Below are 105455 nucleotides of genomic sequence, written 5' to 3' on the forward strand. Positions count from 1 at the left end.
CTCCAGACCACCAGGAGATCGCCATCACCGCATCCGACCCCGTCCCGCTCGACAAGGACGGCAGCCCCAGCGCGGGGACGGCGACACCGGCCGTCGAGCTGCGCGGCATCACCAAGCGCTTCCCGGGTGTCGTGGCCAACCACGACATCAACCTCACCGTCCGCACCGGCACCGTGCACGCCCTGATGGGTGAGAACGGCGCCGGCAAGTCGACGCTGATGAAGATCCTCTACGGCATGCAGAAGCCGGACGAGGGCACCATCGCGATCAACGGCGAGCTGTGCGAGTTCAACACCCCGGGCGACGCCATCTCCCGCGGCGTCGGCATGGTGCACCAGCACTTCATGCTCGCCGACAACCTCACGGTGTGGGAGAACGTCGTCCTCGGCGGCGAGAAGCTCCACGGCATCGGCGCCAAGGCGAAGGCGAAGATCAAGGAGATCTCCGACCAGTACGGCCTGGGCGTGCGCCCGGACGCGCTGGTCGAGGACCTCGGCGTCGCCGACCGCCAGCGCGTCGAGATCCTCAAGGTGCTGTACCGCGGCGCCAAGATCCTGATCCTCGACGAGCCCACGGCCGTGCTGGTCCCGCAGGAGGTCGACGCGCTGTTCGACAACCTGCGCGAGCTCAAGTCCGAGGGCGTCACCGTCATCTTCATCTCGCACAAGCTGCACGAGGTGCTCGCGGTGGCCGACGCGATCAGCGTCATCCGGCGCGGCACCACGGTCGGCGACGCCGACCCGAAGGCCGTCACCGCCCGTCAGCTCGCCGAGCTGATGGTCGGCGCCGAACTGCCCTCCCCGGAGAGCCGCGAGTCGACCGTCACCGACAGCGTGATGCTCGACGTCAAGGGCCTGCGGATCGCCAAGACCGACGCCGAGGGCATCGAGCGCGTCGTCCTGGACGACATCTCGCTGCGCATCCACAAGGGCGAGATCCTCGGCATCGCGGGTGTCGAGGGCAACGGCCAGGCCGAGCTGGTCGAGGCCATCATGGGCATGCTGGCGCTGAACGCCGGCACCGTCACCCTGGACGGCCGGGACCTCTCCGGCAGCCAGACCCGGGCCCGGCGCGAGGCCGGCATCGGCTACATCCCCGAGGACCGCCACAAGCACGGCCTGCTGCTGGAGGCCCCGCTCTGGGAGAACCGCATCCTCGGCCACGTCACCGAGGCGCCCAACTCCAAGGGCCTGCTGCTCGATCCGGCCGCCGCCCGGACCGACACCCTGCGGATCGTCGAGGAGTACGACGTCCGCACCCCCGGCATCGAGGTCACCGCGGCCTCGCTCTCCGGCGGCAACCAGCAGAAGCTGATCATCGGCCGCGAGATGAGCCACCAGCCCAAGCTGCTGATCGCCGCCCACCCCACCCGCGGTGTGGACGTCGGCGCGCAGGCGCAGATCTGGGAGCACATCCGGGTCGCCCAGCGGGCCGGCCTGGCCGTCCTGCTGATCTCCGCCGACCTGGACGAGCTGATCGGCCTGTCCGACACCATCCGGGTGATCTACCGCGGCCGCCTGGTCGCCGACGCCGACCCGGCCACCGTCACCGCCGAGGACCTCGGCACCGCGATGACCGGTGCCGCCAGCGGCCACCTGGAGTCCGAGCCGCAGGCCGTCGCCGACGCGCGGGCCGTCGCGGCCGAGGGCACCGACGCCGAGGCCGGGCACCAGCCCACCGACACCGCCGACGACCCGCAGGCGGGGGAGTAACCCATGACCAGTCCCAACCCCGCCGCCGCCAAGCCCGGCCTGGCCCAGCGGTTCAGCGGCGAACGGATCGCGCTCGCACTGGCGGCGCCGGTGCTCGCGGTCCTGCTCTCCGTGGTGATCTGCTCCGTCCTGCTGGCGACCTCGGCCAAGAACCCGTTCGACGCCTGGAACGTGATGCTCACGTACGCCGGCAAGTCGGACGGCCAGGTGGGCATCCTCAACCGCTCCACCACCTACTACCTGGCCGCCGCGGCCGCCGCGTTCGGGTTCCGGATGAACCTGTTCAACATCGGCGTCGAGGGCCAGTACAAGGTCGCGGCGCTGTTCGCGGCCTTCGTCGGCGCCAAGGCCGACCTGCCGGCCTTCCTCCAGATCCCGCTGCTGCTGGTCACCGCCATGCTGGTCGGCGGCCTGTACGCGGGCATCGCCGGTCTGCTGAAGGTCTACCGCGGCGTCAGCGAGGTCATCGCGACCATCATGCTGAACTCGATCGCGACCGCGATCATCGGTCTGCTGCTCGTCCCCGGCATCTTCGCGCCGAAGACCAGTGGCACCACCAACTCGATCCAGACCGAGAAGATCTCGCAGTCCAGCCACTTCTTCTCGTTCGAGACGGCCGGCGGCCCCCTCTGGGGCTTCATCCTCGTCGCCGCCCTGGTCGGCGTGGTCTTCCAGTTCGTGCTGACCCGCACCCGCTTCGGCTTCGACCTGCGCGCCACCGGCCGCTCGGAGTCCGCCGCGACCGCCTCCGGCGTCAACGTCAAGAAGATGGTCATCATCTCGATGGTCGTCTCCGGCGCCATCGCCGGTCTGATCGGCCTGCCCGAACTGCTCCAGCACTCGTACTACTTCGGGCAGAGCTTCCAGCCCGGTCTGGGCTTCCTGGGCATCTCGATCGCCCTGCTCGGCCGCAACAGCCCGATCGGCATGGCCTTCGCCGCGCTGCTGTTCGCCTTCCTGGACGTCACCGGCTCGGTGCTGCCGCTCCGGGGCGGCTTCCCGTTCGAGATCGTCGACGTCATGAAGGGCACCATCGTCATCTGCGTCGTCGTCGCGTACGAGCTGGTGCGCCGTTACGGCCTGAAGCGCCAGCAGCAGAAGGTCGGCGCCCAGCTCGCCGCCCAGGCTGCCGCCGCGGCCCAGTCCGCCGCCGCCGACGACGACTCGGCCAACGAGAAGAAGGAGGTGTCCGCATGAGTACGGCGACCGTCGCCCGTCCGAAGGCTTCGGGCGCACCCGCGAAGAAGCGCAAGCTGTCCTGGCCGGTGATGCTCCTGCTGATCGCGGGCGCCCTGGTGCTGTTCTCCGCCGTGGGCCTGGCCACCGGCAACCACTCGCTGACCTCCTCCGGGCAGGTCACCGCCGCGCTCGGCGCCGCCGTGCCGATCGGCATGGCTGGTCTGGGCGGTCTCTGGTCCGAGCGGGCCGGTGTGGTCAACATCGGCCTCGAAGGCATGATGGTCGCCGGCACCTTCTGCGGCGCCTGGGCGGGCTACCTGGTCAACCCGTGGGTCGGCCTGCTGGCCGGCATGCTGGGCGGGGCGGTCGGCGGCCTGCTGCACGCGGTCGTCACCGTCACCTTCGGCGTCGACCACATCGTCTCCGGCGTCGGCATCAACCTGCTGATCCCCGGCATCTGCGCGTACGTCAACCGGATCTACTACAAGGACTACGTCGCGGCCGGTGCCGGCCAGAACCAGTCCCCGCCGGCGGACCCGCTGCCGTACATCACCGTCCCCGGCCTGTCCTCCTGGCTGAAGAGCATCGAGAACCACCACTGGTTCTTCGTCTCGGACCTCGCGGGCGTGCTCGGCGGCCTGGTCACCAACATCTCGGTGGTCGTGCTGCTGGCCGGCGCCCTGGTCGTGGCCAGCTACTTCGCGCTCTGGCGCACGGTGTTCGGCCTGCGGCTGCGCTCCTGCGGTGAGAACCCGACCGCCGCCGAGTCGCTGGGCGTCAACGTCTACAAGTACAAGTACCTCGCGGTCATCGCCTCCGGCGCCTTCGCCGGCCTCGGCGGGGCGTACCTCTCGCTGGTCGCGGCGCACTTCTACAAGGACGGCCAGACCCTCGGCCGCGGCTTCATCGGCCTCGCCGCGATGATCTTCGGCAACTGGATGCCCGGCGGCCTCGCCATGGGCGCCGGCCTGTTCGGCTTCACCGACAGCCTCCAGCTGCGTGACCCGGAGTCGGTGCACGTGCTGATCCTGACCGTGGGCATCGCGATGGCCCTGCTCGCCCTCTGGCAGCTGTACCGCCGCAAGTTCACCGCGGCGGCGATCTCCTTCGTGGTGGCCGCCGGCCTGATCGCCTGGTACTCGCTCACCGACGAGGTGCAGCGCCCGCTGATCGTCGCCACGCCGTACCTGATCACCCTGGTGGTGCTCTCGCTGGCCTCGCAGCGACTGCGGATGCCGAAGGCGGACGGTCTGGTCTACCGCAAGGGCCAGGGCAAGTGACGGCCCGGGAGATCGACTGGGAGCTGCTGCGCGAAGCGGCGCGTGAGGCGATGACCCACGCCTACGCGCCGTACAGCGGCTTCCCGGTCGGCGTGGCCGCACTGGTGGACGACGGCCGGGTGATCACCGGCTGCAACGTCGAGAACGCCTCGTACGGGCTCAGCCTGTGCGCCGAGTGCGGGCTGGTGTCCGCGCTGCACGCCTCCGGCGGCGGCCGGCTGGTCGCCTTCACCTGCGTGGACGGCGCCGGCGAGTCGCTGATGCCGTGCGGGCGCTGCCGCCAGCTGCTGTACGAGCACGGAGGACCCGGCCTGCTGGTCGACATGGCCTCCGGCGTCAAGCCGATGAGCGAAGTCCTGCCGGACGCGTTCGGGCCCGATCGGCTCTAGCCTCCCTTTCTGTTACGCGCGTAGAGTGTCGCGAGTGGGCCGGAACCCGGTCATCTCGCGACACTCTTCGCTTTTGAAACCCCTCTTGGAGCACGCATGGACGCCATCTCCGTCATCAGGACCAAGCGCGATCGCGGAGAGCTGAGCGACGCTCAGATCGACTGGGTCATCGACGCCTACACCCGCGGCGAGGTCGCCGACGAGCAGATGTCCGCGCTGGCGATGGCGATCCTGCTGAACGGCATGCGGCCGCGCGAGATCAGCCGCTGGACCGACGCCATGATCCGCTCCGGCGTCCGGATGGACTTCTCGTCGCTGCCGCTGCCCACCAGCGACAAGCACTCCACGGGCGGCGTCGGCGACAAGATCACCCTGCCGCTCGCCCCGCTGGTCGCCGCCTGCGGCGCCGCCGTCCCGCAGCTGTCCGGCCGCGGCCTCGGCCACACCGGCGGCACCCTCGACAAGCTGGAGTCCATCCCCGGCTGGCGCGCCCTGCTCTCCAACGACGAGATGATGGACGTGCTGCGCTCCGTCGGCGCGGTGATCTGCGCGGCGGGCGACGGCCTCGCGCCGGCCGACAAGAAGCTGTACGCGCTGCGCGATGTCACCGGCACCGTCGAGGCCATCCCGCTGATCGCCTCCTCGATCATGTCCAAGAAGATCGCCGAGGGCACCGGCGCGCTCGTCCTGGACGTCAAGGTCGGCTCCGGGGCCTTCATGAAGAACCTGGAGGACGCCCGCGAACTGGCCCGCACCATGGTCGGCCTGGGCACCACCGCCGGGGTCAACACCGTCGCCCTGCTCACCGACATGTCCACCCCGCTCGGCCTCACCGCGGGCAACGCCCTGGAGGTCCGCGAGTCCCTGGAGGTGCTGGCCGGCGGCGGCCCCGCCGACGTCGTCGAGCTGACCCTCGCCCTCGCCCGCGAGATGCTCGCCGCGGCCGGCGTGCACGGCAAGGACCCGGCGGACGCGCTGCGCGACGGCTCCGCGATGGACCACTGGCGCCGCATGATCGCCGCCCAGGGCGGCGACGTCGACGCCCCGCTCCCGGTCGCCCGCGAACAGCACGTCATCCCGGCCCCCGCCTCCGGCGTGCTCACCGCCCTGGACGCCTACGCGATCGGCGTCAGCGCCTGGCGCCTGGGCGCCGGCCGCGCCCGCAAGGAGGACCCGGTCCAGGCCGGCGCCGGCGTCGAGATGCACGCCAAGCCCGGCGACACCGTCACGGCCGGTCAGCCCCTGCTGACCCTCCACACCGACACCCCGGAGCGCTTCGACTACGCCGTCGAGGCCCTCGCCGACGCCATCCGGGTCGCCCCCGCCGGCACCCCCTTCACGCCGACCCCGATCATCCTCGACCGCATCGCGTAGTCATGCGGGTCGAGCAGTGGTGAACCACTCCTCGTGGAAGGCCGCTCGCGCACGAGCCGCCCGCCGGTGCACCGGCGGGCGGCTCGGCGTTTCACCGATCAGGGGCGGCCGAAGATGTCGTGGTGCCGATCCGGCGCCAGACGATGTGGGGGTCGCCGTCCTGGAGTGGGCCCGGCTGCCGGGCCGCGTGGGCCTGGTGGGTGGCGTAGAGGGTGACGGCGGCGGCGAGGGTCATGGCGGTGAGGCCGACGGTGGCGGCGCCGGGCCAGCCGGTGGCGTGGTAGGCGTCGGCGCCGAGGGTGCCGCCGAGGCTGTTGCCGAGGTAGTAGGCGATCAGGTAGAGGGCGGAGGCCTGGGCGCGGCCCTCGGTGGCGGTGCGGCCGACGGAGGAGGAGGCGGTGGCGTGGCCGGCGAAGAAGCCGGCGGTGATCAGGACCAGGCCGAGCAGGGCGCAGGTCAGGGACTCGGCGAGGGAGAGCAGCAGGCCGGCCGCGGTCACGCCGATGGAGACGTAGAGGGCGCCGCGCCGGCCGAGGCGGCCGGAGAGCTTGCCGGCCGCGGCGGAGGTGCCGGTGCCGACGAGGTAGACGACGAAGATCGAGGCGGCGATCGACTCCGGCAGGTGGAAGGGCGCGGCGATCAGCCGGTAGCCGACGGTGTTGTAGACCGCGCCGAACACGGCCATGAACAGCATCCCGAGCGCGTACAGCCGCACCAGCAGCGGGTTGCGCAGGTGCCGTCCGACGGTGCGGGCGAGCGCGCGGGCGTCCACCGGGGCCGGGGTGAAGTGCCGGGCGGCGGGGATCAGCAGCCGGAAGGCGAGGGTGGCGAGCAGGGCGAGGACGGCGGAGGCGGCGAGGCCCCAGCGCCAGCCGAGTCCGGCGGCGGTCCAGCCGGAGAGCAGTCGGCCGCCCATGCCGCCGATGCTGTTGCCGGCCACGTACAGGCCCATCGCGGAGGGCAGCGCGCTGGGGTGGACCTCCTCGGCGAGGTAGGCCATGGCGGTGGCGGGGAGTCCGGCGAGGGCGGCGCCCTGGAGGACCCGCAGGGTGACGAGGGTGGTGAGGTCCGGCGCGAAGGGCAGGGCGAGGGCGAGGACGGAGGCGGCCAGGGTGGAGGCCGTCATCACCGCGGTGCGGCCGTACCGGTCGGAGATCGCGCTGGCGGGGAGCAGCCCGAGGGCGAGGCCGAGGGTGGCGGCGGAGGCCGTCCAGCTGGCCTGGCCGGGGGTGAGGTCGAGGTCGGCCGAGAGGATCGGCAGCAGGCCCTGGGTGGAGTAGAGCAGGACGAAGGTCGCGACACCGGCGGCGAACAGGGCGAGGTTGGCGCGGCGGAAGGCGCGCTGGCCGGGGCGGTGGCGGTCGTCCGCGGGAGCGGGCGGAGCGGCGGGGGCGGCGGCATCCGGGGTGGTCACGGATGCCCTGGTATCGGAGGGCTGCATGTCGTCGACGGTAGGCCCGCCGCCGTTGATGCGTCCAATGCATGAAGCGTGGATGATCGATGCACTGGCGTATGAGGCGAGGTGGTGGGCGATGTCCGGTGCGGATGTGGTGGACGGTGGCGAGCAGCGGTACCGGGCGGCCGAGTTGGGGCCGGAGGAGCCGGCCGTGCTGCTGGCGCCGCGGCTGGCCCAGTTCGCGGCGGTGGCGAGGTTGGAGCACGTGACCCAGGCGGCCGCGCTGCTCGGGGTGCCGCAGCCGACGCTGTCGCGCGCGGTGGCCCGGCTGGAGGAGGAGCTGGGGGTGGACCTGCTGGCCCGTCAGGGCCGTACGGTCCGGCTGACCAGGGCGGGCCGGCTGCTGCTGGCCTCGGTGGAGCGGGCGCTGGCGGAGGTCGAGCGCGGTGCGGCGGCGGCCCGGGCGGAGGCGGATCCGGAGGTGGGCCTGGTGGCCTTCGGCTTTCTGCACACGATGGGCCCGGACGCGGTTCCGGCGCTGCTGAGCGGCTTCCGCGCGGCGCATCCGCGGGTGCGGTTCCAGCTGGTGCAGGACTACGGCGCGGCGATGCTGGAGCGGTTGCGGGCCGGGGAGTTGGACCTGTGCCTGGTCGCGCCGCTGCCGGACGACCCGGCGTTCGTCGCCCGTCCGTTGGACGAGCAGCGGCTGCACCTGGTCGTCCCGGCGGACCACCGGCTGGCCGGGCGGCGGCGGATCCGGCTGGCGGAGGTGGCCGAGGAGCCGTTCGTCGGGCTGGAGCAGGGGTACGGGCTGCGCGTGATCACGGACGGCTTCTGCGCCCAGGCCGGGTTCGTCCCGCGGCTGGCGTTCGAGGGGGAGGAGGCGGAGACGCTGCGCGGGCTGGTGGCGGCCGGGCTGGGGGTGGCGCTGCTGCCGCCGGCCCTGGTGCCGCGGCCGGGGGTGGTGGAGCTGGAGGTGACGGCGCCGCGCACCCGGCGGGCGGTCGGGCTGGCCTGGGCGGCGGGGCGGCCGCTGACCCCGCCGGCGGCGGCGTTCCGGGACTTCGTGCTGTCCCGGCGCGGGCGGCTGGTGCAGCACGACTGACCTCCGTGCGGCGGAGGTTGACGCTTTGGTGGATCGTATGGACCGGGTGGTGGAATTCCGGAGGGAGTTTGGACCATCCGGCGGTCTTCGCGGTAGTCGGTCTACGCGCGTAGGGGCTATATTTCCGCAATGGAACAGCAGATCCCCGTCACCACCGCGGGCACCGGCCCGCGCATCCCCACCGCCGACCAGATCCGCCGCGCGCCGAAGGTCCTCCTGCACGACCACCTGGACGGCGGGCTGCGCCCGGAGACCGTGGTCGAGCTGGCCGCCGCCTGCGGCTACCAGGGCCTGCCGACCACCGACCCCAAGGAGCTGGGCGAGTGGTTCCGCGAGGCCGCCGACTCCGGCTCGCTGGTCCGCTACCTGGAGACCTTCGCGCACACCTGCGCCGTGATGCAGACCCGTGAGGCGCTGATCAAGGTCGCCGCGGACTGCGCCGAGGACCTGGCCGCCGACGGCGTCGTGTACGCCGAGGTCCGCTACGCCCCCGAGCAGCACCTGGAGGCCGGACTGAGCCTGGACGAGGTCGTCGAGGCCGTCCAGGAGGGCTTCCGCCTCGGCGAGGCCAACGCCCGCGAGGCCGGCCACCGGATCCGGATCGGCACCCTGCTGACCGCGATGCGGCACGCCGCCCGCTCCACCGAGATCGCCGAACTGGCCAACCGCCACCGGGACCACGGCGTGGTCGGCTTCGACATCGCCGGTGCCGAGGCCGGCTTCCCGCCCACCCGCCACCAGGCCGCCTTCGACTACCTCAAGGGCGAGAACAACCACTTCACCATCCACGCGGGCGAGGCCTTCGGCCTGCCGTCGATCTGGGAGGCCCTCCAGTGCTGCGGCGCCGACCGGCTCGGCCACGGCGTGCGGATCGTCGACGACATCACGGTGGGCGAGGACGGCACGGTCGAGCTCGGCCGGCTGGCCGCGTACGTGCGTGACAAGCGCATCCCGCTGGAGATGTGCCCGACCTCCAACATCCAGACCGGCGCCGCCACTTCGTACGCCGAGCACCCGATCGGGCTGCTCAGCCGGCTGAAGTTCCGGGTCACCGTGAACACCGACAACCGGCTGATGAGCGGCACCAGCATGAGCCGGGAGTTCGGCCACGTGGTGGACGCCTTCGGCTACACCCTGGGGGACCTGGAGTGGTTCACGGTGAACGCGATGAAGTCCGCGTTCCTGCCCTTCGACGAGCGGCTGGCGATGATCAACGACGTGATCAAGCCGGGCTACGCCGAGCTGAAGGCGGAGTGGCTGTTCAGCGCGGGTGCCGGCGCCAACTGAGTCGTTCCGGGCCGGGGCGTTCCCGCTGGTCGGGTGAACACCGCTTTTCCGCAGGGGAGTTGGCGTTCATCCGACTACTCACTCGGGTGAGTTAACGCCCTTTGGTTCCCGCGCGGGAGGCTCACTACGGTGTGCCAGTCATGCCGACACGTCGCGGCGGCGGTCGCCCGTCCGCCGGTCCCGTGCGTGAAGTCGGCCACCGACGAGGACCCAAAGGGGACCAACCATGAAGCAGGCTCTCAAGGTCGCAGGCACCGCGGCGCTCGGCATCGCCATCGCGGCGATCGGCGCCGGCACCGCCTCCGCGGCCGACGGCCAGGCGGCCGGCGGCCTCGGGCTGCCCACCGGCGTGTTGACGAACCCGGCGGTGGCCGACGCGGTCAGCGACACCGCCGCCAAGCTGCCCGCCACCGGCAAGGTGACCGAGACGCTGGGCACCCTCGCCCCGAGCGTCGGCCAGGCCGTACCGGCCGGCGAGACCCCGCTGGCCGGCGTCACCGAGCAGCGCGCCGCCCTGCCGACCGTCCCGGGTCTGGACAAGACCCCGATCGGTTCGCTGACCAGCACCCTCCCGGCCATCCCCGGCCTGACCGGCTGAGTCCGGCCGCGAACGGCGACGGGCCGCCCGCCCCGGAGATTCCGGGGTGGGCGGCCCGTCGCCGTCTGCCGGGCCGCCAGGCTCACGGTTCCTGGGGAAGCAGCACCCAGAGGGCCAGGTAGAGCAGGAACTGGGGGCCGGGCAGCAGGCAGGAGAGCAGGAAGAGCACCCGGACGGTGAACGGGGTCAGGCCGAAGCGTTCGGCGATCCCGGCGCAGACACCGGCGATGACTCGGTTGTGACGGGGGCGGGCGAGGCGCGCGGCCATGGTGATCTCCAGACGGTGGCGGCCCGGTCCGGCCGGTCCGGCGGGCTGTTTCCATACTCCGCCGCCGCCGGCTCCCGGTCCTCCGCCCGGCAGGTGATTCTCCACCCCGAAGGGTCACCGGGTGGTCGGAGCCGAATGTCGGGGTCGCCTCAGGGTGGCCCCGCGCAACCTCCCGCGGGGGCGGTCAGCCGGCCGGGTTCTGCGGCGGCTGCGGCTGCGCGTACGGGTTGTCCGCCACCGGCTGCGGCGCGACGCCCGGCTGGTACGGCGAGGCACCCTGCGGCGGGACGGGCGGAGCGGCCTGCGGCGCGACCGGCGGCACGGGGGCGCCGGGCTGCGGGGCGAACGGCGCCTGCGGAGCCTGCGGGGCGTTCGGGTTGAACGGAGCCTGCGGTGCCTGCGGGGCGTTCGGGTTGAACGGCGCCTGCGGAGCGTTGGGGTTGAACGGCGCACCCGGGTTGAAGGCCCCCTGCGGGGCATTCGGGTCGAATGCGGCGGCCTGGGCGGGCTGCTGCTTCTTGGCGTTGCCGCGCTCGGTCAGCGCCTTCACCGAGGCGACGATCGCCAGGACCGGCACGATGAACACCTTGAAGAAGATGGTGTAGGTGCCGCCCTCGAAGACGAACGCCAGGTAGTAGGCGTACCCCAGGAAACCGAGGCCGATGATGACGTTGAGGAGGCGCAGGCCGACCTTCAGGCCGCCGATGGCGGCGCCGAAGACCACCATGATGACGCCGCTGATCGCCAGCAGCACGACGTACCAGGAGAAGAGCGGCTCGGCGCTGAAATCGAGATTCACGAGGCTTCCTGGGGAGGGGAAGTAAAACGGCGGGCACCGTTCAGGGACGAGAGCGCACAGTACTGGAGGCGGCCGACATTCGCCGCCGACTTTGCGTCACAGTGTCATTGCGCTCTGCCGGAACGGCGATTGACGAGGTGGGAAATGACGGATTTCGAGGTATTGCGGGTCTTTTGCGGGCCCGACGGAAGCCATGGGAACGCACTCGGGGTGGTGCGCGACGGCGCCGCCGTGCCGGAGCGCGCGGACCGACAGAAGATCGCACACGAACTCGGTTTCAGTGAGACGGTCTTCGTCGACGACCCGGTGCGCGGGGAGATCGACATCTACGCGCCCTCGGCGCGGCTGCCCTTCGCCGGCCACCCGTGCGTGGGCGCCGCCTGGCTGCTCGGCGTGGACCGGCTGGTCACGGCGGCCGGCGAGGTGGCCGTACGGCGCGCGGACGGGCTGACCCGGATCGAGGCCCGGCCGGAGTGGGCCCCGGCGCGCACCCTGCGGCAGTACGGCTCGGTGGCCGAGGTGGAGGCGCTGGAGGTGCCGCCGCCGGGGGAGTGGATCTACGCCTGGGCCTGGCAGGACGAGGCGGCCGGCACCGTACGGGCGCGGGCCTTCCCGGGGCGGGGTGACGGGATCGACGAGGACGAGGCGACGGGCGCGGCCGCCCTGCTGCTGGCCGCGCGCCTCGGCCGGGCGCTGACCGTCACCCAGGGCCGGGGCTCACAGCTGCTGGCCGGGCCGCGCCCGGGCGGGCTGGTGGAGGTCGGCGGCCGGGTGGTCCCGGCGCGGGCGTAGGGCCCCGGGCGGCTCAGCCGACCGGCGGCGTCGACTCCGCGTAGGCGGGTCGCCGGGCGGCCGCGGCCGAGGTGACAGCGGCCACCGAGGCCACCGACGGCACGGAGAGCACTCGGGCCGCCCGTGGCCGCCGGTCCCGCAGCAGGTGCCGCAGGCCGGGGACGAGCGCGAGGTGGGTGACGGCCACGCCGACCACGGCGAGCAGGATGTGGTCCACGTTGAGGATGTGCCCCGGCGCCCAGGAGGAGAGGAACTCCAGCGCGGTCGCCAGCAGTGCGGAGGCGCCGGTGGTGCGCAGGAAGGACGGCAGCCAGGGGGCCTGGAGCCGGCCGCCGGCCAGCGGCAGCAGCACCCCGAGCGGGGCCAGCAGCAGCAGTTCGCCGAGCACCTGCCAGCCGGTGGAGGAGCGGAGCGAGGCGAGCGGCGTCAGGTTGGCGTCGTACACCCAGGCCACCGGCAGCGGTCTCAGCACCAGCCAGAGCACCAGGGCCAGGTGGCCGGTGAGACCCGCCAGCCCGGCCAACCGGAGGGGACGGTGGACGGCCGCCGCCGGGCTGCTCTTCGTCCCCGCGCCGGAACGCTGACCGCGTGTCCTGGTGCCATCTCGCTGCACGGGGGGAAGGACGTGAGCCGGAGGCGCGTCGGTTCCACCTTGGGCGTGAACATTCCGAACGCGCCCCCGGAACCCCTCCCGCGCGGCTACCTGCAGGGGGAGGAAGTCGGCACCGCGCCGAACACGTTGTCGGGCGGCGGGCTGCCCGGCGCCACCGGGGCGGGCGACGGGCTCGGGCTCGCGGCGGCCTTGGAGCCGCGGGCCGGGGTCATGGTCGGGACGGGGCCCGGGGTGGCCAGGGCCGCCGGTATGTGCGGGGTGGTCGGGCAGGCCGTCCGGCTGGCGGGCGCACCGGCGTCGACCGGTACGGCGGTCGGCCGGATGCCGCAGCCGGAGGCCAGGGCGAGCAGCAGCAGCACGCCGGCGCCCCTGCGCAGGGCGGTACGGGTGGCGGCGGGAGCGGCGCTGAAGGGGGCGGTCACGAGGCGTCCTTGGTGTCGGCGGGGTCGCCGACGGGGCCGCCCTCGGCCTCGTCCGCGGACGGCGGAGGGGGCGGGGCCAGGGGCAGGGTCAGGGTGAACACCGCGCCGACCTCCCCGTTGGCCGCCGTGATCGTCCCCCCGTGTATCTGCGCGTTGGCCATCGCGATGGACAGGCCGAGGCCGCTGCCCTCCGAACGGGCCCGCCCCCGGTCCGCCTTGTAGAAGCGGTCGAAGACGTGCGGCAGCACGTCCTCCGGGATGCCCGGGCCGCTGTCCGAGACCTCGACCACGACCGAGTCCCCGTCCTGGCGGACCTTGACCCGCACCGGCGAGCCGCCGTGCTTCAGGGCGTTGCCGATCAGGTTGGCGAAGACCACGTCGAGCCGGCGCGGGTCGACCACGGCCAGGATGCCGCGCGGGGCGTCCAGCTCGACCGCGTCGTACCAGGCCCGCCCGTCGATGCAGGACATGATCAGGTCGGCGATGTCCACCTCGTCGGCGACCAGCTTGGCGGTGCCCGCGTCGAAGCGGGTCACCTCCATCAGGTTCTCCACCAGGTCGGACAGCCGCCTGGTCTCGCTGACCACCAGCCGGACGGCCGGCTCGATCATCGGGTCCAGCGACTCGGCCTCGTCCTCCAGGATGTCGGTCACGGCCGTCATCGCGGTCAGCGGGGTGCGCAGCTCGTGCGACATGTCGGCGACGAACCGCCGGCTCTGCGCCTCGCGCGCGCTCAGCTCCTCGACCTGCTCGTGCAGCGACTCCGCGGCCCGGTTGAACGTCCGCGCCAGGTCGGCGAGTTCGTCCGATCCCTCGACTTCGAGCCGGGTGTCCAGCCGTCCCTCGCCGAGCCGCCGGGCGGCGTCCCCGAGCCGCTTGACCGGCCGCAGCACCGTCGCCGAGGCGGCCTGGGCGAGCAGCGCCGAGCCGATCAGCGCGAGCAGCGTGGCGATGGCCAGCGACCAGCCCAGCGTGTTGAGGTCGGCCCGCTCGTTCTCCAGCGACTTGAACATGTACGCCGTCGGGCCGTTCGGCACCACCTTGGTGCCGCCGATCACGAACGGCCGGCCCTCCAGGTTCTGCCGCTGCCAGTACAGGTGGTACGGGTACGGGTTGTTCTCGGTGATCTCGCGCGGCTTGGCGACGGTGGACTGCAGCGCGTCCGGGACGTCGGCCAGCGTGAAGTTCGCCGGGTCCGAGGAGGACGAGCACTCCGGGTGCGCCGGGTCGACCACCACCACGTCGTAGGTCAGCCCGGAGCTGGCCACGTTGGACGCCAGCGTGGCCAGCTCCGCGCAGGTCGCGTTCAGCGGCAGCTCGGAGACGTTGCGGGTGAGCGAGACCCGGAAGTCGTTCAGCGCCGTGTCCTGGGCGCGCTTGAGCACCGCGTCGCGGTTCAGCCAGTACGCGATGCCGGAGGCCGAGACGGCGGCGAGCAGCGCGACGGCCGCGAACACCGCGATCAGCCGCACCCGCAGGGAGCGCAGCCGACGCCACCGGCCCGTCGAGAACCGCCGGGCAGTCGTCTGATGGTCAGTCACAAGAGCCTGTCGTGGTACGGGAGTTCAGCGGTCGGAAGGGGAGGACGGGGTCAGGCCGGCGGGTCCAGCCGGTAGCCCACCCCGCGGACGGTGCGGATCAGCGTCGGCGCGGACGGTACGTCCTCGACCTTGGCCCGCAGCCGCTGCACGCACGCGTCCACCAGCCGGGAGTCACCGAGGTAGTCGTGCTCCCAGACCAGCCGCAGCAGCTGCTGGCGGGAGAGCGCCTGGCCGGGCCGGCGGCTGAGCTCCAGCAGCAGCCGCAGCTCGGTCGGGGTGAGCTGGAGGTCCTGCCCGTCCTTGGTGACGGTCATCGCCGCCCGGTCGATCACCACGCTGCCGTACGCGGAGGAGTCCGAGCTCTCCCGCTCGCCTCGGCGCAGCACCGCCCGGATCCGGGCGTCCAGCACCCGCGGCTGCACCGGCTTCACCACGTAGTCGTCCGCGCCGGACTCCAGGCCCACCACCACGTCGATGTCGTCCGAGCGGGCGGTCAGCAGGATGATCGGCAGTTGGTCGGTGCGGCGGATCCGGCGGCACACTTCGAAGCCGTCGATTCCGGGCAGCATCACGTCCAGCACGATCAGGTCGGGCCGCTGCTCCTTGAAGAGCCTCAGACCGTCCTCGCCGGAGGCGGCGGTGGCCACGCGGTGGCCCTGGCGGGTGAGGGCGAGTTCGAGGCCGGTCCGGATGGCGTCGTCGTCCTCGATCAGTAGGAGGAAAGGCACGGCCCCATTTTGGCCCACCGGCCGCGCCGATTCACCCCCCGGAGGCCTCACCGTCCGTCCGGGAACCGGAAGGCGCGCTACCGGCGTCCGGTACGGAGGGAGGCGGACCGCGACGAGCGGGCGACTCCTGTGACACCCCTGTGACAGTCGGCGGACAGCGCCATCACAACCGGCGGGCAGGATTTTCCATGTCGCCGCAGGACAGCGGGCCAAAAGGGCCGCTGAACGGCGGCTACGGAACCGCTCGTACCGACCCAGGGGGCGCACGATGAACGCCATGCTTCAGACCCGGACCAACCCGGCTGTCCGCACCGCGCGTTCGTCAGCCACGTCCCACCGGACCCGGTACGAGGTCAGGACCGACGAGAACTCCGGTGCCGTGACCGTGCGGGGGTGCGCGCACAGCACCGGTGGAAACCCTGTCGCCCGTCGGGTGAGCGGCGGCGGCAGGACGGGGGAGCTGTACGGGATCGGCCGGCTGGGGAGTTCGGCCGACTCCGCCACCACCCTCACGCTGCGGGGAGTCCTCCCCGTCCGCGTCGAGGGCAAGGACACCCCGGGGGGCAACCGGGGGACCGGGGGGAACGGCCTGCGGACGGTCGGTTCGGGGGAGCCGACCGGTCGCGAGGCCGCCGGTGCGACGCTGCTGCGGCTGAACCCCGCGGCGGCCCGCACCACCGAGGCCGGGCAGGGAGGCGCGCAGGGGGAGCACCCGGCCGTCGCGGAGGACCACATCACGGAGTTCACCGCGTACGTCCGCGAGCGCCGCGCCTCCCTGTACGCCACGGCCTACCACCTGACCGGTGACCGCTACGAGGCCGAGGACCTGCTCCAGAGCGCGCTCTTCAGCACCTACCGGGCCTGGGGCCGGATCACCGACAAGGCGGCGGTCGGCGGGTACCTCCGCCGCACCATGACCAACCTGCACATCTCCGCCTGGCGGCGCCGCAAGGTCAACGAGTACCCGACCGAGGAGCTGCCGGAGACGGCCGGCGACACCGACGCGATGGGCGGCACCGAGCTGCGCACCGTGCTCTGGCAGGCGCTGGCGAAGCTGCCGGAGAACCAGCGCACCATGCTGGTGCTGCGGTACTACGAGGGCAAGACCGACCCGGAGATCGCCGATGTGCTGGGGATCAGCGTCGGCACGGTCAAGAGCAGCATCTGGCGCGCCCTGCGCCGGCTGCGCGAGGACGAGCACCTGAACAAGTCGGGCGACACCGTCCGGGCGTTCGGCGAGCTGGTCGCGTGACCACCGCGGTCGCGTAACGAGGACTCCCGTCGGGGGACGGGGATCGGACGGTCACGGTCCGGGGGCAGCGGCTCGGGGGAGCCTGCCCGTGGGGGAGCCGAAGACCGTTCGGGGAAGGCGAAGGGCCCGGTGCGGGGGAGACGCACCGGGCCCTTCGTCGTGTCCCGCTCCGGAGCGCTTCAGACGGTGGAGAACTCCCGCTGCCCGGCGGCGGCGCGGATCCGCCGCTCGGCCTCCGGGCCGGCGCACGCGTACGAGCCGAGCGCGACCTGCCGACCGACGATGGACCGCTCGGCCCGCATCAGCCGCAGGCCCCGGCGCAGCAGCACCGGCAGCGACTTGCGGCCCTCCCGGACGTCCCGGCGCAGTCGGCGCCAGGCCGTGGTGAAGGCGCCGTTGCGCAGGCACAGGGCGTCGCCGAGCAGGCCCTGCTCGGCGCACTCGGCGGTGATCTCGGCGGCGAATATGCCCTCCGCGATGAACGCGCCCGCCTCGCCCAGCTCCAGGCCGCGGGTGCCGACCCGCCCGTTGTCCGGGATGGAGTACACCGGGACGTCCGCGCGGCCGTGCTCGTGCAGGGCGCGGATGGCGGCGACGGCCTGGTCGCGGTGCCAGGCCAGCGGGGAGTCCCAGTCGACGGCGCCGTCCGGCAGCCGCGGCAGGGTCGGGTCGTCCCCGTCCTTGTAGAAGTCGTCGAGCTGGAGCACCGGCAGGCCGCTGCGTTCGGCCAGCGAGGACTTCCCCGACCCGGAGGGCCCGGACAGCAGGATCACCCGGGCATGCGGCACCGGTACGGGATTCACATGGGAGTCACTCACGGGACACCAGTCTGTCGTATCCCGGCCGGTTGCCGAAACCGGTCGGCGCGGACCCGTGGCACGACGCGGACCCGGAGAAGGCGACGGACCCGCGCCAGGGGGGGAGAGGCGCGGGTCCGTCCTATGACCGTCCGGGCCCTGGGGGGGGTGAGGGCACTGGGGACGGCCAGTCTGTGGAGTTGTTACCGGAGCTCCGGAGGTCAGATACCCATCGGGTGCCAGACCGTCTTGGTCTCCAGGAACGAGAGTAGCCGGTCCGTACCGGGCGCATTGGTCCAGTCCTGGGCGAACGGGTCCAGCACCGGACGGACCACTCGCTTCAGGGTATCCGCGGCGGCGGCTTCCAGCGCCTGCGCCGCGCCGGGACCGTCGGCGGCGATGGCGCCGGTGAGGTCCACCGCGTTGACGTCCTGGTGCGAGGCCAGGGTGGGGGCGATGTCCGCCGTCCGGCCCGAGATGATGTTGACCACGCCGCCCGGGACGTCCGAGGTGGCCAGCACCTCGCCCAGCGACAGCGCGGGCAGCGGGGCGTCCGCGGCGGCCGCGACCACGACCGTGTTGCCGGTGGCGATCGCCGGGGCGATCACCGAGACCAGGCCGAGCAGCGAGTGCCCGTACCCGGCCTGCGGGGCGACGATCCCGACCACGCCGGTCGGCTCCGGGGTGGAGAGGTTGAAGTACGGCCCGGCGACCGGGTTGGCGCCGCCCGCGATCTGGGCGACCTTGTCGGTCCAGCCCGCGTACCAGACCCAGCGGTCGATCGCGGCGTCCACCAGCGCGGCGGCCTTCTTCGGGCCGATGCCCTCGGAGGCGGACACCTCGGCGGCGAACTGCTCGCGGCGGCCCTGGAGCATCTCGGCCACCCGGTACAGCACCTGGCCGCGGTTGTACGCGGTGGTGCCGGCCCAGCCCTTGACCGCCTTGCGGGCGGCCACGACGGCGTCACGGGCGTCCTTGCGGGTGCCCAGCGGGACGTTGGCGAGCCACTGGCCCTTCGAGTCGGTCACCTCGTACACCCGCCCGCTCTCGGAGCGCGGGAACTTCCCGCCGACGTACAGCTTGTAGGTCTTGAGGACGTCAAGACGCGTTGCGACATCAGACATCGAGGTAGGCCTCCAGACCGTGGCGGCCACCCTCGCGGCCGTAACCCGACTCCTTGTAGCCGCCGAACGGCGAGGTCGGGTCGAACTTGTTGAAGGTGTTGGCCCAGACCACGCCGGCCTTGAGCTGGTTCGCCATCCAGAGGATGCGCGAGCCCTTCTCCGTCCAGATGCCGGCGGAGAGGCCGTACGGGGTGTTGTTGGCCTTCTCGACCGCCTCGGCGGGGGTGCGGAAGGTCAGCACCGACAGGACCGGGCCGAAGATCTCCTCCTGGGCGATCCGGTGGGCCTGGCTGACGCCGGTGAACAGGGTCGGCTTGAACCAGAAGCCGGCGCCCGGGAGCTCGCAGGCCGGGGACCAGCGCTCGGCGCCCTCGGCCTCGCCGGCCTCGGTCAGCGCGGTGATCCGGGCGAGCTGCTCGGCCGAGTTGATGGCGCCGATGTCGGTGTTCTTGTCCAGCGGGTCGCCGACCCGCAGGGTGGCCATCCGGCGCTTCAGGGCGTCCAGCACCTCGTCCTGGACCGACTCCTGGACCAGCAGGCGCGAGCCCGCGCAGCAGACGTGGCCCTGGTTGAAGAAGATGCCGTTGACGATGCCCTCGACCGCCTGGTCGATCGGCGCGTCGTCGAAGACGATGTTCGCGGCCTTGCCGCCCAGCTCCAGCGAGAGCTTCTTGCGGGTGCCGGCCAGCTGCTTGGCGATGGCCCGGCCGACCGGGGTGGAGCCGGTGAAGGCGACCTTGTTGACGTCCGGGTGGGCGGTCAGCGCGGCGCCGGTGCGGCCGTCGCCGGTGACGATGTTGACGACGCCCTTCGGCAGACCGGCCTGGCGGCAGATCTCGGCGAAGCGCAGCGCGGTCAGCGGGGTGGTCTCGGCCGGCTTGAGGACGACCGTGTTGCCGGTCGCCAGGGCGGGCGCGACCTTCCACGCCAGCATCAGCAGCGGGAAGTTCCACGGGATGACCTGGCCGGCCACGCCCAGCGGCTTCGGGTTGGCGCCGAAGCCGGCGTAGTCCAGCTTGTCGGCCCAGCCCGCGTAGTAGAAGAAGTGCGCGGCGACCAGCGGCAGGTCGACGTCACGGGTCTCGCGGATCGGCTTGCCGTTGTCGATCGACTCCAGCACGGCCAGCTCGCGGCTGCGCTCCTGGATGATCCGGGCGATCCGGAACAGGTACTTGGCGCGCTCGCTGCCGGGCAGGGCCGACCAGTCGACGAAGGCCTTGCGGGCGGCCGCGACCGCGCGGTCCACGTCCTGCTCGGTGCCCTGGGCGAACTCGGCGAGCACCTGCTCGGTGGCCGGGTTGACCGTCTTCAGGGCCTCGTTGCCGGAGGAGTCGACGAACTCGCCGCCGATGAAGTGGCCGTAGGAGGTGGCGATGTCGCCCGCGGCGGCCGGGGACTCCGGGGCCGGGGCGTAGGTGAAGAGGCCGCCGGCGGGCTTGGCCGCGGGCTCCTCGGTGTTCTTCTTCTTGGCCATGGTGATCAGTCCACCGTCACGTAGTCGGGGCCGGAGTAGCGGCCGGTGGCCAGCTTCTGGCGCTGCATCAGCAGGTCGTTGAGCAGGCTGGAGGCGCCGAAGCGGAACCAGTGCGGGGTCAGCCAGTCGTCGCCGAGGGTCTCGTTGACCATCACCAGGTACTTCATCGCGTCCTTGGTGGTGCGGATGCCGCCGGCGGGCTTGACGCCGACCTGGACGCCGGTGGCCGCGCGGAAGTCGCGGACCGCCTCCAGCATCAGCAGGGTGACCGGCGGGGTCGCGTTGACGGCGACCTTGCCGGTGGAGGTCTTGATGAAGTCGGCGCCGGCCAGCATCGCCAGCCAGGAGACCCGGCGGACGTTGTCGTAGGTCTGGAGCTCGCCGGTCTCGAAGATCACCTTGAGGTGGGCGGAGGTGCCGTCGGGGCGCTTGCACGCCTCCTTGACCGCGACGATCTCGTTGAAGACGTCGAGGTAGCGGCCGGAGAGGAAGGCGCCGCGGTCGATCACCATGTCGATCTCGTCGGCGCCCGCGGCCACCGCGTCGGCGGTGTCGGCGAGCTTGACCGGGAGGGCGGCACGGCCGGCCGGGAAGGCGGTGGCCACCGAGGCGACCTGGATGTCGGTGCCCTCCAGGGCGGCCTTCGCGGTGGCGACCATGTCCGGATAGACGCAGATGGCGGCGACGCGCGGGGTGGTCGGGTCGGTCGGGTCGGGGTTCCTGCCCTTGGCGCACAGCGCGCGCACCTTGCCGACCGTGTCCGCGCCCTCCAGCGTGGTCAGGTCGATCATCGAGATCGCCAGGTCGATGGCGTACGCCTTCGCCGTGGTCTTGATCGAGCGGGTACCGAGCGCGGCGGCACGTGCCTCCAGGCCGACCTGGTCGACGCCGGGCAGGCCGTGCAGGAAACGGCGGAGCGAGGCCTCGGACGCCGCAACGTCCTGGAGGCCGCTGCCCGCAACGCCGAGGGCATTGGCTGCAACAGTGGACATAGTCACCAGAGCAGCATATCTACGCGCGTAGTGGGCCGCCAGGGCGCCCGCCATTCGTGGCCGGACCGAGACCTCCGGGTGAGGGGCATGGGGCAGAATCGACGGCATGACCGATTCCGACGGCAAGCCCCGCCAGGGGGGCGCCGCCCCCGACGGGGCGCCCGAGTACGCGGACCGCGTGTACCGCTCTGTCCCCGGCGTGATCTCCGGAGTGATGCTGCTGGCCGTGGCGGCCTGGCTGATCGGGGACGCGGTGGCGAGCGGGACGGGCAAGACGCCGTACGTGGCGCTCGCGGCGGTGCCGGTGTTCGCCCTCCCGGTGATCGCGTACACGCTGCGGCCGGTGGTGACGGCCGGGCGGGACGAGCTGGTGGTGCGCAACCCGTGGCGGACCATCGTCGCGCCGTGGGCCTCGGTGGACGCGCTGCGCGCCGGGTACTCGGTCGAGCTGCTCGCGGGCGGCAAGAAGTACCAGGTCTGGGCCGTGCCGGTGTCGCTGCGCCAGCGCAAGCGGGCCGCCCGGACGCAGCGCGCCAGCGTCGCCGAGCACGCTTCCCGGACCGGGCTGGGCATGGGCCTGGCCAAGCGGACCAACCCGGTCGTCCAGGGCTCCCCGGACCCGACCCGGGCCTGGTCCGACCAGGTCACCGCCGTCCTGACGGAGATGGCCGAACGCAACGCCGGGCGCCCGGAGGCGGCCGGGCCGGTCGTGGTCCGCTGGTGCTGGTGGGTGATCGCCCCGACCCTGGTCGGGCTGGTGGCGCTGGTCACCGTCATCGCGATCTGAACCGGACGCATGAAGGGCCCGCCGATGGCGGGCCCTTTCACGTACCCGCCGGTGTCAGGCGGTGATGCCCGCGGCCTCGGCGAGGTCCCGCTTGACGGTGGCGAGCAGCTCGGCGGCGCGCTCGCGGGTGGCGGCCAGGTCGGCGGCGGAGGCGACCGGGAGGACGACCTCCAGGTAGCACTTGAGCTTGGGCTCGGTGCCGGACGGGCGGACCACGATGCGGGCCGAGCGGACGGCCTCGCCGGCCAGGTAGTAGCGCAGGCCGTCGGTGGGCGGCAGGTCGGCGGAGCCGGCCGCCAGATCGTCGGCGCGGGTGACCTGGAGGCCGGCCAGGACGGTCGGCGGCTGCTCGCGCAGGCGGCGCATGGCGTCGGCGATCAGCGAGAGGTCCTGGACCCGGACGGAGAGCTGGTCGGTGGCGTGCAGGCCGTGCTCCAGCGCCAGGTCGTCCAGCAGGTCGGACAGGGTGCGGCCGGACGTCTTGAGGGTGGCGGCGAGCTCGGCGACCAGCAGGGCGGCGGTGATGCCGTCCTTGTCCCGGACGCCCTGAGGGTCGACGCAGTAGCCGAGCGCCTCCTCGTAGCCGTAGCGCAGGCCCTCGGCGCGGGAGATCCACTTGAAGCCGGTCAGCGTCTCGGCGTAGTCCAGGCCCGCGGCCTCGGCGATCCGCCCGAGCAGGGTGGCGGAGACGATGGTGGTGGCGAAGGTGCCCTCGGCCTTCTTCGCGACCAGGGCCGAGCCGAGCAGCGCGCCGACCTCGTCGCCGCGCAGCATCCGCCAGCCGGAGGTGCCGTTGCCGCTGCCCGCCGCGTTGCCGTGGACCGGGACGGCCACCGCGCAGCGGTCGGCGTCCGGGTCGTTGGCGATCACGATGTCCGGGCCGACCGAGGCGGCGGTGCGGAAGGCGAGGTCCATCGCCCCCGGCTCCTCCGGGTTGGGGAAGGCCACGGTCGGGAAGTCCGGGTCGGGCTCGGCCTGCTCGGCGACCACGGTGGGCGCGGGGAAGCCGGCCCGGCGGAAGGCGGCGACCAGGGTGTCGCGGCCGACGCCGTGCATCGGGGTGTAGACCACCGCCAGGTCGCGCGGGCTGTGCTCGTCCACGATGGTGACGGCCCGGGCCAGGTACGCCTCGACGACCTCCTCGCCGAGCACCTCCCAGCCCTCCTCGGCGCGCGGGACGTCGTTCAGCGAGCCGATGGCGTCGATCTCGGCGGCGATCCCGGCGTCGGCCGGCGGGACGATCTGCGAGCCGTCGCCCAGGTAGACCTTGTAGCCGTTGTCCTGCGGCGGGTTGTGGCTGGCGGTGACGGTGACGCCGGCGGCCGCGCCCAGGTGGCGGACGGCGAAGGCGAGCACCGGGGTCGGCAGCGGGCGCGGCAGCAGCGCGGCGCGCAGGCCGGCGCCGACCACCACGGCGGCGGTGTCGCGGGCGAAGTCGTACGACTTGTGGCGGGCGTCGTAGCCGATGACGACCAGGTCGCCCAGGTTCTGCTGCTTCACGTACGCGACCAGGCCGGCCGCGGCCCGGATCACCACGGCGCGGTTCATCCGCATCGGGCCGGCGCCGAGTTCGCCGCGCAGGCCGGCGGTGCCGAACTGGAGCCGGTCGGAGAAGCGCTCGGCGATCTCCGCCCAGGCGAGCTTGCCGTCGGTCTCGACCTCCGGGGCCTCGGCGCGGGCCAGCAGGGCGGTGAGCTCCTCGCGGGTCTGCGGGTCGGGGTCCTCGGCCAGCCAGGTCCGGGCCCGGGCGAGGAGGTCGGGGTTCAGTGCCTGCGTCATGGCAGCTCCATCGGGAAGTGCGTGCGGTGTATCGGCCGGAGGTTCCGCAAAGAAGGGGTCGCGCATGCGGACGGGGCCCACGGGGGTGTGATCAGCGGATCACGCCGCCCGTGGGCCCCGTTCACTCATGATTCTGCGCCTGGTGGGCGTCAGATCCGCTCAAGGACCTTCGCCAGCAGCTCGCCCATGCGCTCGGCCGAGGCCTTGCCGGCCTCCAGGACCTCTTCGTGGTTGAGCGGCTCGCCGGTCATGCCGGCGGCCAGGTTGGTGACCAGGGAGATGCCGAGCACCTCGCTGCCGGCCTCGCGGGCGGCGATGGCCTCCAGGGTGGTGGACATGCCGACCAGCTCGCCGCCGAGCACCCGGGCCATGTTGACCTCGGCCGGGGTCTCGTAGTGCGGGCCGCGGAACTGGACGTAGACGGCCTCGTCCAGGGTCGGGTCGACCTCGTGGCACAGCTCGCGCAGGCGCTTGGAGTAGAGGTCGGTGAGGTCGACGAAGTTGGCGCCGACGATCGGGGAGTCCGCGGTCAGGTTGATGTGGTCGCTGATCAGCACCGGCTGACCGGGCGTCCAGCCGTGGCGCAGGCCGCCGCAGCCGTTGGTCAGCACGATGATCCCGCAGCCGGCCGCGGCGGCGGTGCGCACGCCGTGCACCACGGTGGCCACGCCGTGGCCCTCGTAGTAGTGGTTGCGGCCGAGGAAGATCAGGGCGCGCTTGTCGCCGATCTTCACCGAGCGGATCTTGCCGGCGTGGCCGGCGACGGCGGGGGCGGGGAAGCCCGGGAGTTCGGTGACCGGGAACTCGGCCACGGTCTCGCCCAGGGCGTCGGCGGCCGGCACCCAGCCGGAGCCCATCACCAGGGCGACGTCGTGCCGCTCGGCACCGGTCAGCTCGCGCAGGCGCTCGGCGGCGGCTTGGGCGGCGGCGTAGGGGTCGGCGGAGACGACCGACTGAGGAGAAGCGTTCACGGGTCCGAGGATAGACGGGAATCGGCTACGCGCGTAGAAATTCCGCCGCGGCATGCCGGATCGTTACCCGAGCGACCCGGAACCGCAGCTCGGCCGTGGTTTCCGGGCCGCTGCCGCGCTCCCGGGCGGTCGCGCCCGCCGGGCTCACAGCCGCTTCGCGTTGCGCAGCCCCTTCGCGTACATGCCGTTGTCGTCCAGCCGGGAGGTGCCGCCCTTGTCGCCGAAGGTGGGGCCGTCCGCCTCTTCCCGGCTGGAGATGTACCGGGGGTGGCCGTCGGTGTCCAGGCCCAGGTAGATGCCGATGTGGTCGAGCCGGGCGCCGGTGCGCGCGTCGATCTCGAAGAACACCAGGTCACCGGGCTGCAGCGGGTCGAGCGAGGCCGGGCGCAGGGTGACGTCCGAGCCGGGCGCGGTGGTCAGCGGGATCACCGGGACGCCGGGGCCGACCCGGGCGAAGCCGTTGGCGGTGCGCGGCAGGCCGGGGCCGGCCACGTCCTTGGAGAGCATCGGATAGCCGGAGCGGTAGCCGTACACCATCCGGACGAAGCCCGAGCAGTCGAAGGCGCCGTAGCGGGTCTTGTCGGGCTGCTTGGTCACCTTGTCCGCGAACGTGTACGGAACGCCGAGGTAGTCGAAGAAGTCGGTCTGCTCCAGCCGCAGGTCGTTGCCGACCGAGCCGTTCGGGTTGAGCGGGCCGAACGAGGCGTCGCCCTTGAAGCGCACGCCCTTGGCGTCCTTCTCCGCGGGCGCGCCGTTCATGTACTGGGTGGCCACCGCCAGCACGTCGTCGGCGGTGGAGCCGATCGACTGCTGGAACCAGGTGCGGAACCAGGCCTCCTGCTCGGCGCCCGCCTTCCAGGGCTGGGGCATCAGCCGGACCCAGCTGTCGGTCACCACCTGGGCGGCCGTGGTCGCCGGCTCGGCGAAGGTGCGGCCGGGGCCGGCCAGCACGGCGGTGCGGGCGTTGTCGGTCAGCGTGGCGACCACACCGCCGTGGGCGTCGCGGACCACCGTGCGCTCCGGCCCGGTCAGCCGCTCGTAGCGGTACGTGGTGGGCGCGCTCGTGCCGGCGGCGACCGGGGCGGTGATCAGCGGCGCGTTGCTGCCGGCCGACGGCTGCCGGTCGCGGTCGCGCAGCTGGACGGTGAGGTAACCACCGGCGGCCAGCAGGGTCACGGCGAGGCCGCCGCTGAGCAGGGACTTGCGGGTGACGGGCATGGGGGCTCCCGGGGATCAGGTACCGGGCAGGGCACCGAGCAGCACCCCGGCGGTCAGGACGACGTAGTTGGCGAGCGTCACCGTGCTGGTGGCCATCAGGGTGGCCGCCCGGGGCTGGCGGACCAGCTGGTAGGCGATCAGACCGGGGACGATGAAGCCGAGCGTCTGGTTGGCGTAGAGGGTGGGCAGCTGGTGCTGGAGGACCAGCATCACGGTGGCCTGGAGCAGCACGCCGGTCAGCACCACGGCGGCGAACAACCGCTTGCCGTAGAGGATCACCAGCTTCTGGACCACCCGGGTGACGAGGTAGGTCAGGACTGTCACGCCGATCACGATGGCCACCCGCTGGAGGTCCTCGACCAGGGTGAGGGCCAGCCAGCCGGGGGTGATCATGCCGCCGGGGGAGAGGTTCGTGGTCAGGTAGCAGACCAGCGAGAAGACCAGGCCGAGCGCGATGCCGATGGCGGCGATCTCGGGGGTGAGCTCGGTGGGGATCACTGCTGGTCTCCGTAGTGGGTGGTGCGGCGGTGGGGGTCGTACCAGGTGTCGGGGATCGGTTCGGGGTAGTAGACCGGGGCGGTGTGGCCCGGGTCGACGTGGCCGGGTTGGGTGAATTCGGGTTGGACGTAGCCGGGTTGGACGTAGCCGGGTTCGGCGTAGGCCGGTTGTTCGCCGTACGGCTGAGCCGGGTACGTCGGTTCCTGGTAGGTCGGTTGGCCGTACGCCGGTTCGCTGTACGCCGGTTCCTGGTACGCCGGTTCGCCGTACGCGGGGTCGTCGTAGTCCGGCTCCGGGTAGAGCGGTTCGGGCTCGTGGTACGCGACCTCCGGCGCCCGGCCGTCCTCGTCCGGTTCGAGCCGGGCCAGTTCCTCCAGGAACAGCTCCCCCTGGCCGTGGATGTTGCCGACGGCCACCAGCGAGGAGTCCGGCCCGAGTTCGGCCAGCAGGTCGGCGGTGAGCCGGGCCGGGTCGCGCTTGTCGCCGCCGAGGTCGACCACCCGGCCCGACCAGTCGGCCGGGATGCCGTCGCGGGCGCTCTTGGTGGGGTGGCCGATCAGGAAGACCGTCTCCGGGGCGAGGTCCGGGACGATCTGGCCCATCTGGCCGTTGCGCTCCACCCGGTCCGGGCGGCAGTTGATCACCACGTTGAGCGGGCGGTTGACCGCGCCGAGGCTCTCCAGCTGGCGGACGTTCATCAGCGTGGACTCGGGGTCGTTGGCGGCGAAGACGTTGGCGAAGCGCAGCCGCTTGCCGTCCGCCGTCCGGTACCGCTCGACGGACAGCACGCCCGGGTCCGGCGGGGCCGCCCACATGCCCTGCAGCGCGGTCTGCCGTTCCACGCCGAGGAGTTCGGCGACGGCGAGGGCGATCGCCACGTTCTCCTTGAAGGTGAACCAGCTGAAGCCGCGCAGCTCCTCGTCGGTGACCGACTCCGGGTCCACCACGATCAGCCGGCAGTCCCGCTTGGCCGCCTCCTCGCGCAGGATGTGCGCGCGTTCCTGTTCGGCGGTCACGCACACCCCGCCGACCGGCATCGAGCGGGACAGCGAGCGGGCGACGTCGTCCAGGGTGGGGCCCATCTCGGCGAGGTGGTCCTCGCGGACGTTGCACAGCACGCCGATCGTGGACCGGATCAGCTTGGTCTGATTGACCTCCTGGAGCGCCGGCATGACGGCCATGCACTCGATCACCAGCGCGTCCGGCCGGTAGGTGGCGGCGCGGCGGACGATGCCGATCTGCTCCACCACGTTGGCGATGCCGAACTTGCGGTAGACCGGCTCCTCGGTGGCGTCCGGGTGGATGAACCGGGCCGCGGTGCCGGTGGTCTTGGCGACCGTCACCAGCCCGCCGCCGCGCAGCGCGCCGGCACACAGCCTGGTGATCGAGCTCTTGCCGCGGATGCCGTTGACCAGCACCCGGGTCGGGATCTGCTCCAGGGCGGTGAAGTGCCGGCGCTGCTCGACGATGCCGGCCACCAGCAGCACGGTGCAGCACACCAGCAGCACGACGTAGAGGAAGAGCACGGGAGGTCCTTCGGGCGGGGGCTCAGCGGGCGGTTGCGGTCGGGGTGGCGGCCGCGGCGGGCCGGCGGACGGCGCGTTCGGCCTGGTCGGCGCGGACCAGCTCCTGGCGGATCAGTTCCAGGCTGCGGGCGACGGCGCCGACCTCGTCGTGGTGGACGGGATAGAGCACGGTGCGGCGGTCCCCGGCGGCCAGCGCCTCGGCGCTCGCGGCCAGCCGGCGCAGCGGCAGGCCGACGGCGATGAACAGCCAGCCGAGGCAGAGCGCGGCGGCGGCCAGGCCCAGCATGCCGGCCAGCATCACCCGCCGGTCGGCCCGGTTCTGGTCCAGGTGCAGCCAGGACACCGGGTGGGCGGTGACCACGGACCAGCCGAGCTTGCCCACGCTGCCGTTGCCGCCGAGCGGGGCGGCGGCGAACAGCACCGGCGCGCCGTCCTCGCGCACCACGTCGGCCGCGGCGGACTTCTTGGCGTCGGCCAGGATCTTGCGGGCCCGGCCGTCCGGCAGCTCGCCGAAGGAGCTGTAGCCCTCGTTGGCGGCCAGCACCCGCTGCCGGTCGTCGACCAGCCAGACCCGGCCGAGGCCGGGGCGCACCAGCAGGGAGCCGAGGAAGTCGGTCTTGAACTCGCCGACCAGGACCGGGCCCTTGGGCTCCGGGGCGGCGCCCTCGCCGTCCGGTTCGGTGGACGCGTCGGCGGGGGCGGCGGCCAGGGCGACCCGGGCGGCGATCCGGGGCTCCTTGCCGGAACTGTTGAGCAGCAGCACGCCGCTCGCGCCCAGCGCCTCCGGGCCGGTGCGGTGCGGGGCCTCGCCGGCCTTGGCGAGCACCTCGCCGTTCGCGCCGAGCACGTAGAGCGCGCGGTAGCGGTCGTGCTCGGTGAGGGTGGCGCGCAGCAGGTTCTCGGCCTTGCCGACGGAGGCGTCGGTGAGCGAGGGGGCGAGCGAACGCAGGTCCGCGTAACCCTCGTTGAGGGCTTGGCGGATCCGGTCGGCGGCGGTGTCGGTGCGGTCGCGCTGGCCGGCCACCACCTGGGTGGGCACCCGTACGTCGGAGTCGTTGCCGCCGAGGAACAGCAGCGGGCCGGACCAGCCGAGCACCAGGACGGCGCAGAGCGCGAGCGGCAGGGCGGTGCCGGGGCGGCGCTTGGCGGCGGGGGCGGCCGGGGGCGTGCGGGACGGGTCGAGCAGCTGTCGTCGCAGCTCCTCCAGGGCCCGGGCGATCCGGGCCGCCTCGCCCCGCTTCGGCCCCCGTACGGGCTGCTCCGGCCGGTCGCCGCGGGTGAGCCGGCGGGACTCCAGGAACAGTCGCAGCAGCGGGCGCTGGAGGCTGCGGATCAGGTACCAGGCGAGCAGCAGGGCGAGCAGCAGCAGGGCGCCGGCGGCGGCCAGGCCGAGCAGGGGGTGGCGCAGGCTGCCGACCTTGCCGTCGACGGTGCTGGTGGAGACCACGGTGAGGCCGAGCGGGGCGGCCGGGTCGTGCCCGTCGGGGGAGGCGACGGCGGCCCAGCCGGCCACCCGGCGCACGCCCTTGCCGTCCGGGTTGCCGGCCAGGCTGCCGGAGGCCGTCTCGCCGGGCAGCGGCCGCTGTCGGGCGGCGCGCTCCCGGGCGGCGGCGACCAGCTTGCGGTCGGCCTCGGCGTCCAGGGCGGCGCCGGTGGTGTCCAGGACGGCGCCGGCGGCGTCCAGCACCTGGATGGTCTGCTCCTTGCGGGTGGCGATGCCGGGCAGCCGCAGGTTGTCGGAGGCGACCAGCAGCGCGCGGCCGTCGTCCTTGGTGGCGACCAGGGCGAAGGTGAGCAGCCGGGTGCCGGTGGCGGAGGGCACCAGGATGGGCGCGGGCGCGGTGTCGGTGACCTTGGTGAGGTCCAGTCCGGACAGCGGGACGGTCTCGCCGCGGGCGGCCAGCAGGCGGCCGGTGTCGGGGCGGACCACCACCGTGCCGCGCCACTTGTGGTACGCCTGGCCGAGCGCGGCCAGCACGGCGGCGGGCTCGGCCGGGGCGCTCTCGTACCGGGCGGCGGCCCGGCGCAGGTCGGTGGCGCTCTCGTGCAGCCCGGCGCGCAGTGAGGCGGCGGTGTCCTCGGCGGCGTACTGGTGGGACTCCCGGACGGCCTGCGGGGTGTCGTCGACGCGCAGTCCGCCGACGGCCAGGGCGGTGATCGCGGCGACGGCGAGCAGCAGCACCAGCAGCAGCGCGATGGGGGGCCGGATGCCCCCGAGCAGAGGCATGTCGGCCCGGCGCCTGGCGCGGTGCTGCCGCGGCGGGTTGGGAGCCGTGCTGCTCACAAGGGCCTCGTCATCCTCCGGGCCCGGCGCCCGTTCCGGGAGGTCCGTGGCCGGCCTTCTCGGTCAAGCAGTGATCAAGAGCTGGTCAAGCCGCATCAGCGTACGTAGAGGTTTCGAAGAAGTTGTCACGTACTGGTCTCTGTCCGGTGTCTATTCGGTGTCGATCCGTTCGGCGTGGGCGCGGATCATGGCCGTTGCGGCCGGCACGGTAGGTTCGACCGCCATGGAGACTCGGGGTTCACGACGCCTGCTGCTGCCGGTGGCGGTGCTGCTGGTGCTGGCGGCGCTCGCGGGGGTGCTGACCCTGGCGGCGCGCGGCCGGGCGGAGCGCCCGGCGGCCGGTCGGGCCGCGACCACGCCCGCGACCACGCCGGCCGGCCCGGCCCCGGTGGACCTGGCGGCCCGGGTGGACGAGTACACCGCGGGCTTCGTCCAGGGCGGTCCCTACACCGCGCCGGACGCCGGACAGCGCCGGGCGCTGGCCGACGGCGTGCTCGGCCTGCTGGACGGGGACACCGAGCGGGCGGACCGGGCGCTGGCCCGGGTCGGCTACCGGCGCGCCGAGTTCACCGAGGCCGCCACCGGCCGCCGGGTGGCCGAGCTGGCCGACGCCACGGCCGAGGCCCAGCGCGGCTGGGGCCGGGTCTACCTGGACCTCTCGGTCCGCTCCGCCTGGTCCGTGCAGGTGCCCCACCCGGTGTCGGACGCCCGCACCGAGGCGCTCGGGGTCGAGGTGTTCCGGGCGGCGCCGGGCGGCGTGCTGGTGCTCGCCGGGGCACACCGCCGGGCCGGGCCGGACGGCTCCTCGGACGTCGCGCACCGTACCGACACCGTGTTCGCCGCCGTGGTCGAGGCGCTCACCGGGCGTGGCCTGCCCGGCATCCAGGTGCACGGCTTCGACGAGGGCAGCCTGCCCGGACAGGACGCGGTGGTCTCGCCCGGCGCCGGGCAGCCCGGGTCCGCCGCCGAACTCACCGCCGCCGGGCTGGGCCGGGCCGGGTACGCGGTCTGCCGGGCCTGGCGGGAGAAGTGCGGGCAGCTGGGCGGCACCACCAACGTCGAGGGCCGGTTCGCGGCCGGCGTCGGGGTGCCGTGGCTGCACGTCGAGCTGGGCAACGGGCTGCGCACCGAGCCCGCCCGGCGCGCGGTGGTGGCCGGGGTGCTGGCGGACACCGCGCTCGCGTGGGGGCCGCGGCCCTGATGCCTCAGCAGGGGCGGCGGCGCAGGTCCAGCACGTAGTCGTGCGGGGCGCCGGCGCTCTCCGCGGCGTCCGCGATCAGGCCGAGGTAGCGGGCCGCGGGCAGGCCGCCCTCGTAGTCGTTGAGCACGTACGTCCAGACCTGGATGTCCCCGTCCAGGGTCTGCGCGCGCAGCTTGATCTTGCGGTAGATGCCGAGCTGGACGCCCTCCCAGCGGTCCAGGCCCTCCTCGTCCATCGGCGCGACGTCGTACAGCGAGACGAAGACCCGGTCCTTCTCGTCCTCGACCACGGTGGCCAGCGAGCCCTCCCAGCCGAGCTGCTCGCCGCCGAAGGTGAGCCGCCAGCCGTCCAGCCATCCCGTGCCGCGCAGCGGGGAGTGCGGGGCGCGGCGGGTCATCTGCCGGGCATCGAGGTTGGTGGCATACGCGGCGTAAAGGGGCATGGGGGCCAGCGTAGCCCGGGAGGCGAGCGGGGCGGGAGGACTGGACGAAGGTACGGAAGCCAGGACCCCGGCGTGGCGGCGCTCCCGGCGTGCGGGACAATGGGGAACGTGACTCGGATCGTGATCATCGGTGGCGGACCCGGCGGCTACGAGGCGGCCCTGGTCGCCGCACAGCTCGGCGCGGAGGTGACCGTCGTCGACACCGACGGTCTGGGCGGATCGGCGGTGCTCACGGACTGCGTTCCGTCGAAGACGCTGATCGCGACCGCGGAGGTGATGACCACCTTCGACAGCTCGTACGAGGAACTCGGCATCCTGGTCGCGGACACGGAGACATCCTCCGGCTCCGCCGGGGGCCCGCCGGTCGAGCAGGGCGCCAGCGTGATCGGCGTGGACCTGGGCAAGGTCAACCGACGGGTGAAGCGCCTGGCCATCGCGCAGTCCCACGACATCACCCAGTCCGTCACCCGGGCCGGCGTCACCGTGCTGCGCGGCCGCGGCCGGCTGGGCGGCGGCGGGCAGGCCGTGGACGGCTCCCGCGAGGTCCTGGTGGACGCCCCCGACGGCACCGTGCAGTCGCTGCGCGCCGACGCCGTGCTGATCGCCACCGGCGCCCACCCGCGCGAGCTGCCGGACGCCCAGCCGGACGGTGAGCGGATCCTGACCTGGACCCAGGTGTACGACCTGGAGGAGCTGCCCCGCGAGCTGATCGTGGTCGGCTCCGGTGTGACCGGCGCCGAGTTCGCCGGCGCCTACCAGGCGCTCGGCTCCAAGGTCACCCTGGTGTCCAGCCGCGACCGGGTGCTGCCGGGCGAGGACCCGGACGCCGCCGAGGTGCTGGAGGACGTCTTCCGCCGCCGCGGCATGAACGTGATGGGCCGTTCGAGGGCCGAGAGCGTCAAGCGGATCGGCGACCGGGTCGAGGTCATGCTGGCCGACGGCAAGGTCATCGAGGGCACCCACTGCCTGATGGCGGTCGGCTCGATCCCCAACACCTCCGACATGGGTCTGGAGGAGGCCGGGGTCAAGCTCAACGACTGGGGCCAGATCCAGGTCGACCGGGTCTCCCGCACCAGCGCCCCCGGCGTCTACGCGGCGGGCGACTGCACCGGCGTCTTCATGCTCGCCTCGGTGGCGGCCATGCAGGGCCGGATCGCGATGTACCACGCGCTCGGCGACGCGGTGCAGCCGCTGAACCTCAAGACCGTGGCCTCCAACGTCTTCACCGACCCGGAGATCGCCACCGTCGGCTACACCGCGGCCGACGTGGAGTGCGGCAAGATGGACGCCGTCGTGGTCAAGCTCCCGCTGCGCGGCAACCCGCGGGCGAAGATGCAGGGCATCCGGGACGGCTTCGTGAAGCTGTTCTGCCGCCCGGGCACCGGCATCGTGGTCGGCGGCGTGGTCGTCGCCCCGCGGGCCAGCGAGCTGATCCACCCGATCTCGCTCGCGGTGGACGCCAATCTGACGGTCGAACAGGTGGCCAGCGCCTTCACCGTCTACCCGTCCGTCTCCGGTTCGACCGCCGAGGTCGCCCGTCAGCTGCACATCCGCAAGCGGAGCGACGGCGAATCCTGAGCCTCCGGCGCACAGTTGAGGGCGGCTGCCGATCGGCGGCCGCCCTTTCGCGTGGGCATGCCCGTCACCCGGACGGCGGGCGCAGTTCCGGGCGGTTGGCGGCGCGTATTCTACGGTCACGCACCGCTCGGGCGTGAGCAATTCCCGCTACTAGCTGGAAACGCCTGAAAGCAGACGGTCACGCAGGTTACCGTCAGTTCTGTGTTTGCAGCAGAACGTCGCCAGTTGATCCTCGAAATGGTGCGCGCCAACGGAGCCGTCTCGCTCCGGGAGTTGGCCCGCGTCGTCCAGACCTCCGAAGTGACCGTGCGCCGTGACGTGCGGGCGCTGGAGGCAGAAGGGCTCCTCGACCGCCGGCACGGCGGCGCGGTGCTCCCCGGCGGCTTCAGCCGCGAACCCGGTTACCCGCAGAAGACCCACCTGTCCGCGGCGGAGAAGAGCGCCATCGCGGACGCCGCCGCCGCCCTGGTGGAGGAGGGGGACTCGGTGGTGGTCGGTGCCGGAACCACCACCCAGGAGCTGGCCCGCCGGCTGGCCCGGGTGCCGGGGCTGACCGTGGTCACCAACTCCTTGCTGGTCGCCCAGGCGCTGGCACACGCCAACCGGGTCGAGGTGGTGATGACCGGAGGCACCCTGCGCGGCTCCAACTACGCGTTGGTGGGCAGTGGTGCCGAGCAGTCGCTCCAGGGGCTGCGGGTCAACAAGGCCTTCATCTCCGGCAGCGGGCTGACGGCCGAGCGCGGCCTGTCGACCGCGAACATGCTGTCCGCGAGCGTGGACCGGGCCATGGTGCTGGCGGCCGCCGAGGTGATCGTCCTCGCCGACCACACCAAGCTCGGCGCGGCCGGCATGTTCCAGACCGTCGCCACCGAGACCATCACCCGCCTGGTCACCGACGAGCAGGCCACCGCGGACGACGGCACCGTCCGTGAGCTGGACGCGCTCGCCGACTGCGGAGTGCAGGTCGACCTCGCCCCGCTGGGCGGCCCGAGCGGGGACGCCCCGGTACACGGCACCGGCAGCGGCCCGGTCCACCAGACCCAGCCCGGCCCGATGGCCCGCCGTAGCGGCCCGCCTCCCGGCGGCGCCCCGCTGCCCGGCCAGCGCAGGCCCGGCGCCCACGGCGGGCCGGCCGGTCAGGGTGGCATGCCGACCCGGCTGGCGGAGCTGGGCCTGCCGCGCGGCGGGCGCTGAGCCCGTCCCCTTCGAAACGGAACCGGTCCGCACGCCCCGAAGGCGTACGGACCGGTCCGAAGGTCAGGGACGGTGTCAGTCCTTGATCTCGCAGAGCGCGGCGCCGCTGCTGACGCTCGCGCCGACCTCGGCCTTGAGGCCGACGACGGTGCCCGCCTTGTGGGCGTTCAGCGGCTGCTCCATCTTCATCGCCTCCAGGACGACGATCAGCTCGCCCTCGGCGACGACCTGGCCCTCCTCGACGGCGACCTTGACGATGGTGCCCTGCATCGGCGAGGCCAGGGTGTCGCCGCTGACGGCCGAGCCGGCCTTCTTGGCGCCCACCCGGCGCTTGGCCTTGGCGGCGCCGGTCGCACCGGCCGCCGGGGCCGCCGCGACGCCCAGCGAGGACGGCAGCGAGACCTCGATCCGCTTGCCGCCGACCTCGACCACCACGGTCTCCCGGGTCTCGGCCTCCTCGCCGTCACCGGCCGCGCCGGCGAACGGCGGGATGGTGTTGTCGAACTCGGTCTCGATCCAGCGGGTGTAGACCTTGAACGGCTCGTCGCTGCCGTGCACCTCGGGCGCGAACGCCGGGTCGGTGACGACCGCCTGGTGGAACGGGATGGCGGTGGCCATGCCCTCCACCTTGAACTCGTTCAGCGCGCGGCGGGCCCGCTCCAGGGCCTGCTTGCGGTCCCGGCCGGTGATGACCAGCTTGGCCAGCAGCGAGTCCCAGGCCGGGCCGATGACCGAGCCGGTCTCCACGCCGGAGTCCAGGCGCACGCCCGGGCCGGACGGCGGGGCGAACAGGGTGACGGTGCCGGGGGCGGGCAGGAAGCCGCGGCCCGGGTCCTCGCCGTTGATGCGGAACTCGAAGGAGTGGCCGCGGACCTCGGGGTCGTCGTAGCCCAGCTCCTCGCCGTCGGCGATGCGGAACATCTCGCGGACCAGGTCGAGGCCGGTGACCTCCTCGGTGACCGGGTGCTCCACCTGGAGACGGGTGTTGACCTCCAGGAAGGAGATCGTGCCGTCCAGCGCGACCAGGAACTCGCAGGTTCCGGCGCCCTGGTAGCCGGCCTCCTTCAGGATGGCCTTGGACGCCCGGTACAGCTCGGCGTTCTGCTCGGGGGTGAGGAACGGCGCGGGCGCCTCCTCGACGAGCTTCTGGTGGCGGCGCTGGAGCGAGCAGTCGCGGGTGGAGACGACCACCACGTTGCCGTGCTTGTCGGCGAGGCACTGGGTCTCGACGTGCCGCGGGTTGTCCAGGTAGCGCTCGACGAAGCACTCGCCGCGGCCGAAGGCGGCGACGGCCTCGCGCACCGCGGACTCGAACAGCTCGGGGATCTCCTCCAGCGTGCGGGCGACCTTGAGGCCGCGGCCGCCACCGCCGAAGGCCGCCTTGATGGCGACCGGCAGGCCGTGCTCGCGGGCGAACTCGACGACCTCGTCGGCACCCGCGACCGGGTCCGGCGTACCGGCGACCAGCGGGGCACCGGCCCGCTGGGCGACGTGCCGGGCGGTCACCTTGTCGCCGAGGTCGCGGATGGCCTGCGGCGGCGGGCCGATCCAGATCAGGCCCGCGTCGATGACGGCCTGGGCGAACTCGGCGTTCTCGGACAGGAATCCGTAGCCGGGGTGGACGGCGTCGGCGCCGGAGTCGGCGGCGGCCTTGAGGACCTTGGCGATGTCCAGGTAGCTGGTAGCGGGGGTGTCACCGCCCAGCGCGTAAGCCTCGTCGGCCGCGCGGACGTGCAGCGCATCCCGGTCCGGCTCGGCGTAGACGGCGACGCTGGTGATACCGGCGTCCGAGCAGGCCCTGGCGACGCGGACGGCGATTTCCCCGCGGTTGGCGATGAGCACCTTGCGCACTGTGGCTCCCTTCTTGAACCTCGTCGAGTTTATGGATTCCTGGGCAGTACCGGCGAGTAGCCCCGGGTTGTGAACTATCCCACACGCTCGGTGATGCGTTTCGTGGCGTTACGGGCGGTCCCGCCCACGACCGCGCTGGTCGGCGCGGGTGCCGCCGGAGCACCGGCGCCGCGCAGGTCGATCGGGTGGCGGCGTGGCGGGACGGTGGCGTGGGCCACACTTTCGCGCGGGCCGCTCAGGCGGCGCCGGAACGGGCGCCGGGACGCTCCAACGCCTCGGCCGTCACATCGGCCACCAGCTCCACCATGTCCGGACCGTACGCCTCCGGGTTGACCACCCGCAGGACGAGCGCGAAGGTGCCGTTCTGCCCGTATGCGCGGGCCAGTTCGCGGTGGTGGGCGACCAGGTAGCGGACCCCGGCCTGGTTGGCGGTGCCGGTCTGGCCGCAGACCAGGAACACCGGGCGGCCGCCGTCCGGGGTGGCGATCCGGGCGAGCAGGGTGTGCGCCCGGTCGTGGTCGGCGGTGTAGTCGTGCCCGCCCACCACGATCACGTTGCTGCCCGGGCCCGGCCCCGAGGTGACGTGGGCGCCCGGCAGGCCCCAGGCCAGGTGCGCGGCCATCCGCTCGTTGCTGACCGGACCGCCCAGGCACAGCTCGGTCTTGGTGCCCAGGCCGCGGTGCGCGGCGTCGTGGGCGACCAGCTCGGGCCGCGCCCCGCACTCCTCGACCAGCCCGGCCAGCCACATCAGCGCGTAGGCGTCGCGCCGGGTCACGGTGTGCGCGTGCGAGCCCGTCCCGATGCTGCGCGGCACCACGATCAGGCACTCGCCGCCGCTCGGGAGCCCGAAGAAGGCCCGCACCCGCTCGATCCTGCGGCGCCGGCGCAGCACCTGGGCCAGCCAGCCGAGGCCGGCGCTGATCGCGCTGGCTATCAGGCCGAGTACCACGTTGAGCACATTGTCGGTCATCCGCCGCGTTCCCTCCCCCCGTTCGCCGGTCAGCTTAGGGGAGCGACGGGAGCGGGCGGCAGGTCAGTTGGTCCACAGATCGGTGATGCGGACGTCCAGGTCGGCGAGCAGTCGGCGCAGCAGCGGCAGGGAGAGGCCGATGACGTTGCCCGGGTCGCCGTCGATGCCGTCGATGAACGGTGCCGAGCGGCCGTCCAGGGTGAACGCCCCGGCCACGTACAGCGGTTCGCCGGAGGCCACGTACGCGGCGATCTCCGCGTCGTCCGGGGTGCCGAAGCGGACGGTGGTGGAGGCGGTGGCCGAGGACTGCCGGCCGGTCGCGGTGTCGATCACGCAGTGGCCGGTGCGCAGCACGCCGGCCCGGCCGCGCATCGACTGCCAGCGGGCCAGCGCCTCGGTGGCGTCGGCGGGCTTGCCGAGGGCCTGGCCGTCCAGCTCCAGGACGGAGTCGCAGCCGATCACCAGCTCGCCGCCGGAGAGTTCGGCGGCGACGGCCTTCGCCTTGGCCTCGGCCAGGACGAGCGCGAGTTCGGCGGGGGTGGCGGCGGTGATCGCGTCCTCGTCGACGCCGCTGACCACCACGCGCGGGTCGAGCCCCGCCTGGCGCAGCAGTCCGAGGCGGGCGGGGGAGGCGGAGGCGAGGACGAGGGCGCGCTGGTCGGTCATGCCCACCAGGGTAGGGGGTGCCGATGTCCGCCGTTCGGGTGAACCGGTTCAGGTGAACGAGCGGCTGATCATCATCAGCACGGCGCCCACCAGCACCAGGGCGGCGAGCACCCGGCCGGCCCGCTGCATCCGCTCCTGCATCCGACGGGCCTCGGGCGAGGGCTCGTCGCGGGGGTCTGACCAGAGCACCCGTCCAGAGTGCGCGGTGCGGGGGTGCGGGCGCCTGAGTATCCGTACTCAGGTTGCGGGAAGAGCGTGCGCCCCCATGCGGCGGAGTGGGAAGTCGGACCGGCCGACTTCCCACTCCCGCAGGGGACGTCAGTGCGCCCAGCCCGAGGTCCGCCAGGCGTTGACGCCCGGGCGGACGGCGGGACGCAGCAGCCGGGCGCGGTCGTTCCAGGGGGAGGCCGGGCCGACACCGGCGAGGCGCGCCGACTCGGCGGCGGCCTGCGCGGCGGCGGCCCGGGCCTGGACCACCGCCAGGACGGTGGCCAGCTCCTCGGGGGTCGGCTGCCCGTGCAGCACGTGGATCGGGGACATGGCTGGTTCTCTCCCGACAGGGACGGGGCCTACAGGGGGATGTTGCCGTGCTTCTTCGGCGGCAGCACCTCGCGCTTGCCGCGCAGGGCCCGCAGGCCGCGCACGATGTGCCGGCGGGTCTCGCTCGGCGCGATCACCGCGTCCACGTAGCCGCGCTCGGCCGCCAGGTACGGGTTCAGCAGGGTGTCCTCGTACGAGGCGATCAGCTCGGCCCGGGTCTGCTCGGCGGTGCCGGCCGCCTCGGCCTCGGCGATCTCCCGGCGGTGCAGGATGTTGACCGCGCCCTGCGCCCCCATCACGGCGATCTGCGCGGTCGGCCAGGCCAGGTTGAGGTCGGCGCCCAGGTGCTTGGAGCCCATGACGTCGTACGCGCCGCCGAAGGCCTTGCGGGTGATCACGGTGATCAGCGGGACGGTGGCCTCGGCGTAGGCGTAGATCAGCTTGGCGCCGCGCCGGATGATGCCGTCCCACTCCTGCTCGGTGCCGGGCAGGAAGCCGGGCACGTCCACGAAGGTCAGCACCGGGACGTTGAAGGAGTCACAGGTGCGGATGAAGCGGGCGGCCTTCTCGCTGGCGTTGATGTCCAGGCAGCCGGCCAGGTCCATCGGCTGGCTGCCGACGATGCCGACGGACTGGCCCTCGACCCGGGCGAAGCCGGTGATGATGTTGCCGGCGTACAGCGGCTGGGTCTCCAGGAACTCGCCGTCGTCGACGATGTGCTCGATCACCTTGCGCATGTCGTACGGCTGGTTCGCCGAGTCCGGCACGATGGTGTCGAGTTCGAGGTCCTGCTCGGTGACCGTCAGGTCCGCCTGCTCGGGGTAGGACGGCGGGTCGCTCAGGTTGTTGGAGGGCAGGTACGAGAGCAGGCTCTTGACGTACTCGATCGCCTCCTTCTCGTCCGCGGCCAGGTAGTGGGCGTTGCCCGACTTGGTGTTGTGGGTGCGCGCGCCGCCCAGCTCCTCCATCGCGACGTCCTCGCCGGTGACGGTCTTGATGACGTCGGGGCCGGTGATGAACATGTGCGAGGTCTGGTCGGCCATCACCACGAAGTCGGTGATCGCGGGGGAGTACACCGCGCCGCCCGCGCAGGGGCCCATGATCAGCGAGATCTGCGGGATGACGCCCGAGGCGTGCACATTGCGGCGGAAGATCTCGCCGTAGAGGCCGAGGGAGACCACGCCCTCCTGGATCCGGGCGCCGCCGGAGTCGTTGATGCCGATGACCGGGCAGCCGGTCTTCAGGGCGAAGTCCATGACCTTGACGATCTTCTCGCCGAAGACCTCGCCGAGCGAGCCGCCGAAGACGGTGAAGTCCTGGGCGAACACGGCGACCTGGCGGCCGTCCACGGTGCCGTAGCCGGTCACCACGCCGTCGCCGTACGGGCGGTTCTTCTCCTGGCCGAAGTTGGTCGAGCGGTGCCGGGCGAACTCGTCGAACTCCACGAAGGAGTCCTCGTCCAGCAGTTCCACGACCCGCTCACGGGCGGTCAGCTTGCCCTTGGCGTGCTGCTTCTCCACGGCCTTCGCGGAGCCGGAGTGCACCGCCTCGTCCAGCTTGCGCCGCAGGTCGGCGAGCTTGCCGGCGGTGGTGTGGGGGTCGTACGGGGCCTCGGTCATCCGGTGGCTCTCCCTGATCCATGGCCGCGACCTGTTCGAGTGCGCGCGGGGCCGGGTGGTGGGCCCGCGCATGAGGGCAGGGCGGCGCTACGAACTACCGCTGGGTAGCGTAGCCAGCGCGGAGGGCGATCCGGCACGTCCTGGCGTTATGGCCATCGACACAGTGTGTCCGGCCCCGTTCTGCGGGACGATGGGGCGGCCTGCGTCCCGTACTCGCCATAGTCTCGACACCATGACCGCACCCGAGACCCCCCGCCGCAGCGGACTGCGCGGCTTCGGCAGCACCGGACCGTCGCCCTGGACCGACCTGGACCGCCCGCCGCTGGACCAGGAGGCGCTGCGCCACGACCTGCTCGTCCCCGGCGGCCTGTGGACCTCCCTGGACGTCGTCGCCGAGACCGGCTCCACCAACAGCGACCTCGCCGCCCGGGCCAAGGACGGTGCCGGGCAGGGCGCGGTGCTGGTGGCCGAGGCGCAGAGCGCCGCGCGCGGCCGGCTGGACCGGCAGTGGACCGCCCCGGCCCGCTCCGGGCTGTTCCTGTCGGTCCTGCTGCGCCCCGAGGAAGTGCCGGTCGACCGGTACGGCTGGCTGCCGATCCTCGTCGGCGTGGCCGCGGCCAGCACGCTCGGCCGGGTCGCCGGGGTCGAGGCCGGGCTGAAGTGGCCCAATGACCTCCAGGTGGAGATCGACGGCGCGGAGCGCAAGCTCGGCGGCATCCTCACCGAGCTGGCCGGCGGCGCGGTGGTGGTCGGCATGGGCCTGAACGTCTCGCTGCGCGCCGAGGAGCTGCCCGTCCCCACCGCGGCCTCGCTCGCGCTGGCCGGCGCCACCACCACCGACCGGGGCACCCTGCTGCGCGCCCTGCTGCGCGAGTTCGCCGTGCTCTACCGGGAGTGGACGGCCGCGGCCGGCGACCCGCACGCCAGCGACCTGCTGCGCGCCTATGTGGACCGCTGCACCACGCTCGGCCGCCAGGTGAAGGTGCACCTGCCGGGCGACCGGGAGCTGGTCGGCGAGGCGGTCGCGGTGGACGGCGACGGCCGTCTGGTGGTCCGTACGCCCGACGGCGCACGCCGGGCGGTCGGTGCCGGGGACGTCGTGCACGTGCGCCCCCAGCCCCGCTGAACGGCAGTCTTCACCTCCCCTTGACCCGGGCTGATGCCCCGGATCCGACGATTCCGTGCGAACATTCCACCTGGCAGCGGTGTGAGGCGCGCCACTGCCCGCCCGGGTGGCGGACGGCGCGCCCGGACAGGTAGGACACGAGGCGAGTGCGGCGATCGCACGGGGACGGACCGGTGGCAGAGGACGGCAGCAGCGGCGCGTCGGCGGGCAGCAACGACCCCACGGTCGCGCTCGAACTGGAACGGCTGATCCTGGACGCGCCACGCCGCTACACCCCGTACCAGGCCGCGCGTGCCGCCGACGTCCCGATGGAGCTGGCCACCCGGTTCTGGCGGGCCATGGGCTTCCCCGACATCGGCCAGTCCAGGGCCCTGACCGACGGCGACGTGATCGCGCTGCGGCGGCTGGCCGGGCTGGTCGAGTCCGGGCTGCTCAGCGAGTCGATGGCGATCCAGGTGGCCCGCTCCACCGGCCAGACCACGGCCCGGCTGGCCGGCTGGCAGATGGACACCTTCCTGGAGAACCTCACCCAGTCCGCCGAACCCGGGCTGACCCGCGCCGATGTCGCGTACCCGCTGGTGGAGCTGCTGCTGCCGGAGCTGGAGCAGTTCCTGGTGTACGTCTGGCGGCGCCAGCTGGCGGCCGTCACCGGCCGGGTGGTGCAGGCCGCCGAGGACCACGAGATCACCAGCGGGCGGCTCGCCGTCGGCTTCGCCGACCTGGTCGGCTTCACCCGGCTGTCACGGCGGCTGGAGGAGGAGGAGCTCGGCGAGCTGGTCGAGACCTTCGAGAACACCTGCTCGGACCTGATCGCCGGCCAGGGCGGCCGGGTGATCAAGACGCTCGGCGACGAGATCCTCTACGTCTCCGAGGACCCGGCGACCGCCGCCGAGATCGCGCTCAGCCTGATCGAGGCGCTGGCCGGGGACGACATCATCCCGCCGCTGCGGGTCGGCATGGCCTTTGGCACGGTCACCTCGCGGATGGGCGACGTCTTCGGCACCACCGTCAACCTGGCCAGCCGGCTCACCTCGATCGCGCCCAAGGACGCGGTGCTGATCGACGGCGAGTTCGCCGCGGCGCTGGAGCAGAACGGCAGCGTCGCCCCGGCCGACTCGGAGGGGCCGGGCCTGGCCGAGGCACTGTCGGCCGCGGCCGGGATGCCCGCCTCCGGGCTGCCGATGCCGGGCCCGGACGCCGGGGCGCGGTTCCACCTCCAGCCGATGTGGCGGCGGCCGGTGCGGGGTCTCGGGCTGGTCGAGCCGTGGTTGCTCACCCGGCGGCTGAAGGCCGAGTAGGGGCTCATCAGAAGGGAAGACGTCCGCGGTGAAGGCACCCGCGGGCGCGCTTCGGCGTGGCGTCGTTTCCTGGGGCACCGTGCTCGGCCGGGCGCGGCCGGGTGCGGCGTTCCGGGTATCGAGCGGTTGAAACCCGTACGGTCTGCTTCGGGCCCTTTCGGGCAAACAGGGCATAACCGAGCGAAACCGCCCTAGTCTGGGTGCAAGTGACCGCTCGGGTGCGGTCGGCCGACGGGGGTCTGGCAGGACCGAGCACAGGGAGCGAGGCGAGCCGGTGAGCAGTGAGGCGATCATGATGGACCGCGACCGTGACTGCGACTGCGGCAGTCCTCGTCGGTCCGGTCCGCGGCACCCCGACCCGCTGCCCGACCTGCGGCTGCAGTCCGTGGTCGAGCTGGCCCAGGACATGGCCGCCGCGCTCACCCCGCTGGAGGCCGTCCGGGCCGCCGCCGTCCGGGCCACCGAGGCGCTCGGCGCCACCATGGCCGCCGTCTCGGTCTGGGACCGGGAGTCCGGCCGGCTGCGGGTCCTGGTGAACCACGGCGAACTCGCCCCGGGCGAGGAGGAGCTGCCCGAGGACGAGTCGTACCCCGTCGCCGACTTCCCCGAGATCGTCACCTATCTGGAGGAGCGCTGGACCACCGGGCGGCTGCCGCGCGCCTGGCTCCAGAGCGCCGAGAACAGCGAGCCGCACGCCGGCCACGCGCACCCGACCGCCGGCGCGTACTGCCAGGAACGCGCCGCGGCGCTGCGCCGGCGCGGGCGCGCCTGCTGCGTCGTCGCGCCGATCGTGCTGCACGGGCAGGCCTGGGGCGAGCTGTACCTCGCCCGGTCGGCCGGGATGCCCGAGTTCACCCACGCCGACGCCGACTACGCGACGCTGCTCGCCGCGCAGGTCTCGGCCGGGCTGGCGCAGACCGAGCGCCTCGCCGACCTGCGCAAGCTCGCCTTCTCCGACCCGCTCACCGGCCTCGCCAATCGGCGCGCCGTCGACACCCGGCTGGAGAGCGCGCTGGTGGCCCACAACCGGGACAACACCGTGGTCTCGCTGGTGGTCTGCGACGTCAACGGGCTGAAGCGGGTCAACGACGAGCTCGGCCACGAGATGGGCGACCGGCTGCTGGAACGGTTCGCCCACCAGCTCTCGCTGGCCGCCGCCAAGCTCCCCGGCAGCCTCGCCGCCCGGCTCGGCGGCGACGAGTTCTGCCTGCTCGTGGAGGGGCAGAAGGCCGACGAGGTGGTCGCCGTCGCCGAGGAGCTGTGCGCCCGGGCGCTCGCACTGTCCGAGGGCGAGGGCGTGGCCTGCGGCGTCGCCTCCACCGGGGACTCGATCGGGCCGGTCACCACCCCCGACCGGCTGTTCCGGCTCGCCGACGCCGCCCAGTACCGGGCCAAGGCCGCCCGCGCCGCCCACCCCGTGGTCGCCGGACGCAGCCACGGCCCCGGCTTCTCGCCCGACCCCACCGTGCTGCTCGCCGACGCCGCCGACCCCCACCACCGGGCGGACGGGCGGCGCGGCCCGAGCGGGCGCGCCGGGGCGGCCGACCGGCGGCGGTTCCGCGGCGCCGCCCACAGCGCCGACCCGGGGCAGCTGCTCACCGCCGTCCTCGCCTCCCTCGACCAGGCCGCCACCGGCCGGTCCGTCCACCCGGCGGACACCCTCGGCAAGCTGGTCGTGGTCGCCGAGGCCTCCGCCCGGCTGCTGGACGCCGTCGGCTGGTGGATCTCGTACGTCCCGCCCGGCTCCCACCTGATGCGCACCGCCCAGCACGCCGTCTACCGGATGACCAGCGGCCCCCGCAGCGCCCGCGCCGAGACCCAGCGCGCCCAGATCGAGGCCCCCGACGCGGTCTTCGACCTCCGCCACTACCCGATGACCCGCCGTGCCGTCCGAGGCGCCGCCTTCGCCCTGCGGGCGGGCGCGGCGGGCAACGACCCGGCGGAGGAGGCGATGCTCGTCGTCTCCGGCTACCGGGGCATGGTCGCGGCCGGCGGCCACAACCCGGCCGGCGGCTGGCTGGTGGAGCTCTTCGCCGACGACGCCACCCTCCCGCTGGGCCAGGCGGCCTGCGCGATGCGGGCGCTGGTCGCGGTCGCCCTGTCGGGCCCGGCCTCGCCCCCGGCGGTGTGAGCCCGCGCCGCGCCGCTCGGGCCCGCTGGGTCTCGGCGCGGGCGCCGCGGGCCCGGTCGCGGCCTCGGCGGCGGCCGCGTCGAAGAAGCGCCGACCGCGGCACACCTCCCACGGCGGCTTCGGCGGCCTGTTCACCTGGTTCGGCCTTGTCCTGCTGCTCGGCGTGCTGGTCGTGGTGCTGGCCGTGTACTGGTTCAGGCGCCGGTACCGGGCGTAGCCGGGGACGGGCCGAGGGCCCGTAGCGCGGCGTCGACCAGGAGGTCGGCGTGGGCGTGGGTGAGCGGGCCGAGGCGGTACTGCCAGCGGTAGTAGAGCGGGCCGTAGACGAGTTCGACGGCGAGGTCGAGATCGGCGTCGGGGGCGAGCTGGCCGGCCTCGCGGGCGCCGCGGAGGCGGTCGCGGGTGACCTCCAGCAGCGGGTCCAGCAGGCGGGTGCGGTACTCGGTGTGCAGCGCCGGGTCGTTGAGGATCTCGGCGACGAGCGCGCGGTAGGTGCGGTCGGTGTCCGGGTCGGTGAGTTCGTCGCTGGTGGGGCGCAGGACGGCGCGCAGGTCGGCGCGCAGGTCGCCGGTGTCGGGGAGGGCGAGGCTGCCCTCGTGCTCGCCGGCGGCGAGGAAGGCGTCGAAGACGACCGCCCCCTTCGACGGCCACCACCGGTAGATGGTCTGCTTGCCGACCCCGGCGCGGGCGGCGATCGCCTCGATGGTCAGCTTGCCGTAGCCGACCTCGGTGACGAGTTCGGCGGCGGCGGTGAGGACGGCGGTGCGCGAGCGCTCGCTGCGGCGGGCGGGGTCGGGAGCGGTTCCGGAAGCCATGGGGAAAATCCTAGGCGAAGCAACGAGACGAGACGTATTGTCTTCTCGAAGAACGAGGCGAGACGCTACGTCTCGTCTCACCCACTGTCCTCGGAGGTGCCCATGACCCGCCGCACACACATCCTGATGGTCTCCGTACCGGCCCACGGGCACGTCAACCCCAGCCTCGCCGTGATCGCCGAGCTGGTCGCCCGGGGGCACCGGGTCAGCTACGTCAACGACCCGTCCTTCCGCGAGACCGTCGAGTCCACCGGCGCGGCCTTCGTCCCCTACCCGACGAAGCTGCCGCTCTCCGACGACCCGGGCGGCTGGCTGGAGGACCCGGTGGCGATCCAGGAGGTGTTCCTGGAGGACGCGCTGTCGATGTGGTCCGTCCTGCTGGAGGCGTTCGAGGAGGACCGCCCGGACCTGGTGCTCTGCGACATCGCGGGCTTCGCCGGGCGGGCGCTCGGCGAGCGGCTGGGGGTGCCGGTGGTGCAGCTGTCGCCCGCCTTCGTCGGCTGGGAGGGCGTCGAGGAGGACATGGCCGAGGTCTTCGAGGCGGTCCGCACCGGCCCCGGCGGCCCCGAGCACTACCGGAGGTTCGCCGACTGGCTGGCCGAGGCCGGTGCGGTGCAGCGCGACGTGGACCTCTTCAAGGGGCGCCCCGAGCGGGCGATCGCCCTGATCCCGCGCGCTCTCCAGCCCCACGCCGACCGGGTCGACGAGCGGCGGATCAGCTTCGTCGGGCCGTGCTTCGGCGACCGGGCCCACCAGGGGCAGTGGCGGCGGCCGGCCGGCGCCGAGAAGGTGCTGCTGGTCTCGCTGGGCTCGGCCTTCACCCACCAGCCCGCCTTCTACCGGGCCTGCGTCCAGGCCTTCGGCGCGCTGCCGGGCTGGCACACCGTGCTCCAGGTGGGCAGGCACACCGACCTGGCCGAGCTGGGCGAGGTGCCGGACAGCGTCGAGGTGCACCGCTGGGTGCCGCAGCTGTCGGTGCTCTCCCAGGCGGACGCCTTCGTCACCCATGCGGGCATGGGCGGCTCCAGTGAGGGGCTGTTCCACGCGGTGCCGATGATCGCGGTGCCGCAGGCCGTCGACCAGTTCGCCAACGCGGACGCCCTGGTGGGCCTCGGCGTCGCCCGCCGACTGGACACCGAGCAGGCCACCCCGGAGGCGTTGCGCGCCGCCCTGCTGGAGCTGGTCGGTGACCCGGCGGTGGCCGAGCGGCTGCGGGAGCTGTCCGCCGCCGGTCGGGCCGAGGGCGGTACGGTCCGGGCGGCGGACCTGATCGAGGCGGAGCTCGTGACGAGGTAGCCGGGGGTGCGTGCGGAGGCCGATCGGGAGGGCGGAGAATCCGGAGGGCGAACACCTGTTGTCATATCTTCATTCACCTGATGTGATGGTGTATATGGATATGCACAGTGCTGTGGCCCCCGACGCTCCGCTCGTCCTGGTCGGCAAGGCCGACGTCAGCGCCGAGGACGTCCTGGCCGTCGCCCGGGGCAACGCCCGGGTCGAGATCGGCCCCGACGCGCTGGCCGAGATGGCCGCCGCCCGGGCGCGGATCGACGCCCTCGCGGCCGAGCCTCGCCCCGTCTACGGCGTGTCGACCGGCTTCGGCGCGCTCGCCGTGCGCCACATCAGCCCCGAGCTGCGCGCCCAGCTCCAGCGGTCGCTGGTGCGCTCGCACGCCGCCGGCATGGGCCCGGTGGTCGAGCGCGAGGTGGTCCGCGCGCTGATGTTCCTGCGGATGAAGACCCTGGCCTCCGGCCGTACCGGCGTCCGCCCGCTGGTCGCGCAGACCATGGCCGACCTGCTCAACGCCGGCATCACCCCGGTGGTGCGGGAGTTCGGCTCGCTCGGCTGCTCCGGCGACCTCGCGCCCCTGTCGCACTGCGCGCTGGTCCTGATGGGCGAGGGCACCGCCACCGGCCCGGACGGCGAGGAGAAGCCCGTCGCCGAACTGCTCGCCGCCGCCGGGATCGAGCCGGTCGAGCTGCTGGAGAAGGAGGGCCTGGCCCTCATCAACGGCACCGACGGCATGCTCGGCATGCTGGTGATGGCCATCGCCGACCTCCAGCGGCTGTTCACCACCGCCGACATCACCGCCGCGATGAGCCTGGAGGCGCTGCTCGGCACCGACAAGGTGCTCGCCCCCGAGCTGCACGCCCCGATCCGCCCCCACCCGGGGCAGGCGCTCAGCGCCGCCAACATGCTGGCCGTCCTCAAGGGCTCCGGCCTCACCGGCCACCACCAGGACGACGCGCCGCGGGTCCAGGACGCGTACTCGATCCGCTGCGCCCCCCAGGTGGCCGGCGCCGGCCGGGACACCCTGGCGCACGCCGCCCTGGTCGCCTCGCGCGAGCTCGCCGCCTCGGTGGACAACCCGGTCGTGCTGCCGGACGGCCGGGTGGAGTCCAACGGCAACTTCCACGGCGCCCCGGTCGCGTACGTGCTGGACTTCCTCGCCATCGCCGCCGCCGACCTCGGCTCGATCTCCGAGCGCCGCACCGACCGGCTGCTCGACAAGGCCCGCTCGCACGGCCTGCCGGCCTTCCTGGCCGACGACCCGGGCGTGGACTCCGGCCTGATGATCGCCCAGTACACCCAGGCGGCGCTGGTCAGCGAGAACAAGCGGCTCGCCGTCCCGGCCTCGGTCGACTCGATCCCGTCCTCCGCGATGCAGGAGGACCACGTGTCGATGGGCTGGTCGGCCGCGCGCAAGCTGCGCCAGGCGGTGGCCAACCTCGGCCGCATCCTGGCCGTCGAACTCACCGCCTCCGCCCGGGCGCTGGAGATCCGGCAGCAGGCCGACGGGGCGGGCGCGCCGGCCCCGGCCACCGCGGCCGCGCTGGCCGCCGCCCGGGAGGCCGGGGTCGGCGGCGCCGGCCGCGACCGCTTCCTCTCGCCGGACCTGGAGGCCGCCGCCGAACTGGTCGCCTCCGGCGGGCTGGTGCGGGCGGTCGAGCGGGTCACCGGCCCGCTGGCCTGAGGCGATGCCGACGCCGCGGGGTGACGGGGGCTCAGTCCCAGTCGCCCCGCGGCGAACGCTCCTGCCGGCCCAGGCGATTGCCCAGCGCGGCGGCGAAGTTGACCCCGACGATGCCCGCCCAACAGGCCAGCAGGCCGGCGAAGCCGCCGCTCTGCGGGCTGGACGCGATCGCCGACAGCGGGATGCCGAGGCCCAGCGAGACGATCGCGAGCTTGTTGCCGGGGCGCCGGTCGGAGCCCTGGCGCGCGGGGCGGGACCGCGGCGCGTAGTCGTCCAGCCGCTCGGCCGCCGACCGGTCGACCCGGGCGTCCAGCCGGGCGTCGAGCCGCTTCATGAAGGAGTCGACGAGGGCGTCCTCGTACTCCTTGCCGAGCTCCTTGCGGGCCTGGAGGGTGGCGTCGAGGTCGCGCCGCAGTTCGTCCTGACGAGTGTCCATGGGGCTAGCGTGGGGCCGCCGGGCCGCCCGGTCCATCCGTTCGCGGGAGGAATCCGGGCGGGCTCAGGGACAAATCAGGGTTTCCCCGAGCCGTGCGGGCCCGACCGGCCCGCCGCCCGACATCCGGGACGTCCCGCGAGGCGTCCCGTCGTACGAGACGACTTTGCCGGCGCCGGCGCGCTGCTGCACAGTCGTCGTCCCAACCGTCCCATCCGGAGGTACCGCTGATGACCGCCACCGACGAGGCCGGCAGCGTCGGCCCCTCCGCCCGGTTGCTCCAACTGTTCGAGGGGCACCGGCTGACGCCGACCCAGCGCCGGATCGCCCACTCGCTGGTGCGGCACGCCGGCGAGGCGCCGTTCCTGTCCAGCGTGGAGGTCGCCGAACTCGCGGGCGTCAGCCAGCCCTCCGTCACCCGCTTCGCGGTCGCCCTCGGGTACGACGGCTACCCGGCGCTGCGCAAGCGGCTGCGCGAACTCGGCGGGGGCGAGCAGGGCGCGCCGGAGAGCCCCGACGACGCGGTGCGCAACGAGCACCAGCAGGCCGTGCTCGCCGAGATCGCCCACCTGCGCCACCTCGCCGAACTCCTCGCCGACCCGGAGCCGATCATCCGGGCCGCCCGGCTGCTCGCCGCCTCCCGCCCGCTGCCGGTGCTCGGGCTGCGGGCCGCCTCGGCGCAGGCGCGCGGCTTCGCGTACTTCGCGGCCAAGGTGCACCCCGACATCCGGCTGCTGGACGAGGGCGGCAGCATGCTCGCCGACCGGCTGGAGCAGGCCCGAGCGGCCGGGGCCAGCGCGCTGCTCTGCTTCGCGCTGCCGCGCTACCCGCGGGAGTTGATGGACGCGCTGACGGTCGCCCGGGAGTGCGGGTTGACGGTGCTCACCGTGGCGGACAGCGCCTTCGCGCCGGTCGCCAAGCTGTCCGACCTGATGCTGCCGGCCGCCGTCGGCACCGGGCTGGTCTTCGACACCGCGTGCGCGCCGATGATGCTCGGCCGGGTGCTGTTGCAGTCCATGTGCGACGAACTCCCGGGCGCGGAGGCCCGGTTGGAGGCGATCGAGCAGTCGGCGGCGGCGCGCGGGCTGTTCTTGGAATGAGCGCGGCCTGGAGTGGTGCCGGGGCGGGGGAGTAGCCGTCACGGACCCGGGCATCCCCTCCTACAGGGGGTGCCGCCCAATGCATGTGATCCACGAGATGAAGTTCGTCGCCCGCCTCGCCTCGGGCGCCGACGAATGGTCCTGCCCCGCCTGCGGTCGCCGTGTCACCCTGCGGCGCCTGCCCGAACCCGAACTGACCGTCCTCGACCCGGGCGACGAGTCCGCCGTCCACGTCGGCGTCATCGAACCCGACGCCCGCTCCGCCGCGGCCGCCGAGAAGTACGGCCTCGGCCCCGTCCAGAACATCCCCCGCCCCCCGTCCCCGCCCACCCCGGACGCCGACGACCGCCGCTGGCTCGCCGAGATCGGCATCGACTGGGACGGCGGCGCGGCGGCCTGACTCGGCCGCGCGGCGCGTACAGCGGAAGCCGCATCAGCTCGTTCCGGCCGTGCCGGGCGGGCGTTCCGGCGTGCCTGGGGACCGGTTCCGGCCGTGGCTGATCGGATGGGTTCGGGGTCTAGTCGCGCATTGATTGTTTGGTTATATTCAGCCGAGTCGAACCTGAATGAATCCATCCGCAGGAGGCCGGGACTATGGTGCAGCAGCAGGCGAGTGGGCCGCGTGAGGTGCGGGCGGCGCGGGGGACCAAGCTGACGGCGCGGGGATGGCAGCAGGAGGCCGCCCTGCGGATGCTCATGAACAACCTCGACCCGGAGGTGGCCGAGCACCCGTCGAAGCTGGTGGTGTACGGCGGGACGGGCAAGGCGGCGCGGGACTGGCGGTCCTTCGACGCGATGGTGCGCACGCTGGAGGGGCTGAAGCAGGACGAGACCATGCTGGTCCAGTCCGGCCGCCCGGTCGGCGTGATGCAGACCCACGAGTGGGCGCCGCGCGTGCTGATCGCCAACTCCAACCTGGTCGGCGACTGGGCCAACTGGGAGGAGTTCCGCCGGCTGGAGAGCCTCGGGCTCACCATGTACGGCCAGATGACCGCCGGTTCGTGGATCTACATCGGCACCCAGGGCATCCTCCAGGGCACCTACGAGACCTTCGCGGCCGTCGCCAACAAGCGGTATGGGGGCACGCTGGAGGGCACCATCACCCTCACCGCCGGCCTCGGCGGGATGGGCGGTGCCCAGCCGCTGGCCGTCACCATGAACGGCGGCGTGGCGATCTGCATCGACTGCGACCCGTCCCGGATCTCCCGCCGGATCGAGCACCGCTACCTGGACGTCGAGGCCCGGGACCTCGCCCACGCGCTGGAGCTGGCCACCGAGGCCCGCGACAAGCGGCGGCCGCTGTCCATCGGCGTGCTGGGCAACGCCGCCGAGCTGGTCCCGCAGCTGCTCGCGATGGACGCGCCGATCGACATCGTCACCGACCAGACCAGCGCCCACGACCCGCTCAGCTACCTGCCGGTCGGCGTCGACTTCGACGACATGGCGGACTACGCGGCCGCCAAGCCCGCCGAGTTCACCCAGCGCTCGCGCGAGTCGATGGCCCGGCACGTCGAGGCGATGGTCGGCTTCCTGGACCGCGGCGCCGAGGTCTTCGACTACGGCAACTCGATCCGCGGTGAGGCCCAACTGGCCGGGTACGACCGCGCGTTCGCCTTCCCGGGCTTCGTCCCGGCGTACATCCGCCCGCTGTTCTGCGAGGGCAAGGGCCCGTTCCGCTGGGCGGCGCTGTCCGGAGACCCGCAGGACATCGCCAAGACCGACAAGGCCGTCCTCGACCTCTTCCCGGAGAACGAGTCGCTGGCCCGCTGGATCAAGATGGCCCAGGAGAAGGTGCACTTCCAGGGCCTGCCCGCGCGGATCTGCTGGCTCGGCTACGGCGAGCGCGACAAGGCCGGCGAGCGCTTCAACGACATGGTCGCCTCCGGCGAGCTGTCCGCGCCGATCGTGATCGGCCGCGACCACCTGGACTGCGGCTCGGTCGCCTCCCCGTACCGGGAGACCGAGGCGATGCTGGACGGCTCGGACGCGATCGCCGACTGGCCGCTGCTCAATGCCATGGTCAACGTGGCCTCCGGCGCCTCCTGGGTCTCCATCCACCACGGCGGCGGCGTCGGCATCGGCCGCTCGATCCACGCCGGGCAGGTCACCGTCGCCGACGGCACCGCGCTGGCCGGGGAGAAGATCCGCCGGGTGCTCACCAACGACCCGGGCATGGGCGTCATCCGGCACGTGGACGCCGGGTACGACCGGGCCGCCGAGGTCGCCGCGGAGCGTGGTGTCCGCGTCCCGATGGGTGAGCTGTGAGCCGGACCTTCGAAGAGATGTGGGCGGAGCTGCTCCCGGTGGGCCGCTCCGCCGCCTCCGGCGGCTACCGCCGCTTCGCCTGGAACTCCGCCGACGCCGAGTGCCGCGCCTGGTTCGAGCAGCAGGCCCGCGGCCGCGGCCTGACGTACGAGCTGGACCGCAACGGCAACCAGTGGGCCTGGCTGGGTGACCCGACCGCGCCGGGGGCGGTCGTCACCGGCTCGCACCTGGACTCCGTCCCGGACGGCGGCGCCTTCGACGGCCCGCTCGGCGTGGTCTCCTCCTTCGCCGCGCTGGACGAACTCCGCGCCCGCGGCGCCGAGTTCACCAAGCCGCTGGCGATCGTCAACTTCGGCGACGAGGAGGGCGCCCGGTTCGGCGTGGCCTGCATCGGCTCCCGGCTGACCTCCGGCGTCCTCGGCCGCGAGCAGGCGTACGAGCTGCGCGACGCCGACGGCGTCCGGCTGCCCGACGCGATGGAGAAGGCCGGCTACGACCCGACCGCGATCGGCGCGGACCACGAGCGGCTGTCCCGGATCGGCGCCTTCGTCGAACTGCACGTCGAGCAGGGCCGCCACCTCGCCGAGGGGCAGCCGGTCGGCGTCGCCGGGGCGATCTGGCCGCACGGCCGCTGGCGGTTCGACTTCCACGGCGAGGCCAACCACGCCGGCACCACCCGGATCGAGGACCGCCGCGACCCGATGCTGACGTACGCCAACACCGTGCTCGCCGCCCGCAAGAAGGCGAAGCAGGCGGGCGCGCTGGCCACCTTCGGCAAGGTCGCGGTCGAGCCCAACGGCACCAACGCGATCGCCTCGCTGGTGCGCGGCTGGCTGGACTCCCGGGCGGCCGACGAGCGCACCCTCACCGCGCTGGTCGCCGAGATCGAGCAGGCCGCCGCCGAGCGCGGCGGGCGCGACGGCGTCCGGGTCGAGCTGACCCGCGAGTCGTACACCCCGGTGGTGGACTTCGACGGGCCGCTGCGCGACCGGCTGGCCAAGCTGCTGGACGCCCCGGTGCTGCCCACCGGCGCGGGACACGACGCCGGCATCCTGGCCTCGGCGATCCCGACCGCCATGCTGTTCGTGCGCAATCCCACCGGCGTCTCCCACTCCCCGGCCGAGCACGCCGAGCCGGCCGACTGCCTGGCCGGGGTCGCCGCCCTCGCCGACGTACTGGAGGACCTGGCGTGTCAGTGACCCCGGCGACGTACTGGGCGCAGTACGCCTGGCTGCCGCACGACAACGGGCCGGTGGTCGAGCGGGACGTGCTGATCACCACCGGCCCCGGCGGGACGATCGCCGCCGTCACCCCGGACAGCGGCCCCTGCCCGCCCGGCGCCGTCCGGCTGGACGGGCTGCTGCTGCCCGGCCAGGCGAACTCCCACTCGCACGCCTTCCACCGGGCGCTGCGCGGGTTCGTCCAGGTCGGCTCCGGCACCTTCTGGACCTGGCGCGACACCATGTACCGGTTCGCCGGCGCGCTGGACCCGGACAGCTACCTGGAACTGGCCACCGCCGTCTACGCCGAGATGGCACTGGCCGGCATCACCGCCGTCGGCGAGTTCCACTACCTGCACCACGCGCCCGGCGGCGCCCGGTACACCGACCCGAACGCGATGGGCGAGGCGCTGATCGAGGCCGCCGCCCGGGCCGGCATCCGGATCACCCTGCTGGACACCTGCTACCTGTCCTCCGGCTTCGGCGCCGAGCCGACCACGCCGCAGCAGCGGTTCAGCGACGGCGACGCCGAGGCCTGGGCGGTGCGGGCGGACGCGCTCAAGCCGCGCGAGCACGCCCGGATCGGCGCGGCCATCCACTCGGTCCGGGCCGTCCCGGCCGAGCAGCTGGGCACCGTCGCGCACTGGGCGGCGACGCGCGAAGCGCCGCTGCACGTCCACCTGTCCGAGCAGACCGCCGAGAACGACGCCTGCCTGGCCGCGCACGGCGTCACCCCGACCAGGCTGCTCGCCGACCACGGCGCGCTCGGCCCGCGCACCTCGGCCGTGCACGCCACCCACCTGACCGACGAGGACGTCCGGCTGCTCACCGCCACCTCCACCACGGTCTGCATGTGCCCCACCACCGAGCGGGACCTCGCGGACGGCATCGGCCCGGCCCGCCGGCTCGCCTCGGGCGGCTCCCCGATCACCCTGGGCAGCGACAGCCACGCGGTGATCGACCCGTTCGAGGAGGCCAGGGCGCTGGAGCTGGACGAGCGGCTGCGCACCCGCACCCGCGGCCACTGGACGGCGGCCGCCCTGCTGCGGGCCGGCGCCGAGGACGGGCACGCCTCGCTCGGCTGGCCGGAGGCCGGACGGATCGAGGCCGGGGCGCTCGCCGACTTCACGGCGATCGCGCTGGACACCGTCCGCACGGCCGGCCCGCCGCCGCGGCTCGGCGCCGAGATCGCGGTCTTCGCGGCCTCGGCGGCGGACGTGCGGCACGTGGTGGTCGGCGGCCGGCACGTCGTCCGGGATGGCGCGCACCTGCTGGTGTCCGACGTGCCGGGCGCGCTGCGCTCCGCGATCGGCGCGCTGGACTGCTGACCCGTTCCCCCGTACCCCCTTCGGAAGGCCCCGTCTTGAACACCACCCTGATCACCGGCATCGGCAGCCTGGTCACCAACGACCCCGGACAGGGCGCCGGGCCGCTCGGCCTGGTGACCGACGCGGCCGTGGTGGTCGACGGCGGCACCGTCGCCTGGGTCGGCCGGGCGGCCGACGCCCCGGCCGCGGACGAGCGCGTCGACGCCGGGGGCCGGGCCCTGCTGCCCGGCTTCGTCGACTCGCACGCCCACCTGGTGTTCGCGGGCGACCGCACCGCCGAGTTCAACGCCCGGATGTCCGGGCAGTCGTACACGGCGGGCGGCATCCGCACCACGGTGGCCGCCACCCGGGCGGCGAGCGACGCCGAGCTGGACGCCAACCTGGCCCGGTTCGTCCGGGAGGCGGTCCGCCAGGGCACCACCACCATCGAGTGCAAGTCCGGCTACGGGCTGACGGTCGAGGACGAGGCGCGCTCGCTGCGGATCGCCGCCGAGCACACCCCGGAGACCACCTACCTGGGCGCGCACGTGGTCGCCCCCGAGTACGCCGAGGACCCGGCCGGGTACGTCGACCTGGTGACCGGCGAGATGCTGGACGCCTGCGCGCCGCACGCCCGCTGGGTGGACGTGTTCTGCGAGAAGGGCGCCTTCGACGGGGACCAGGCCCGGGCGATCCTGACCGCCGGCATCGAGCGCGGCCTCACCCCCCGGGTGCACGCCAACCAGCTCACGTACGGGCCGGGCGTGCGGCTGGCCGTCGAGCTGGGAGCCGCCTCGGCGGACCACTGCACCCATCTGACCGACGAGGACGTGGCGGCGCTGGCCGGCTCGGCGACGGTGGCGACGCTGCTGCCGGGCGCGGAGTTCTCCACCCGGGCCGAGTACCCGAGCGGGCGCCGGCTGCTGGACGCGGGCGCGGTGGTGGCGCTGTCCACCGACTGCAACCCGGGTTCCAGCTTCACGAGCTCGATGGCGTTCTGCATCGCGGTCGCGGTGCGGGAGATGGGGATGACCCCGGACGAGGCCCTCTGGGCGGCCACCGCGGGCGGCGCCCGGGCCCTGCGCCGCACCGACGTCGGCACGGTCACCGTCGGCGCCCGGGCGGACCTGCTGCTGCTGGACGCCCCCTCGCACGTCCACCTGGCCTACCGCCCGGGGGTGCCGCTGACCGCGGCGGTCTGGCGCGCGGGCGTCCGCGAGGTCTGAGAGCTCCGGGAGCCGTACGGAAAACGACCGGGGCCGCCGTGGATCTCAGGAATCCACGGCGGCCCCGGAGCAGGCAGGGGGACGGGCGTCAGTGCACGTCGCCCATGAGGGCCTGGACCTTCTTGCGGTAGGTGAAGACGGCGAACCCGGCGAGGGCGGCCAGCGAGGCCTCCATCGCGATGATCCCGGTGCCGTTGAGGCTGACGCCGGCCAGCGAGAGCAGGCTGGTGGTGCAGTCACCGGCGGTGACGGCGAGGAACCAGACGCCCATCATCTGGGAGGCGTACTTGCGCGGCGCCATCTTGGTGGTGACCGAGAGGCCGACCGGGGAGAGGCACAGCTCGCCGATGGTCTGGATCAGGTAGATCGAGACCAGCCACAGCGGGGAGACCAGGGTGCCGCCGTCGGCCATCGTCATCGGGATGATGAAGATGAAGAACGAGGCGCCGACCAGGACCAGGCCGATCGAGAACTTCACGATGGTGTTCGGCTCCTTGTCCCGGCGGGACAGCCAGAGCCACAGCCAGGCGAAGACCGGCGCGAACGCCATCACGAACAGCGGGTTCAGCGACTGGAACCAGGTGGCCGAGAAGCCGAGGCCGAACAGGTTGTCGGCGGTCTTCTTGTCCGCGAACAGGGAGAGCGTCGAACCGCCCTGGTCGTAGATCATCCAGAAGATCGCGGCCGCGGCGAAGAACCAGATGTACGCGGACATCTTGGACTGCTCGTCGGTGGTCAGGTCCTTGTCGCGCTTGATCCGGGTCAGCACGGTGACCGGGATCAGCAGACCGGCGACGGTCAGCGGGACGAGGGTCCAGTTCAGGGTGTAGAAGCCCAGGCCGACGACGGCGCCGTAGAAGGCGGCGACGCCCAGCAGGACCAGGCCGACCTTGACCAGCAGGCTCTTGCGCTCCTGCGACAGCAGCGGGTTGGGGACCACGCTGCTCTGGGCGCTCAGGTGGCGGCTGCCGAGCAGGAACTGGGTCAGACCGAAGGCCATGCCGACCGCGGCCAGGCCGAAGCCCAGGTGCCAGTTGTACTCCTTGCCGATCGTCCCGATGACGAACGGGGCGACGAAGGCGCCGAGGTTGATGCTCATGTAGAAGACGGTGAAGCCACCGTCGCGGCGCGGGTCCTCGGGGCCGTTGTAGAGCTGGCCGACCATCGTGGAGATGTTGGCCTTCAGCAGCCCGGAACCGAGCGCGACCAGGAGCAGGCCGACGAAGAACGCCGCCTGGCCCGGGACGGCCAGCGCGATGTGGCCGGACATGATCACGAACCCGGCGATGGCGACGGTCTTGCGGGCGCCCCAGACCCGGTCGCCGAACCAGCCGCCCGGGTAGGCCATGAGGTAGACCATCGAGACGTAGACGGAGTAGATCGCCGTCGCCGTCGTCGCCTTCATGGCGAGACCGCCGCCCTGGCTGCCGACGGCAGCGTCGGCACCACCGGAGACCAGGTAGTAGATGAGCAGCGCGCGCATGCCGTAGTAGGAGAAGCGCTCCCACATCTCGGTCATGAACAGGGTGGCGAGCCCTCGGGGATGCCCGAGGAAGGTCTTGCCGCTGGGATTGGCCGACGAGACGCCGGTGTCCAGGGTCTTAGACGCCATGAGTAGTGGTTCCTTGCCTGACAGCGTCCGCCCGGGGGTGTTGCGGCGGACGTGGACAGAACCACTCTACGTGGCGACATTTGGCTTTATCAGATGACAAAGGCCACTCATCAGGTGTGGGAATCGCTAAGTTGGCGACAGATCCGCTCGATCTATCGATGGTAAATGGGCGCGTATCCCTTCGGTTCAAAGATCCAAGTGGAGAATCTTCGCTGAACTGCCGGTCCGTCACGCCTCGTTGAGTGCGATGGGGGGCTTATATAACGATCACGCTCTGTGAACTACCTCACAGGGCTTACGGGGTTACCCGAGCGGACTACCATCACCACATGACCTGTGTGCTGCTCGCCGAGGACGATCCGGCGATCTCCGAACCGCTCGCCCGGGCCCTGCGACGCGAGGGCTATGAGGTGCTCGTCCGCGAGGACGGTCCGACCGCACTCGCCGCCGGCCTCACCGAGGAGGTCGACCTCGTCGTCCTGGACCTCGGCCTGCCCGAGATGGACGGCCTGGAGGTCTGCCGCCGCCTGCGCGCCGACGGCAAGAGCTGCCCCGTCCTGGTGCTCACCGCCCGCGCGGACGAGGTGGACACCGTGGTCGGCCTGGACGCCGGTGCCGACGACTACGTCACCAAGCCCTTCCGCCTGGCCGAACTGCTCGCCCGCGTCCGGGCCCTGCTCCGGCGCGGCAACGTCGACCAGCTCACCACCGGCGCGCACGGGGTGAAGATCGACATCGAGTCCCACCGCGCCTGGCTCGGCGACGAGGAGCTCACCCTCTCCGCCAAGGAGTTCGAGCTGCTGCGCGTCCTGGTCCGGGACGCCGGCCGGGTGGTCACCCGCGAGGAGATCATGCGGCAGGTCTGGGACACCACCTGGTGGACCTCCACCAAGACCCTGGACATGCACATCTCCTGGCTGCGCAAGAAGCTCGGCGACGACGCGGCCAACCCGCGCTACATCGCCACCGTGCGTGGCGTCGGCTTCCGGTTCGAGAAGAACTGACCCCGTCGGAGAGAGTCACCCCCGTCAGCGATCGGGGCCGGGCGTCGTCCGACGGAGACGGCGTCCGGTGGAACGGAACACCTCGGGGAGCGGCAGCGTGAAACGCCGGATGATCAACTCGCTGCTGGGCGTCGTCCTGGTGGTGGTCGCGGTGTTCTGCGTGCCGCTCGCCCTCGTCGAGAAGCGGACCATCGTCAACTCGGCCCAGGACCGGGTGGACGCGGCCGCCGTCCGGGTCCTCGCCCTGGTGGAGAGCCGGCTCGCCGCGGGGGAGCCGGTCACCGGGCGCGCCTTCGAGAGCCAGGTCACCGAGGGCAGCTACGTCGAGGTCCAGGTGCCCGGCCAGCCGGTGGTCTCGGCGGGCGAGCGCCCGGCCGGGAACCACCTGCTGAAGGCCGTCGAGCGCGGCAACAGCGGCGAGACCGTCACCGTCGAGCAGTCCCGCGAGGACGTCGACCACGAGATCGCCAACAACCTGCTGCTGCTCGGCGTGGTCGCCCTGCTGGCCGTCCAGGCCGCGGTGGCGCTGGCCGTCTGGCAGGCCAAGCGGCTCGCCCGGCCGCTCACCGACCTCGCCGAGACCGCCGAACGGCTCGGCTCCGGCGACCCGCGCCCGCGCGACCGCCGCTACGGGGTGCCCGAGCTCGACCGGGTCGCCGAGGTGCTGGACACCAGCGCCGAACGGATCGCCCGGATGCTCACCGCCGAGCGCCGGCTCGCCGCCGACGCCTCGCACCAGCTGCGCACCCCGCTCACCGCGCTCTCCATGCGGCTGGAGGAGATCACCGCCCTCGCCGAGGACCCGGAGACGGTCAAGGAGGAGGCGACCATCGCCCTCCAGCAGGTCGAGCGGCTCACCGACGTGGTCCAGCGGCTGCTCACCACCCAGCGCGACCCGCGCAGCCCCACCGCCGTCGCCTTCGACCTCGACGAGGTGATCAAGCAGCAGGTGGAGGAGTGGGGCCCCACGCTGCGCGAGCAGAGCCGGGTGCTGTCCCTGGAGGGGCTGCACGGGGTCACCGCGGTCGGCACCCCGGGCACGGTGGCCCAGGTGCTGGCGACCCTGATCGAGAACTCGCTGATGCACGGCGCCGGGACGATCACCCTGCGGGTCCGGCCGTCCGGCACCTCGGTGGTGATCGAGGTCCAGGACCAGGGCGCCGGCGTCCCGGCGGACCTCGGCAACCGGGTGTTCGAGCGCGCGGTCAGCGGCCGCAACTCCACCGGCATCGGCCTGGCCGTCGCCCGCGACCTCGCGGAGGCGGACGGCGGGCGACTGGAGCTGCTCTCGCTGAAGCCGCCGGTGTTCGCGCTCTTCATCGGGCGCAGCCACGAGGACACCGTGCGCTGAGGCTCCGGGTCTCCGGGAACGGCGAAGAGCCCCTGGAACCAGCGAAGAAACCCCGGAGACAGCGAAGAGCCCCGGCGGCCCGCCGGGGCTCTGTCGTGCGTGCGGGGGCCTATTCGGCCGAGGCGTAGCGGATCTGCTCGGCGGCCAGCATCCGCTCGGCCTGGGCGGCGGGCTGCTGGGCGGGCACCGTCGGCTGCTGGACGGGCGCGGCGGCCGGCTCCGGCACGGCCTTGAACACCCAGGTGCGGTACGAGACGAAGCGGAACACGGTGGCCACCGCGAGGCCGATCACCTTCGCGCCGATCTGCTCGAAGTGCGAGTCCAGGCGCAGCACGTACACCGAGAAGCCGAGCACACCGGTCTCGATCAGCATGCCGATGCCGCTGTAGACCAGGAAGAGCGTGATCTCGCGCTTGCGGGAGGCAGCGTCGCGCTCCCGGTAGAGCCAGTAGCGGTAGCCCAGGTAGTTGGTCGCGATCGCGATCACCGTCGCGACGATGTTCGACCGGACCGAGGCCAGGCCCATGCCGTTGATGCAGACCCAGAAGACGGCGAAGTTGACCACCACACCGCTCAGCCCGACGATGCCGAACTTCACGACTTCACCCGTGATCCCACGCATCTTCTGCGCGAGAGGGGGTTTCGAAGCTGGGGTCGCCGCCATACCGGACTGCCTCCATGTGCACCTGGGTCGAAAGGGCTGACCACGGCGTCGCGGACACCCCTTGAGCCCTGCGTGCACGCACATGATCACACCGCGCAGACCAGGACCTGGCCGTCCAGGCTACCCGCTTCCACCGAACGGCTCAGCCGGGAGGGCGGCAGGTTGACATCTACGCGCGTCCGTTCGAATGGCCCCACCGCGGCCGTAAACGCCTCCGACCGGCCCGGATATCCTGGGCCGCGTGACTTCCCCGGGCAATGTGAATTTTCCAGTGGTGGGCATGATCGGTGGCGGGCAGCTGGCCCGCATGGCACACCAGGCGGGCATCCCGCTCGGGGTCAGGTTCAAACTCCTCGCCGACACGCCCCAGGACTCCGCCGCACAGGTGGTCTCCGACGTCGTCCTCGGTGACTACCGCGACCTCGACACCCTGCGCGCCTTCGCCGCCGGCTGTGACGTGATCACCTTCGACCACGAGCACGTCCCCACCGAGCACCTCCGGGCGCTGGAGGCCGACGGCATCGCCGTCCGCCCCGGCCCGGACGCGCTGGTCAACGCCCAGGACAAGGGCGTGATGCGGGCCAAGCTGGACTCCATCGGCGTGCCCTGCCCCCGGCACCGGATCGTCGCCGACCCGGCCGACGTCACCGCCTTCGCGAACGAGGGCACCGGCTACCCGGTCGTCCTGAAGACCGTCCGCGGCGGCTACGACGGCAAGGGCGTCTGGGTCGTCGACGACGAGGAGCAGGCGCGGGCCCCGTTCCTGGCCGGCGTCGCGGTGCTGGCCGAGGAGAAGGTCGACTTCGTCCGCGAGCTGGCCGCCAACGTGGTCCGCTCGCCCAGCGGCCAGGCCGTCGCCTACCCGGTGGTGGAGAGCGTCCAGGAGAACGGCGTCTGCGCCGAGGTCACCGCCCCCGCGCCGGACCTCGACCCGGCCCTGTCCGACGAGGCCCAGCAGCTCGCCCTGCGGATCGCCGGCGACCTGGGCATCGTCGGCCACCTCGCCGTCGAGCTGTTCCAGACCCGGGACGGCCGCATCCTGGTCAACGAGCTGGCCATGCGCCCGCACAACTCCGGGCACTGGACCCAGGACGGCGCCGTCACCTCGCAGTTCGAGAACCACCTGCGGGCCGTCCTCGACCTCCCGCTCGGCGACCCCCGCCCGCGCGCCAAGTGGACCGTCATGGTCAACGTCCTCGGCGGCGACTACCCGGACATGTACCACCCCTTCCTGCACTGCATGGCCCGCGACCCCGGGCTGAAGATCCACATGTACGGGAAGGACGTGAAGCCCGGCCGCAAGGTCGGCCACGTCAACGTCTTCGGGGACGACCTCGAAGACGTCCGCGAGCGCGCCCGCCACGCGGCCGCCTACCTGCGAGGAACGATCACCGAATGACCTCTCCTGTCGTTGGCATCGTGATGGGCTCGGACTCCGACTGGCCGGTCATGGAGGCCGCCGCCCAGGCGCTCGACGAGTTCGAGATCCCCTACGAGGTGGACGTCGTCTCCGCCCACCGGATGCCGCGCGAGATGGTCGCGTACGGCGAGCAGGCCCACCGGCGCGGCCTGAAGGCGATCATCGCGGGCGCCGGCGGCGCGGCCCACCTGCCGGGCATGCTCGCCTCCGTCACCCCGCTGCCGGTCATCGGCGTGCCGGTGCCGCTGCGCTACCTGGACGGCATGGACAGCCTGCTGTCGATCGTCCAGATGCCCGCCGGCGTCCCGGTGGCGACCGTCTCGGTGGCCGGCGCCCGCAACGCCGGCCTGCTCGCGGTCCGGATGCTCGCCGCGTTCGACCCCGAACTCACCGAGAAGATGACCGACTTCCAGGCCGAGCTGAACAACCAGGCCACCGAGAAGGGCGCCAAGCTGCGCGCCAAGGTGGCCGGCTCCACCTCCTTCGGATTCGGCAAGTAACCCGGCGGCGGGGTGGGGTAGAACAGCGCGTATGACTTCGGACTCCCTCACCCCGCTGGACCGGGCCCGCACCCTGCTGCGCACCGCCCCCGTGGTGGACGGCCACAACGACCTCCCCTGGGCGATGCGCGAGCAGGTCGGGTACGACCTCGGCGCGCTCGACCTCGCCGCCGACCAGAGCGACCGCCTGCACACCGACCTCGCCCGCCTCGCGGAGGGCGGGGTCGGCGCGCAGTTCTGGTCCGTCTACGTCCCGGCCTCGCTGGCCGGCGACCACGCGGTGAGCGCCACCCTGGAGCAGATCGACTTCGTCCGGGCCCTGGTCGAGCGCTACCCGGACCGGCTGCGGCAGGCCCGCACCGCCGACGACATGGAGGCCGCCCGCGCCGACGGCCGGATCGCCTCCCTGATGGGCGCCGAGGGCGGCCACTCCATCGACTGCTCGCTGGCCACCCTGCGCGCCCTGTACGAGCTGGGCGTGCGGTACATGACGCTCACCCACAACGACAACGTGCCGTGGGCGGACTCCGCGACCGACAAGCCGGTGGCCGGCGGGCTGACCCGGTTCGGCGAGGAGGTCGTCCGGGAGATGAACCGGCTCGGCATGCTCGTCGACCTCTCGCACGTCTCCGCCGACACCATGCGTGACGCCCTGCGGGTCACCGAGGCGCCCGTCGTCTTCTCGCACTCCTCCTCGCGCGCGGTCTGCGACCACCCGCGCAACATCCCGGACGACGTGCTCGCCCAGCTGCCCGCCAACGGCGGCGTCGCGATGGCGACCTTCGTGCCGAAGTTCATCCTGCCCGCCGCCGTCGGGTGGACCCGGGCCGCCGACGAGAACATGCGCGCCCACGGCTTCCACCCGCTGGACATCACCCCGCCGGCCATGGAGTGCCAGTACGCCTTCGAGGCCGCCAACCCGCGCCCGATCGCCACCCCGGCCACCGTCGCCGACCACCTCGACCACATGCGCGAGGTCGCCGGCATCGACCACATCGGCATCGGCGGCGACTTCGACGGCACCGCCTTCCTGCCGGACGGCCTGGACTCGGTGGCCGGCTACCCCAACCTGGTCGCCGAACTCCTCGGCCGCCACTGGTCGGAGGCCGACCTCGCCAAGCTCACCTGGCACAACGCGGTCCGCGTCCTGCGCGACGCCGAGTCCGTCGCCGCCCGGCTGCGGGCGGACCGCGGCCCGTCCATCGCCACCATCGCCCGGCTGGACGGCTCCGCCGGCTAGCCCAGCCTGGGGATCTCGATGGCCGGGCACCGGTCCATCACCATGGCCCGCCCGGCCTCCCGGGTCCGCTGGTAGGCCGCCTCGTCCACCACGCCCAGCTGGAACCAGACGGCCTTGGCCCCGACGGCCACCGCCTGGTCGGCCACCTCCCCGGCCAGCGCGCTGTTCACGAACACGTCCACCACGTCGACCGGGAACGGGATCTCGGCGAGCGAGGCGTAGCCCTGCTCGCCGAGCACCGTCTCGGCCTTCGGGTGCACGGGCACGACGCGCTTGCCGTACGCCTGGAGCACCTGCGCCACCCGGTACGCGGCCCGGGAGGTGTTGCCGGACAGGCCGACCACCGCCCAGGTGTCGCCCGTGCCGGTGAGGATCCCGCGGATCGTCGCTTCGTCGCCGTAGCTCGTCATGCCGGTGGCAACGGCGCGGCCCGCGAGGGGATTCCCGGCCCGGACGGCGAAGCGCCCGCCTCCGGTGCGGGGGCGGGCGCTTGGTGCGGCGGGGCAGGGGCGTCAGCTGGGGCGGCCGAGGGCGCGGTAGGTCCAGCCGGCGGCGCGCCAGGCGTCGGCGTCCAGGACGTTGCGGCCGTCCAGCAGGCGGCGCTCGGCGACCACGGCGCCGAGCTCGGCCGGGTCCAGCTCGCGGAACTCGGCCCACTCGGTGAGGTGGAGGACGACGTGGGCGCCCTCCACGGCCTCCAGGGCGGAGTGGGCGTAGGCGAGGGACGGGAACATCTTGCGGGCGTTGTCCACGGCCTTCGGGTCGTAGACGGTGACCTGGGCGCCCTGGAGCTGGATCTGGGCGGCCACGTTGAGGGCGGGGGAGTCCCGGATGTCGTCCGAGTTGGGCTTGAAGGCGGCGCCGAGGACGGCGACCCGGCGGCCCAGGAAGCCGCCGCCGCACTGCTCGCGGGCCAACTCCACCATCCGGGAGCGGCGCCGCATGTTGATCGAGTCGACCTCGCGCAGGAAGGTCAGCGCCTGGTCGGCGCCCAACTCGCCGGCCCGCGCCATGAACGCGCGGATGTCCTTGGGCAGGCAGCCGCCGCCGAAGCCGAGGCCGGACTGGAGGAACTTGCCGCCGATCCGCTCGTCGTAGGCGAGTGCCCGGCTGAGCTGGGTGACGTCCGCGCCGGCCGCCTCGCAGACCTCGGCCATCGCGTTGATGAAGGAGATCTTGGTGGCCAGGAAGGAGTTGGCCGCCGCCTTGACCAGCTCGGCGGTCGCGAAATCGGTGACCATGAACGGCACCCCGGCCGAGATCGGCTCCGCGTACACCTCGCGCAGCAGCCGCTCGGCCCGCTCGCTCTGGGCGCCGACCACGATCCGGTCCGGCCGCAGGGTGTCCTGGACGGCGAAGCCCTCGCGCAGGAACTCCGGGTTCCAGGCGAGTTCGGCGCCCTCGCCGGCCGGCGCCAGCGCGGCCAGCCGCTCGGCCAGCCGGGCCGCCGAGCCGACCGGGACGGTGGACTTGCCGACCACCAGCGCGGGGCGGGTCAGATGCGGCGCGAGCTCGTCGATCGCGGTGTCGACGTAGGTCATGTCGGCGGCGAACTCGCCCTTGCGCTGCGGGGTGTTGACGCAGATGAAGTGCACGTCGCCGAACTCGGCGGCCTCCTTGGCGGAGGTGGTGAAGCGCAGCCGCCCGGTCGAACCCTCGTGTCCGGCCACGTGCTTGAGCAGCAGTTCGGACAGTCCGGGCTCGTACATCGGGACCCGCCCTGCGGTCAGCATGGCGATCTTGTCGGGGTCGATGTCCAGACCCAGCACCTCGAAGCCGAACTCGGCCATCGCGGCGGCATGGGTGGCGCCGAGATAGCCGGTGCCGATCACGGAGATGCGGAGGGTCACGGGTTCTCCTTGGATGCGGACGCGACCAGTACGGACGCCCTGATGCTATCGGCCCGCCGCGGACGCCCCGGGATCGCCTGCACGCCCGGAACGCTAGGCAGCCGCAGGTCGGGCCCCTAGGATCTCTACTGAACGGTAGTTAACCGCGGATTCGACGTCGATCAGGCTCGATTCGGGCTCCGATCGGACTTCGGTCACTGGACGACGAGGCAGGCATCATGGCGGGCAGCGCAGGGGCGGCGGACTTCGATCTCTTCCGTATCTCCGAGGAGCACGAGATGCTCCGTGAGGCGGTGCGTTCGCTGGCCGAGGCGAAGATCGCTCCGTTCGCGGCGGAGGTGGACGAGCAGGGGCGGTTCCCGCAGGAGGCGTTGGACGCGTTGCAGGGCAATGACCTGCACGCGGTGCACGTGCCGGAGGAGTTCGGCGGTGCGGGTGCGGACGCGTTGGCGACGGTGATCGTGATCGAGGAGGTGGCGCGGGTGTGCGCGTCGTCCTCGTTGATTCCGGCGGTGAACAAGCTGGGGTCGCTGCCGGTGCAGCTGTCGGGCTCGGAGGAGCTGAAGGCGAAGTACCTGGGGGCGCTGGCGCGTGGTGAGGGGATGTTCTCGTACTGCCTGTCGGAGCCGGAGGCGGGTTCGGACGCGGCGGGGATGAAGACCCGGGCGGTGCGGGACGGGGACTTCTGGGTGCTGAACGGTGTGAAGCGCTGGATCACCAACGCGGGTGTGTCGGAGTTCTACACGGTGATGGCCGTGACCGACCCGGAGAAGCGTTCGAAGGGCATTTCGGCGTTCGTGGTGGAGAAGGGCGACGAGGGGGTGTCGTTCGGGGCTCCGGAGAAGAAGTTGGGGATCAAGGGCTCTCCGACGCGTGAGGTGTACTTCGACAATGTGCGGATCCCGGTGGATCGGATGATCGGTGCGGAGGGCACGGGTTTCGCGACGGCGATGAAGACGCTGGACCACACCCGGGTGACGATCGCGGCGCAGGCGATCGGGATCGCGCAGGGGGCGCTGGACTACGCCAAGGGGTATGTGAAGGAGCGCAAGCAGTTCGGCAAGGCGATCGCGGAGTTCCAGGGGGTCCAGTTCATGCTGGCGGACATGGCGATGAAGCTGGAGGCGGCGCGGCAGTTGACGTACGCGGCGGCGGCGAAGTCGCAGCGTGGGGACGCGGATCTGACGTTCTTCGGGGCGGCGGCGAAGTGCTACGCGTCGGACGCGGCGATGGAGATCACGACGGACGCGGTGCAGTTGCTGGGTGGGTACGGGTACACCCGGGACTACCCGGTGGAGCGGATGATGCGGGACGCGAAGATCACGCAGATCTACGAGGGCACCAACCAGGTCCAGCGGATCGTCATGGCCCGCAACCTCCCGTAACCCGCCCCGAGCCGTAGAACTCCCGGAGCCCCGGCCGTATCCCAGGATCGGCCGGGGCACCGGCGTTCCCGGGCCGGCGAGGGGCCCGGCGGGAAAACCGCGCGACGGCGGGCAAGCGCGCTCCGTAGGCTGCCGGCCATGCCCGCCATGCCCGCTGTACCCGACGCCTCCGCCGCGCCCTCCCTCAGCCTGGCCGTGATCACCCCCGAGAACGTCGACGCCGCCCTCGCCCTGCGGGTCCGCCCCGACCAGGAGCACCTGGTCGCGCCGGTGGTGAAGTCGCTGGCCGAGGCCTACGCGTACGGCGAGGCCGCCTGGCCCCGGCTGATCCTGGACGGCGAGCGGCCGGTCGGCTTCGTGATGGCCTTCTTCGACCTCACCTTCTACCCCGACCGCCCCGGCGACCGCCCCCGCTCCGGCCTGTGGCGGCTGCTGATCGACGCCGAGGGGCAGCGCGGCGGCTACGGCCGGTTCGCCGTCGAGCAGGTCTGTGCCGAGATCCGCCGCCGCGGCGGCACCCGCGCCACCGTCACCTACCACCCGGGCCCGGACGGCCCGGCCGCCTTCTACACCGGTCTCGGCTTCCGCCCGACCGGCGAGACCAGCGGCGACCAGACGGTGGCCGAACTCGACCTGCCGCCGCTCGGCTGAGCAGCGCCGCCGGATGGACCCCTATCCTGGGCATCTTCCGTCCCCCTCCGGCTGGTTGGCCTGATCGACGCTACGGCGGATCGGCGGCCCGGTAGGGTCCCGGAGTATGACCGAGCCGGACTTCCTCACCGAGACGAGGGCGTTCTACGACGCCATCGCGACCGAGTACACCGAGCTCTTCCGGGACACGCTGAGCCGGACGCCGATGGACCGGGCGATGCTGGCGCTCTTCGCCGATCTCGTCCACGCCGAGCGGCCGGACGCCAGGACGGCGGAGGTGGGCTGCGGCCCGGGCCGGATGACCGGACCGCTGCACCGGCTCGGCGTGGACGTGCACGGGATCGACCTCTCGCCGCGGATGGTCGAGCTGGCCCGGCGGGCCCACCCGGAGGTGCCGTTCAGCGTCGGCTCGATGTTCGACCTCCCGTTCCGGGACGGCGAGCTGACCGGGGTGGTGTCCTGGTACTCGATCATCCACACCCCGGCCGAGCGGCTCCCGGAGGTGTTCGCCGAGTTCGCCCGGGTGCTGGCCCCCGGCGGCCACCTGATGCTCGCCTTCCAGGTCGGTGACCAGCCGTCGCGCCAGGAGCGGCCCTTCGGCCACCCGGTGTCGCTGGACTTCCGCCGGCTGCGGCCGGAGCGCGTCGAGGAGCTGGCCCGGGCGGCGGGCCTGCCGGTCACCTCCCGTACGGTCCGCGAGCCGGACGGGGACGAGAAGACCCCGCAGGCCTATCTGCTGGCCCGCAAGCCGAAGGCCTGAGAGCCGCCCCACACGGGCTCCATGCGGCGGGCGCCGGGCGGTCGTGCCATGATCCCTGCATGGCTTCCAACGTTTTCTTCGACATCACGATCAACGACGAGCCGGCCGGCCGGATCGTCTTCAAGCTGTACGACGACGTCGTTCCCAAGACCGCTCGCAACTTCCGCGAGCTGGCCACCGGCCAGAACGGCTTCGGCTACGAGGGCTCCGGCTTCCACCGCGTGATCCCGGCCTTCATGCTCCAGGGTGGTGACTTCACCAACCACAACGGCACCGGCGGCAAGAGCATCTACGGCGAGAAGTTCGCGGACGAGAACTTCCAGCTCAAGCACGACCGCCCGGGCCTGCTGTCGATGGCCAACGCCGGCCGCAACACCAACGGCTCGCAGTTCTTCATCACCACCATCGTCACCGACTGGCTGGACGGCAAGCACGTCGTCTTCGGCGAGGTCGTCGAGGGCCTGGACCTGGTCAAGAAGATCGAGTCGCTCGGCTCGCAGAGCGGCCGCACCTCGGCCGCGATCAAGATCGCCAAGTCCGGCGTGGTCGAGTAATCACCGCCGCCACCTGGCACACACCGCCCCGGAGCGGGACGTCGGAGCTTCCGACCTCCCGCTTCGGGGCGGTTTCGTACCCGCTCCGCCTCGAAGCGGCGCGCCCGGCGGGCATGCGGCGGGCAGGGTAGCCCGGAGCGCGGCCCTCCGGGCCGGAACCGGGCAATCGCGGCGACCGCTGTGGCCCAGGCCATACGCTCGACTCGGTCGCGGTCCCAGCCGTGGCCGAACTCGACTCTGCGGCAAGGTGGTTGACCGATGATGGAGCAGGGCGCCGACGACGGCGAGGTGACCTACGAACAGGTGACGGTGGTCTCCCTGGGCGGCTGCGAGCCGGTCGGCCCGGCGCGGTTCGCCGTCCGGGTCGCCCGCGAGGGCATGACCGTCAAGCGGGTGGCCGGCTACTGGGTGCGCTGGGACGAGCGGTGGGGCGCGGACGAGATCCGCCACCACTCCCGCTGGGTCCCGGACGAGGAGTACGTGCGGCCGGACACCGGCAGCCTGGACGGCACCCTCGCGGTGATGGTCGCCGCGTACTGGACGGACCCCTCGGGCGCCTTCCCGCGCCGCCCGAGCACCGAGACCGTGGTGACCTTCCGGCCCGGCGAGACCGAGCACGAGCTGGTGCTGGAGCAGCCCGCCCCGGCCGCCGGGCACCGCCCGGCCTCGGTGTCGGTGCAGCTGACCCACGCGCGGTGGCTGAGCGGCGACGGGCAGCCGATCCACTACGGCTTCGCGGGCGCCACCGAGGAGGCCGACGGCGAGGGGGAGTGGCTGGTCCGCTTCCCCGAGTGCGGCACCGGCCTGCTGCCGTTCGTGTAGCCGGGCTCCCAGCCCGCCCGCGTCCCGACCTTGCGGGCCGGCACCCCGGCCCAGATCTCCCCGGGCCCGGTCGAGCGGGTGAGCACCGCGTTGGCCCCGACGATGGTGCCCGCGCCGACGGTCAGCACGCCCTCCTTGCACACCACCTTGGCGCCCGCGCACAGCACCGCGCCGTCCTCGACCACCACCCGCCGCATCGCGCTCTCCTCCTGCGGCACCCACGGGTCGGCCCGGCCGATGGTCACGCCGTTGTAGAGCGTCACGCCGGCGCCGAGGGTGGTGTACGGGTGCAGCACGGTGCCGAAGCCGCGGTGGTAGACGAGCAATCCGGGCCCGATCTCGCAGGCGGCGGGCACCTCCATCCCGTAGAGCGCGAGCGCCTCCTGGACCAGGCGGCCCAGGAGGCGGTGGCGACGGCGGCGGATCAGTGCGGTGACGAGTGACATCCACTCATTGTGGCGGCTCGGTCACCTTGGGTGCGGGCGGTTACTTGAAGTCCGGCACCGCGGTGTCGTTCTTGAAGGAGTCGAAGAGCTGCTTGGACTTGTTGGTGTCCCACAGCACCGCGGACTCGCCGGTCTTGGTGCGGTAGTCCGGGTTGCCGATCGGCACGGTCAGCGACTTGCCGCTGCCGCCGTTGACGTCCTTCATGGCGAGGAAGAACGAGCCGAGGTCGGTCAGGCCGCAGTCCTCGTCGACGATCAGGGTGCCGAGCGCGGAATCGACCAGCGGGTAGAAGGTGAAAGGGTTCAGCAGGTTGCCGGGGGAGGCGGCCTGGTGGGCCAGGGCGCCGAGGAACTTCTGCTGGTTGCGCATCCGGCCGAGGTCCTGGTCGGCCATCTGGTGGCGCTGGCGGACGAAGGCCAGGGCCTGCTTGCCGGTGAGGGTCTGGTCGCCGGCCTTGAGGTCGAGCCCGGAGTCCTTGTCCTTGACGGCCTGGTCGATGTGCATCTCGACGCCGCCGATCGAGTCGACGACGCCGACGAAGCCGCCGAAGCCGATCTCGGCGTAGTGGTCGATCCGGATGCCGGTGTTCTGCTCGATGGTCTGGACCAGCAGCCGGCCGCCGCCGCTGCCGAAGGCCGAGTTGATCTTCGCGGTGGTGCCCTTGACCGGCTTGCCGTTGCTGCCCGGGTGCTCGGGGATCGGCACCCAGGAGTCGCGCGGGATGCTCATCAGGGTGTTCCCGTTGTCCCCGACGTGCAGGATCATCATCGAGTCGCTGCGCTTGCCCTCGGTGTCGTGCCCGGTGTGCAGGTCGTCCTGCTCGGAGTCAGTGAGGCCCTGGCGGCTGTCGGAGCCGACGATCAGCCAGTTGGTGCCCTTGCCCGCGGCCGGGCGGCCGGGGTAGTCGGCGAGCACGTTCTCGTGGTTGAGCTTGGAGTCCGCCCAGAACCAGGTGGAGACGGCGGTCACCATGACGGCGATCAGCACGCCGAAGACCGACCACTTCACGATCCGCCCGCGCGGCCAGCGCCGGGCCTGGGCGCCGCCGGGACCGCCCGGCCGCCCGGGACCGGCCGCGCGGCCGGAACCACCGGGACCACCGGGACCACCCGGACGCCCCGGGCCGCCGGGACGGGCGCCGGAGGCGCCGGGCCCCTGCGACGGGACACCGCCGGACCGGGACGCCCCCGGGCGCCCCGGCTGCCGCGGCGCGGGCGCCCCCGGCCCGCGCGGGTTCAGCGAGGACGGCAGCGGCGGCTCGGCCGAGCCGCCTCCACCCCTGCCGCCGTACGGGTTCCCGCCGCCCCCCGGGCGGCCCTCCTGCCACGTGTTCATGCCGACGAGGATGCCCGACCCCGGTCGGACTGACTCCCCCCGGGGGTGCCCACCGGGCTTCTTGTAGCAGTTTTGATGCACGTGCCGGATCGTTCCGCCGCAACGTCCGGACACCCGGCGTTCCGCCTGCTGAAACGTTTCTTGACCGGCTCGAACACCGCGTGCTTGCATGCCGGACATGGACCAGCGTTGGGCACTCACGCGTCGGCGGTACGTCGATCTGCGGCGTGGTGTGGCCTGCTCGCTCTGTCGCGGCTGACGCACACCCCCGTCGAACCCCCGCACACAGCGCCCCGCCCCGCACCGCCCCCGCTTCCAGCCAGAGGTGAACCCATGGCCGTCGTCCTGTCCGTTTCCGGCTCCCCGTCCGCGACCTCCCGCACCACCCGCCTGCTGCGCCACGTCGACGCCCGCCTCGCCGAGCGCGGCCACCACGTCGTCCCCTTCGAGGCCCGCAGCCTGCCCGCGCACCCGCTGCTGTCCGGCGACTTCGGCCACCCCGAGATCGTCGCCCTCACCGAGCTGTTCGCCCGCGCCGACGGCGTGGTCATCGGCACCCCCGTCTACAAGGCCGCCTACTCGGGCCTGCTGAAGGCCCTGCTGGACGTGCTCCCGCAGTACGCGCTGGCCGGCAAGGCCGTTCTGCCGCTCGCCACCGGCGGTTCGCCCGCCCACGTCCTCGCGGTGGACTACGCGCTGCGCCCGGTGCTCAGCTCGATGGGCGCCGGCCACATCACCCAGGGCTGGTTCGTGCTCGACCGCCACATCACCGCCCGGGAGGACGGGACGACCCTGGTGGAGCGCGAGACCGAGGCCGCGCTCGCCCCGGTCGTGGACGGCTTCGCCACCGCCCTGGAGCGGCTGGCCGCACCCGCGCTGGCGAGCTGACGCACCGTCGCCGCGGGCCCGTACGGGGCGTCCCCGAGACGGGCCGCGGCGACCCCTAGGGGGAGCCGCGCCGCGTCCCGTAGAACGTTGGTTGAGCGTCTTCATTCCGGCGGATGACGAGCCCCTCGCCCGCCACTCCTAACGTGGTTCACACATCCCCACCCGCCAGGAAGCGGCCCGGTCGTGACGCCGGGGCCAACGGGTGAGCGCACCTTCTTAGGAGAAAAAGTGGCGACGGCAGTCGTGCAAGACCACCAGCTTCCCGGCGGAGCGTCCACCGTCGCCGCCTCGGCCCGGCAGGTGACCAAGGCGTACGGCTCGGGCGAGACCAAGGTCACCGCGCTCGACGCGGTCGACGTCGACATCCAGCGCGGCCGGTTCACCGCGATCATGGGCCCCTCCGGCTCCGGCAAGTCCACCCTGATGCACTGCCTGGCGGGCCTGGACACCGTCACCGCCGGGCGGATCTGGATCGGCGACGCCGAGGTCACCGGCCTGAGGGACAAGCAGCTCACCAGACTCCGGCGGGACAAGATCGGCTTCATCTTCCAGGCGTTCAACCTGCTTCCGACCCTGAACGCGCTGGAGAACATCACGCTCCCGATGGACATCGCCGGGCGCAAGCCCGACCAGGCCTGGCTGGACCAGGTGGTGGAGACCGTCGGCCTGTCCGGCCGGCTCAAGCACCGCCCCACCCAGCTCTCCGGCGGCCAGCAGCAGCGCGTCGCGGTGGCCCGGGCGCTGGCCGCCCGCCCCGAGATCATCTTCGGCGACGAGCCCACCGGGAACCTGGACTCCCGCTCCGGCGCCGAGGTGCTCACCTTCCTGCGCCGCTCGGTGGACGAGCTGGGCCAGACCATCGTGATGGTCACCCATGACCCGGTCGCGGCCGGCTACGCGGACCGCGTGCTCTTCCTCGCCGACGGCGTGATCGTGGACGAGATGCACGCGCCCACCGCCGACTCCGTCCTCGAACGCATGCGCCGTTTCGACGGCAAGCGCACCAGCTGAGCGGCGGGGCGACACCATCATGCTGCTCAAGACCTCCCTGCGGAGCTTCTTCGCCCACAAGGGCCGGATGGCGCTCTCGCTCATCGCCGTCGTGCTGTCGGTGGCCTTCGTCTCGGGGACCCTGGTGTTCTCCGGCACCGCCACCGGCACCTTCGACAAGCTCTTCGCCGCCACCGCCTCCGACATCTCGGTCCAGCCGCCCAAGCCGGCCGAGGACGAGATGCAGCAGGCCGCCGTCAAGCCGCCGACCGTCCCGGTCGAGCTGGAACAGCGGATCGCCGCGCTGCCCGGGGTGAAGACCGCGGTCGGCCAGGTCATGGTCGACAACGCCGTCCTGGTCAACCCGTCCAGCAACAAGCTGGTCGGCCCGACCACCGGCGCGCCCACCCTGCTCGCCAACTGGACCGGCACCCCGAACAGCCCGGTGAAGATCACCTCCGGCCACGCGCCGCAGGGCCCGACCGAGCTGGTGCTGGACGCGGACACCGCGAAGAAGGCCAAGCTCGGCGCGGGCGACCCGATCCGGGTCGAGAACGGCGCCGGCAAGCACGACTTCACCATCGTCGGCATCGCCGCCTTCACCACCACCAACCCGGGCGCGGCGCTCGGCTTCCTGGACACCCCGACCGCCCAGCAGGTGCTGCTCGGCGAGCAGGCCTTCAACTCCGTCGCGGCGTACGGCGACGGCAGCCGCAGCAACGACCGGCTCAAGGCGGACGCGCTGGCCGCGATCGGCGGCACCTACCTGGTCAAGACGGCGGCCGAGCAACAGGCCGACAGCACTGACCAGTTCGCCGGCGGCCTCGACTTCATGAAGTACGCGATGCTCGGCTTCGCCTTCGTGTCGGCGATCGTCGGCGCCTTCCTGATCGTCAACACCTTCTCGATGCTGGTCGCCCAGCGCACCCGCGAGATCGGCCTGCTGCGCGCCATCGGCGGCAGCCGCGCGCAGGTCAACCGCTCGGTGCTGGTCGAGGCGCTGATCCTGGGCGTGCTCGGCTCGACCCTCGGGATCGCGGCCGGCCTGGGCGTCGCGGTCGGCCTGATCAAGCTGATGAACGCGATGGGCATGGGCCTCAGCGCGGCCGACCTGAAGATCGGGCCGGACGTGTTCGTGGCCGGCTACGCCCTCGGCATCGTGGTCACCCTGGTCGCGGCCTGGTTCCCGGCCCGCCGGGCGAGCCGGATCTCGCCGATGGCCGCGCTGCGCGACCACGGCACCCCGGCCGAGACCCGGGCCAACCTGATCCGCACCGTCGCGGGCCTGCTGCTGACGGCGGGCGGCGGAGCGCTGCTGGTGCTCGGCGCGGGGGCGAAGAAGGCGTCCACCGGCGGTCAGTACCTGGGCCTGGGCGTGGTGCTCACCCTGGTCGGCTTCGTGGTGCTCGGCCCGCTGCTGGCCTCGGTCGTGGTGCGGGTGCTCGGCGCGCTGCTGCCGGCGCTGTTCGGCCCGTCCGGTCGGCTGGCCCAGCGCAACGCGATGCGCAACCCGCGCCGCACCGGCGCCACCGCCGCCGCGCTGATGATCGGCCTGGCCCTGGTGATCGCCTCCGCGGTGTTCAGCTCCTCGGCCGTCACCTCGACCAGCGCGCAGATCGACAAGTCGGTGGGCGCGGACTACATCGTCTCCGGCGGCCGTACCGCGGCCACCCCCGAGATGATGGACGCGGTCCGGAACACCCCGGGCATCGACCACATCACCATCCAGCGCTCCTTCTTCGCCGCCAAGGTCCGGCTCGCGGACGGGCAGAAGGCGAAGACCCAGCTGACCGCGGTGCCGCCGTCCTTCTTCGGCACCGACTTCAAGCCGACCGTCGACTCCGGCGCGGTGGACTCGATCCAGCGCGGCTCGCTGGCCGTCGGCGCCGCCTTCGCCAAGGACCACGGACTGAAGGTCGGCGACCAGGTCACCGTCGAGTACGGCCAGGGCCGCACCCAGGAGCTGCCGGTCGGCGCCGTCCTCGGCAAGGGCGAACTGTTCGGCGACGGCGCCTTCGTGGCCATGGACACCATGGAGAAGGCCGTCCCAGCCGCCGAACAGCCGCCGGTGTGGACCTTCTTCGCCAAGGCCTCGGCCGGCGCCGACGTCGACAAGACGCTGGCCGCCCTGGAGGACGGGCTGAAGGAGTACCCGCAGCTGACCATCAAGGACCGGGCCGGCTACAAGGAGCTCGTCCAGTCCCAGATCAACACCCTGCTCTACCTGATCTACGGGCTGGTCGCGCTGTCCATCACGGTCGCGGTGCTCGGCGTGGTCAACACCCTGGCGCTGTCGGTGGTCGAGCGGACCCGAGAGATCGGCCTGCTGCGGGCGATCGGGCTCTCCCGCCGCCAGCTGCGCCGGATGATCCGGCTGGAGTCCGTGGTGATCGCGGTGTTCGGCGCCGTCCTCGGCACCGGGCTGGGCCTCGCCTGGGGCGTCACCGCCCAGCGGGTGCTGCGGGACCAGGGCCTCGGGACGCTCTCCGTCCCGACCACCACGGTCGCGATCACGCTGGTCTCCTCGGTGGTGATCGGCCTGTTCGCGGCGCTCGTCCCGGCCTTCCGGGCCGGACGGATGAACGTCCTCGCGGCCATCGCGACGGACTGACCCGGCGCCGGGGGGCGTCGGATCGGGGGAGAGGGGGCCGGGCGCGCACAGCGCCCGGCCCCCGGCACCTGGCGAACCGGCTCACCCCGGCCGGTTACGCGGTGTTCACCGTCCTTCACTGCGCACTCTGAATCCGCACCGGATCCGCACGGCTTCGAACCGGGGGCCGAGGGGGAGTACGGTGTCCTTGATCACAGCACCGGTGCCGCGCCGCGAGGCGTCCGCAGCGGCCCTGACCGGGACAAGACGGGGACGTGTCCGCACCGGTACGGTTGGCCCCGATGAACACCAAGGCTGCTGAGGAGCTGCCGGCTGTCTCCGTGATCATGCCGGTGCTCAACGAGGAACGTCACCTGCGCACGGCGGTTCGGCGCATCCTGGATCAGGAGTACGCCGGGCCGATCGAGGTGGTGATCGCCCTCGGCCCCTCCACCGACCGCACCGCGGAGATCGCGGCCGAGCTGGTGGCCGAGGACCCGCGGGTGCGGACGGTCCAGAACCCCACCGGCCGGACCCCGGCCGGGCTGAACGCCGCGATCCGGGGCTCCCGGCACCCGATAGTCGTGCGGGTGGACGGCCACGGGCTGCTCACCCCCGGCTACATCACCACGGCGGTCCGGCTGCTCGGCGAGATGGACGCGGCCAATGTCGGCGGCATCATGCACGCCGAGGGCGAGACCGAGTGGGAGAACGCGGTCGCCGCCGCGATGACCTCCAAGATCGGCGTCGGCAACGCGGCCTTCCACACCGGCGGCCTGGCCGGCCCGGCGGACACCGTCTACCTCGGGGTGTTCCGGCGCGAGGTGCTGGAGCGGCTCGGCGGCTACAACGAGGAGTTCATCCGCGCCCAGGACTGGGAGCTGAACTACCGGATCCGCCAGGACGGCGGCCTGGTCTGGTTCACCCCGCAGCTCAAGGTGACGTACCGGCCCCGGCCCTCGGTGCGGGCGCTGGCCAAGCAGTACAAGGACTACGGCCGCTGGCGCCGGGTGGTCACCCGCTACCACCGCGGCTCGGTCAACATGCGCTACCTCGCCCCGCCGGCCGCGCTGGCGGCGGTGGTCCTCGGGCTGGTGCTCGGCGTCGCCGTCCACCCGGCCTTCGTCGCGGTGCCCGGCGCCTACCTGCTGGGCATCGTCGGCGGCGCGGCGGTCGAGGGCCGCGGCCTGTCGTTCAAGGCCAAGGCGCTGCTGCCGGTGGCCCTCGCGACCATGCACCTCAGCTGGGGCTTCGGCTTCCTGACCTCGCCGCGTCGGCTCGCCCGGAGGGTGATCGCCAGCGTCGGCCCGTCCTCCAGGGACGTGCTCTCCCGGACCAGCTGATTCGTTTCGCCACCGTCAGTCGCGGTCAGTGGGGCGCCAGTTGACGGCCGGTCCGGCTACTTGGCGCACACGTCGGCGTCGTCCGCCTGCACCCGCTGGAGGTCGGTGGGCGCCTCGGTGGGCACCGCCGCCGGGGTGCCGGGAGCGGCCGACACATCCTTGCCGAGCACCAGCAGCAGCCCGCCCTTGGGGTCCTGCTTGGCGGCCGGGCGGACGGCGTCGCCGGGCAGTCCGAGGGCGGCGGCCAGGGCCCTGGCCTCGGCCTCCAGCCCGGCCGGGTAGGTCACCGTGGTGGTCTCGGCGAGCGGCGCGTCGCTGCCGACCGCGGCCCGGTCGAAGCCCTTCGCCCGGAGCTTCTCCGCCGTCGGCCCGGACTGCCCGCGCTTGCCGCTGCCGTTGCGCACCGTCAGCTGGGTGGTTTTGGTGTCGACGGCCGGGGCGGTGACGGCGGGGGCGGCGGCCGCCGGGGCCTCGGCGGCGGGCGCGGGGGTGGCGGTCTCGGTCAGCGAGCGGTCGCCCGCGACCATCGCGAACAGCTGCCCGGCGTCCGGCTGCTTGAGCACCAGCCGGTTCTCGTCCCTGGGGTCGTCCAGGACGGGGACGGTGGTGAAGGTGATGTTGCCGGTGTCGACCTTGCTGATGTCCTGCGCGAGGTCCTTGAGCTTGTCCACGCTGCCGATGCCGGAGTCCACGGTGAGCGCCTTGGTGGCGGCGTCCGCGAGCTTGTAGAGCTTGGTCGGGCTGGTCAGGGTGTCGTCGCTCTTGATCTTGCGGATCATCGAGCTGATGAACTGCTGCTGGAGCGGGATCCGGGTGAGGTCGCCGCCCTGGCCGACCGCATGCCGGGTGCGGACGAAGGCCAGCGCCTCCTCGCCCTGGACGACGTGCCGGCCCTTGGTCATCTTGAGGTGGGAGCCCGAGTCGTTGATGTCCTTGGCCGCGCAGACCTCGACCCCGCCGACCGCGGTGGACAGCGTCTTCACCGCCTCGAAGTCGACCTGCACGAAGTGGTCGACCCGGATGCCGGTGACCTTCTCGACGGTCTTCCAGGTGCAGCCGGCGTCCCGCCCGGACTGGCCGAGGCTGCTGTTGAACATGTCCCGCGCCGAGCCGGGGATCTTCTTCCCCTCGGCGTTCTGGCACTCCGGGATCGGCACCATCAGGTCGCGCGGGAGGCTGAGCACCGTCGCGTTGGAGCGGTCCTTGGCGATGTGGAACAGCAGCGTGGTGTCGGCGTGCCCGGCGCTGCCCTCGTCGCCGTACTCGCGGCCGAGTCCCTCCCGGCTGTCGGTGCCGATCACCAGGACGTTCAGCGCCTGCCCGGCGCCCAGGGGGCGCTCGGACTCGTCGCCCAGCTGGACCTTCAGGGAGGTGATGTTGTCGTTGAAGTGCCGGTACAGGTAGTACGCCCCGGCGCAGCCGGCCACCATCACCAGGGCGCCCGCCCCGGCCGTCCACTTGAGCACCCGTCGGCGCCGGTGGCGCTTGGCCAGTGTGGCCGCCCGGCGCCTGCTGCCCCGGCGGCCCGCCGCGGCCGGCTCGGCCTGAGCCTGCGTGTGGGCGCCCGCCGGGGTGGCTTCCTGAACACCCGTCGGCCTCTCGCCGGCCCGGCGGCGCTGCCGCGGGACGCCGGGGGCCGGGTCCACACGGTACCGACCGGTTTCCGGTTGCTCCTCGTGCACGGGGTTCCCTACCTTCGACCGGTCACTGCTTCGGCCCGCCCGTACGGAACGGACCGATCCGGACACAGTAGACGAGCCGGGTGAAGGAGTCGTTCCCGGTGTGATCCGCGCCATGTTCCGGCAACGCGGAGGCAAATTCCGTTCGCCGACGAGCAATTGCGGAAGCGTCCGGACTTCTCGGGGGTGTCGGCCGGGGCGGCCGACTCAGTGTGCGGCGCAGGAGTCCACGTCGGCGGTCCGTCCCTCGAAGGTGGGCGGTTCGTCCTCCGAGGGTGACGCACCCGCCGAGGGGGACGCGCTCGCCAGCGCCGCCGCCTCGGCGGTCGGCGAGGTCCGCGCGCTCGGCTTCGCGCTCGGCCTCGGGCTCGCGTACGGGCTGCCGCTCGGGCCCGCCGAGGGCGCCGACCCGGGCGGCCGGACGACGACCGGCCGGTCGTCCCGCAGCGCCGCGAACAGCCGGTCGGTCTGCGGCTGCACGAACTCGTCCCGGTCCGAGTCGTAGCGGTACGGGCGGCGCGGCGCGGTCAGGAAGGCCACGTTCGCCGAGGGGACGCCCCGCAGGTCCTGGGTGAGGTCGTACAGCGCGCCCAGCGAGGACAGCCCGCCGTCCGCCCGGACGGAGGAGGTCGCGGCGTCCAGCACCGGCCACAGCTTCGCCGGGTTCAGCAGTACGCCCTGCGACTGCGCCTTGTGCAGCAGCGAGGCCAGGAACTGCTGCTGGCGGCCCATGCGTTGGGTGTCGCTGCCATCGCCCAGGGTCTCCCGGGCCCGGACGTAGCCGAGCGCCTGCTCGCCGTGCAGGGTCTGCCGCCCGGCGGACAGGTCGAGCTTGGCGTCCTTGTCGTGGATCGGCTGCGGCACGCACACCTCGACCCCGCCGATGGCGTCCACCATCGTCTTGAAGCCGCTGAAGTCGAGGATCACGTAGTGGTCGATCCGGATGCCGCTCAGCTGCTCGACGGCCCGGATCGAGCAGGCCGGACCGCCCAGCTCGAAGGCCCAGTTGAACTGCATCAGGGCCGGCTTGCTGCGGGTGCCGTCCGGCCGCTCGCAGGCGGGGACGGAGACCATGACGTCGCGGGGGACGGAGACCGCCGTCACGTGCTTCCGGTCGGCGGCCAGGTGCAGCAGGATCGTGGTGTCCGAGCGCGCGGTGCCCGGCGCACCGCCGTACGAGCCGTTCGCGCCGGAGCGGTCGTCGCTGCCGATCAGCAGGAGGTTCTCGGCGCCCCGGGCCCCGGCGGTGCGGCTCGGCCGCTCGGCCTCCAGCTCGGCGAGCAGCCGGTCGGTGGCCGAGTCGGTGCGGATGTTGCCGTCCAGCGCGCGGTAGGCGATCCAGAGCACCGTGCCGGTGGCGACCAGCAGGAACGCGACGGCGCCGGCGGTGATCAGCAGCCACCGCCGGCGCTTGCGCGGGCGTACGGGTCCGCTCGGGGGAGCGTCCGTCGGAGGGTCTTCGTCGGTCGGGGGGTGCTCGGTGTCGTCCTCGGCCATGGCAGCGATCCCTACCCGCCGGGCCGTCGCCCGGGGTCAGCCCAGACGCAGTGTCACCCGTTCGGATTCCACCCGCTTCTCCCACTGCTCCTCGCTCAGGCCCTGGGAGTTGCGGCACAGCACCACCGAGGCCCCGGCCGCCAGCGGCGCCAGCAGACCGGCCTCCAGACCGGCCCAGTCCTCGAACGAGAGGGTGGACAGCACCCGGTCGCCGGACTTCAGGCCGAGCCGGACGGCGCCCTCCCGGGCCAGCGCCACGGTCTGCTCACCGGTCAGCTTCAGCGGCAGCCCGTCCACCGCCGTCTCCAGCGCCTGCCCGTCCGGGGCGACGGGGGAGTACGGCGCGAAGCGGTCGCCCTGGCCGGGCACCTCGGCGGCGTAGTCGAGGAAGCCGTCCGGGCGCTGCGGGAAGCGGCCGCCCAGCGGGCGCAGCGCGAGCGCGACCCGCTCGCCCTCGCAGGCATGGGCGGCCTCCAGGCCGTCCGGGCCGCTGACCACCAGGTCGGCGGTGGCCGGGTCACCGGCCGGAACCGCCGTCACCCCGACCGACCAGCAGGCCAGCAGCCACACGGCGCTCTGCCAGTGGGCGGGCAGCAGCAGTGCCGCCCGGTCGCCGGGGCCGGCGTTCAGCTCGTCCTGGAGGAGGTTGGCGGTCTTGGCCACCCAGTTGTCGAAGGTGCGGGCGGACAGCTCCACCCGTTCGCCGGTGGCGTCGTCATAGAAGGTGACCAGCGGGGCCGCGGGATCGACCGAAGGGGTGCCGCCGCGCAGGAATGCGTGCAGCAGCTCGACGGGGGTGCGGGCATCGGCAGCGAAAGGCGCAGTCATGGTGCGCCCCAGCCTACGGCCTTCGGGTGAGAGGTCGGGAGGGGCGGCCGAACGGGCGCGAGCGGCGTAGCGGGCGGTCCCGATTGCGGCGACGATCCGTTCCATGCGCCTTTCACTCCCGGCCGCCATCCTGGCCGGCTGCACCGCCACCCTGCTGCTCCAGCCCGTCGCCACCGCGACCACCGGGCCGGCCCCGCAGCGCCGCGACTTCGCCGGCGGCGGCTCGACCACCTCGCTGCCGCTGCCCTCCGGAACCGGCCTCGCCCCGCGCGGCACCCGACCGTTCGAACTCCTCGGCCTCGACTGGGACGGCCCACCGGACGCCCTCGCCGGCGCGGTCGTCCGGGTCCGCACCCGGGACGCGGCCACCGGCCGCTGGAGCGACTGGCACCGGCTGGAGTCCGACGTCGGCGACGGCCCCGACCAGGCGTCCCACGGCGCCACCGCCCCGCTGTGGACCGGCCGCAGCGACGGCGTCGCGGTCGACGTCCGGCCCGGGCCCGCCGGACCGCCACCCGGGCTCCGGGTCGACCTGGTCGACCCGGGCGGCGGCGCCGCCCCCGCCTCCGCCGTACGGACCCTGCCGGCCGAGGAACCCGGGATGCCGTCCGCCGAACTGCCCGCCGCGCTCCTCAACGGCCGGGCGCCGCGCCCGGAGATCGTCACCCGGGCCGGCTGGGGTGCCGACGAGTCACTGCGCGACCAGGCCTTCGACTACACCGGCCCGGTCCATGAGGTCTTCATCCACCACACCGCCACCGCCACCGGCTACGACTGCTCCGACGCCCCCCGGGTGATCCGGGCGATCTACCAGTACCACGTGAAGACCAACGGCTGGCGGGACATCGGCTACAACTTCCTGGTCGACCGCTGCGGCACCATCTACGAGGGCCGCGCCGGCGGTGTCGACCAGCCCGTCCACGGCGCCCACACCCTCGGCTTCAACGCCGGCTCCACCGGCATCGCCGCGATCGGCACCTACGCCGGCGACCAGCCGCCCCAGCGCCTCCTCGACGGCCTCGCCGAGATCGCCGCCTGGAAACTCGGCCTCACCGACACCCCCGCCGCCGGCCGCACCCAGCTCACCTCCGGCTCGAACTCCAGCCGCTACCCCCAGGGCAGCGTCGCCGACCTCGACACCATCTCCGGCCACCGCGACGCCGTCGCCACCGAATGCCCCGGCGACGCCCTCTACACCCGCCTCCCCGCCCTGCGCACCACCGCCGCCCGCCTCCAGGCCCGCTGACCGGGCCGCCTTCCCCACCCCCTCCCGCGGCCCCTCAGGGGTGCGGGAAAGGGATGCCACCTGCTGCCCCCGGCCTGTCCGACCCCCCGCGTATCGTTCATATCCGGAGGGCAACACAGGAGGCGACAGCAGTGGAAGCAGTACGGCGTTGGCGGCCGGGCTTCCCGTTGGACGTCGCTCGCACCCTGCTGCCGCTGCGCCGCGGCCCCGCCGACCCGGCGTACCGCGGCACCGGTGACGGCGCCGTCTGGCGAGCCTCCCGCACCCCGGCCGGCATCGGCACCCTGCGGGTGCTGCCGCGTCCGGCCACCGGCGAGGTGGAGGCGAGCGCCTGGGGCCCGGGCGCGGACTGGCTGCTGGAGCGCCTCCCCGCCCTGCTCGGCGCCGAGGACGCCCCGGAGTCGCTGGTCCTGCCGCCCGGCCCGCTGCGGGACGCCCAGCGCCGTACGGCAGGGGTCCGGCTGGCCAGGACGGGTCTGGTGCTGGAGTCGCTCGTCCCGGCGGTCCTGGAACAGAAGGTCACCACCGACGAGGCCTACCGCTCCTGGCGCACCCTGCTGCGGGACTTCGGCACGCCGGCGCCGGGCCCGGCCGAGGGCATGCGGGTGGCGCCGTCGGCCCGGGAGTGGGCGATGGTGCCGAGCTGGGAGTGGCACCGGGCGGGCGTGGACCCGAAGCGCTCGGCGACGGTCGTGCGCGCGGTCCGGCTGGCGCCGCGCCTGGAGGAGGCCTCGGCGATGGGCCACGAGGAGGCCTTCGCCCGGCTCACGGCGGTCCCGGGCATCGGCGTCTGGACGGCGGCCGAGACCCTGCAACGCAGCAACGGCGACGCGGACGCGGTCTCGGTCGGGGACTTCCACCTGCCCAACCTGGTCGGCTGGGCCCTGGCCGGCCGCCCCCGCAGCGACGACGCCCAGATGCTCGCCCTCCTGGAGCCCTACCGCCCCCAGCGCCACCGCGTCTGCCGCCTCCTCCTGGCCTCCGGGATCACCCACGCCCCCCGCTACGGCCCCCGCCTCACCCCCAACGACCACCGCCGCCGCTGACCCGCGGCCGCTACCGCACCTCGATGAAGGCGTCCGCGTCGCGCTCCGCCCGCGGCCGCGGCGGCTGCGCGGGGCGGCCGACGGCGATGGCGCCCATCGGGTCCCAGCTGTCGGGGAGGTCCAGCGCCTCGCGGACGGTGGCGCGGCAGAACATGGTGGACGAGACCCACGCGGAGCCGTAGCCCTCGCCGGTGAGGGCGATCAGCAGGTTCTGCACGGCGGCGCCGGCCGCGACGGTGAACATCTCCCGTTCGGCGGTGGCCCGGCGCGGGTCGGGGTAGTCGTGCGAGCCGTCCATCACCAGGCAGGGCACCACCAGGTAGGGCGCGTCGCGCAGCACGTCGCCGCGGGCGGTGCGGCGGGCGATCTTCTCCTCGTCCCAGCCGTCGAGTTCGCGCAGGTCGCGCTGCCAGGCGGCGAGCATCGCGTCGAGCAGTCGCACCCGGGTGTCCGCGGACTCCAGCAGGACGAACCGCCACGGTGTGGTGTGGTGCGGGGCGGGCGCGGTGACGGCGGCGGCGACGGCGCGGCGGACGGCGCCCGGGTCGACCGGCTCCGCGGTGAAGGAGCGGACGGTGCGCCGCAGGGTGACGGCATGGCGCAGCGCCTCGGAGGTGCCGAGCCGGAACATGTCGTCGGCCGAGGGCCGGATCAGCGGCCGGACGCCTTCGCCGTCCTCGGTGGTGACGAGGTGTCCGAGCCCGCGCACGATCGCGACCGGGACGCCGCTGGTCTTGCCCTTCACCAGGTCGGCGGCGGCGGCGAGTTCGTCGGCGGTCGCGACGACGGTCGCCTCCAGCGTGTTGCCGTGGCCGTCGGTGCGCCCCCGGTGGTCCTCCAGAGCGCTGAGCCCGGCGGCGCCGAGCGCCACGTCGGTCAGCCCGTTGCGCCAGGGCCGCCCGAAGGTGTCGGTGACGAGGACGGCGAGCCGGCGGCCGGTGAGCTGCTGGATCCGGGCCCGCAGTGCCCGCGCGGAGGCGTCCGGGTCCTCGGGCAGCAGCAGGACGGTGCCGGGCGCAGTGTTGGAGGCGTCCACGCCGGCGGCGGCCATGACGAAGCCGTTGCGGTTCTCCACGATCCGGACCGGCCCGCGCCGGGCGACCAGCCGGACGCTCTCGGCGTCGATCGCGGCCTCGCGGTCGGCGGCGTGCAGCAGCCGGCCCTCGGCCTTGCTGACGATCTTCGAGGTCACCAGCAGGATGTCGCCGTCCTGGTACGTCCCCGCCTTGGCGATGAGCGCGGCGAGGTCCGCCCCGGCCTCGATCTCGGGGATGCCTTCGACCCCGAGGATCTCCAGGGTCATGCGCCCACCTCGTTCCGCCCGCTCCGCTCGCTCACTTGCGCACCTGTTCCGCCAGAGCCAGCGCGGCGCGCGCCATCTCGGCGGTGGCCTCGACGTCGGTCATCAGCAGCGGTACGGCCCGGCAGGCGATCCCGGCGGCCTCGACGGCTTCGACGGCGGCGGAGTCCACGCTGTCCACCAGCCACCCGTCGACGAGTTCGGAGCCGTAGTTCAGCGCCACCGCGTCGGCCGTGGCCTCCACGCCGACGGCGGCGAGCACCTTGTCGGCCATGCCCCGCACCGGCGCCCCGCCGATGATCGGGGAGAGCCCGACCACCGGAGCCGGTGCGGCGGCGACCGCCTCCCGGATGCCGGGGACGGCGAGGATGGAGCCGATCGAGACCACCGGGTTGGACGGCGGGAAGAGGATGACGTCGGCCTCGGCGATGGCCTCCAGCACGCCGGGCGCGGGCTTGGCGGTGTCCGCGCCGACCGGGATGATCGCCTCGGCGTCGACGGCGGCGTGCAGCTTGACCCAGTACTCCTGGAAGTGGACGGCCCGGGTGCCCTGCTCGTCGGTGATCCGCACGTGGGTCTCGACCCGGTCGTCGCTCATCGGCAGCAGCCGCACACCCGGCTTCCAGCGCACGCACAGCGCCTCGGTGACCTGGCTGAGGCTGTAGCCGGCGGTGAGCATCTGGCTGCGCACGAGGTGGGTGGCGAAGTCCCGGTCGCCGAGCCCGAACCACTCGGGGCCGACGCCGTACTCCTTCATCTCGGCCTTGATCGACCAGGTCTCGTCGGCCCGGCCCCAGCCCTGCTCCTCGTTGATGCCGCCGCCGAGGGTGTACATCACGGTGTCGAGGTCGGGGCAGACCTTGAGGCCGTAGAGGTGGATGTCGTCACCGGTGTTGCCGATCACGGTGATCTCGTCCTGCGGTCCGACCGCTGCGAGGAGTCCGCGCAGGAAGCGCGCTCCGCCGATTCCGCCTGCCAGTGCCACGATGCGCATGGGGTCATCCTGCCACGGTCGGACGTGCCGTCAGCCCGTGGTCAGCGAGGCTCGGCCCGCGCCTGCGGCTCGGTGACCACCTGCTCGGGGACGGCGCCGGCGCCGTACTGGTTCATCTCGGTCAGGCCCGGGGCGTACAGGTGGATGGAGACGGCGGGTTCGAGCGCGCCGTTGACCACCTCGTGCAGGTAGCCGGGGGAGAACACCCGCTGTCCGCCGGGCCGCAGCACCCGGGCGTCCTCGCCCGTGTGGGTGAGGGAGCGCTCGATCAGCTCGCCCTGGACGACGCTCAGCACGCCGGAGGACTCGCCGTGGTCGTGGAAGCCGCTGGACTGGCCGGGCAGCCAGCTGAGCAGCCAGACCTCGTAGCCGGGGCCGGTCTCCAGCCGGGCGTACCAGCGGGTCAGCGCGTCGTAGCGGACCAGCGGCTCCCAGCGGGCGCGGTCGGCGGCGATCTCGCGGACCAGCCGGGCGTACTCGGCGACGGTGGTGGGGTGGGCCGGCAGGTCGGTGCGGGCCAGGTGGGGGAAGGCGAGCGGGTCGCCGGCGATGGAGACGTCGCTCAGCCCGTCCGTCCAGCGGACGGTGCGGGCGGGGCCTCGGCGGGCGGGCTTGTTGCGGTCGCGGTTCCGCTTGCGGATGCGGCTCATGCGCACGGGAGTCGTCCTCGGAAGGGTCGGCTGGTTCGTGGGGATCAGCCGGATCCGGGATGTCCTGGGACGGGAATCGCGGGCGGCCTCTGGAATGTCCTGGGGGCGGCGCGCGGTGGGACGCGGGCGCCTAGATACAGCAGGAACAGAGGCGACAACAGGAGTTCACGGCACGGCGGAGGGTGGAACCGCTCCGGAGGGTGGCGAACTCTGACATAGAAGCAAGGACACCGCATCCGCAGGGGCGGTGTCAAACCGAAGGATGCGGCATTCGGGTGGATTAGGTCCGGATCTTTCCCGGATGGGGTGATTCATCACTCTCTATGTTTCGATGGGAAGATCGCCGGGAAGGCAGCCCGATGACCGGCCTGCGGTGGTGACCGAGCGTCACTGGGCGAATGGTTGCGGATGGTTCGGCACCGTACGGGACCTTGAGGCAGAAGGTCCGATGTGTCCGGATATGTACACTATTCGTAACGGCTTGGTGCCAGGGAGTGAATCCCGGCCCCAATACCAGAGCTCGGCTTGACTGGGCCAGAGTGACGCAACTGTAATTTCACTCGTGTCGTCAGCCGCACGAGGCAACGGCAACCACGGGGACGCCAAGTAGGGGCAGAGGAGGCGCGCGCCACATGAGCGAGCTCTTTGAGCTGTTGATCGGGGACGGCATCGCGGAGGACGAGGAGGAACTCGGCTGGCAGGAGCGCGCGTTGTGCGCCCAGACCGACCCGGAGTCCTTCTTCCCCGAGAAGGGCGGCTCGACCCGCGAGGCCAAGAAGGTCTGCCTCGCCTGCGAGGTCCGCTCGGAGTGCCTGGAGTACGCCCTCGCCAATGACGAGCGCTTCGGCATCTGGGGCGGCCTCTCCGAGCGCGAGCGCCGCCGGCTCAAGAAGAGCGCGGTCTGACCGGAGCGGCCCGGCCCCTCGCTGACCCTCCGACAGGGAGGGACAACCGCACAGCCGTACGGGCGCCTCACCGCGATGGTGGGGCGCTTTCGTGTTCCCGGGGCCCCTTCACCGCCCCCTCACCCGCACCCCGGACGAAGCGGCCACCGGGAGCCGTTAGTGTGGTGCGCCATCCGGTTGCCGTTCACCGGCTGTGTCCACCGAGAACTGGGGCCCGCGCACGCGATGACCGTCTACAGCCACCAGAGCGGCTCCACCGCTTCCCGGCCGCCCGCCTATCCGCGCCACCTGGTCACCGCCGTGATCGTCTCGCACGACGGCGCCCGCTGGCTCCCGCAGGCCATGGCGGGCCTCCTCGGCCAGGACCGGCAGGTCCAGCGGATCCTCGCGGTCGACACCGGCTCCACCGACAACTCCCCGCAACTGCTCGCCGACACCCTCGCCGACTGGCTGCCCGACAGCGGCCCGCTGCTCCTCGGCCGCCGGGCCGGCTTCGGCACCGCCGTCGGCGAGGCCGTCGCGAGCAGCCCCAAGCTGCGCCCCGAGGACCTGCCGTACCGGCTCGACCCCTCCGGCTACGACCCGGTCACCGGCGGCTGGGACGACTTCGGCGACCCGCTCGCCCAGGAGGACGACCTCGGCCGCGGCGGCCCGCGCGAGACCCAGCCGGTCGAGTGGCTCTGGCTGCTGCACGACGACTGCGAGCCGCAGACCGACGCGCTGCGCCGACTGCTCCAGGTCGCCGACTCCACCCCCAGCGCCGCCGTGGTCGGCCCCAAGCTGCGCAGCTGGTACGACCGCCGCCAGCTCCTCGAAGTCGGCGTCACCATCGCCCGCTCCGGCCGCCGCTGGACCGGCCTCGACCGCCGGGAGCAGGACCAGGGCCAGCACGACCAGGTCCGCCCGGTGCTCGCCGTCTCCAGCGCCGGCATGCTGGTGCGCCGGGACGTCTTCGAGGAACTCGGCGGCTTCGACAAGGCCCTGCCGCTGATGCGGGACGACACCGACTTCTGCTGGCGGGTCAACGCCGCCGGCCACCGCGTGGTGGTCGCCCCCGACGCCGTGCTGCGGCACGCCGAGGCGGCCAGCCGCGAGCGCCGCGCGATCGACTGCGGCCCCACCCACCCGCACCGGGTGGACAAGGCCGGTGCCGTCTACACCCTGCTCGCCAACTGCAAGGGCGTGCTCTTCCCCTACGTCCTGCTGCGGCTGGTGCTCGGCACCCTGCTGCGCTCCGTCACCAGCCTGCTCGGCAAGGACCCGCGCCAGGCCTTCGACGAGCTCGCCGGCCTCGGCCACGAACTCGTACGGTTCCCGAGGCTGTTGGCCGCGCGCAAGCGCCGCGCCAAGTCCCGGTCGGCGGACGCCCTGGACGACCGCACGCTCTTCCCGGCCCCCGGCGCCACCACCAGGCTGGCGGTCGAGGGCGCCATCGGCTCGCTCGGGATAGGGGGCGCCGACGACACCGGCCGGCACGGCTCGGCCGAGGCCGGCGGCGACGAGGACGCCGAGGACCTGGTCGTCGAGCAGTTCACGCTGATCAAGAAGCTCGCCCGGCGCCCGGCGCCGGTGCTGTTCGCCGCCCTGCTGGTGTTCGCCCTGGTCGCCTGCCGGGGCCTGCTCGGCAGCGGCTCGCTGTTCGGCGGCGCCCTGCTGCCCGCGGCCGACGGCGCCGGCGGCCTCTGGTCGATGTACGCGGACGCCTGGCACCCGGTCGGCACCGGCTCCACCGCCGCCGCCCCGCCGTACCTCGGCGTGCTCGCGGTGCTCTCCTGGCTGCTGTTCGACCACGCCGACCTGCTGCTCACCCTGATCGTGCTGCTCGCCGTCCCGCTGTCCGCGGTCAGCGCCTACCTGGTGTCCCGCCCGCTGCTGGACTCCAAGCTGGTCCGCGCCTGGGCCAGCGCCACCTACGCGCTGCTGCCCGCCGCGACCGGCGCGCTCGCCCAGGGCCGGATCGGCACCGCGGTGCTCGCCGTGCTGCTGCCGCCGCTGGCCCGCGCCGCCGCCATCGCGGCCGGCCTCGGCATCCGCGCCGAGAGCGCCGCCCAGGGCGCCCGTCCGGGCTGGCGCCCGGTCTGGATGACCGTCCTGCTGCTCACCCTGGCCACCGCCTTCGTCCCGATAACGTGGGCGCTCGCGGTGCCGCTCTGCCTGGCGATGCTGGCCGTCGCGACGCTGCGCGGCGGTGCCTTCGGCTCCGGCGTCAGCGCGCTGCGGCTGCTCGGCCTGCGCGTGCTGGTGATCCTCGCGGTGCCCGTCGCGGTGCTCGCCCCCTGGTCGCTCAAGGTGCTGGCGCACCCGAAGTGGCTGCTGCTGGAGGCCGGGCTGCCCGGTCTGCACGGCAGCGGCGCGAGCGCGGCCGGCCTGCTGCTGGTCAACCCGGGCGGCGCCGGAGTGCCGCCGGTCTGGCTCTCGGCGGGCGTGGTGCTCGCCGCGCTGGCCGCGCTGCTGCGCGCCGACCGCCGCCGCGCGGTGCTGGCCGCCTGGGGCGCGGCCGGGGCCGGCCTGGTCTTCTCGGTCGCGGTGGCCGGCACCTCCGTCACCCCGGCCTCCGGCGGCCCCGCCGTTCCCGCCTGGTCCGGCCCGGCCACCCTGATCGCCGGCATCGCCCTGCTGGCCGCCGCCGCGATCGGCGCCGACGGCGCCAACGCCCGCGTGGCCGGGATCGCCTTCGGCTGGCGCCAGCCGGTGGCCGCCCTGGTGGTGGCCGCGGCCGTGCTGGCCCCGCTGGGCACCGGCCTGTGGTGGGCGCTGACCGGCGCCGGCAAGCCGCTGCACCGCGGCCAGGCCGACCAGGTCCCGGCGTTCATCGCCGAGGAGGCCGGCACCACCGACCGGGCCCGCACCCTGGTCGTCACCGGCGACAAGAACGGCGGCGCGGTCCGCTACACCGTGCTGCGCGGCGCCGGTCTGACGCTCGGCCAGGCCGAGTCCACCGTCGACCCGGCGACCGGCACCCTGGACGGCCTGAACAAGATGGTCGGCAGCCTGCTGGCCGGCTCCGGAGCCGACCAGGCGAGCGCCCTGGCCGGCTACGGCATCGCCTACGTGCTGGTCCAGCAGCCGGTGGTCGACACCTACAAGGACGTCCTGGACACCACCCCCGGCCTGGTCAAGGCCAACCAGGACGTCGCCGCCGCGCTCTGGCAGGTCAACGGCGCCCCCGCGGTCCGGGCGGTGATCACCGCCCCGGGGGCCACCCCGGTGGTCGTCCCCTCCGGCGCCCGCGACCTGTCCGCCACCGTCCCGGCCGGCCCGGACGGCCGGGTGCTGCGGCTCGCCGAGTCCGCCGCCCCCGAGTGGAAGGCCACCGTCGGCGGCACCGCCCTGGAGCCCACCACGGTCGACGGCTGGGCGCAGGGCTTCAAGCTCCCGGCCGCCGGCGGCAAGCTGGCCGTCACCCGCGAGGGCGGCGCCGCCCACACCGGCTGGATCTGGGCCCAGGTGCTGCTCGGCCTCACCATCCTGGTGCTGGCCCTGCCCGGCCGCCGCAGCCACAAGGACGACGACCTGCCCGAGGAGGTGGTCGCCGCCGCCGCGCTGGCCGCCGCCGCCCAGGCGCAGGCCCCGGCCCCCGGCAGCCGCCGGGCCCGCCGGATGGCCGAGCGCGGCGAGGGCGCCGAGGGCGGTGCCGACGAGGGCGGGGTGTACGAGGGCAGGCCCGGCGCGATCCCGAAGCAGCCGACCGGCGAGCCGGTGACCGCAGCCGTCCAGGCGGCCGCCGCCGTCCAGGACACCGAGCAGTACGCCGACCCGTACCAGACGTACCAGCAGGCCGACCCGTACAGCTACGACCAGTACGCGGCCCAGCCGGTCGCCGCGCCGTACGGAGGCCAGGGCTACGACACCCAGGGCTACGACGGCGGCTCGCAGGGCTACCCGCAGCAGGGCTACGAGCAGCCGTACCAGCCCGAGCCGCAGCCGTACGGCTACCAGCCCGACGGGTACGACGGCGGCCGGCAGGGCTACCCGCAGCAGGGTGAGACCTACTACGACCCGAACGACCCCAACGGCCCCGGCCGGTACCCGCACCAGCACGGATCGGGGAGCTGACCCGCGATGAAGAAGCCCGCATTCAGGAAGAAGTCCGGCGCCGCCGAGGCCCCCGCGTCCGCGCCGCGCCCGGCCGCGGCCCCGGCTGCCCGCCCGGGCCGGTTCGGCGGGGCCGGGGGCGGCACGGCCAGGACCACCCAGTCCCTGCTCGCCGCGGCCGTGGTGCTCGCGGCGGTGGTCGGGATCGCCGAGCTGCGCCCGCCGGCCGCCCCGGCCAAGACGGCCGTCGCCGCGGCCCCGACCACCGCCCAGGTGGAGCGGACGGCGGCGGTCTGCCCGCAGCCGCTCCAGGGCCTGACCGGCTCGACCACGCTCACCGCCTACACCCCGCCCGGTACGGGCTCCGCCACCGGCGGGGCCGGCTGGCTCTCCGACGCGGCCGCGCCCGCCGCGCCCGCCGCCCCGGCGCCGACCGGTTCGGGCACCCCGAGCGCCCCGGCCACTCCCGCCGCCCCGACGACGCCCGCCGCCCCGGCGCCGAGCGGCTCGGGCACCCCGAGCGCCCCGGTCCAGGACAAGAACGCGGCCCCCGCCGACGCCCGGCTGACCCTCGCCAAGCCCGGTACCCCGGTCACCGGCCCGGCGGCCAACGGCGACGCGGCGCCCGGCACCGGGGCCGTCGCCACCGGCTCCCCGGCCCCCGGCTTCACCGTCACCCAGACCACCGTGGTCACCGAGCAGCGCGGCCTCGGCCTTTCCGGCCTCACCTGCACCCCGGCCGGCACGAGCTTCTGGTTCGCCGGGGCCTCCACCGCGCCCGACCGGGTCGACTACCTCAGCCTGGTCAACACCGAGTCCTCCGCCGCCGTGGTGGACATCAAGCTGTACGGCGACAAGGGCCTGATCGACAACGACGCCGCCAACGGGCTCACCGTCTCGCCCGGCAGCTCCCAGTCCGTCCTGCTGTCGACCCTCAGCAAGGGCGCCGTCACCGACCTCGCCGTGCACGTGGTGGTGCGCTCCGGGCGGATCGGCGCCGCGCTGCACGCCGCCGACGGCGGCAAGGGCGCCGACTGGGTCCCGGCCTCGGCCGACCCGGCCCCCACCCAGGTGCTGCCCGGCCTGCCCGCCGACACCGCCGCCGCCCGCCTGGTGGTCTGGGCGCCGCCGGAGGACGACGCCGACCTGAAGATCCAGCTGTCCGGCAAGAACGGCTGGTTCAGCCCGGCCGGCAACGAGTCGATCCACGTCAAGGCGGGCATGGTGGCCGCCGTCGACCTCGGCAAGGTCACCCGGGACGAGGTCGCCGGGCTGCGGCTGACGCCCAGCGACGACAAGCACCGCACCCCGATCGTGGCCGGGCTGAGGGTCGACCGGGCGGCCGGCAACGGCAAGACCGACGCGGCCTGGCTGACCGGCACCGACCCGGTCGGCGCCCGTGCCACCGTCGCCGACAACCGGGCCGGCGCCTCGACGCTCTTCCTGACCTCCACCGGCGAGGCCGCCACCGTCCGGGTCACCGCCTCGGCCGGCAGCGGCGGCGGCACCCCGGCCGCCAAGGAGGTCCAGCTCCCGGCCGGCGGCACGGTCGCCCTCCCGGCGCCCGAGCCCGCCGGGCTGAACGGGGTCTTCGCGCTCACCGTGGAGACCGTCTCCGGCGGCCCGGTGGCCGCGGCCCGGATGCTCTCGCTGCCGGCCAAGGACGTGCCGATGTTCACCGTCCAGGCGCTGCGCGACGACCGCAGCACCGTCAAGGTCCCGCAGGCCGGCCAGGATCCGGGCGTCGTCCTGCGCTGAACGTCCCGAGGGGCGGCACCGGCGGTGCCGCCCCTCGGCCGTCAGTCCTCGTCGTAGCGCGGGTCGATGGCGTCCGGGGAGAGCCCGAGCAGCTCGGCGACCTGCTCGATCAGGATCTCGTGCACCAGCGCCGCCCGGTCCTCCCGGGTCTTCGCCCGGATCTCCACCGGCCGCCGGTACACCACGATCTGGCTCTTGCGCCCCTGCCCGCCCGGCGACACCCGCCCCAGCGGCACGCCGTCCTCCAGGTCGGCGCCGTCCGGCTCGTGCAGCGGCACCTCCTGGACGGCGAACTCCACCTCGATCAACTGCGGCCACCGCCGCTCCAGGCGCTCCACCGACTCGCGCACGTAGTCGTCGAACAGTTCGGAGCGGGTGAGCGAGATCGGCACCTGGGGCGGCGCCAGCGGGCCGCGCAGGCCCCTGCCGTGCCGGTCACGGTGCCGGGGTCGGCGCGCTGGGCCTGTCGATGACTGCGGTGCGGAGCTGTCCATATCACTGCCGAGGGTAGTCCTTGGACGGTCGGAAGTGGACCACTCCGACAGGGAATCGCGCGGGGCTTTGGAGACTCTGCCCCGGCGCCCGGGCGGCGACACGGCACCCCCTCCGGGCAGGCGGTCTTCGCTCCCCGGCGAGGAGTGCGGTACCGTCCACCCTCGTGAGCTCTGTACGTCGTTGTTCGCGGACCGCGTGCGGCCGGCCGGCCGTCGCGACGCTGACGTACGTCTACGCGGACTCCACCGCCGTCCTCGGACCGCTCGCCACCTACGCCGAGCCGCACTGCTACGACCTGTGCGCCGAGCACGCCGAGCGCCTCACCGCCCCGCGCGGCTGGGAGGTCGTCCGGCTCGCCGCCGAGGCCGGGCCGCTGCGCCGCAGCAGCGACGACCTTGAGGCGCTCGCCAACGCCGTGCGCGAGGCCGCCCGCCCGCAGACCCCCCGTCAGGGCCGCGGCCCCGAAGGCGATTCCATCGAGGGCAGCCGCCGCGGCCACCTCCGGGTCCTGCGCTCGCCCGACAACTGACGCTTCACGTGGCACGGGTCGTTCGTCCGGCCCGGGTACGCTGCCCGTCTACCGTCAGCACGCCCGTCGACCGTACGAGCGGGTGCGCCTGACGCTTCTGATCAGTTCTAGGACCAGGGTGGAGCCGCAGTGCGCGACCTCAAGCAGCTCGTGAAGGCGTACGACGTCCGAGGCGTCGTCCCGGACCAGTGGGACGAGAGCCTGTCCCGGGCCTTCGGCGCCGCGTTCGTGCAGGTCACCGGCGCGTCCGCGATCGTGGTCGGGCACGACATGCGCCCCTCCTCCCCGTCGCTGAGCCTGGCCTTCGCCGAGGGCGCCGCGGCCTACGGCGCCGACGTGGTGCAGATCGGGCTGTGCTCCACCGACCAGCTGTACTACGCCAGCGGCAAGCTCGACCTGCCCGGCGCGATGTTCACGGCCAGCCACAACCCGGCCCAGTACAACGGCATCAAGCTGTGCCGGGCCGGCGCCGCCCCGGTCGGCCAGGACACCGGCCTGTCCGAGATCCGCGAGCTGGTCGAGTCCTGGACGGCCGAGGACGACACCGTCACCGTCCCGGTCAAGGACGTGAAGCCGGGCGGGCTGTCCGCCCAGGACACCCTGCGCGGCTACGCCGACCACCTGCTGGGCCTGGTCGACCTGACCGCGATCCGCCCGCTCAAGGTCGCGGTGGACGCCGGCAACGGCATGGGCGGCCACACCGTGCCGACCGTCTTCGACGGCCTGCCGATCGAGCTCGTCCCGATGTACTTCGAGCTGGACGGCACCTTCCCGAACCACGAGGCCAACCCGCTCGACCCGAAGAACCTGGTCGACCTCCAGGCCAAGGTCCGCGAGGTCGGCGCCGACGTGGGCCTGGCCTTCGACGGCGACGCCGACCGCTGCTTCGTGGTGGACGAGCGCGGCGAGCCGGTCTCCCCGTCCGCGATCACCGCCCTGGTCGCCGTCCGCGAGATCGCCCGCGCCAAGGCCGACGGCGAGGCCGAGCCGACGATCATCCACAACCTGATCACCTCCTGGACCGTCCCCGAGGTGGTCCGCGAGCTCGGCGCCAAGCCGGTGCGCACCCGGGTCGGCCACTCCTTCATCAAGCAGGAGATGGCCGAGACCGACGCCGTCTTCGGCGGCGAGCACTCCGCGCACTACTACTTCCGCGACTTCTGGCGCGCCGACACCGGCATGCTGGCCGCGCTGCACGTGCTGGCCGCGCTCGGCGGGCAGCCGGGCACGCTGTCCGCGCTCACCGCCGAGTACGACCGCTACGCCGCCTCCGGCGAGATCAACAGCACCGTCGCCGACCAGGCGGCCAGCACCGCCGCCGTCCGCGCCGCCTTCGCCGGTGGCGAGGGCGTCTCGGTGGACGAGCTGGACGGTCTGACGGTGGCCGGCCCGGACTGGTGGTTCAACCTGCGCGCCTCCAACACCGAGCCGCTGCTGCGCCTGAACGTCGAGGCCAAGGACCCGGCGAAGATGGCCGAGCTGCGCGACGGCGTGCTCGCGATCGTCCGCGCGTGACGATCGTCCGCGCCTGACGATCGGCGTCCGTGCCCCGGCCGGTAGGGTTTCCTATCGGCCGGGGCACCTCCGTGCCACCCCCGAACTTTGGAGAGCCCCATGAAGCTCGAATCCTTCCTGCTGGAGATCCTGGTCTGCCCGCAGTGCCGGGCCGCGCTCGTCGAGGGCGGCACCGAGGAGCAGCCCGAGCTGGTCTGCACCGGCGCGGACTGCGGTCTCGCCTACCCGGTCCGCGAGGGCATCCCGGTCCTCCTGGTGGACGAGGCCCGCCGCCCGGCCTGATCCTGGGGCGAGAGCCCCGCCTCGGCGTCCCACCGCAAAGCCCCACCGCACCACCGCAGGTCGCGAAAGGTCCTCCCCGCACCCGCGGGGACCAGCCGCCCCACCCCGACCGCCCGGCGCGCAACGGAGCGCGCGCCCAGGACCGCAGCCGGAGGCTTGCCGCATGCTCGACGACACCCTGCTCGACGACCCGGCCGCCCTCCAGCGCGCCGACCACGACCGCGCGCTGCTGGCCCTGGCCGGCGCCGGCGCCCGGGTCCGCACCGCGCTGCGGCAGGCCGACGCGGCCGGCCTCGACCGGCTGCGTCCGGACGGCCGCCCGCGCGCCGTCCTGGTCGCCGGGCACGGCAGCGCGCTGACCGCGGCCGAGATGCTGGCCGCGCTGGCCGGCACCGCCTCCCTGGTCGCCCCGCTGCCGCCGACCGAGGCGGCCGCCCCGCGCACCGACCGTTCCGGCGCCCGTCCCGCCTTCACGGCCGGCCTCGGCTGGCAGCTGCCCGGCTGGGCCGGCCCGCTGGACCTGCTGGTGATCAGCTCCGCCGACGGCGGCGAGCAGGGCCTGGTCAGCCTCGCCGAGCAGGCGTACGCGCGCGGCTGCGCGATCGTCGTCACCGCCCCGGCCGGCAGCGCGCTGGCCGAGGCCGCGCTCCAGGTGCGCGCGCTGCCGCTGCCCTTCGTGGCCTCGATGCTGCCCGAGGACCCTTCGCCCGTCCCGCCCGCCGAGCCGGACCTGCCGGCCGAGGACCCGGCGGCGCTCTGGTCCCACCTCGCCCCGATGCTGGCGCTCGCCCAGAAGATCGGCGTCACCCAGCTCCCGTACGACGCGCTGCCGGGCGTCGCCGACCTGCTGGACGCCGCCGCGGTGCGCTGCCGCCCCGACGCCGCCGCGTACACCAACCCGGCCAAGGGCCTGGCCGCGCGGCTGGCCGGGACGGTCCCGCTGCTGTGGGCCGAGGGCCCGATCGCCGGGGCCGCGGCCGTCCGCTTCGCCGCCCAGCTGGCCGACCGGGCCGGGCGCCCGGCGCTGGCCGGGCCGCTGCCGCAGGTGCTCACCGCCCACCGCGGCATGTTCACCGGGCAGTTGGGCGCGGGCGCGGACCCGGACGACTTCTTCCGCGACCGGGTCGAGGAGCCGGACCCGCTGCACCTCCAGGTGCTGCTGCTGCGGCACACCCCGGGCACCGCCGCGCAGGACGGGCAGGACGGCCCGGCCGAGGTGCCGGAGGAGGATGCCGGCCCGCGCAGCTTCGGGGTGACCCGGGCGCACCGGCTGGCCGCCGCGCACGACGTGCGGCTGACCGAGTACGCGAGCGCCCGCCCGGACGCGCTGCACGCGCTGGCCGACCTGGTCGCGCTGACCGACTTCGCCGCCGTCTACCTGGGGCTCGCCGCGCAGGCCTGAAGCCGCTGACGCTAACGTGTCGACATGAGCACTGAGGGCGGGACGAAGGCACTGGTGGCGGCGCTGTCCGCGAACCTGGCGATCGCGGCGGCCAAGTTCACCGCCTTCGGCTTCACCGGCTCCTCCTCGATGCTGGCCGAGGGCGTCCACTCGGTGGCCGACTCCGGCAACCAGGTGCTGCTGCTGATCGGCGGCAAGCGGGCGCGCCGGGCGGCCGACGAGGAGCACCCCTTCGGGTACGGCCGCGAGCGCTACGTCTACGGCTTCCTGGTGGCCATCGTGCTGTTCACCGTCGGTGGCCTGTTCGCGATCTACGAGGGCTGGCACAAGGTCAGCCACCCGGAGACGCTGGACTCCTGGGGCTGGGCGGTCGGCGTGCTGGTCTTCGCCATCGGCATGGAGGGCTGGTCCTTCCTCACCGCGATGCGGGAGTCGGAGAAGGCCAAGGGCAAGCAGAGCTGGGCCCAGTTCATCCGCACGGCCAAGGCGCCGGAGCTGCCGGTGGTGCTGCTGGAGGACTTCGGCGCGCTGATCGGCCTGGTGCTCGCGATGTTGGGCGTCGGGCTCACCGTGATCACCGGCAACGGCGTCTGGGACGGCGTCGGCACCCTGTGCATCGGCGTCCTGCTGGTGGTGATCGCCGTGGTGCTCGCGCTGGAGACCAAGTCGCTGCTGCTCGGCGAGTCCGCCTCCAAGGAATCGGTGCGCCGGATCCGGGAGGCGCTGGTGGACGGCGAGACGGTCACCGGCGTGATCCACATGCGCACCCTGCACCTCGGCCCGGAGGAGCTGCTGGTCGCCGCCAAGATCGCCGTCAACGCGGAGGACAGCGCCGCCAGGGTGGCGGAGGCGATCGACGCGGCCGAGGAGAGGGTCCGCGCGGCCGTCCCGATCGCCCGGGCGATCTACCTGGAGCCCGACGTCTACAGCGCCGAGAAGGCCGCGGCGGGCGAGGACCCGGCCGCCACGCCGGGCGGCCCCGGCCCCGCCGTCGACCACTGAGACGGGTCCGGGCGACCTGACGGACCAGGGCCGAAAACGGTCATCCGCGGACGGCCGATGGGGCCATCGGTGTAGATTCGTCCCAGAGCCAGAACGTCGCTGCTGATGGCGGTCGATCGGCGGTCCGCACCCCCGGGGGTGTGCGCCGGTCGAGGGAGAGAGGTCCTCCGACGGTTTGTGCCGCGCAACGGGGAACCGGTCCGTCACAGGACCCGGTGGCCCCGGCGTGGCCGTGCACCCGTACGGCCCGACGCACGCGACGCACGCCCGGACCTATGGCCCCACCCCCCCATCAGCGAGGAGCAGACACGCATGTCGACCGACATCACCGGTGACTTCAAGGTCGCCGACCTTTCCCTGGCGCCGTTCGGCCGCAAGGAGATCCAGCTGGCCGAGCACGAGATGCCCGGTCTGATGGCGATCCGCGCCGAGTACGCCGAGGCCCAGCCGCTGGCCGGCGCCCGGATCACCGGCTCGCTGCACATGACGATCCAGACGGCCGTCCTGATCGAGACCCTGACGGCGCTCGGTGCCGAGGTCCGCTGGTGCTCCTGCAACATCTTCTCCACCCAGGACCACGCGGCCGCCGCCATCGCGGTCGGCCCGGAGGGCACCCCGGAGAACCCGCAGGGCGTGCCGGTCTTCGCCTGGAAGGGCGAGACCCTGGACGAGTACTGGTGGTGCACCGAGCAGGCCCTGACCTGGCCTGACGGCAAGACCCCGAACATGATCCTGGACGACGGCGGCGACGCCACCCTGCTGATCCACAAGGGCGTCGAGTTCGAGAAGGCCGGTGTCGCGCCGGACCCGTCCACCGCGGACAACGACGAGTTCCGGATCATCCTGGAGCTGCTCAACCGCACCCTCAAGGACACCCCGAACAAGTGGACCGAGGTCGCCGCCACCATCAAGGGCGTGACCGAGGAGACCACCACCGGTGTCCACCGCCTGTACGAGATGCACCGTGACGGCCAGCTGCTGTTCCCGGCCATCAACGTCAACGACGCCGTCACCAAGTCGAAGTTCGACAACAAGTACGGCTGCCGCCACTCGCTGATCGACGGCATCAACCGCGCCACCGACGTCCTGATCGGCGGCAAGGTCGCGGTCGTCTGCGGCTACGGCGACGTCGGCAAGGGCTGCGCCGAGTCGCTGCGCGGCCAGGGCGCCCGCGTGATCGTCACCGAGATCGACCCGATCTGCGCGCTCCAGGCCGCGATGGACGGCTACCAGGTCACCACCCTGGAGGACGTCGTCTCGATCGCCGACATCTTCATCACCACCACGGGCAACAAGGACATCATCCTTGCCTCGCACATGGAGAAGATGAAGCACCAGGCGATCGTCGGCAACATCGGCCACTTCGACAACGAGATCGACATCGCGGGCCTGGCGAAGCTGCCCGGCATCGTGAAGACCGAGGTCAAGCCGCAGGTCCACGAGTGGCGCTTCGCCGACGGCCACACCATCATCATGCTGTCCGAGGGCCGCCTGCTGAACCTGGGCAACGCGACCGGCCACCCGTCCTTCGTGATGTCCAACTCCTTCGCCAACCAGACGATCGCCCAGATCGAGCTGTTCACGAAGACCGAGCAGTACCCGATCGGCGTCTACGTGCTGCCGAAGCACCTGGACGAGAAGGTCGCCCGCCTGCACCTCGACGCGCTGGGCGTGAAGCTGACCACCCTGACCCAGGAGCAGGCCGACTACATCGGCGTTCCGGTCGAGGGCCCGTACAAGCCGGAGCAGTACCGCTACTGATGCGGTGAGCGCTGAACGCCGACGGCCGGTGCCCCCTCACGGGGCGCCGGCCGTCGGCGTGTGCGGGGCTGGTCAGCGGGCCCAGGAGGCCTCGTCGGCGCCGAGCACGGTGACCCGCCGGAGCAGGCCGTCCAGTCCGCCGACCGCCTGGACGGAGGGGATCCCCGCCGCGGTGCCGTTGGCGCAGAGCCGGACGCCCTTGTCGACTCGGCACACCGGGGTGCCGCCGCCCGGCCTGCCGTCCGCGAACACCCCGAAGCCGTCCGGCTGGGCGGTGACGCTCAGCCACTTGTCGCCGACGGTGTACGACAGGATGGCGCTCCACGGGGGCTCGGAGTCCTTGGCGGGCCGGTGGACCTCGGCGTTGCGCAACGTGAGGTCGGCGGGCAGGCCGGGCGCCCGCACCGGGAACGGGACGTCCCAGCGGTCGAATCGGGCCGCGGCCGCGACCCGGAGCAGGTCGTCCTGGATCTTCGCCCCCAGCCACACGGTGGCGCGCAGCTCGGCCAAGCGGCCGGATTCGGTCATCCAGCGCAGGCCGATCGTGGTCCCCGACTGGTCGGTGACCAGCCAGTGGGCCTCCCGCCCGGCGACCGGGGGCGCGGCGACGGTGTGGGTACCGGGCGCGGCGGAGTCGTCCGGGCCGGGCAGCAGTCGGAGCTTCAGGTCGGGGACGGCGTTGACGACCTCGGTCGTGGTGGTCGCGGTGGCGACGGACCGGCCGTCGCTGTTCGCGTAGCCGACGGCCGGGTGGGCCAGCCACGTCGGCAGCCAGCCGAAACGGACCTCCGAGCTCAGCGGGCCGGTGTCGGCCGTCGGCGTCGGCGCGACCGTGGACGAGGCGGTCGGCGCCGGGACGGCCGGTGCGGGCGGCCCGCCGGACGGGCGCAGCAGCAGCACGCCGGCCAGGACCGCGGCGGTCGACCCGGCCACCGCGCCGACCAGCGCGTGCCGGCGTCGGCGCAGCCGCGCCCGGCCGCGGGCGATCACCGCCGAGGGGTCGAGGGCGGGCGGCGGCGCCGGGGTCTCGGCGAGGGCGCTCAGCCGGGCGGTCAGATCACGCTGCTCGTGCGTCCTCATGGCGTCCTCTCTGCGGTGGCGGGACGGGCGGCGAGCCTCGTCCGGAGGGTTGCGAGAGCACGCGAGGTCTGGCTCTTCACATTGCCCGAGGAGCAGCTCATCGCCTCGGCGGTCTGTTCGATCGTCAGGTCGCAGTAGTACCGGAGCACCACGGTGGCCCGCTGCTTGGGCGGCAGCGCGGCCAGCGCCCGACGCAGGTCGATCCGGACGTCGAGGTCGGCGACCACCGACGCGACGTCCTCGGTGGCCGCGGTCCGGGCCGTCCGCCGCCACCAGGGGGAGCGCTGCTCGGCGAGGAAGGTGTTGACCAGCACCCGGCGGGCGTAACCGTCCAGGTTCTCGACCCGGCCGGCCCGCGACCAGTTCACGTACAGCTTGGTCGCGCACTCCTGCACCAGGTCATCGGCCCGGTGCCAGTCCCCGCACAGCAGATAGGCGACCTTGCGCAGCCAGCCGCTCCTGGAGGCCACGTACTCCGTGAACTCCGCGTCGCGCGTCCGCTTCGCCATCCGCACCCCCTCTCGTCGTGGCGCCGGCGCACTGCCGCGCCGTCCGCCGCTCTAATGCGGGCACCCGTACGGAAGGTTGCACGCGGCCGCGCACGTAGGCTTTCGGGCATGCCCAACGGCCGGTACTCGCTCCACGACCCTCACGACCACGTCCTGCTCGGGGAGGAGCGCTTCAGCTGCGCCCCCGGGGCGGCCGGGTGGCGGTACGTCTCCAAGACCTACGCGCCGGACGGCCGGGTGCTCGGCAGCACCGACCTCACGCTGGACTCGCGCGCCCGGCCGCTGCGGATGGAGCTGCGGGCCGGGGGCTGGCAGGTGCGCGGCGGGGCGGTCGACGGGGTGGCCTGGGTGCGGACCGACGCGGCCGACCCGGCCGGGGAGCACGCGGCGGAGGGGCGGGACCGGGCGCACGCCTTCACCGGCGGCTCGCCGGGCTTCCTGGTCGCCACCGCCCGGCTGCTGCGGCTTCACGAGGGGGCGAGCGCGCGGGTGCGGCTGGTGGCGTTCACCGAGCCGGTGCTGGCGCCGCGCACCCTCGACCAAGGGTGGCTGCTGGAGGGCGTGGACACCCACGAGACGGATTCGGGGCCGTTGCTGGTCGAGCGGTACCAGGTGGCGGACCTGGAGACGGGGGAGCAGCAGGTCGTGCACCTGGCGGGGGACGTGGTGCTGGCGGCGGCGGGGATCGAGCTGGAGGAGCTGCAGTCGCCGCCGAACGCCTGGCGGGTGGGGGCCGAGGAGGAGTAGCCGGTCCCGCTCAGGCGGGCGGGGCGAAGCCGGTGTCGCCGGTGGGCTTCTCGAAGGCCGGCGCGGTCGGCGGGGCGGGCTTCTCGAAGGACGGCGCGGCGGGCTGCTGGGCGGGGGACGGAGCCGTGGGGGCGGCCGGCTTCTCGAAGGACGGAGCCGCGGGTGCGACGGGCGCCGGCGCGGGCAGCGGACCGGCGGCCGGGGGCGCGGGCGCCCGGCCGGGTATCGGCCCGGCCGCCCACAGCTGCTCCTGGGCCCGCGTCCACTCCCGCCGCTGGCGTTCGGTGAGCACCGCGCCCAGGTACGCCGCCGGGTGCAGCCCCAGGGGGATCGGGTGGCCGGTCCGCGCGGACAGGTCCTCGGCCAGCCGGGCGGACATCCGGTGCATCACGGCCGGGTCCAACTGGCCGACCCGGCTCAGCAGTTGGCGGATGGCGAGCCAGAGCGGCTCCGGTACGGCGGACAGGTCCATCGCGACCAGCTCCGGGCCCATGGTCTGCAACAGGTGCGGGTGCACCGGCGGCAGCGGGGCGGCGGAGCCGCCCGAGCCCGGGGTGCGCTCGCGGACGACGACCGTCCCGGCGAAGATGTCGCCGAGCCGCTTGCCCTCCGAGTGCAGCGCCGAGGTGATCACCGCCGGGGCCGCGCTCAGCACGATCAGCTCGAAGAAGCCGACCAGCCCGCGCACCAGCGAGTGCCGGAACCGCACCGGCCCGCCGTCGGTGCGCACCACCCGCAGGCCGAGCGCGGCCTTGCCGAGCGAGCGGCCACGGCTGAAGGTCTCGACCATCACGGGCACGGCCACCAGGAAGAACACCGTCAGGCCGATCATCGTGGCGGCCAGGGCCGCGCCGTCGAGGCCGATCAGGGCGAGGCTCAACAGCATCGTGAACACCAGCAGGGCGGCGAACTCGACCAGCAGGTCGATCACGATCGCCAGCGCCCTGCTCGGAAGCTTCGCCGTCTGAAGGCCGAGGACGACCGCCTCACCCGTCACCAGGTCGCTCAAGACACCTGTCCGTTCACGCTCTTGGAGCCCGTACGGCTCGCCCATGGAGATCCGGGACCGCGTGGGGCGGCAGCGCCCCCGGGGGAAGGGGACCACCCCGGACCTGCTCCCGGTGACCCGCTCTCCGCGGTCTGATCAGCAGCCGCAAACATACGGGGCCCGGCGGGCGCACGGGAAGTGAGATCCCGACGGCCGACGCGGCGGCCGCTGCTGGCATGCTGGGCCGGACGTGTCCGCCCGGACCCGCCGCGTACGCCCGTCCGTGCAAGCCCGTCCGCGCGCGTGCCCGTCCGTGCCGCCCGCCGCCGATCATGGAGCCGCCGAAATGGACCTGGACGTCTTCGTCGCCACCCACCAGGGGGAGTGGGCCCGGCTGGACGCCCTCGCCCGCCGCCGCCGGCTCAGCGGCGAGGAGGCCGACGAACTGGTCACGCTCTACCAGCGCGCCACCGGCCACCTGGCCAAGGTCCAGGCCGCCGCGCCGGACCCGGCGCTGGTGAGCCGGCTGACCGGCCTGGTCTCGCGCGGCCGCAGCGCGGTGACCGGGGCCCGGACCAACGGCTGGCAGGACGTCGCCCGCTACTACACGGTGAGCTTCCCGGCCGCGCTCTACCGCTCCCGCCGCTGGTGGGCGCCGGTGGCGATCGTCTCGCTGATCGCCACCGCGCTGCTGGCGTGGTGGATGGCCACCCACCCCGAGGTCCGCAACAGCCTGGTCGCCCCCGAGCACCTCGACGAGCTGACCCGCCCCGGCGGCCAATACGAGGCGTACTACTCGGACCGGCCGGCCAGCTCCTTCGCGGCGCAGGTCTGGACGAACAACGCCTGGGTCGCCGTGCAGTGCCTGCTGTTCGGGATCGCGCTGGGCATACCGGTGCTCTTCGTGATGTGGACCAACGTGCTCAACCTCGGCATCGGCATCGGACTGATGGCCTCCGCCGGACGGCTCGACATCTTCCTCGGCCTGCTCATCCCGCACGGCCTGCTGGAGCTGACCGCCGTCTTCGTGGCCGGCGGCCTCGGCCTGCGCCTCGGCTGGACCGTCATCGACCCCGGCCCGCGCCCCCGCTCGGTGGCGCTGGCGGAACAGGGCCGCGCGATCATCGGGATGTCGATCGGCCTGGCGACCGTCCTGGCGGTCTCCGGAGTCCTCGAAGCCTTTGTGACCCCGTCCGGCCTGCCGACCTGGGCCCGGATCTCCATCGGCGTGCTGGCCGAGGCGGCCTTCCTCGTCTACGCCCTGGTGATGGGTCGAAAGGCCGCCGAGGGCGGAGAGTTCGGCGACCTGGAGGCTGCCGACCAGGCCGACCTCCAGCCCGTGGCTGCCTGAGCCGATGTGATCAACAGGCCTCTGACCTGCTAGTCTCCTCTCATCCCGACCAAACCATTGACGTGGTGAGGGTGGGCTAGTAGGTTTGAACGGTTGGGACTGACTGGACAAAGGTCGGGCCCAGGCGTTAGTGTCTACGACACCGCCGAATCGAGGCGAGCGCGTTTCACGAAATGCGCGCCCTCCGACGAAGCAAATCCCACGGACTGACCACTCCGGAAGCTTTGATAAGCTTCGGGACGAAGTTCGCAGGAAATCCCGCCAGCGGGAATCGGGTGAATGAAACTCCGGAAAACGGAGCGGAAAACA

93 protein-coding genes and 1 pseudogene are annotated in these 105455 nt (G+C 73.3%); 52 read left to right on the forward strand and 42 right to left on the reverse strand.

Annotation, left to right across the window (positions count from 1 at the left end):
• Nucleotides 1–185: 185 nt before the first annotated feature.
• From QWJ13_RS12490 to QWJ13_RS12510, 5 genes are all read left to right on the forward strand, one after another.
• Complete coding sequence (locus QWJ13_RS12490; protein WP_432277499.1) at nucleotides 186–1712, forward strand: ABC transporter ATP-binding protein; 1527 nt, start codon at nucleotides 186–188, stop codon at nucleotides 1710–1712.
• 3 nt (nucleotides 1713–1715) lie between these two features.
• Nucleotides 1716–2909, forward strand: coding sequence for an ABC transporter permease (locus QWJ13_RS12495; RefSeq protein WP_316523768.1), 1194 nt, complete (start codon nucleotides 1716–1718; stop codon nucleotides 2907–2909).
• Nucleotides 2906–4171, forward strand: coding sequence for an ABC transporter permease (locus QWJ13_RS12500; protein ID WP_316523770.1), 1266 nt, complete (start codon nucleotides 2906–2908; stop codon nucleotides 4169–4171). The genes QWJ13_RS12495 and QWJ13_RS12500 overlap by 4 nt, the downstream gene beginning before the upstream one ends.
• Nucleotides 4168–4560, forward strand: coding sequence for a cytidine deaminase (locus QWJ13_RS12505; RefSeq protein ID WP_316523772.1), 393 nt, complete (start codon nucleotides 4168–4170; stop codon nucleotides 4558–4560). Before QWJ13_RS12500 ends, QWJ13_RS12505 begins: the two co-directional genes overlap by 4 nt.
• A 96-nt stretch (nucleotides 4561–4656) precedes the next feature.
• Nucleotides 4657–5934, forward strand: a complete 1278-nt coding sequence (locus QWJ13_RS12510) for a thymidine phosphorylase (protein ID WP_316523774.1) — start codon at nucleotides 4657–4659, stop codon at nucleotides 5932–5934.
• A 91-nt stretch (nucleotides 5935–6025) separates the two neighbouring features.
• On the opposite strand, the gene QWJ13_RS12515 is transcribed toward QWJ13_RS12510, so the two are convergent.
• Complete coding sequence (locus QWJ13_RS12515) at nucleotides 6026–7375, reverse strand: MFS transporter (RefSeq protein ID WP_316523776.1); 1350 nt, start codon at nucleotides 7373–7375, stop codon at nucleotides 6026–6028.
• Between the two features lie 91 nt (nucleotides 7376–7466).
• Between QWJ13_RS12515 and QWJ13_RS12520 the strand changes: the two genes are divergently transcribed.
• The 3 genes from QWJ13_RS12520 to QWJ13_RS12530 all read left to right on the forward strand — a co-directional run bounded on the left by QWJ13_RS12520 (nucleotide 7467) and on the right by QWJ13_RS12530 (nucleotide 10320).
• The gene (locus QWJ13_RS12520) at nucleotides 7467–8435 is read left to right on the forward strand and encodes a LysR family transcriptional regulator (RefSeq protein ID WP_316523778.1); all 969 of its coding nucleotides are present in this window, start codon (nucleotides 7467–7469) and stop codon (nucleotides 8433–8435) included.
• Nucleotides 8436–8564: 129 nt separating this feature from the next.
• Nucleotides 8565–9722, forward strand: coding sequence for an adenosine deaminase (locus QWJ13_RS12525; protein ID WP_316523779.1), 1158 nt, complete (start codon nucleotides 8565–8567; stop codon nucleotides 9720–9722).
• A 226-nt stretch (nucleotides 9723–9948) separates the two neighbouring features.
• Entirely contained in the window at nucleotides 9949–10320 is a 372-nt protein-coding gene (locus QWJ13_RS12530) for a hypothetical protein (RefSeq protein WP_316523780.1), read from the forward strand.
• 82 nt (nucleotides 10321–10402) lie between these two features.
• Here QWJ13_RS12530 and QWJ13_RS12535 read toward each other — a convergent pair whose 3' ends face one another.
• Both QWJ13_RS12535 and QWJ13_RS12540 read right to left on the reverse strand, forming a co-directional pair.
• A complete protein-coding gene (locus tag QWJ13_RS12535; RefSeq protein ID WP_316523781.1) occupies nucleotides 10403–10588 on the reverse strand; it encodes a PspC domain-containing protein in 186 nt (61 codons plus the stop codon).
• A gap of 184 nt (nucleotides 10589–10772) precedes the next feature.
• Nucleotides 10773–11387, reverse strand: a complete 615-nt coding sequence (locus tag QWJ13_RS12540; RefSeq protein ID WP_316523783.1) for a hypothetical protein — start codon at nucleotides 11385–11387, stop codon at nucleotides 10773–10775.
• Nucleotides 11388–11531: 144 nt separating this feature from the next.
• On the opposite strand from QWJ13_RS12540, the gene QWJ13_RS12545 reads away from it, so the two are divergent.
• Nucleotides 11532–12179, forward strand: coding sequence for a PhzF family phenazine biosynthesis protein (locus tag QWJ13_RS12545; RefSeq protein ID WP_316523785.1), 648 nt, complete (start codon nucleotides 11532–11534; stop codon nucleotides 12177–12179).
• Nucleotides 12180–12192: 13 nt separating this feature from the next.
• Here the strand turns inward: QWJ13_RS12545 and QWJ13_RS12550 are convergent, their stop codons facing one another.
• The 4 genes from QWJ13_RS12550 to QWJ13_RS12565 form a co-directional block, all read right to left on the reverse strand.
• A complete protein-coding gene (locus tag QWJ13_RS12550; RefSeq protein ID WP_316523787.1) occupies nucleotides 12193–12702 on the reverse strand; it encodes a VanZ family protein in 510 nt (169 codons plus the stop codon).
• A gap of 176 nt (nucleotides 12703–12878) precedes the next feature.
• A complete protein-coding gene (locus QWJ13_RS12555; RefSeq protein WP_316523789.1) occupies nucleotides 12879–13214 on the reverse strand; it encodes a hypothetical protein in 336 nt (111 codons plus the stop codon).
• Nucleotides 13211–14755 (reverse strand): ATP-binding protein, encoded by a 1545-nt coding sequence (locus QWJ13_RS12560; RefSeq protein ID WP_316523791.1) that lies wholly within the window; start codon nucleotides 14753–14755, stop codon nucleotides 13211–13213. Before QWJ13_RS12560 ends, QWJ13_RS12555 begins: the two co-directional genes overlap by 4 nt.
• 50 nt (nucleotides 14756–14805) lie before the next feature.
• On the reverse strand, nucleotides 14806–15483 hold the full coding sequence (locus tag QWJ13_RS12565; RefSeq protein ID WP_030257458.1) for a response regulator transcription factor: 678 nt from the start codon (nucleotides 15481–15483) through the stop codon (nucleotides 14806–14808).
• Between the two features lie 589 nt (nucleotides 15484–16072).
• Here QWJ13_RS12565 and QWJ13_RS12570 point away from each other — a divergent pair.
• The gene (locus QWJ13_RS12570; RefSeq protein ID WP_316524017.1) at nucleotides 16073–16735 is read left to right on the forward strand and encodes a SigE family RNA polymerase sigma factor; all 663 of its coding nucleotides are present in this window, start codon (nucleotides 16073–16075) and stop codon (nucleotides 16733–16735) included.
• A gap of 179 nt (nucleotides 16736–16914) precedes the next feature.
• Here QWJ13_RS12570 and QWJ13_RS12575 read toward each other — a convergent pair whose 3' ends face one another.
• The 4 genes from QWJ13_RS12575 to deoC all read right to left on the reverse strand — a co-directional run bounded on the left by QWJ13_RS12575 (nucleotide 16915) and on the right by deoC (nucleotide 21122).
• Nucleotides 16915–17553, reverse strand: a complete 639-nt coding sequence (locus tag QWJ13_RS12575; RefSeq protein ID WP_316523792.1) for an ATP-binding protein — start codon at nucleotides 17551–17553, stop codon at nucleotides 16915–16917.
• Between the two features lie 200 nt (nucleotides 17554–17753).
• A complete protein-coding gene (locus QWJ13_RS12580) occupies nucleotides 17754–18656 on the reverse strand; it encodes an aldehyde dehydrogenase family protein (protein ID WP_316523793.1) in 903 nt (300 codons plus the stop codon).
• Nucleotides 18649–20130 carry an aldehyde dehydrogenase family protein gene (locus QWJ13_RS12585; protein ID WP_316523794.1) on the reverse strand — a complete coding sequence of 494 codons (1482 nt, stop codon included), beginning with the start codon at nucleotides 20128–20130 and terminating at the stop codon, nucleotides 18649–18651. Before QWJ13_RS12585 ends, QWJ13_RS12580 begins: the two co-directional genes overlap by 8 nt.
• 5 nt (nucleotides 20131–20135) lie before the next feature.
• Nucleotides 20136–21122 carry a deoxyribose-phosphate aldolase gene (gene deoC, locus QWJ13_RS12590; RefSeq protein ID WP_316523795.1) on the reverse strand — a complete coding sequence of 329 codons (987 nt, stop codon included), beginning with the start codon at nucleotides 21120–21122 and terminating at the stop codon, nucleotides 20136–20138.
• 106 nt (nucleotides 21123–21228) lie between these two features.
• Here deoC and QWJ13_RS12595 point away from each other — a divergent pair, with 106 nt between their 5' ends.
• Nucleotides 21229–21909 (forward strand): PH domain-containing protein, encoded by a 681-nt coding sequence (locus tag QWJ13_RS12595; RefSeq protein WP_316523796.1) that lies wholly within the window; start codon nucleotides 21229–21231, stop codon nucleotides 21907–21909.
• A 54-nt stretch (nucleotides 21910–21963) separates the two neighbouring features.
• On the opposite strand, the gene QWJ13_RS12600 is transcribed toward QWJ13_RS12595, so the two are convergent.
• From QWJ13_RS12600 to QWJ13_RS12625, 6 genes are all read right to left on the reverse strand, one after another.
• Nucleotides 21964–23688: a phospho-sugar mutase gene (locus QWJ13_RS12600; RefSeq protein ID WP_316523797.1), complete on the reverse strand. Its 1725-nt coding sequence runs from the start codon at nucleotides 23686–23688 to the stop codon at nucleotides 21964–21966.
• 149 nt (nucleotides 23689–23837) lie between these two features.
• Nucleotides 23838–24659 (reverse strand): purine-nucleoside phosphorylase, encoded by an 822-nt coding sequence (locus QWJ13_RS12605; RefSeq protein WP_316523798.1) that lies wholly within the window; start codon nucleotides 24657–24659, stop codon nucleotides 23838–23840.
• Between the two features lie 144 nt (nucleotides 24660–24803).
• Nucleotides 24804–25877, reverse strand: coding sequence for a C40 family peptidase (locus tag QWJ13_RS12610; RefSeq protein WP_316523800.1), 1074 nt, complete (start codon nucleotides 25875–25877; stop codon nucleotides 24804–24806).
• Nucleotides 25878–25892: 15 nt separating this feature from the next.
• Complete coding sequence (locus QWJ13_RS12615) at nucleotides 25893–26375, reverse strand: poly-gamma-glutamate biosynthesis protein PgsC/CapC (protein ID WP_316523802.1); 483 nt, start codon at nucleotides 26373–26375, stop codon at nucleotides 25893–25895.
• Nucleotides 26372–27901 carry a poly-gamma-glutamate synthase PgsB gene (gene pgsB, locus QWJ13_RS12620; protein ID WP_316523803.1) on the reverse strand — a complete coding sequence of 510 codons (1530 nt, stop codon included), beginning with the start codon at nucleotides 27899–27901 and terminating at the stop codon, nucleotides 26372–26374. Before pgsB ends, QWJ13_RS12615 begins: the two co-directional genes overlap by 4 nt.
• Before the next feature lie 22 nt (nucleotides 27902–27923).
• Nucleotides 27924–30128 carry a HAMP domain-containing protein gene (locus QWJ13_RS12625; RefSeq protein ID WP_316523805.1) on the reverse strand — a complete coding sequence of 735 codons (2205 nt, stop codon included), beginning with the start codon at nucleotides 30126–30128 and terminating at the stop codon, nucleotides 27924–27926.
• A 280-nt stretch (nucleotides 30129–30408) separates the two neighbouring features.
• Between QWJ13_RS12625 and QWJ13_RS12630 the strand changes: the two genes are divergently transcribed.
• Nucleotides 30409–31386, forward strand: coding sequence for a hypothetical protein (locus tag QWJ13_RS12630; RefSeq protein ID WP_316523806.1), 978 nt, complete (start codon nucleotides 30409–30411; stop codon nucleotides 31384–31386).
• A gap of 4 nt (nucleotides 31387–31390) precedes the next feature.
• Here the strand turns inward: QWJ13_RS12630 and QWJ13_RS12635 are convergent, their stop codons facing one another.
• A complete protein-coding gene (locus tag QWJ13_RS12635) occupies nucleotides 31391–31828 on the reverse strand; it encodes a gamma-glutamylcyclotransferase family protein (RefSeq protein WP_316523808.1) in 438 nt (145 codons plus the stop codon).
• A gap of 99 nt (nucleotides 31829–31927) precedes the next feature.
• Between QWJ13_RS12635 and QWJ13_RS12640 the strand changes: the two genes are divergently transcribed.
• Both QWJ13_RS12640 and QWJ13_RS12645 read left to right on the forward strand, forming a co-directional pair.
• Entirely contained in the window at nucleotides 31928–33406 is a 1479-nt protein-coding gene (locus QWJ13_RS12640) for an NAD(P)H-quinone dehydrogenase (RefSeq protein WP_316523810.1), read from the forward strand.
• Between the two features lie 201 nt (nucleotides 33407–33607).
• Complete coding sequence (locus tag QWJ13_RS12645) at nucleotides 33608–34600, forward strand: DeoR/GlpR family DNA-binding transcription regulator (protein WP_316523812.1); 993 nt, start codon at nucleotides 33608–33610, stop codon at nucleotides 34598–34600.
• Between the two features lie 75 nt (nucleotides 34601–34675).
• Here QWJ13_RS12645 and QWJ13_RS12650 read toward each other — a convergent pair whose 3' ends face one another.
• From QWJ13_RS12650 to QWJ13_RS12675, 6 genes are all read right to left on the reverse strand, one after another.
• Nucleotides 34676–36451 carry an acetyl/propionyl/methylcrotonyl-CoA carboxylase subunit alpha gene (locus tag QWJ13_RS12650; RefSeq protein WP_316523814.1) on the reverse strand — a complete coding sequence of 592 codons (1776 nt, stop codon included), beginning with the start codon at nucleotides 36449–36451 and terminating at the stop codon, nucleotides 34676–34678.
• A gap of 235 nt (nucleotides 36452–36686) precedes the next feature.
• Nucleotides 36687–37421: a hypothetical protein gene (locus QWJ13_RS12655; RefSeq protein WP_316523815.1), complete on the reverse strand. Its 735-nt coding sequence runs from the start codon at nucleotides 37419–37421 to the stop codon at nucleotides 36687–36689.
• Between the two features lie 63 nt (nucleotides 37422–37484).
• Complete coding sequence (locus QWJ13_RS12660; protein ID WP_316523817.1) at nucleotides 37485–38087, reverse strand: nucleoside triphosphate pyrophosphatase; 603 nt, start codon at nucleotides 38085–38087, stop codon at nucleotides 37485–37487.
• Between the two features lie 48 nt (nucleotides 38088–38135).
• Nucleotides 38136–38276 (reverse strand): morphogenic membrane protein MmpB, encoded by a 141-nt coding sequence (gene mmpB, locus QWJ13_RS12665; protein ID WP_316523819.1) that lies wholly within the window; start codon nucleotides 38274–38276, stop codon nucleotides 38136–38138.
• A gap of 129 nt (nucleotides 38277–38405) precedes the next feature.
• Nucleotides 38406–38627 carry an acyl-CoA carboxylase subunit epsilon gene (locus QWJ13_RS12670; protein WP_316523820.1) on the reverse strand — a complete coding sequence of 74 codons (222 nt, stop codon included), beginning with the start codon at nucleotides 38625–38627 and terminating at the stop codon, nucleotides 38406–38408.
• 29 nt (nucleotides 38628–38656) lie between these two features.
• On the reverse strand, nucleotides 38657–40246 hold the full coding sequence (locus QWJ13_RS12675) for an acyl-CoA carboxylase subunit beta (protein ID WP_316523822.1): 1590 nt from the start codon (nucleotides 40244–40246) through the stop codon (nucleotides 38657–38659).
• Nucleotides 40247–40478: 232 nt separating this feature from the next.
• Between QWJ13_RS12675 and QWJ13_RS12680 the strand changes: the two genes are divergently transcribed.
• From QWJ13_RS12680 to QWJ13_RS12690, 3 genes and pseudogenes are all read left to right on the forward strand, one after another.
• On the forward strand, nucleotides 40479–41372 hold the full coding sequence (locus QWJ13_RS12680; RefSeq protein ID WP_316523824.1) for a biotin--[acetyl-CoA-carboxylase] ligase: 894 nt from the start codon (nucleotides 40479–40481) through the stop codon (nucleotides 41370–41372).
• 173 nt (nucleotides 41373–41545) lie between these two features.
• Nucleotides 41546–42670 carry an adenylate/guanylate cyclase domain-containing protein gene (locus QWJ13_RS12685; RefSeq protein ID WP_316523826.1) on the forward strand — a complete coding sequence of 375 codons (1125 nt, stop codon included), beginning with the start codon at nucleotides 41546–41548 and terminating at the stop codon, nucleotides 42668–42670.
• 406 nt (nucleotides 42671–43076) lie between these two features.
• A pseudogene (locus QWJ13_RS12690) lies at nucleotides 43077–44210 on the forward strand (GGDEF domain-containing protein); the annotation flags it as partial.
• 785 nt (nucleotides 44211–44995) lie between these two features.
• Here the strand turns inward: QWJ13_RS12690 and QWJ13_RS12695 are convergent.
• On the reverse strand, nucleotides 44996–45616 hold the full coding sequence (locus QWJ13_RS12695) for a TetR/AcrR family transcriptional regulator (protein ID WP_316523827.1): 621 nt from the start codon (nucleotides 45614–45616) through the stop codon (nucleotides 44996–44998).
• A 102-nt stretch (nucleotides 45617–45718) separates the two neighbouring features.
• Between QWJ13_RS12695 and QWJ13_RS12700 the strand changes: the two genes are divergently transcribed.
• Together QWJ13_RS12700 and hutH are read left to right on the forward strand one after the other, a co-directional pair.
• The gene (locus tag QWJ13_RS12700) at nucleotides 45719–46912 is read left to right on the forward strand and encodes a macrolide family glycosyltransferase (RefSeq protein ID WP_316523829.1); all 1194 of its coding nucleotides are present in this window, start codon (nucleotides 45719–45721) and stop codon (nucleotides 46910–46912) included.
• Between the two features lie 100 nt (nucleotides 46913–47012).
• On the forward strand, nucleotides 47013–48590 hold the full coding sequence (gene hutH / locus QWJ13_RS12705; RefSeq protein ID WP_316523830.1) for a histidine ammonia-lyase: 1578 nt from the start codon (nucleotides 47013–47015) through the stop codon (nucleotides 48588–48590).
• Between the two features lie 31 nt (nucleotides 48591–48621).
• Here the strand turns inward: hutH and QWJ13_RS12710 are convergent, their stop codons facing one another.
• Entirely contained in the window at nucleotides 48622–49026 is a 405-nt protein-coding gene (locus QWJ13_RS12710; protein ID WP_316523832.1) for a hypothetical protein, read from the reverse strand.
• 227 nt (nucleotides 49027–49253) lie between these two features.
• Here QWJ13_RS12710 and QWJ13_RS12715 point away from each other — a divergent pair, with 227 nt between their 5' ends.
• The 6 genes from QWJ13_RS12715 to hutI all read left to right on the forward strand — a co-directional run bounded on the left by QWJ13_RS12715 (nucleotide 49254) and on the right by hutI (nucleotide 56141).
• A complete protein-coding gene (locus tag QWJ13_RS12715; RefSeq protein WP_316523833.1) occupies nucleotides 49254–50123 on the forward strand; it encodes a MurR/RpiR family transcriptional regulator in 870 nt (289 codons plus the stop codon).
• 79 nt (nucleotides 50124–50202) lie between these two features.
• The gene (locus QWJ13_RS12720) at nucleotides 50203–50523 is read left to right on the forward strand and encodes a hypothetical protein (RefSeq protein WP_316523834.1); all 321 of its coding nucleotides are present in this window, start codon (nucleotides 50203–50205) and stop codon (nucleotides 50521–50523) included.
• A gap of 194 nt (nucleotides 50524–50717) precedes the next feature.
• On the forward strand, nucleotides 50718–52388 hold the full coding sequence (gene hutU, locus QWJ13_RS12725) for a urocanate hydratase (RefSeq protein ID WP_316523835.1): 1671 nt from the start codon (nucleotides 50718–50720) through the stop codon (nucleotides 52386–52388).
• Between the two features lie 17 nt (nucleotides 52389–52405).
• Entirely contained in the window at nucleotides 52406–53587 is a 1182-nt protein-coding gene (locus QWJ13_RS12730) for an allantoate amidohydrolase (protein WP_316524018.1), read from the forward strand.
• Nucleotides 53578–54936 (forward strand): formimidoylglutamate deiminase, encoded by a 1359-nt coding sequence (locus QWJ13_RS12735; RefSeq protein ID WP_316523836.1) that lies wholly within the window; start codon nucleotides 53578–53580, stop codon nucleotides 54934–54936. Before QWJ13_RS12730 ends, QWJ13_RS12735 begins: the two co-directional genes overlap by 10 nt.
• A gap of 35 nt (nucleotides 54937–54971) precedes the next feature.
• A complete protein-coding gene (gene hutI / locus QWJ13_RS12740; RefSeq protein ID WP_316523837.1) occupies nucleotides 54972–56141 on the forward strand; it encodes an imidazolonepropionase in 1170 nt (389 codons plus the stop codon).
• Nucleotides 56142–56229: 88 nt separating this feature from the next.
• Here the strand turns inward: hutI and QWJ13_RS12745 are convergent, their stop codons facing one another.
• Nucleotides 56230–57753 (reverse strand): peptide MFS transporter, encoded by a 1524-nt coding sequence (locus QWJ13_RS12745; RefSeq protein WP_316523839.1) that lies wholly within the window; start codon nucleotides 57751–57753, stop codon nucleotides 56230–56232.
• Nucleotides 57754–58082: 329 nt separating this feature from the next.
• Here QWJ13_RS12745 and QWJ13_RS12750 point away from each other — a divergent pair, with 329 nt between their 5' ends.
• Nucleotides 58083–58757, forward strand: a complete 675-nt coding sequence (locus tag QWJ13_RS12750) for a response regulator transcription factor (protein WP_030058577.1) — start codon at nucleotides 58083–58085, stop codon at nucleotides 58755–58757.
• A 97-nt stretch (nucleotides 58758–58854) separates the two neighbouring features.
• On the forward strand, nucleotides 58855–60108 hold the full coding sequence (locus QWJ13_RS12755) for an ATP-binding protein (protein ID WP_316523843.1): 1254 nt from the start codon (nucleotides 58855–58857) through the stop codon (nucleotides 60106–60108).
• Nucleotides 60109–60217: 109 nt separating this feature from the next.
• On the opposite strand, the gene QWJ13_RS12760 is transcribed toward QWJ13_RS12755, so the two are convergent.
• Nucleotides 60218–60706, reverse strand: a complete 489-nt coding sequence (locus QWJ13_RS12760) for a GtrA family protein (protein ID WP_316523846.1) — start codon at nucleotides 60704–60706, stop codon at nucleotides 60218–60220.
• Between the two features lie 325 nt (nucleotides 60707–61031).
• Between QWJ13_RS12760 and QWJ13_RS12765 the strand changes: the two genes are divergently transcribed.
• The 3 genes from QWJ13_RS12765 to QWJ13_RS12775 are packed head-to-tail and all read left to right on the forward strand — an operon-like array spanning nucleotide 61032 to nucleotide 63932.
• Nucleotides 61032–62171, forward strand: coding sequence for a 5-(carboxyamino)imidazole ribonucleotide synthase (locus QWJ13_RS12765; RefSeq protein WP_316523848.1), 1140 nt, complete (start codon nucleotides 61032–61034; stop codon nucleotides 62169–62171).
• Nucleotides 62168–62692 (forward strand): 5-(carboxyamino)imidazole ribonucleotide mutase, encoded by a 525-nt coding sequence (gene purE / locus QWJ13_RS12770; RefSeq protein ID WP_316523850.1) that lies wholly within the window; start codon nucleotides 62168–62170, stop codon nucleotides 62690–62692. The genes QWJ13_RS12765 and purE overlap by 4 nt, the downstream gene beginning before the upstream one ends.
• A 31-nt stretch (nucleotides 62693–62723) precedes the next feature.
• Nucleotides 62724–63932: a dipeptidase gene (locus QWJ13_RS12775; RefSeq protein WP_316523852.1), complete on the forward strand. Its 1209-nt coding sequence runs from the start codon at nucleotides 62724–62726 to the stop codon at nucleotides 63930–63932.
• Here the strand turns inward: QWJ13_RS12775 and QWJ13_RS12780 are convergent.
• Both QWJ13_RS12780 and QWJ13_RS12785 read right to left on the reverse strand, forming a co-directional pair.
• Nucleotides 63929–64342 carry a CoA-binding protein gene (locus tag QWJ13_RS12780; protein WP_316523854.1) on the reverse strand — a complete coding sequence of 138 codons (414 nt, stop codon included), beginning with the start codon at nucleotides 64340–64342 and terminating at the stop codon, nucleotides 63929–63931. The genes QWJ13_RS12775 and QWJ13_RS12780 overlap by 4 nt on opposite strands.
• 102 nt (nucleotides 64343–64444) lie before the next feature.
• Nucleotides 64445–65782, reverse strand: coding sequence for a UDP-glucose dehydrogenase family protein (locus tag QWJ13_RS12785; protein ID WP_316523856.1), 1338 nt, complete (start codon nucleotides 65780–65782; stop codon nucleotides 64445–64447).
• A 218-nt stretch (nucleotides 65783–66000) separates the two neighbouring features.
• On the opposite strand from QWJ13_RS12785, the gene QWJ13_RS12790 reads away from it, so the two are divergent.
• From QWJ13_RS12790 to QWJ13_RS12810, 5 genes are all read left to right on the forward strand, one after another.
• A complete protein-coding gene (locus tag QWJ13_RS12790; RefSeq protein WP_316523858.1) occupies nucleotides 66001–67167 on the forward strand; it encodes an acyl-CoA dehydrogenase family protein in 1167 nt (388 codons plus the stop codon).
• Between the two features lie 138 nt (nucleotides 67168–67305).
• On the forward strand, nucleotides 67306–67818 hold the full coding sequence (locus QWJ13_RS12795; RefSeq protein ID WP_316523859.1) for a GNAT family N-acetyltransferase: 513 nt from the start codon (nucleotides 67306–67308) through the stop codon (nucleotides 67816–67818).
• Between the two features lie 106 nt (nucleotides 67819–67924).
• Entirely contained in the window at nucleotides 67925–68578 is a 654-nt protein-coding gene (locus QWJ13_RS12800) for a class I SAM-dependent methyltransferase (protein WP_316523860.1), read from the forward strand.
• 59 nt (nucleotides 68579–68637) lie between these two features.
• The gene (locus QWJ13_RS12805) at nucleotides 68638–69132 is read left to right on the forward strand and encodes a peptidylprolyl isomerase (RefSeq protein WP_316523862.1); all 495 of its coding nucleotides are present in this window, start codon (nucleotides 68638–68640) and stop codon (nucleotides 69130–69132) included.
• A 258-nt stretch (nucleotides 69133–69390) separates the two neighbouring features.
• On the forward strand, nucleotides 69391–69954 hold the full coding sequence (locus QWJ13_RS12810) for a hypothetical protein (protein WP_316523864.1): 564 nt from the start codon (nucleotides 69391–69393) through the stop codon (nucleotides 69952–69954).
• Here the strand turns inward: QWJ13_RS12810 and QWJ13_RS12815 are convergent.
• On the reverse strand, nucleotides 69858–70400 hold the full coding sequence (locus tag QWJ13_RS12815) for an LbetaH domain-containing protein (RefSeq protein ID WP_316523865.1): 543 nt from the start codon (nucleotides 70398–70400) through the stop codon (nucleotides 69858–69860). The genes QWJ13_RS12810 and QWJ13_RS12815 overlap by 97 nt on opposite strands.
• A gap of 40 nt (nucleotides 70401–70440) precedes the next feature.
• Nucleotides 70441–71409: an LCP family protein gene (locus tag QWJ13_RS12820; protein WP_316523867.1), complete on the reverse strand. Its 969-nt coding sequence runs from the start codon at nucleotides 71407–71409 to the stop codon at nucleotides 70441–70443.
• 660 nt (nucleotides 71410–72069) lie between these two features.
• Here QWJ13_RS12820 and ssuE point away from each other — a divergent pair.
• The 4 genes from ssuE (at nucleotide 72070) to QWJ13_RS12840 (ending at nucleotide 77547) form a co-directional block, all read left to right on the forward strand.
• Nucleotides 72070–72624: an NADPH-dependent FMN reductase gene (gene ssuE, locus QWJ13_RS12825; protein WP_316523869.1), complete on the forward strand. Its 555-nt coding sequence runs from the start codon at nucleotides 72070–72072 to the stop codon at nucleotides 72622–72624.
• A 228-nt stretch (nucleotides 72625–72852) separates the two neighbouring features.
• Nucleotides 72853–73635, forward strand: coding sequence for an ABC transporter ATP-binding protein (locus tag QWJ13_RS12830; RefSeq protein ID WP_316523871.1), 783 nt, complete (start codon nucleotides 72853–72855; stop codon nucleotides 73633–73635).
• Between the two features lie 19 nt (nucleotides 73636–73654).
• Nucleotides 73655–76225: an ABC transporter permease gene (locus QWJ13_RS12835; protein ID WP_316523873.1), complete on the forward strand. Its 2571-nt coding sequence runs from the start codon at nucleotides 73655–73657 to the stop codon at nucleotides 76223–76225.
• A gap of 281 nt (nucleotides 76226–76506) precedes the next feature.
• Nucleotides 76507–77547 carry a glycosyltransferase family 2 protein gene (locus QWJ13_RS12840; protein WP_316523874.1) on the forward strand — a complete coding sequence of 347 codons (1041 nt, stop codon included), beginning with the start codon at nucleotides 76507–76509 and terminating at the stop codon, nucleotides 77545–77547.
• A gap of 56 nt (nucleotides 77548–77603) precedes the next feature.
• Here QWJ13_RS12840 and QWJ13_RS12845 read toward each other — a convergent pair whose 3' ends face one another.
• From QWJ13_RS12845 to QWJ13_RS12855, 3 genes are all read right to left on the reverse strand, one after another.
• Nucleotides 77604–79229, reverse strand: a complete 1626-nt coding sequence (locus QWJ13_RS12845; RefSeq protein WP_316523875.1) for an LCP family glycopolymer transferase — start codon at nucleotides 79227–79229, stop codon at nucleotides 77604–77606.
• Between the two features lie 204 nt (nucleotides 79230–79433).
• Nucleotides 79434–80723 (reverse strand): LCP family protein, encoded by a 1290-nt coding sequence (locus tag QWJ13_RS12850; RefSeq protein WP_316523877.1) that lies wholly within the window; start codon nucleotides 80721–80723, stop codon nucleotides 79434–79436.
• 36 nt (nucleotides 80724–80759) lie between these two features.
• Entirely contained in the window at nucleotides 80760–81551 is a 792-nt protein-coding gene (locus QWJ13_RS12855; RefSeq protein WP_316523878.1) for a TIGR03089 family protein, read from the reverse strand.
• A gap of 103 nt (nucleotides 81552–81654) precedes the next feature.
• Between QWJ13_RS12855 and QWJ13_RS12860 the strand changes: the two genes are divergently transcribed.
• Both QWJ13_RS12860 and QWJ13_RS12865 read left to right on the forward strand, forming a co-directional pair.
• On the forward strand, nucleotides 81655–82797 hold the full coding sequence (locus tag QWJ13_RS12860) for a peptidoglycan recognition protein family protein (RefSeq protein ID WP_316523880.1): 1143 nt from the start codon (nucleotides 81655–81657) through the stop codon (nucleotides 82795–82797).
• Between the two features lie 53 nt (nucleotides 82798–82850).
• Nucleotides 82851–83843: a DNA-3-methyladenine glycosylase family protein gene (locus QWJ13_RS12865; protein WP_432277486.1), complete on the forward strand. Its 993-nt coding sequence runs from the start codon at nucleotides 82851–82853 to the stop codon at nucleotides 83841–83843.
• Nucleotides 83844–83853: 10 nt separating this feature from the next.
• Here QWJ13_RS12865 and QWJ13_RS12870 read toward each other — a convergent pair whose 3' ends face one another.
• From QWJ13_RS12870 to QWJ13_RS12880, 3 genes are read right to left on the reverse strand one after another with little or no spacing between them, the layout of a single operon-like run.
• On the reverse strand, nucleotides 83854–85146 hold the full coding sequence (locus QWJ13_RS12870) for a coenzyme F420-0:L-glutamate ligase (RefSeq protein WP_432277487.1): 1293 nt from the start codon (nucleotides 85144–85146) through the stop codon (nucleotides 83854–83856).
• Nucleotides 85147–85177: 31 nt separating this feature from the next.
• Nucleotides 85178–86137, reverse strand: coding sequence for a 2-phospho-L-lactate transferase (gene cofD, locus QWJ13_RS12875; protein ID WP_316523885.1), 960 nt, complete (start codon nucleotides 86135–86137; stop codon nucleotides 85178–85180).
• Between the two features lie 41 nt (nucleotides 86138–86178).
• Entirely contained in the window at nucleotides 86179–86793 is a 615-nt protein-coding gene (locus QWJ13_RS12880) for a cysteine dioxygenase (RefSeq protein ID WP_316523887.1), read from the reverse strand.
• 626 nt (nucleotides 86794–87419) lie between these two features.
• Between QWJ13_RS12880 and QWJ13_RS12885 the strand changes: the two genes are divergently transcribed.
• The 3 genes from QWJ13_RS12885 to QWJ13_RS12895 all read left to right on the forward strand — a co-directional run bounded on the left by QWJ13_RS12885 (nucleotide 87420) and on the right by QWJ13_RS12895 (nucleotide 93485).
• Nucleotides 87420–87692 carry a WhiB family transcriptional regulator gene (locus tag QWJ13_RS12885; RefSeq protein WP_030062195.1) on the forward strand — a complete coding sequence of 91 codons (273 nt, stop codon included), beginning with the start codon at nucleotides 87420–87422 and terminating at the stop codon, nucleotides 87690–87692.
• Between the two features lie 225 nt (nucleotides 87693–87917).
• The gene (locus QWJ13_RS12890) at nucleotides 87918–91748 is read left to right on the forward strand and encodes a glycosyltransferase family 2 protein (RefSeq protein ID WP_316523893.1); all 3831 of its coding nucleotides are present in this window, start codon (nucleotides 87918–87920) and stop codon (nucleotides 91746–91748) included.
• A gap of 6 nt (nucleotides 91749–91754) precedes the next feature.
• On the forward strand, nucleotides 91755–93485 hold the full coding sequence (locus tag QWJ13_RS12895) for a DUF5719 family protein (RefSeq protein WP_316523895.1): 1731 nt from the start codon (nucleotides 91755–91757) through the stop codon (nucleotides 93483–93485).
• A gap of 41 nt (nucleotides 93486–93526) precedes the next feature.
• On the opposite strand, the gene QWJ13_RS12900 is transcribed toward QWJ13_RS12895, so the two are convergent.
• On the reverse strand, nucleotides 93527–93979 hold the full coding sequence (locus QWJ13_RS12900) for a metallopeptidase family protein (RefSeq protein ID WP_316523897.1): 453 nt from the start codon (nucleotides 93977–93979) through the stop codon (nucleotides 93527–93529).
• Nucleotides 93980–94143: 164 nt separating this feature from the next.
• Between QWJ13_RS12900 and QWJ13_RS12905 the strand changes: the two genes are divergently transcribed.
• The 6 genes from QWJ13_RS12905 to ahcY all read left to right on the forward strand — a co-directional run bounded on the left by QWJ13_RS12905 (nucleotide 94144) and on the right by ahcY (nucleotide 100471).
• Nucleotides 94144–94509, forward strand: coding sequence for a DUF3499 domain-containing protein (locus QWJ13_RS12905; RefSeq protein ID WP_316523899.1), 366 nt, complete (start codon nucleotides 94144–94146; stop codon nucleotides 94507–94509).
• Between the two features lie 129 nt (nucleotides 94510–94638).
• Entirely contained in the window at nucleotides 94639–96024 is a 1386-nt protein-coding gene (locus QWJ13_RS12910) for a phosphomannomutase/phosphoglucomutase (RefSeq protein WP_316523901.1), read from the forward strand.
• 99 nt (nucleotides 96025–96123) lie between these two features.
• A complete protein-coding gene (locus QWJ13_RS12915; RefSeq protein ID WP_049659271.1) occupies nucleotides 96124–96306 on the forward strand; it encodes a Trm112 family protein in 183 nt (60 codons plus the stop codon).
• Between the two features lie 163 nt (nucleotides 96307–96469).
• Nucleotides 96470–97708, forward strand: coding sequence for an SIS domain-containing protein (locus tag QWJ13_RS12920; protein WP_316523905.1), 1239 nt, complete (start codon nucleotides 96470–96472; stop codon nucleotides 97706–97708).
• A gap of 24 nt (nucleotides 97709–97732) precedes the next feature.
• Entirely contained in the window at nucleotides 97733–98710 is a 978-nt protein-coding gene (locus QWJ13_RS12925) for a cation diffusion facilitator family transporter (RefSeq protein ID WP_316523906.1), read from the forward strand.
• Nucleotides 98711–99022: 312 nt separating this feature from the next.
• On the forward strand, nucleotides 99023–100471 hold the full coding sequence (gene ahcY, locus QWJ13_RS12930; RefSeq protein WP_316523907.1) for an adenosylhomocysteinase: 1449 nt from the start codon (nucleotides 99023–99025) through the stop codon (nucleotides 100469–100471).
• Nucleotides 100472–100543: 72 nt separating this feature from the next.
• On the opposite strand, the gene QWJ13_RS12935 is transcribed toward ahcY, so the two are convergent.
• Together QWJ13_RS12935 and QWJ13_RS12940 are read right to left on the reverse strand one after the other, a co-directional pair.
• Nucleotides 100544–101551, reverse strand: a complete 1008-nt coding sequence (locus tag QWJ13_RS12935; protein ID WP_316523908.1) for a hypothetical protein — start codon at nucleotides 101549–101551, stop codon at nucleotides 100544–100546.
• Nucleotides 101548–102060, reverse strand: a complete 513-nt coding sequence (locus QWJ13_RS12940) for a SigE family RNA polymerase sigma factor (protein ID WP_316523910.1) — start codon at nucleotides 102058–102060, stop codon at nucleotides 101548–101550. The genes QWJ13_RS12935 and QWJ13_RS12940 overlap by 4 nt, the downstream gene beginning before the upstream one ends.
• Nucleotides 102061–102168: 108 nt before the next feature.
• On the opposite strand from QWJ13_RS12940, the gene QWJ13_RS12945 reads away from it, so the two are divergent.
• The gene (locus tag QWJ13_RS12945; RefSeq protein ID WP_316523912.1) at nucleotides 102169–102807 is read left to right on the forward strand and encodes a hypothetical protein; all 639 of its coding nucleotides are present in this window, start codon (nucleotides 102169–102171) and stop codon (nucleotides 102805–102807) included.
• Between the two features lie 10 nt (nucleotides 102808–102817).
• Here the strand turns inward: QWJ13_RS12945 and QWJ13_RS12950 are convergent, their stop codons facing one another.
• A complete protein-coding gene (locus QWJ13_RS12950; protein WP_316523914.1) occupies nucleotides 102818–103816 on the reverse strand; it encodes an RDD family protein in 999 nt (332 codons plus the stop codon).
• A gap of 325 nt (nucleotides 103817–104141) precedes the next feature.
• On the opposite strand from QWJ13_RS12950, the gene QWJ13_RS12955 reads away from it, so the two are divergent.
• Nucleotides 104142–105146: a stage II sporulation protein M gene (locus QWJ13_RS12955; RefSeq protein WP_316523915.1), complete on the forward strand. Its 1005-nt coding sequence runs from the start codon at nucleotides 104142–104144 to the stop codon at nucleotides 105144–105146.
• Nucleotides 105147–105455: the final 309 nt, after the last annotated feature.

It is taken from the genome of Kitasatospora brasiliensis (genome assembly GCF_032654805.1).
Taxonomy (GTDB): Bacteria; Actinomycetota; Actinomycetes; order Streptomycetales; family Streptomycetaceae; genus Kitasatospora; species Kitasatospora brasiliensis.

Excerpts from the sequence above, each read along its gene's own strand:
- QWJ13_RS12490 (WP_432277499.1), top strand. The coding sequence starts at position 186 with ATGGGTGAGAACGGCGCCGGCAAGTCGACGCTGATGAAGATCCTCTAC.
- QWJ13_RS12495 (WP_316523768.1), top strand. The coding sequence starts at position 1,716 with ATGACCAGTCCCAACCCCGCCGCCGCCAAGCCCGGCCTGGCCCAGCGG.
- QWJ13_RS12500 (WP_316523770.1), top strand. The coding sequence starts at position 2,906 with ATGAGTACGGCGACCGTCGCCCGTCCGAAGGCTTCGGGCGCACCCGCG.
- QWJ13_RS12510 (WP_316523774.1), top strand. The coding sequence starts at position 4,657 with ATGGACGCCATCTCCGTCATCAGGACCAAGCGCGATCGCGGAGAGCTG.
- QWJ13_RS12515 (WP_316523776.1), bottom strand. The coding sequence starts at position 7,375 with ATGCAGCCCTCCGATACCAGGGCATCCGTGACCACCCCGGATGCCGCC.
- QWJ13_RS12520 (WP_316523778.1), top strand. The coding sequence starts at position 7,467 with ATGTCCGGTGCGGATGTGGTGGACGGTGGCGAGCAGCGGTACCGGGCG.
- QWJ13_RS12525 (WP_316523779.1), top strand. The coding sequence starts at position 8,565 with ATGGAACAGCAGATCCCCGTCACCACCGCGGGCACCGGCCCGCGCATC.
- QWJ13_RS12530 (WP_316523780.1), top strand. The coding sequence starts at position 9,949 with ATGAAGCAGGCTCTCAAGGTCGCAGGCACCGCGGCGCTCGGCATCGCC.
- QWJ13_RS12535 (WP_316523781.1), bottom strand. The coding sequence starts at position 10,588 with ATGGCCGCGCGCCTCGCCCGCCCCCGTCACAACCGAGTCATCGCCGGT.
- QWJ13_RS12545 (WP_316523785.1), top strand. The coding sequence starts at position 11,532 with ATGACGGATTTCGAGGTATTGCGGGTCTTTTGCGGGCCCGACGGAAGC.
- QWJ13_RS12580 (WP_316523793.1), bottom strand. The coding sequence starts at position 18,656 with ATGTCTGATGTCGCAACGCGTCTTGACGTCCTCAAGACCTACAAGCTG.
- QWJ13_RS12585 (WP_316523794.1), bottom strand. The coding sequence starts at position 20,130 with ATGGCCAAGAAGAAGAACACCGAGGAGCCCGCGGCCAAGCCCGCCGGC.
- deoC (WP_316523795.1), bottom strand. The coding sequence starts at position 21,122 with ATGTCCACTGTTGCAGCCAATGCCCTCGGCGTTGCGGGCAGCGGCCTC.
- QWJ13_RS12595 (WP_316523796.1), top strand. The coding sequence starts at position 21,229 with ATGACCGATTCCGACGGCAAGCCCCGCCAGGGGGGCGCCGCCCCCGAC.
- QWJ13_RS12600 (WP_316523797.1), bottom strand. The coding sequence starts at position 23,688 with ATGACGCAGGCACTGAACCCCGACCTCCTCGCCCGGGCCCGGACCTGG.
- QWJ13_RS12610 (WP_316523800.1), bottom strand. The coding sequence starts at position 25,877 with ATGCCCGTCACCCGCAAGTCCCTGCTCAGCGGCGGCCTCGCCGTGACC.
- QWJ13_RS12625 (WP_316523805.1), bottom strand. The coding sequence starts at position 30,128 with ATGCCTCTGCTCGGGGGCATCCGGCCCCCCATCGCGCTGCTGCTGGTG.
- QWJ13_RS12630 (WP_316523806.1), top strand. The coding sequence starts at position 30,409 with ATGGAGACTCGGGGTTCACGACGCCTGCTGCTGCCGGTGGCGGTGCTG.
- QWJ13_RS12635 (WP_316523808.1), bottom strand. The coding sequence starts at position 31,828 with ATGCCCCTTTACGCCGCGTATGCCACCAACCTCGATGCCCGGCAGATG.
- QWJ13_RS12640 (WP_316523810.1), top strand. The coding sequence starts at position 31,928 with ATGGGGAACGTGACTCGGATCGTGATCATCGGTGGCGGACCCGGCGGC.
- QWJ13_RS12655 (WP_316523815.1), bottom strand. The coding sequence starts at position 37,421 with ATGACCGACAATGTGCTCAACGTGGTACTCGGCCTGATAGCCAGCGCG.
- QWJ13_RS12660 (WP_316523817.1), bottom strand. The coding sequence starts at position 38,087 with ATGACCGACCAGCGCGCCCTCGTCCTCGCCTCCGCCTCCCCCGCCCGC.
- QWJ13_RS12670 (WP_316523820.1), bottom strand. The coding sequence starts at position 38,627 with ATGTCCCCGATCCACGTGCTGCACGGGCAGCCGACCCCCGAGGAGCTG.
- QWJ13_RS12675 (WP_316523822.1), bottom strand. The coding sequence starts at position 40,246 with ATGACCGAGGCCCCGTACGACCCCCACACCACCGCCGGCAAGCTCGCC.
- QWJ13_RS12680 (WP_316523824.1), top strand. The coding sequence starts at position 40,479 with ATGACCGCACCCGAGACCCCCCGCCGCAGCGGACTGCGCGGCTTCGGC.
- QWJ13_RS12695 (WP_316523827.1), bottom strand. The coding sequence starts at position 45,616 with ATGGCTTCCGGAACCGCTCCCGACCCCGCCCGCCGCAGCGAGCGCTCG.
- QWJ13_RS12700 (WP_316523829.1), top strand. The coding sequence starts at position 45,719 with ATGACCCGCCGCACACACATCCTGATGGTCTCCGTACCGGCCCACGGG.
- hutH (WP_316523830.1), top strand. The coding sequence starts at position 47,013 with ATGCACAGTGCTGTGGCCCCCGACGCTCCGCTCGTCCTGGTCGGCAAG.
- QWJ13_RS12710 (WP_316523832.1), bottom strand. The coding sequence starts at position 49,026 with ATGGACACTCGTCAGGACGAACTGCGGCGCGACCTCGACGCCACCCTC.
- QWJ13_RS12715 (WP_316523833.1), top strand. The coding sequence starts at position 49,254 with ATGACCGCCACCGACGAGGCCGGCAGCGTCGGCCCCTCCGCCCGGTTG.
- QWJ13_RS12720 (WP_316523834.1), top strand. The coding sequence starts at position 50,203 with ATGCATGTGATCCACGAGATGAAGTTCGTCGCCCGCCTCGCCTCGGGC.
- hutU (WP_316523835.1), top strand. The coding sequence starts at position 50,718 with ATGGTGCAGCAGCAGGCGAGTGGGCCGCGTGAGGTGCGGGCGGCGCGG.
- QWJ13_RS12730 (WP_316524018.1), top strand. The coding sequence starts at position 52,406 with ATGTGGGCGGAGCTGCTCCCGGTGGGCCGCTCCGCCGCCTCCGGCGGC.
- QWJ13_RS12745 (WP_316523839.1), bottom strand. The coding sequence starts at position 57,753 with ATGGCGTCTAAGACCCTGGACACCGGCGTCTCGTCGGCCAATCCCAGC.
- QWJ13_RS12750 (WP_030058577.1), top strand. The coding sequence starts at position 58,083 with ATGACCTGTGTGCTGCTCGCCGAGGACGATCCGGCGATCTCCGAACCG.
- purE (WP_316523850.1), top strand. The coding sequence starts at position 62,168 with ATGACCTCTCCTGTCGTTGGCATCGTGATGGGCTCGGACTCCGACTGG.
- QWJ13_RS12775 (WP_316523852.1), top strand. The coding sequence starts at position 62,724 with ATGACTTCGGACTCCCTCACCCCGCTGGACCGGGCCCGCACCCTGCTG.
- QWJ13_RS12780 (WP_316523854.1), bottom strand. The coding sequence starts at position 64,342 with ATGACGAGCTACGGCGACGAAGCGACGATCCGCGGGATCCTCACCGGC.
- QWJ13_RS12790 (WP_316523858.1), top strand. The coding sequence starts at position 66,001 with ATGGCGGGCAGCGCAGGGGCGGCGGACTTCGATCTCTTCCGTATCTCC.
- QWJ13_RS12795 (WP_316523859.1), top strand. The coding sequence starts at position 67,306 with ATGCCCGCCATGCCCGCTGTACCCGACGCCTCCGCCGCGCCCTCCCTC.
- QWJ13_RS12800 (WP_316523860.1), top strand. The coding sequence starts at position 67,925 with ATGACCGAGCCGGACTTCCTCACCGAGACGAGGGCGTTCTACGACGCC.
- QWJ13_RS12805 (WP_316523862.1), top strand. The coding sequence starts at position 68,638 with ATGGCTTCCAACGTTTTCTTCGACATCACGATCAACGACGAGCCGGCC.
- QWJ13_RS12810 (WP_316523864.1), top strand. The coding sequence starts at position 69,391 with ATGATGGAGCAGGGCGCCGACGACGGCGAGGTGACCTACGAACAGGTG.
- QWJ13_RS12815 (WP_316523865.1), bottom strand. The coding sequence starts at position 70,400 with ATGTCACTCGTCACCGCACTGATCCGCCGCCGTCGCCACCGCCTCCTG.
- ssuE (WP_316523869.1), top strand. The coding sequence starts at position 72,070 with ATGGCCGTCGTCCTGTCCGTTTCCGGCTCCCCGTCCGCGACCTCCCGC.
- QWJ13_RS12835 (WP_316523873.1), top strand. The coding sequence starts at position 73,655 with ATGCTGCTCAAGACCTCCCTGCGGAGCTTCTTCGCCCACAAGGGCCGG.
- QWJ13_RS12840 (WP_316523874.1), top strand. The coding sequence starts at position 76,507 with ATGAACACCAAGGCTGCTGAGGAGCTGCCGGCTGTCTCCGTGATCATG.
- QWJ13_RS12850 (WP_316523877.1), bottom strand. The coding sequence starts at position 80,723 with ATGGCCGAGGACGACACCGAGCACCCCCCGACCGACGAAGACCCTCCG.
- QWJ13_RS12855 (WP_316523878.1), bottom strand. The coding sequence starts at position 81,551 with ATGACTGCGCCTTTCGCTGCCGATGCCCGCACCCCCGTCGAGCTGCTG.
- QWJ13_RS12860 (WP_316523880.1), top strand. The coding sequence starts at position 81,655 with ATGCGCCTTTCACTCCCGGCCGCCATCCTGGCCGGCTGCACCGCCACC.
- QWJ13_RS12865 (WP_432277486.1), top strand. The coding sequence starts at position 82,851 with ATGCCACCTGCTGCCCCCGGCCTGTCCGACCCCCCGCGTATCGTTCAT.
- QWJ13_RS12870 (WP_432277487.1), bottom strand. The coding sequence starts at position 85,146 with ATGACCCTGGAGATCCTCGGGGTCGAAGGCATCCCCGAGATCGAGGCC.
- cofD (WP_316523885.1), bottom strand. The coding sequence starts at position 86,137 with ATGCGCATCGTGGCACTGGCAGGCGGAATCGGCGGAGCGCGCTTCCTG.
- QWJ13_RS12885 (WP_030062195.1), top strand. The coding sequence starts at position 87,420 with ATGAGCGAGCTCTTTGAGCTGTTGATCGGGGACGGCATCGCGGAGGAC.
- QWJ13_RS12890 (WP_316523893.1), top strand. The coding sequence starts at position 87,918 with ATGACCGTCTACAGCCACCAGAGCGGCTCCACCGCTTCCCGGCCGCCC.
- QWJ13_RS12895 (WP_316523895.1), top strand. The coding sequence starts at position 91,755 with ATGAAGAAGCCCGCATTCAGGAAGAAGTCCGGCGCCGCCGAGGCCCCC.
- QWJ13_RS12900 (WP_316523897.1), bottom strand. The coding sequence starts at position 93,979 with ATGGACAGCTCCGCACCGCAGTCATCGACAGGCCCAGCGCGCCGACCC.
- QWJ13_RS12915 (WP_049659271.1), top strand. The coding sequence starts at position 96,124 with ATGAAGCTCGAATCCTTCCTGCTGGAGATCCTGGTCTGCCCGCAGTGC.
- QWJ13_RS12920 (WP_316523905.1), top strand. The coding sequence starts at position 96,470 with ATGCTCGACGACACCCTGCTCGACGACCCGGCCGCCCTCCAGCGCGCC.
- QWJ13_RS12925 (WP_316523906.1), top strand. The coding sequence starts at position 97,733 with ATGAGCACTGAGGGCGGGACGAAGGCACTGGTGGCGGCGCTGTCCGCG.
- ahcY (WP_316523907.1), top strand. The coding sequence starts at position 99,023 with ATGTCGACCGACATCACCGGTGACTTCAAGGTCGCCGACCTTTCCCTG.
- QWJ13_RS12935 (WP_316523908.1), bottom strand. The coding sequence starts at position 101,551 with ATGAGGACGCACGAGCAGCGTGATCTGACCGCCCGGCTGAGCGCCCTC.
- QWJ13_RS12940 (WP_316523910.1), bottom strand. The coding sequence starts at position 102,060 with ATGGCGAAGCGGACGCGCGACGCGGAGTTCACGGAGTACGTGGCCTCC.
- QWJ13_RS12945 (WP_316523912.1), top strand. The coding sequence starts at position 102,169 with ATGCCCAACGGCCGGTACTCGCTCCACGACCCTCACGACCACGTCCTG.
- QWJ13_RS12955 (WP_316523915.1), top strand. The coding sequence starts at position 104,142 with ATGGACCTGGACGTCTTCGTCGCCACCCACCAGGGGGAGTGGGCCCGG.